The 115,343-nt window shown below is 60.1% G+C and carries 98 protein-coding genes, 4 pseudogenes and 2 riboswitches (2 of these 104 cut by a window edge); of the genes and pseudogenes, 51 read left to right on the top strand and 51 right to left on the bottom strand.

From position 1 onward, the window contains the following. From PY650_RS01315 to PY650_RS01305, 3 genes are all read left to right on the top strand, one after another. Window positions 1–979: the 3' end of a glycoside hydrolase family 94 protein gene (locus PY650_RS01315; protein WP_285877264.1), read on the top strand. It extends 7,532 nt beyond the left edge of the window; 979 of the gene's 8,511 nt are visible here — the last part of the coding sequence; its start codon lies beyond the left edge, outside the window; its stop codon occupies window positions 977–979. A 93-nt stretch (window positions 980–1,072) separates the two neighbouring features. Next, complete coding sequence (locus PY650_RS01310) at window positions 1,073–2,287, top strand: OpgC family protein (RefSeq protein WP_285877263.1); 1,215 nt, start codon at window positions 1,073–1,075, stop codon at window positions 2,285–2,287. A 346-nt stretch (window positions 2,288–2,633) separates the two neighbouring features. Further along, a complete protein-coding gene (locus tag PY650_RS01305) occupies window positions 2,634–3,725 on the top strand; it encodes a porin (RefSeq protein WP_285877262.1) in 1,092 nt (363 codons plus the stop codon). Between the two features lie 300 nt (window positions 3,726–4,025). Here PY650_RS01305 and PY650_RS01300 read toward each other — a convergent pair whose 3' ends face one another. Continuing rightward, window positions 4,026–5,795, bottom strand: coding sequence for a glucan ABC transporter ATP-binding protein/ permease (locus PY650_RS01300; RefSeq protein WP_285877261.1), 1,770 nt, complete (start codon window positions 5,793–5,795; stop codon window positions 4,026–4,028). A gap of 367 nt (window positions 5,796–6,162) precedes the next feature. On the opposite strand from PY650_RS01300, the gene PY650_RS01295 reads away from it, so the two are divergent. Then, window positions 6,163–6,903: a helix-turn-helix transcriptional regulator gene (locus PY650_RS01295; protein WP_285877260.1), complete on the top strand. Its 741-nt coding sequence runs from the start codon at window positions 6,163–6,165 to the stop codon at window positions 6,901–6,903. A 114-nt stretch (window positions 6,904–7,017) separates the two neighbouring features. Continuing rightward, entirely contained in the window at window positions 7,018–10,479 is a 3,462-nt protein-coding gene (gene pyc / locus PY650_RS01290; protein ID WP_285877259.1) for a pyruvate carboxylase, read from the top strand. A gap of 177 nt (window positions 10,480–10,656) precedes the next feature. On the opposite strand, the gene PY650_RS01285 is transcribed toward pyc, so the two are convergent. The 4 genes from PY650_RS01285 to PY650_RS01270 all read right to left on the bottom strand — a co-directional run bounded on the left by PY650_RS01285 (window position 10,657) and on the right by PY650_RS01270 (window position 14,077). Continuing rightward, the gene (locus PY650_RS01285; RefSeq protein WP_285877258.1) at window positions 10,657–11,418 is read right to left on the bottom strand and encodes an amino acid ABC transporter ATP-binding protein; all 762 of its coding nucleotides are present in this window, start codon (window positions 11,416–11,418) and stop codon (window positions 10,657–10,659) included. Next, window positions 11,415–12,077, bottom strand: coding sequence for an amino acid ABC transporter permease (locus PY650_RS01280; protein ID WP_432761470.1), 663 nt, complete (start codon window positions 12,075–12,077; stop codon window positions 11,415–11,417). The genes PY650_RS01285 and PY650_RS01280 overlap by 4 nt, the downstream gene beginning before the upstream one ends. 102 nt (window positions 12,078–12,179) lie before the next feature. Next, on the bottom strand, window positions 12,180–12,953 hold the full coding sequence (locus PY650_RS01275) for an amino acid ABC transporter substrate-binding protein (RefSeq protein WP_285877256.1): 774 nt from the start codon (window positions 12,951–12,953) through the stop codon (window positions 12,180–12,182). Window positions 12,954–13,192: 239 nt separating this feature from the next. Further along, the gene (locus PY650_RS01270) at window positions 13,193–14,077 is read right to left on the bottom strand and encodes a DMT family transporter (protein WP_285877255.1); all 885 of its coding nucleotides are present in this window, start codon (window positions 14,075–14,077) and stop codon (window positions 13,193–13,195) included. A gap of 253 nt (window positions 14,078–14,330) precedes the next feature. Here PY650_RS01270 and PY650_RS01265 point away from each other — a divergent pair, with 253 nt between their 5' ends. Together PY650_RS01265 and ispG are read left to right on the top strand one after the other, a co-directional pair. Then, entirely contained in the window at window positions 14,331–15,530 is a 1,200-nt protein-coding gene (locus tag PY650_RS01265) for an MFS transporter (protein WP_285877254.1), read from the top strand. Window positions 15,531–15,657: 127 nt separating this feature from the next. Next, window positions 15,658–16,911, top strand: coding sequence for a flavodoxin-dependent (E)-4-hydroxy-3-methylbut-2-enyl-diphosphate synthase (gene ispG / locus PY650_RS01260; protein WP_285877253.1), 1,254 nt, complete (start codon window positions 15,658–15,660; stop codon window positions 16,909–16,911). A gap of 18 nt (window positions 16,912–16,929) precedes the next feature. Here ispG and PY650_RS01255 read toward each other — a convergent pair whose 3' ends face one another. Together PY650_RS01255 and PY650_RS01250 are read right to left on the bottom strand one after the other, a co-directional pair. Further along, entirely contained in the window at window positions 16,930–17,571 is a 642-nt protein-coding gene (locus tag PY650_RS01255) for a LysE family translocator (protein ID WP_285877252.1), read from the bottom strand. 190 nt (window positions 17,572–17,761) lie between these two features. After that, on the bottom strand, window positions 17,762–18,676 hold the full coding sequence (locus PY650_RS01250; protein ID WP_285877251.1) for a polyprenyl synthetase family protein: 915 nt from the start codon (window positions 18,674–18,676) through the stop codon (window positions 17,762–17,764). 217 nt (window positions 18,677–18,893) lie between these two features. Between PY650_RS01250 and mtgA the strand changes: the two genes are divergently transcribed. From mtgA to PY650_RS01225, 5 genes and pseudogenes are all read left to right on the top strand, one after another. After that, window positions 18,894–19,604, top strand: coding sequence for a monofunctional biosynthetic peptidoglycan transglycosylase (mtgA, locus tag PY650_RS01245; RefSeq protein WP_285877308.1), 711 nt, complete (start codon window positions 18,894–18,896; stop codon window positions 19,602–19,604). Between the two features lie 95 nt (window positions 19,605–19,699). Beyond that, window positions 19,700–20,422 (top strand): DUF1868 domain-containing protein, encoded by a 723-nt coding sequence (locus PY650_RS01240; RefSeq protein ID WP_285877250.1) that lies wholly within the window; start codon window positions 19,700–19,702, stop codon window positions 20,420–20,422. 12 nt (window positions 20,423–20,434) lie between these two features. Further along, the gene (locus PY650_RS01235) at window positions 20,435–21,082 is read left to right on the top strand and encodes a glutathione S-transferase family protein (RefSeq protein ID WP_285877249.1); all 648 of its coding nucleotides are present in this window, start codon (window positions 20,435–20,437) and stop codon (window positions 21,080–21,082) included. Window positions 21,083–21,261: 179 nt separating this feature from the next. After that, a complete protein-coding gene (gene rpmF, locus PY650_RS01230; RefSeq protein ID WP_003543812.1) occupies window positions 21,262–21,447 on the top strand; it encodes a 50S ribosomal protein L32 in 186 nt (61 codons plus the stop codon). A gap of 169 nt (window positions 21,448–21,616) precedes the next feature. Then, window positions 21,617–22,019 (top strand): annotated as a pseudogene (locus tag PY650_RS01225) (hypothetical protein). 40 nt (window positions 22,020–22,059) lie between these two features. On the opposite strand, the gene phaR reads toward PY650_RS01225, so the two are convergent. After that, on the bottom strand, window positions 22,060–22,632 hold the full coding sequence (phaR, locus tag PY650_RS01220) for a polyhydroxyalkanoate synthesis repressor PhaR (protein ID WP_107109823.1): 573 nt from the start codon (window positions 22,630–22,632) through the stop codon (window positions 22,060–22,062). 239 nt (window positions 22,633–22,871) lie between these two features. On the opposite strand from phaR, the gene PY650_RS01215 reads away from it, so the two are divergent. Both PY650_RS01215 and phbB read left to right on the top strand, forming a co-directional pair. Next, window positions 22,872–24,053, top strand: coding sequence for an acetyl-CoA C-acetyltransferase (locus PY650_RS01215; protein WP_285877248.1), 1,182 nt, complete (start codon window positions 22,872–22,874; stop codon window positions 24,051–24,053). Window positions 24,054–24,289: 236 nt separating this feature from the next. Further along, window positions 24,290–25,015, top strand: a complete 726-nt coding sequence (phbB, locus tag PY650_RS01210) for an acetoacetyl-CoA reductase (protein ID WP_285877247.1) — start codon at window positions 24,290–24,292, stop codon at window positions 25,013–25,015. A gap of 43 nt (window positions 25,016–25,058) precedes the next feature. On the opposite strand, the gene PY650_RS01205 is transcribed toward phbB, so the two are convergent. The 3 genes from PY650_RS01205 to PY650_RS01195 form a co-directional block, all read right to left on the bottom strand. Then, window positions 25,059–25,232, bottom strand: a complete 174-nt coding sequence (locus tag PY650_RS01205) for a hypothetical protein (RefSeq protein ID WP_285877246.1) — start codon at window positions 25,230–25,232, stop codon at window positions 25,059–25,061. Between the two features lie 180 nt (window positions 25,233–25,412). Next, the gene (locus PY650_RS01200; protein WP_285877245.1) at window positions 25,413–25,667 is read right to left on the bottom strand and encodes a YMGG-like glycine zipper-containing protein; all 255 of its coding nucleotides are present in this window, start codon (window positions 25,665–25,667) and stop codon (window positions 25,413–25,415) included. Window positions 25,668–25,712: 45 nt separating this feature from the next. Further along, on the bottom strand, window positions 25,713–25,868 hold the full coding sequence (locus PY650_RS01195; protein WP_285872598.1) for a DUF3309 family protein: 156 nt from the start codon (window positions 25,866–25,868) through the stop codon (window positions 25,713–25,715). A gap of 1,289 nt (window positions 25,869–27,157) precedes the next feature. Between PY650_RS01195 and PY650_RS01190 the strand changes: the two genes are divergently transcribed. From PY650_RS01190 to PY650_RS01170, 5 genes are all read left to right on the top strand, one after another. Continuing rightward, a complete protein-coding gene (locus tag PY650_RS01190) occupies window positions 27,158–30,343 on the top strand; it encodes a helicase-related protein (protein WP_285877244.1) in 3,186 nt (1,061 codons plus the stop codon). A 3-nt stretch (window positions 30,344–30,346) separates the two neighbouring features. Continuing rightward, entirely contained in the window at window positions 30,347–30,751 is a 405-nt protein-coding gene (locus PY650_RS01185) for an RNA-binding S4 domain-containing protein (RefSeq protein ID WP_285877243.1), read from the top strand. Between the two features lie 208 nt (window positions 30,752–30,959). Next, window positions 30,960–31,298: a ferredoxin FdxA gene (fdxA, locus tag PY650_RS01180; RefSeq protein WP_285877242.1), complete on the top strand. Its 339-nt coding sequence runs from the start codon at window positions 30,960–30,962 to the stop codon at window positions 31,296–31,298. 398 nt (window positions 31,299–31,696) lie between these two features. Further along, entirely contained in the window at window positions 31,697–32,269 is a 573-nt protein-coding gene (locus tag PY650_RS01175) for a CarD family transcriptional regulator (protein ID WP_107109815.1), read from the top strand. Window positions 32,270–32,674: 405 nt separating this feature from the next. Continuing rightward, window positions 32,675–33,538, top strand: a complete 864-nt coding sequence (locus tag PY650_RS01170) for an RNA polymerase factor sigma-32 (RefSeq protein ID WP_285877241.1) — start codon at window positions 32,675–32,677, stop codon at window positions 33,536–33,538. Between the two features lie 44 nt (window positions 33,539–33,582). Here PY650_RS01170 and PY650_RS01165 read toward each other — a convergent pair whose 3' ends face one another. The 5 genes from PY650_RS01165 to PY650_RS01145 form a co-directional block, all read right to left on the bottom strand. Further along, window positions 33,583–35,043 carry a M48 family metalloprotease gene (locus PY650_RS01165; RefSeq protein ID WP_285877307.1) on the bottom strand — a complete coding sequence of 487 codons (1,461 nt, stop codon included), beginning with the start codon at window positions 35,041–35,043 and terminating at the stop codon, window positions 33,583–33,585. A 343-nt stretch (window positions 35,044–35,386) separates the two neighbouring features. Continuing rightward, a complete protein-coding gene (locus PY650_RS01160; RefSeq protein ID WP_285877240.1) occupies window positions 35,387–36,115 on the bottom strand; it encodes a thiamine ABC transporter ATP-binding protein in 729 nt (242 codons plus the stop codon). Continuing rightward, entirely contained in the window at window positions 36,105–37,748 is a 1,644-nt protein-coding gene (gene thiP / locus PY650_RS01155; RefSeq protein ID WP_285877239.1) for a thiamine/thiamine pyrophosphate ABC transporter permease ThiP, read from the bottom strand. The genes PY650_RS01160 and thiP overlap by 11 nt, the downstream gene beginning before the upstream one ends. A 7-nt stretch (window positions 37,749–37,755) precedes the next feature. Then, window positions 37,756–38,781, bottom strand: a complete 1,026-nt coding sequence (thiB, locus tag PY650_RS01150; RefSeq protein ID WP_285877238.1) for a thiamine ABC transporter substrate binding subunit — start codon at window positions 38,779–38,781, stop codon at window positions 37,756–37,758. Window positions 38,782–38,831: 50 nt separating this feature from the next. Further along, window positions 38,832–38,949, bottom strand: a riboswitch (TPP riboswitch). A gap of 70 nt (window positions 38,950–39,019) precedes the next feature. Next, entirely contained in the window at window positions 39,020–40,555 is a 1,536-nt protein-coding gene (locus tag PY650_RS01145; RefSeq protein WP_285877237.1) for an MDR family MFS transporter, read from the bottom strand. 213 nt (window positions 40,556–40,768) lie between these two features. On the opposite strand from PY650_RS01145, the gene PY650_RS01140 reads away from it, so the two are divergent. The 3 genes from PY650_RS01140 to PY650_RS01130 all read left to right on the top strand — a co-directional run bounded on the left by PY650_RS01140 (window position 40,769) and on the right by PY650_RS01130 (window position 43,847). Then, a complete protein-coding gene (locus PY650_RS01140) occupies window positions 40,769–41,296 on the top strand; it encodes a MarR family winged helix-turn-helix transcriptional regulator (protein ID WP_285877306.1) in 528 nt (175 codons plus the stop codon). A 65-nt stretch (window positions 41,297–41,361) separates the two neighbouring features. Beyond that, window positions 41,362–42,015, top strand: a complete 654-nt coding sequence (locus tag PY650_RS01135) for a thiamine diphosphokinase (RefSeq protein WP_285877236.1) — start codon at window positions 41,362–41,364, stop codon at window positions 42,013–42,015. Window positions 42,016–42,017: 2 nt separating this feature from the next. Beyond that, a complete protein-coding gene (locus PY650_RS01130) occupies window positions 42,018–43,847 on the top strand; it encodes an ABC-F family ATP-binding cassette domain-containing protein (RefSeq protein ID WP_285877235.1) in 1,830 nt (609 codons plus the stop codon). A 35-nt stretch (window positions 43,848–43,882) separates the two neighbouring features. On the opposite strand, the gene PY650_RS01125 is transcribed toward PY650_RS01130, so the two are convergent. Further along, on the bottom strand, window positions 43,883–44,281 hold the full coding sequence (locus PY650_RS01125) for a hypothetical protein (RefSeq protein ID WP_285877312.1): 399 nt from the start codon (window positions 44,279–44,281) through the stop codon (window positions 43,883–43,885). Here PY650_RS01125 and PY650_RS01120 point away from each other — a divergent pair. Both PY650_RS01120 and PY650_RS01115 read left to right on the top strand, forming a co-directional pair. Next, window positions 44,169–45,353, top strand: a complete 1,185-nt coding sequence (locus tag PY650_RS01120) for an efflux RND transporter periplasmic adaptor subunit (protein ID WP_432761469.1) — start codon at window positions 44,169–44,171, stop codon at window positions 45,351–45,353. The genes PY650_RS01125 and PY650_RS01120 overlap by 113 nt on opposite strands. Next, the gene (locus tag PY650_RS01115; RefSeq protein ID WP_285877234.1) at window positions 45,350–48,544 is read left to right on the top strand and encodes an efflux RND transporter permease subunit; all 3,195 of its coding nucleotides are present in this window, start codon (window positions 45,350–45,352) and stop codon (window positions 48,542–48,544) included. The genes PY650_RS01120 and PY650_RS01115 overlap by 4 nt, the downstream gene beginning before the upstream one ends. A 361-nt stretch (window positions 48,545–48,905) precedes the next feature. Here the strand turns inward: PY650_RS01115 and PY650_RS01110 are convergent, their stop codons facing one another. The 8 genes from PY650_RS01110 to PY650_RS01075 form a co-directional block, all read right to left on the bottom strand. Next, window positions 48,906–49,634 (bottom strand): SIS domain-containing protein, encoded by a 729-nt coding sequence (locus tag PY650_RS01110; RefSeq protein ID WP_285877233.1) that lies wholly within the window; start codon window positions 49,632–49,634, stop codon window positions 48,906–48,908. Between the two features lie 23 nt (window positions 49,635–49,657). Beyond that, the gene (gene nagA / locus PY650_RS01105) at window positions 49,658–50,815 is read right to left on the bottom strand and encodes an N-acetylglucosamine-6-phosphate deacetylase (RefSeq protein WP_285877232.1); all 1,158 of its coding nucleotides are present in this window, start codon (window positions 50,813–50,815) and stop codon (window positions 49,658–49,660) included. Beyond that, complete coding sequence (locus PY650_RS01100) at window positions 50,815–51,846, bottom strand: SIS domain-containing protein (protein ID WP_285877231.1); 1,032 nt, start codon at window positions 51,844–51,846, stop codon at window positions 50,815–50,817. The genes nagA and PY650_RS01100 overlap by 1 nt, the downstream gene beginning before the upstream one ends. Then, complete coding sequence (locus tag PY650_RS01095) at window positions 51,843–52,616, bottom strand: GntR family transcriptional regulator (RefSeq protein WP_285877230.1); 774 nt, start codon at window positions 52,614–52,616, stop codon at window positions 51,843–51,845. Before PY650_RS01095 ends, PY650_RS01100 begins: the two co-directional genes overlap by 4 nt. A 228-nt stretch (window positions 52,617–52,844) precedes the next feature. Continuing rightward, window positions 52,845–53,870 (bottom strand): aldose epimerase family protein, encoded by a 1,026-nt coding sequence (locus PY650_RS01090; RefSeq protein WP_285877229.1) that lies wholly within the window; start codon window positions 53,868–53,870, stop codon window positions 52,845–52,847. A gap of 479 nt (window positions 53,871–54,349) precedes the next feature. After that, window positions 54,350–55,537 (bottom strand): vWA domain-containing protein, encoded by a 1,188-nt coding sequence (locus tag PY650_RS01085; protein ID WP_285877228.1) that lies wholly within the window; start codon window positions 55,535–55,537, stop codon window positions 54,350–54,352. 2 nt (window positions 55,538–55,539) lie between these two features. After that, entirely contained in the window at window positions 55,540–56,466 is a 927-nt protein-coding gene (gene metA, locus PY650_RS01080) for a homoserine O-acetyltransferase MetA (protein WP_285877227.1), read from the bottom strand. Between the two features lie 47 nt (window positions 56,467–56,513). Continuing rightward, window positions 56,514–56,591: riboswitch (SAM riboswitch) on the bottom strand. A gap of 95 nt (window positions 56,592–56,686) precedes the next feature. After that, complete coding sequence (locus PY650_RS01075; protein WP_285877226.1) at window positions 56,687–57,529, bottom strand: AAA family ATPase; 843 nt, start codon at window positions 57,527–57,529, stop codon at window positions 56,687–56,689. Between the two features lie 168 nt (window positions 57,530–57,697). On the opposite strand from PY650_RS01075, the gene PY650_RS01070 reads away from it, so the two are divergent. Then, window positions 57,698–59,557 carry an ABC transporter ATP-binding protein/permease gene (locus PY650_RS01070; protein ID WP_285877225.1) on the top strand — a complete coding sequence of 620 codons (1,860 nt, stop codon included), beginning with the start codon at window positions 57,698–57,700 and terminating at the stop codon, window positions 59,555–59,557. A 119-nt stretch (window positions 59,558–59,676) separates the two neighbouring features. On the opposite strand, the gene efp is transcribed toward PY650_RS01070, so the two are convergent. After that, window positions 59,677–60,246, bottom strand: coding sequence for an elongation factor P (gene efp / locus PY650_RS01065; protein WP_285877224.1), 570 nt, complete (start codon window positions 60,244–60,246; stop codon window positions 59,677–59,679). 149 nt (window positions 60,247–60,395) lie between these two features. Here efp and epmA point away from each other — a divergent pair, with 149 nt between their 5' ends. From epmA to PY650_RS01030, 7 genes are all read left to right on the top strand, one after another. Then, window positions 60,396–61,460, top strand: coding sequence for an EF-P lysine aminoacylase EpmA (epmA, locus tag PY650_RS01060; RefSeq protein WP_285877223.1), 1,065 nt, complete (start codon window positions 60,396–60,398; stop codon window positions 61,458–61,460). Next, window positions 61,457–62,509 carry a lysine-2,3-aminomutase-like protein gene (locus tag PY650_RS01055; protein ID WP_285877222.1) on the top strand — a complete coding sequence of 351 codons (1,053 nt, stop codon included), beginning with the start codon at window positions 61,457–61,459 and terminating at the stop codon, window positions 62,507–62,509. The genes epmA and PY650_RS01055 overlap by 4 nt, the downstream gene beginning before the upstream one ends. 358 nt (window positions 62,510–62,867) lie before the next feature. Next, window positions 62,868–63,119, top strand: coding sequence for an acyl carrier protein (locus PY650_RS01050; protein WP_285877221.1), 252 nt, complete (start codon window positions 62,868–62,870; stop codon window positions 63,117–63,119). After that, on the top strand, window positions 63,119–64,312 hold the full coding sequence (locus PY650_RS01045; protein WP_285877220.1) for an acyl-CoA dehydrogenase family protein: 1,194 nt from the start codon (window positions 63,119–63,121) through the stop codon (window positions 64,310–64,312). Before PY650_RS01050 ends, PY650_RS01045 begins: the two co-directional genes overlap by 1 nt. A 5-nt stretch (window positions 64,313–64,317) precedes the next feature. After that, window positions 64,318–65,226: an amino acid--[acyl-carrier-protein] ligase gene (locus PY650_RS01040; protein ID WP_285877219.1), complete on the top strand. Its 909-nt coding sequence runs from the start codon at window positions 64,318–64,320 to the stop codon at window positions 65,224–65,226. Window positions 65,227–65,234: 8 nt separating this feature from the next. Beyond that, entirely contained in the window at window positions 65,235–66,194 is a 960-nt protein-coding gene (locus PY650_RS01035) for a DUF1839 family protein (RefSeq protein WP_285877304.1), read from the top strand. A 67-nt stretch (window positions 66,195–66,261) separates the two neighbouring features. After that, a complete protein-coding gene (locus tag PY650_RS01030; RefSeq protein WP_285877218.1) occupies window positions 66,262–68,733 on the top strand; it encodes a glycosyl hydrolase 2 galactose-binding domain-containing protein in 2,472 nt (823 codons plus the stop codon). 80 nt (window positions 68,734–68,813) lie between these two features. Here the strand turns inward: PY650_RS01030 and PY650_RS01025 are convergent, their stop codons facing one another. The 6 genes from PY650_RS01025 to PY650_RS01000 form a co-directional block, all read right to left on the bottom strand. Then, a complete protein-coding gene (locus PY650_RS01025; RefSeq protein WP_285877303.1) occupies window positions 68,814–69,893 on the bottom strand; it encodes an ABC transporter ATP-binding protein in 1,080 nt (359 codons plus the stop codon). A gap of 44 nt (window positions 69,894–69,937) precedes the next feature. Then, a complete protein-coding gene (locus tag PY650_RS01020) occupies window positions 69,938–71,008 on the bottom strand; it encodes a Gfo/Idh/MocA family protein (protein ID WP_285877217.1) in 1,071 nt (356 codons plus the stop codon). 7 nt (window positions 71,009–71,015) lie between these two features. After that, a complete protein-coding gene (locus PY650_RS01015; protein WP_285877216.1) occupies window positions 71,016–72,041 on the bottom strand; it encodes a Gfo/Idh/MocA family protein in 1,026 nt (341 codons plus the stop codon). 171 nt (window positions 72,042–72,212) lie between these two features. Further along, window positions 72,213–73,097: a carbohydrate ABC transporter permease gene (locus PY650_RS01010; protein WP_432761468.1), complete on the bottom strand. Its 885-nt coding sequence runs from the start codon at window positions 73,095–73,097 to the stop codon at window positions 72,213–72,215. Then, window positions 73,090–74,001, bottom strand: coding sequence for a carbohydrate ABC transporter permease (locus PY650_RS01005; RefSeq protein WP_285877301.1), 912 nt, complete (start codon window positions 73,999–74,001; stop codon window positions 73,090–73,092). The genes PY650_RS01010 and PY650_RS01005 overlap by 8 nt, the downstream gene beginning before the upstream one ends. 61 nt (window positions 74,002–74,062) lie before the next feature. Continuing rightward, entirely contained in the window at window positions 74,063–75,349 is a 1,287-nt protein-coding gene (locus PY650_RS01000) for an ABC transporter substrate-binding protein (RefSeq protein ID WP_285877215.1), read from the bottom strand. A 181-nt stretch (window positions 75,350–75,530) separates the two neighbouring features. Here PY650_RS01000 and PY650_RS00995 point away from each other — a divergent pair, with 181 nt between their 5' ends. From PY650_RS00995 to PY650_RS00980, 4 genes are all read left to right on the top strand, one after another. Next, on the top strand, window positions 75,531–76,226 hold the full coding sequence (locus PY650_RS00995) for a TetR/AcrR family transcriptional regulator (protein ID WP_285877214.1): 696 nt from the start codon (window positions 75,531–75,533) through the stop codon (window positions 76,224–76,226). 144 nt (window positions 76,227–76,370) lie between these two features. Continuing rightward, window positions 76,371–77,516 (top strand): Gfo/Idh/MocA family protein, encoded by a 1,146-nt coding sequence (locus tag PY650_RS00990; protein ID WP_285877213.1) that lies wholly within the window; start codon window positions 76,371–76,373, stop codon window positions 77,514–77,516. A gap of 269 nt (window positions 77,517–77,785) precedes the next feature. Beyond that, window positions 77,786–79,207 carry a mandelate racemase gene (locus tag PY650_RS00985; protein ID WP_285877212.1) on the top strand — a complete coding sequence of 474 codons (1,422 nt, stop codon included), beginning with the start codon at window positions 77,786–77,788 and terminating at the stop codon, window positions 79,205–79,207. A 248-nt stretch (window positions 79,208–79,455) separates the two neighbouring features. Beyond that, window positions 79,456–80,718, top strand: coding sequence for a Gfo/Idh/MocA family protein (locus PY650_RS00980; RefSeq protein ID WP_285877211.1), 1,263 nt, complete (start codon window positions 79,456–79,458; stop codon window positions 80,716–80,718). A gap of 27 nt (window positions 80,719–80,745) precedes the next feature. Here PY650_RS00980 and PY650_RS00975 read toward each other — a convergent pair whose 3' ends face one another. The 4 genes from PY650_RS00975 to PY650_RS00960 all read right to left on the bottom strand — a co-directional run bounded on the left by PY650_RS00975 (window position 80,746) and on the right by PY650_RS00960 (window position 85,478). Continuing rightward, complete coding sequence (locus PY650_RS00975; RefSeq protein WP_285877210.1) at window positions 80,746–81,333, bottom strand: transglycosylase SLT domain-containing protein; 588 nt, start codon at window positions 81,331–81,333, stop codon at window positions 80,746–80,748. Between the two features lie 201 nt (window positions 81,334–81,534). Next, window positions 81,535–82,560, bottom strand: coding sequence for a hydroxyacid dehydrogenase (locus tag PY650_RS00970; protein ID WP_285877209.1), 1,026 nt, complete (start codon window positions 82,558–82,560; stop codon window positions 81,535–81,537). Then, on the bottom strand, window positions 82,557–84,413 hold the full coding sequence (locus tag PY650_RS00965; RefSeq protein WP_285877208.1) for a DUF2264 domain-containing protein: 1,857 nt from the start codon (window positions 84,411–84,413) through the stop codon (window positions 82,557–82,559). The genes PY650_RS00970 and PY650_RS00965 overlap by 4 nt, the downstream gene beginning before the upstream one ends. A gap of 42 nt (window positions 84,414–84,455) precedes the next feature. After that, window positions 84,456–85,478 carry a LacI family DNA-binding transcriptional regulator gene (locus tag PY650_RS00960; RefSeq protein ID WP_285877207.1) on the bottom strand — a complete coding sequence of 341 codons (1,023 nt, stop codon included), beginning with the start codon at window positions 85,476–85,478 and terminating at the stop codon, window positions 84,456–84,458. A 162-nt stretch (window positions 85,479–85,640) separates the two neighbouring features. Between PY650_RS00960 and PY650_RS00955 the strand changes: the two genes are divergently transcribed. Together PY650_RS00955 and PY650_RS00950 are read left to right on the top strand one after the other, a co-directional pair. Further along, window positions 85,641–86,936, top strand: coding sequence for an ABC transporter substrate-binding protein (locus tag PY650_RS00955; RefSeq protein ID WP_285877206.1), 1,296 nt, complete (start codon window positions 85,641–85,643; stop codon window positions 86,934–86,936). Window positions 86,937–87,098: 162 nt separating this feature from the next. Beyond that, the gene (locus PY650_RS00950) at window positions 87,099–87,620 is read left to right on the top strand and encodes an ABC transporter permease family protein (RefSeq protein WP_285877205.1); all 522 of its coding nucleotides are present in this window, start codon (window positions 87,099–87,101) and stop codon (window positions 87,618–87,620) included. A 60-nt stretch (window positions 87,621–87,680) separates the two neighbouring features. Here the strand turns inward: PY650_RS00950 and PY650_RS00945 are convergent, their stop codons facing one another. Further along, entirely contained in the window at window positions 87,681–88,709 is a 1,029-nt protein-coding gene (locus PY650_RS00945) for a CorA family divalent cation transporter (RefSeq protein ID WP_285877204.1), read from the bottom strand. A gap of 109 nt (window positions 88,710–88,818) precedes the next feature. Further along, complete coding sequence (locus PY650_RS00940; protein WP_285877203.1) at window positions 88,819–89,727, bottom strand: LysR family transcriptional regulator; 909 nt, start codon at window positions 89,725–89,727, stop codon at window positions 88,819–88,821. Window positions 89,728–89,832: 105 nt separating this feature from the next. Here PY650_RS00940 and PY650_RS00935 point away from each other — a divergent pair, with 105 nt between their 5' ends. Then, window positions 89,833–90,678: an oxidoreductase gene (locus PY650_RS00935; RefSeq protein WP_285877202.1), complete on the top strand. Its 846-nt coding sequence runs from the start codon at window positions 89,833–89,835 to the stop codon at window positions 90,676–90,678. 103 nt (window positions 90,679–90,781) lie between these two features. Here PY650_RS00935 and PY650_RS00930 read toward each other — a convergent pair whose 3' ends face one another. From PY650_RS00930 to PY650_RS00920, 3 genes are read right to left on the bottom strand one after another with little or no spacing between them, the layout of a single operon-like run. Next, entirely contained in the window at window positions 90,782–91,423 is a 642-nt protein-coding gene (locus PY650_RS00930; RefSeq protein WP_285877201.1) for a ThuA domain-containing protein, read from the bottom strand. Between the two features lie 17 nt (window positions 91,424–91,440). Next, on the bottom strand, window positions 91,441–92,541 hold the full coding sequence (locus PY650_RS00925; RefSeq protein WP_285877200.1) for a Gfo/Idh/MocA family protein: 1,101 nt from the start codon (window positions 92,539–92,541) through the stop codon (window positions 91,441–91,443). Between the two features lie 42 nt (window positions 92,542–92,583). Next, window positions 92,584–93,789 carry an ROK family transcriptional regulator gene (locus tag PY650_RS00920; protein WP_285877199.1) on the bottom strand — a complete coding sequence of 402 codons (1,206 nt, stop codon included), beginning with the start codon at window positions 93,787–93,789 and terminating at the stop codon, window positions 92,584–92,586. 221 nt (window positions 93,790–94,010) lie between these two features. Here PY650_RS00920 and PY650_RS00915 point away from each other — a divergent pair, with 221 nt between their 5' ends. The 4 genes from PY650_RS00915 (at window position 94,011) to PY650_RS00900 (ending at window position 98,264) form a co-directional block, all read left to right on the top strand. Next, on the top strand, window positions 94,011–95,321 hold the full coding sequence (locus tag PY650_RS00915; protein ID WP_285877198.1) for an ABC transporter substrate-binding protein: 1,311 nt from the start codon (window positions 94,011–94,013) through the stop codon (window positions 95,319–95,321). A 71-nt stretch (window positions 95,322–95,392) separates the two neighbouring features. Then, entirely contained in the window at window positions 95,393–96,331 is a 939-nt protein-coding gene (locus tag PY650_RS00910; RefSeq protein ID WP_285877197.1) for a carbohydrate ABC transporter permease, read from the top strand. Continuing rightward, entirely contained in the window at window positions 96,324–97,172 is an 849-nt protein-coding gene (locus PY650_RS00905; protein WP_285877196.1) for a carbohydrate ABC transporter permease, read from the top strand. Before PY650_RS00910 ends, PY650_RS00905 begins: the two co-directional genes overlap by 8 nt. Before the next feature lie 21 nt (window positions 97,173–97,193). Beyond that, window positions 97,194–98,264, top strand: coding sequence for an ABC transporter ATP-binding protein (locus PY650_RS00900; RefSeq protein WP_285877195.1), 1,071 nt, complete (start codon window positions 97,194–97,196; stop codon window positions 98,262–98,264). On the opposite strand, the gene PY650_RS00895 is transcribed toward PY650_RS00900, so the two are convergent. Next, on the bottom strand, window positions 98,261–98,638 hold the full coding sequence (locus PY650_RS00895; RefSeq protein WP_285877194.1) for a DUF427 domain-containing protein: 378 nt from the start codon (window positions 98,636–98,638) through the stop codon (window positions 98,261–98,263). The two genes, PY650_RS00900 and PY650_RS00895, sit on opposite strands and share 4 nt — an antisense overlap. 282 nt (window positions 98,639–98,920) lie before the next feature. Further along, window positions 98,921–99,550, bottom strand: coding sequence for a TetR/AcrR family transcriptional regulator (locus tag PY650_RS00890; protein WP_432761467.1), 630 nt, complete (start codon window positions 99,548–99,550; stop codon window positions 98,921–98,923). Between the two features lie 311 nt (window positions 99,551–99,861). Here PY650_RS00890 and PY650_RS00885 point away from each other — a divergent pair, with 311 nt between their 5' ends. The 3 genes from PY650_RS00885 to PY650_RS00875 are packed head-to-tail and all read left to right on the top strand — an operon-like array spanning window position 99,862 to window position 103,594. Then, entirely contained in the window at window positions 99,862–100,329 is a 468-nt protein-coding gene (locus PY650_RS00885) for a (2Fe-2S)-binding protein (RefSeq protein ID WP_285877192.1), read from the top strand. Continuing rightward, window positions 100,326–101,309, top strand: a complete 984-nt coding sequence (locus PY650_RS00880; RefSeq protein ID WP_285877191.1) for an FAD binding domain-containing protein — start codon at window positions 100,326–100,328, stop codon at window positions 101,307–101,309. The genes PY650_RS00885 and PY650_RS00880 overlap by 4 nt, the downstream gene beginning before the upstream one ends. Beyond that, window positions 101,306–103,594 carry a xanthine dehydrogenase family protein molybdopterin-binding subunit gene (locus PY650_RS00875; protein ID WP_285877190.1) on the top strand — a complete coding sequence of 763 codons (2,289 nt, stop codon included), beginning with the start codon at window positions 101,306–101,308 and terminating at the stop codon, window positions 103,592–103,594. The genes PY650_RS00880 and PY650_RS00875 overlap by 4 nt, the downstream gene beginning before the upstream one ends. Before the next feature lie 215 nt (window positions 103,595–103,809). Here the strand turns inward: PY650_RS00875 and PY650_RS00870 are convergent. From PY650_RS00870 to PY650_RS00860, 3 genes and pseudogenes are all read right to left on the bottom strand, one after another. After that, window positions 103,810–104,217, bottom strand: a pseudogene (locus tag PY650_RS00870) (beta-galactosidase); the annotation flags it as partial. 374 nt (window positions 104,218–104,591) lie between these two features. Further along, window positions 104,592–105,374 carry a 2-oxo-tetronate isomerase gene (otnI, locus tag PY650_RS00865; protein WP_285877189.1) on the bottom strand — a complete coding sequence of 261 codons (783 nt, stop codon included), beginning with the start codon at window positions 105,372–105,374 and terminating at the stop codon, window positions 104,592–104,594. Between the two features lie 11 nt (window positions 105,375–105,385). Continuing rightward, a pseudogene (locus tag PY650_RS00860) lies at window positions 105,386–105,913 on the bottom strand (ATP-binding cassette domain-containing protein); the annotation flags it as partial. A gap of 4 nt (window positions 105,914–105,917) precedes the next feature. Between PY650_RS00860 and PY650_RS00855 the strand changes: the two are divergent. Next, window positions 105,918–106,369 (top strand): annotated as a pseudogene (locus PY650_RS00855) (substrate-binding domain-containing protein); the annotation flags it as partial. A 15-nt stretch (window positions 106,370–106,384) separates the two neighbouring features. Here the strand turns inward: PY650_RS00855 and PY650_RS00850 are convergent. The 5 genes from PY650_RS00850 to PY650_RS00830 all read right to left on the bottom strand — a co-directional run bounded on the left by PY650_RS00850 (window position 106,385) and on the right by PY650_RS00830 (window position 111,369). Further along, window positions 106,385–107,761 carry a dipeptidase gene (locus tag PY650_RS00850; RefSeq protein WP_285877188.1) on the bottom strand — a complete coding sequence of 459 codons (1,377 nt, stop codon included), beginning with the start codon at window positions 107,759–107,761 and terminating at the stop codon, window positions 106,385–106,387. After that, window positions 107,758–108,516 (bottom strand): SDR family NAD(P)-dependent oxidoreductase, encoded by a 759-nt coding sequence (locus tag PY650_RS00845; RefSeq protein WP_285877187.1) that lies wholly within the window; start codon window positions 108,514–108,516, stop codon window positions 107,758–107,760. The genes PY650_RS00850 and PY650_RS00845 overlap by 4 nt, the downstream gene beginning before the upstream one ends. Continuing rightward, window positions 108,513–109,532, bottom strand: coding sequence for a ketopantoate reductase family protein (locus PY650_RS00840; protein WP_285877186.1), 1,020 nt, complete (start codon window positions 109,530–109,532; stop codon window positions 108,513–108,515). The genes PY650_RS00845 and PY650_RS00840 overlap by 4 nt, the downstream gene beginning before the upstream one ends. Continuing rightward, window positions 109,529–110,230: a creatininase family protein gene (locus tag PY650_RS00835; RefSeq protein WP_285877185.1), complete on the bottom strand. Its 702-nt coding sequence runs from the start codon at window positions 110,228–110,230 to the stop codon at window positions 109,529–109,531. The genes PY650_RS00840 and PY650_RS00835 overlap by 4 nt, the downstream gene beginning before the upstream one ends. Window positions 110,231–110,319: 89 nt before the next feature. Further along, on the bottom strand, window positions 110,320–111,369 hold the full coding sequence (locus PY650_RS00830) for a GntR family transcriptional regulator (RefSeq protein ID WP_285877184.1): 1,050 nt from the start codon (window positions 111,367–111,369) through the stop codon (window positions 110,320–110,322). Between the two features lie 247 nt (window positions 111,370–111,616). On the opposite strand from PY650_RS00830, the gene PY650_RS00825 reads away from it, so the two are divergent. The 4 genes from PY650_RS00825 to PY650_RS00810 all read left to right on the top strand — a co-directional run. Beyond that, window positions 111,617–113,194: an ABC transporter substrate-binding protein gene (locus PY650_RS00825; RefSeq protein ID WP_285877183.1), complete on the top strand. Its 1,578-nt coding sequence runs from the start codon at window positions 111,617–111,619 to the stop codon at window positions 113,192–113,194. Between the two features lie 77 nt (window positions 113,195–113,271). Further along, a complete protein-coding gene (locus PY650_RS00820; protein WP_285877182.1) occupies window positions 113,272–114,210 on the top strand; it encodes an ABC transporter permease in 939 nt (312 codons plus the stop codon). Further along, a complete protein-coding gene (locus PY650_RS00815; RefSeq protein ID WP_285877181.1) occupies window positions 114,207–115,064 on the top strand; it encodes an ABC transporter permease in 858 nt (285 codons plus the stop codon). Before PY650_RS00820 ends, PY650_RS00815 begins: the two co-directional genes overlap by 4 nt. A 2-nt stretch (window positions 115,065–115,066) precedes the next feature. Beyond that, window positions 115,067–115,343: the beginning of an ABC transporter ATP-binding protein gene (locus tag PY650_RS00810; RefSeq protein ID WP_285877180.1), read on the top strand. The gene runs 722 nt beyond the window's last position; the window shows 277 of its 999 coding nt (coding positions 1–277); it begins with the start codon at window positions 115,067–115,069; the stop codon falls past the right edge of the window.

The following is a 115,343-nucleotide window of genomic DNA, read 5'->3' as shown; positions in this document are numbered from 1 at the left end:
TCTCGCGATCAAGCGCAAGGGCGGCAACGGATTGCCGCTGATCCTCGGCGGCGACTGGAACGACGGCATGAACCGTGTCGGCATCCAGGGCCGCGGCGAGAGTGTCTGGCTCGGCTGGTTCCTGGCCGGTACCCTCGCCGCCTTCCTGCCCTATGCGGCGGCGCGGGGCGACAAGGAGCGTGTCGAGCGCTGGACCAAGCATCTGCCGGAATTGCGCAAGGCGCTGGAAACGGCGGGCTGGGATGGCAGTCACTATCGCCGCGGCTATTTCGACGACGGTAGCCCGCTCGGTTCGGACGAGAATTTCGAATGTCAGATCGATTCGATCGCGCAGTCCTGGAATATTCTCTCCGGCGAAGGCGATCGCGAGCGCGGCGAAATGGCGATGAACGCCGTTCTCGAAAAGCTCGTCGACGACGACAACCGGATAATTCGGCTCTTCACGCCGCCCTTCGCCAAGTCGGCGCGAGATCCGGGTTATATCAAGTCCTATCCGCCGGGTGTGCGCGAAAACGGTGGTCAGTACACCCATGCCGCGACCTGGGTCGTGATGGCGCTGGCGGAGATGAACCGTGGCGACGATGCCTGGCATTGCTTCGACATGCTCAACCCCGTCAACCATGCACGCGATCGTGATCAGGCCGATACGTATCGTGTAGAGCCCTACGTGGTCGCGGCTGATATTTATGGTGAAGGACAATTAACCGGCCGTGGCGGCTGGACCTGGTACACAGGATCTGCTGGGTGGCTTTATCGCGTCGCTATCGAAGGCATTCTCGGTATCCGCATGAAAAACGGACGACTTTTCGTCAAGCCGGCCTTGCCTTCCCAGTGGGATAGCTTTGCGGCAGACCTTCAACTGCCGAGCGGAAATTACCGCATTTCCGTCTCAAAAGCGCCCGATGCTAAGGGATACTTGGTAACGGTAAATGACAGGGCGATCGCCCATCCCGAAGAGGGCTATCCGATCGGACAGTAGCGTTTTCCTACGCTGTTTTCGCTTCGACGGTCGGGGCCAAAGGGGGAACTCTTTGGCCCCGATCGCATTTGATTGTCGGAACAGGAGAAGTCCATGAATTCCAGGGCTAATATCGACGTGGCTTCGGCAACTCGAATCAGCTTGCCGAAGGCGGCGACACGGCGGGATACGAGACTGGATGTTCTAAGGGCCTTGGCCCTGATCACGATCTTCATCAATCATGTGCCCGGTCAGTTTCTCGAAGGGCTGACCACCAAGAATTTCGGCTTCTCAGATGGTGCTGAGGCGTTCGTGCTGATCTCCGGCATTTCCGTCGGACTCGCTTACGGCTCGCGATTTAAGCCCGGCAATAAGCTTTCAATGGCCTGGAAGGCGATCAGGCGCGCCTTGACGCTTTATGCGGCGCACATGATTACCACCTTCATCACGCTTGTACTGTTTATCTCCGGCGCCTGGATTTTCCGTCAGCCAGGTTTGCTCTGCGAGGTGAACATCCTTGCCGTGCTGATGGACCCGGCTCGCGGCATTTCGGCCCTGCTGCTGCTCGGGCATCAGATCGGGTACAACAATATCCTACCGATGTATGGCGCATTGTTCCTGATGTTGCCGTTAATCCTGGTGCTTGAGGCGCGAAGCTCGCTGCTCCTGCTTTTGGTTTCCGCCAGTGTCTGGCTGATTGCCGGCATCTATCACATCGCGCCGCACACGACGCTGCTGGATGGCTTCTGGTTTCTCAACCCGCTCTCCTGGCAGCTCCTGTTCGTCATCGGCTTCGCGGCCATCATGCATGTGAAGCGCGGCGGCCGGATTTCCTATAACCCGGTTTTGTTTGCGCTATCGCTCGCCTATGTCGTGCTGTCCTTCATCTGGGTCACCGACAAGCTCTGGGTTCTGGGCGACCACCTCGCTGCTTTCGGCCTGCCCACGGTGGTCACCGGTTTCGACAAGACCTTTCTGTCGCTGCCGCGATTGCTGCATGTGCTGGCGCTTGCCTATCTCTTCATCAGTATGCCGACTATTTCGCGATTGCTGCAGCGGCCCGCCGATCATCCGTTGGCGATCCTTGGGCGGCACTCCCTCAACATCTTCGTTGCGGGCACGATCCTGGCCATGGCCGGCCAGGTCATCCTCTACATCACCAACAAAGACCCGGCTGTCGGCGGCGCCTATGTCCTTGTCGGCATTGCCGCACAGTTCGCCTATGCCTATTATCTCGAGCATAAACGGCTGAATGCCGCGGGCCGGCCGCCTGTCGCGACGTCCTTGGGTGCGCTCCCTCTGCCGGTGCGCATCGAAAAACGCCGATAGCCAGCTCTGCGGCCATGGGATACCACCACAAGTAATCCATTGAATTATATTGGCATTTTGTTTTGTGGCATTTGTGTGAACGAAGTGTGATGTGATTTTTCTGCAACGCGCCGGTGACCTGCTGCGTTGCAGCAAAGATTCTATTGCTCAAAATCTTGTTGTGCAAAATTGAACGTCCTACATCGGCGTCGTGACGGTGCTCGGGGAGTGCCGCCACCCCGGCGCCATACGCGCCCGAATGGGTGCATGACGCAATCGTGGGGATTGTCAAAACGGGAATGGGGTAGGGAACGTCGAATTTTCGGCGCGATAGCTCATGCCCAATCGATACTAGATTGGAGTATTTATGAATATCAGAAGTCTTCTTCTCGGTTCGGCCGCCGCTCTGGCAGCCGCGTCGGGGGCACAGGCGGCCGACGCCATTGTGGCCGCCGAGCCGGAACCGCTTGAATATGTTCGCATCTGCGACGCCTATGGCGCCGGTTACTTCTTTATTCCGGGTACTGAAACCTGCCTTAAGATCGGCGGCCGCGTCCGTACCGAAGGCGAATGGTATGATGCCTATAACCCCAACAGCAAGAACGGTACGCTCTGGCACACCCGCGCCGAGCTCAACATCGACACGGCGACCGATACCGAATACGGTCCGCTGAAGACTAACACCGTTTACCGTTGGGACTGGCAGGAGGGCGGCAGCACCACCACCAAGCTGCTTTGGGCCAACATCAGCCTCGCCGGCTTCACAGTCGGCAAGCTCGACTCGCAGTATAACCTTTACATGGGCTATGCCGGCAACGTCATCAACGACGATGTCATTTATGACGGCCCGAAGGAACTCAACCAGTTCACCTACAAGTATGACGCCGGCAACGGCTTCACGGCGGTGATCTCGCTGGAGGATTCCAATTCGTCGGCCGATAGCTCGTCCTATGGAGGCGCGTGGCAAACCGGCAAGGCCAATCACTATGCTCCCGACGTTGTTGCCGGCGCCGGCTACAAGGCGGGCGCGTGGACGCTGCGGGTCATCGGCGGCTACGACAGCATTGTCGAGGAAGGCGCCGTCAAGGCGCGCATCGACGCCGATTTCGGCGACTTCAAGGCCTTCCTCATGGGCGGCTGGAACACGGATGGCGACAAGCTCAATAAGTATGCCGGTTCCTACCTCAACACCAACCGCGCAGCCTGCCCGACGAATGGCGCGGATTGCGGCTGGGGTGACTGGGCCTTCTGGACAGGCGCCAGCTATCAGTTGACGCCGAAGCTGCAGGCCAACGCTCAGGTTGCCTACACCGACTCGAAGATCTTTGCCGCAACCGCCAACGTCGCCTGGCGTCCGGTCAAGGATCTGCTGATCGAGCCGGAAGTGTCTTACACCGATTGGGACGCTGCCGACAAAGACCAATGGGCGGGCGTACTCCGCTTCGAGCGCAAGTTCTGATCTGATCCCGGGATGACGCCAGTCATAACCGGTTTGACGTTTGCCTTGACTCCAGCTTGACGCCAAAACCGAATTGACCTCCGATCAGAGAAGGAGAAAGGCTCGGTTTTTCCTACCGGGCCTTTCTTGTTTTTGATGCGGCCCGTGCATTCGGCGGGGACGTTTCTTGCTGGTAAGGGGCGAGGCCAGGGCCGCAGTGGCATATGCCAACGAAACACCGCCTGACCGAAAATTTGGCAAAAAAAGCCGGGAAAGCATCGCTCTCCCGGCTTCGATCTTTATGCGGCCCCATGTAAATGATCAGGCGGCTTCGTTTTCTGTAGCGTGTGCCTTGCGGACTTCGTCGTCCGTCAGGATGCCGCTGGCGCGCAGCAGGGCAGCAAAACGCCCGTTGCTCTGGCTGAGCTCGCTGAAGCTGCCGTTTTCGATCACGCGGCCGTTGTCGAGGAAGAGGACGATATCGGCCTCGCGTACCGTCGACAGGCGGTGGGCGATGATGAAGGTAGTGCGGTTCTGGCGTAGATTGTCGATCGCCGCCTTCACCCGGTTTTCGGTCTCCACGTCGAGCGCGCTAGTCGCCTCGTCGAGCACGAGGATCGGCGCGTCCTTCAGGATGGCGCGGGCGATGGCGATTCGCTGACGCTCACCGCCAGAGAGCTTGTTGCCGCGTTCACCGACCCGGGTCTCGTAGCCGCTTTCGCGATTCTCGATGAAGTCGTTGGCGGCCGCTGCTTCCGCGGCACGGACCATCTCCTCTTCGGTCGCACCTTCGCGGCCGAGACGAATGTTATCGCTGATCGAACGGTTGAGCAGCCCGGCATCCTGGAAGACGGTGGCAATGTAGCGGCGCAACGACTTACGCGTCACCTTGGTGATGTCATTGCCGTCGACAAGGATCTGGCCCTCCTGCGGATCGAAGACACGCTGCAGCAGGTTGACCAGCGTCGTCTTGCCGGCGCCGGTCGGGCCGACGATGGCGACCGTCTGGCCGGCCTTCACCGTGAAGTTGATGTTGTGCAGGCCCTGCGACGTGTTACCGAAGCCGAAGGATACATTGCGGAACTCGACTTCACCCTTGACGTCCTTGATCTCGGCAAGGCCGGCCGGCTCCTCACGATCACGGACGGAATCTTCCAGAGTGTAGAAGTCTTCCAGCTTGGCGCGCGCTTCGAAAATCTGGTTGGCGAAGTTGCGCAGTTGTTCCAGGCGGCCGATCAGCACGTTGGCGAAGGCGATGAAGGTGATCAGCGCGCCGAGGCTCAGGCTGCCGTTTTGAACAAGCAGCGTACCGATCATCAGGATCGCCATCATCGCGACGGTCGAGGCCGTGCGGTTCAGCGCACCGGCGAGTGCCCACCAGTCGAGAACCGGATACTGTGCGGCGAGCAGCCGTTCGGTGAAGGACTTTAGCGCCTTGGTTTCGGCTTCGATGCGGTTATAGCTATGCAGCACAGAAACGTTGCTGATGCTGTCGCTGACATGCGAGAACACCGTGTTATAGTGGCTTTCGACCGAGGTCTGGCCATCCTTCGTTCGGTTCATGACGAGGCGGCCGATGATCCAGTAGAAGACGCCGAGCAGGATTAGAACGGCGGAAAGGCGCAAATCCATCGACATGGCCGTCGGAATCATCACGACAAGAGCGACCGCCGTCGAAAGATGGTTGCGCATAAATTCGAGCCAGAGGCCGAACAAGGCTTCACAGGCGCGCAGCAGCGTGTTCAGCGCGCTCGCCGTGCCGCGCTGACTGTGCCAGGAGAGCGGCATGGAAATGATGCGGCTGAACGCTTCGGTCAGCAGAGATGCGCGACGCCCATGGGCGAGACGGTCCGCCTCGCGGGAAACCACGATGAACGCCACTGCGCTGAAGACGGCGAAACCTGCCCACAACATCATGGTCGGCGCCACGGCCTGTTGTTTGGCGATGGCGTCGAAGATGCGGCCGAACAGGACCGGTTCGTAAATGGTGGTCATAGCCAGCGCGATGTTTGCGATGACAACCATCCAGACGCGATATCGATACGCGCCAAGGTACTTCAGGGCTCTTGCATAGACTTTGAACAGCGACACGTCGGGCACCCTCTGTGCATTCGCAAAATTAGGAATGCTGGATGCTACAGATCGCTACCTGAACCGGCGATTAACGGAATCTGACACTGATTTTACAAGGGAATTTTTGCGCGTTTCGCTCATGTGCGTAAGGACGTTCAAGCGGCCGCCCGAGAGCTGTGACAGTTTGCGAATAGTTGATGTATTGGCATTGTCGCGCGGCGATGCGGTTGCTATTTGGGGTTGATCTGTAAATTCTTCGCCAAAGACGTTCAATTTTATTTCGACCTAGGTATGTTTGCCCGCCATCGGCCGCGCCGGAGGCAAGGCGGATCATGATGGTGGTATCTGCTGACGAACAACCAGGCTTCTAGGCCAGGGGGTGCACGTGAATATTCATTCCTTAATACAATTGCTTGTAGTTATTGAAGAATGCAAGCTTTCCAAGAATGTTGTCGCGGAGCTGGAACAGGTGCTGCGGTCCTACAGGTTCGATTTTTATGGGCTGATAAAGGCGCCGCGGCCGAATACCGATCACATGAACCCAGTGCTTGCCGGACGCTGGCCGGACAAATGGCCGCTCACCTATGTTGCCAAGAGATACGTCCTGATCGATCCCACCATCCGCTATCTCGGCCGCGCGCAGCGACCCTTCCGCTGGCGGGATGCCGTGGTGGCGATGAAGGGCGATCCGCTCCGCCGGCGCATGGAGCAGATGATGGCCGATGCGCGTGCCAACGGACTCATCGATGGCTATATCTTTCCCATTCACGGGCGCAGCGGTCTGCTCGGCAATATGACGATCGGCGGCAATGTGATTGATCTATCACCAGTGGAAATCTCTCTCTTCGATGCCGTGGCGAAGAAAGCGTTCTGGAGGCTTCTGGAACTGCGCGATGAAGCGCGATCCCTGGAGGAGGCCTCCAAAACCGACCTCAAGCTGACCAAGCGCGAGATGGAGGTGTTGAACCATCTGGCGGAAGGCATGACCTCGATGGAGATCAGCCGGATGCTCAAAATCTCTAATCACACCGTCGATTGGTACATGAATAGCATCCAGGACAAACTGAACGCCAAGAACCGGCAGCACATCGTTGCCATAGCTATAAGAAACGGACTTATTCCATAACGGCAACAATTTTGGTTTCAGGTGCCGTGGGAAATTGAACTTCTTGTGACAAGAAGTTAAGAATTCTCTTCGCGGGTGCAGCATTGCCCGTTTCAATGCCGTGAGGAGAGCGCATTGCCTATTTCCAAAATCCTAGTTGCCAACCGTTCCGAGATTGCCATCCGCGTTTTTCGCGCGGCCAATGAGCTCGGCATAAAAACAGTCGCCATCTGGGCCGAGGAAGACAAACTCGCGCTGCATCGCTTCAAGGCCGACGAAAGCTATCAGGTCGGTCGCGGCCCGCATCTTGCCCGCGATCTCGGCCCGATCGAAAGCTATCTGTCGATCGATGAGATCATCCGCGTCGCCAAGCTGTCGGGCGCCGATGCCATCCATCCCGGCTATGGCCTTTTGTCGGAAAGCCCGGAATTCGTCGATGCCTGCGACGCGGCCGGCATCGTCTTTATCGGCCCAAGAGCCGATACGATGCGCCAGCTAGGCAACAAGGTCGCAGCCCGCAACCTGGCCATTTCCGTCGGCGTGCCCGTCGTGCCGGCCACCGAGCCGTTGCCGGATGACATGAAGGAAGTCGCACGCATGGCCGGGGAGATCGGCTATCCGGTCATGCTCAAAGCCTCCTGGGGCGGCGGTGGCCGTGGCATGCGCGTCATCCGCGCCGAGGCTGATCTCGCCAAGGAAGTGACGGAAGCCAAGCGCGAGGCGAAGGCTGCGTTCGGCAAGGACGAGGTCTATCTCGAAAAGCTGGTCGAGCGTGCCCGCCACGTCGAAAGCCAGATCCTCGGCGATACGCACGGCAATGTCGTACATCTTTTTGAGCGCGACTGCTCTGTCCAGCGCCGCAACCAGAAGGTCGTCGAGCGCGCGCCTGCGCCCTATCTCACTGACGCGCAGCGGCAGGAACTGGCCGCCTATTCCCTGAAGATCGCCGGCGCAACCAATTATGTCGGCGCCGGCACCGTCGAATATCTAATGGATGCCGATACCGGCAAATTCTATTTCATTGAAGTCAACCCGCGCATTCAGGTCGAGCATACGGTGACCGAAGTCGTCACCGGCATCGACATCGTTAAAGCGCAGATCCATATCCTCGACGGTTTCGCCATCGGCACGCCGGAATCGGGCGTGCCGAAGCAGGAGGATATCCACCTCAACGGCCATGCCCTGCAGTGCCGTGTCACCACCGAAGACCCGGAACATAATTTCATTCCGGATTATGGCCGCATCACCGCTTACCGTTCGGCCGCCGGTTTCGGCATTCGTCTCGATGGCGGCACTGCCTATACCGGGGCGATCATCACCCGTTTCTACGATCCCTTGCTGGTCAAGGTGACGGCCTGGGCCTCGACGCCTTCGGAGGCGATCGCCCGCATGGACCGCGCGCTGCGCGAGTTTCGAATCCGCGGCGTGGCGACGAACCTGACTTTCCTTGAAGCGATCATCACCCATCCGAAATTCCGCGACAACAGCTATACGACGCGCTTCATCGACACGACGCCGGAGCTGTTCCAGCAGGTCAAGCGGCAGGACCGCGCGACCAAGCTTTTGACCTATCTCGCCGATGTCACCGTCAACGGCCATCCGGAGGCCCGCGGCCGGCCGGCGCCCTCGCCGAAGGCTGCCGAACCGGTATTGCCCTATATCGACGGCGAGGTTCCGGACGGCAGCAAACAGCGGCTCGACAAGCTCGGTCCGCAGAAATTCGCCGAGTGGATGCGCAACGAAAAGCGCGTGCTGATGACCGACACGACGATGCGCGACGGCCATCAATCGCTGCTCGCCACTCGCATGCGCACATTCGACATCGCCCGTGTCGCCGGCACCTATGCGCGCGCTCTGCCGCAATTGCTGTCGCTGGAATGCTGGGGCGGCGCCACCTTCGACGTCTCCATGCGCTTCCTTACCGAAGACCCATGGGAACGGCTGTCGCTGATCCGAGAGGGCGCGCCGAACCTGCTCTTGCAGATGCTTTTGCGCGGCGCCAACGGCGTCGGTTACACCAACTATCCCGACAATGTCGTCAAATACTTCGTCCGGCAGGCGGCCAAGGGTGGTATCGACCTCTTCCGCGTCTTCGACTGCCTGAACTGGGTCGAGAACATGCGCGTGTCGATGGACGCTGTTGCCGAGGAGAACAAGCTCTGCGAGGCGGCGATCTGCTACACGGGCGATATCCTCAACTCCGCCCGCCCGAAGTATGACCTGAAATATTACGCCGATCTCGCCGTCGAGCTAGAAAAGGCGGGCGCCCACATCATCGCGCTGAAGGATATGGCTGGCCTCTTGAAGCCGGCTGCGGCGAAGGTGCTCTTCAAGGCGCTGCGCGAGGCGACCGGCCTGCCGATCCATTTCCACACGCACGATACCTCCGGCATTGCGGCGGCAACCGTTCTTGCCGCGGTCGATGCTGGCGTCGATGCGGTCGATGCGGCGATGGATGCACTGTCCGGCAACACGTCACAGCCCTGCCTTGGTTCGATCGTCGAGGCACTGAAGGGAACGGAGCGCGATCCGGGCCTCGATCCCGAATGGATCCGCCGCATCTCCTTCTACTGGGAAGCGGTGCGTCATCAGTACGCCGCCTTCGAAAGTGATCTCAAGGGTCCGGCCTCTGAAGTCTACCTGCACGAAATGCCGGGCGGGCAGTTCACAAACCTCAAAGAGCAGGCCCGGTCGCTTGGTCTTGAGACCCGCTGGCACCAGGTGGCGCAGGCCTATGCCGACGCCAACCAGATGTTCGGCGATATCGTTAAGGTGACGCCGTCTTCCAAGGTGGTCGGCGACATGGCGCTGATGATGGTTTCCCAGGATCTGACCGTTGCCGATGTCGAGAACCCGGCCAGGGATATTGCCTTCCCGGACTCGGTCGTCTCGATGCTCAAGGGCGATCTCGGTCAGCCGCCGAGCGGATGGCCGCAAGCCTTGCAGAAGAAGGCGCTAAAGGGCGACAAGCCCTACACGGTGCGCCCGGGCTCGCTGCTGGCCGAAGCTGATCTCGATGCCGAGCGCAAGGCGATAGAGGCCAAGCTGGAGCGGAAGGTCGATGACTTCGAATTCGCCTCCTACCTGATGTATCCGAAGGTCTTCACTGACTATGCGTTCGTTGCCGATACCTACGGCCCGGTTTCGGTCTTGCCAACGCCCGCCTATTTCTACGGCCTGAAGGAAGGCGGCGAGCTCTTTGCCGAGATCGAGAAGGGCAAGACGCTCGTCGTCGTCAACCAGGCGATGACGGCGACCGACGACAAGGGCATGGTGACGGTGTTCTTCGAGCTCAACGGCCAGCCACGCCGCATCAAGGTGCCGGATCGCGCTCACGGTGCCACTGGGAGCGCCATCCGCCGCAAGGCCGAGGCTGGCAATATCGCCCATGTTGGCGCACCGATGCCGGGCGTCATCTCCACCGTCTTCGTTTCGCCCGGCCAGGCGATCAAGGCCGGCGACGTGCTGGTATCTATCGAAGCGATGAAGATGGAAACGGCGCTGCATGCGGAAAAGGACGGCACAATCGCCGAAGTCCTGGTCCGCGCCGGCGACCAGATCGATGCCAAGGACCTGCTGGTGGTTTACGGGGCTTGAGCTTTCCTACCTTCTCCCCCTCGGGGGAGAAGGTGCACGCCCTTCGACAAGCTCAGAGGGCGGATGAGGGGCTCGGAGCAGCCTGACGAAAGCCTTGAGCGGTAAGCGAAAGGCATTTTACTCCCGGTAATGCCCCCTCGCCCCGCGCGGCCCTCTCGCAGGGGCGAGGGGTTTTCCTCAAATATCGTAGCTGTGCCCTGCATTCAGCGTGGAGATAAACTGCTTTGTCCGCTCCTGTGTCGGCGCGCCGAAGATGCTGCGGGAGGGGCCGGTTTCGACGATGTTACCGGCCTCGAGGAAGACGACGCTGGTGGCGATCTTCGATGCGAGGCGCAGGTCATGGGTTGCCATCACCATGGTCGTGCCTTCATTGGCGAGCTTTCCGAGAACGTCGACGACTTCCGCGGCGAGTTCCGGATCGAGCGCCGAGGTCGGCTCGTCGCAGAGAAGAACGCGGGGCGAGGGGGCAAGCGCACGGGCGATCGCCACGCGCTGCTGCTGTCCGCCTGATAGCGTCGAGGGCCAAGCGTCCATCTTGTGCGCCATTCCGACCTTGGTCAAAAGCTCCACGGCGCGGTTACGCGCCCTTTCTGCTGGCCAGCGCAGCACCGTCATCAAGCCTTCCATGACATTCTGAATTGCCGTCTGGTGTGGAAAGAGCTGGAAATTTTGGAAGACCATGCCGGTCTGCCGGCGGATCTTTTGGATGTCCTGCCAGCGAGTCTTCTTGCCCGGTAGGAAAGTGATCGTCTCCCCACCGATGCGGATGATGCCCGCTGTCGGGATTTCCAGAAGGTTGATACAGCGCAGCAGCGTGCTCTTGCCGCCGCCGGAGGGGCCCACGAGCGCCGTAACCGTGCCTTCCGGGATCAGCAGGCTAATGTCTTTCAGGATGACATTGTCGCCGAAGCGTTTTTCGATATGCGACAGCTCGATCATGTTCGTGCCTCCTCCAGGGCGCCGCCATAGCGGGCGAAACGGCGTTCGAGAGAGACCTGCAGCGCCGACAGGACGGAACTCATGACGAGATAGATCAGGGCCGCTTGGATATAGAGGATCAGCGGCTCATAGGTTGTCGCCACGATACGCTGCGCGGCCTGGAATAGTTCCGGCACGGTGATCGCGGCGGCAAGCGAGGTGTCCTTGACGAGTGAGATGAAGGTGTTCGACAGCGGCGGCACCGCAACGCGTGCGGCCTGCGGCAGGATGGTGCGATTCATGGCCTGCCGCCAGCTCATGCCGATGGAATATGCTGCTTCCCATTGGCCCTTCGGCACCGAGGAGATGACGGCGCGGATGATCTCGGACGCATATGCACCGACGCTCAGCGTGAAACCGATGACGGCGGCGGGAAAGGCGTCGAGCAAGATGCCGAGGCTCGGCAGACCATAGAAGATGACGAAGAGCTGCACTAGCAGCGGCGTGCCGCGGATCACCCAGACGTAGAAGCGCGCGATGGCGGCAAGCGGCCACGGCCCGAAAAGCCGCGTAACGGCGGTTAGCAGACCGAGCAGCAGGCCGAGAACGAACGTGATCAGGGTGAGTGGGATGGTAAAGACAAGTCCCGCCCATAACAGCGAGCCCAATGAGTCCCACATCAATTGCAACCAGTGCTGCACGGAGAAGCGGCCTTTCAATAAGAGAATGCGTCCGGAAAGGATTCCGGACGCATCTTTTTCACAGTTTGTCGGCTGTGCCTATTACTTCGAAACGTCTTGGCCGAAGTATTTCTGGGAAATCTTGGCGTAGGTACCGTCAGCCTTGATGTCGGCCAGCGCCTTGTTGATGGCGGCCTGCAGCTCCGGCTCACCCTTGCGGATAATGGCGGCGGAATAATCAGCATTGGCCTGCTGGGCGACGATCTTCACCGGCGCATCCGGCTTGTGTTTTTTGAAATCGAAGAAGGATAGGCTGTCGTTGATTGTTGCGTCGGCGCGCCCGGTGAGCACGAGCTGGATCGACTGATCGAAGCCATCTGTGCCGACGAGGTCGGCACCAGACGTTTGGGCGAGCTTGCCGAAATTGCTGGTCAGCGACTGTGCGGCCTTCTTGCCCTTGAGATCGGCAAAGTCCTTGATGTCGCTGTTGCTGTCCTTGACGATCAGCACGGCCTTGGAGGCGATGTAAGGATCGGAGAAATCGTATTTCTGCTTGCGGGCATCGGTGATGCCGACTTCGTTGATGACCGTGTCGTAACGGTTGGCATCGAGGCCGGCGATCAGGCCATCCCACTTGCCTTCCAGAAACTGCGCCTTGACGCCGAGCTTGCCAGCGATGGCTTCGGCGATCTCGACATCAAAGCCGACGAGCTTGCCGCTTTCGTCGTGATAGGTGAAGGGTGCATAGGTGCCTTCCGTGCCGATTTTCAGGGCGCCAGCGGACTGGATCGCCCTCAAGTTATCGCCGGCGTGGGCGGGGAGCAGGAATGCAGCCTGCACGAAGGCGACAGCGGCGACAGTCTTCAACCAGTTCATTGTTTTCTTCCGTTTCTTGAGCGACATCAATCGATGCCGAATACATTGCAGAAAAACTGGTGCGGGAGAGCGTAGAAAACTGCAAAAGAAATGGGCAAGTGCGAATATTTTTCTCAAAGGGTTGAGATTTGTGATCTTACCACCGTGCAGATGCAGATTGGAGACAACCAAGCACGGGCGCGTCGTCAGCAACCTCATTTGCGGGTGGCAATTGCCATGCGTGCGGAGCCGGGATCATGCTATGCTTCGCTTCGCTCAATTGCGGATACTCGCCGCAACCGCTCGCTGACGATGACTATCACGCCGGCGCTGAGGATCAGGATGGCGCCGATGAAGGTGTTCATCTTGGGAATATCCCCCCAGATCAGAAAGCCGAGAAGGAAGGCCCAGACCAGCGAGGTGTATTCGAACGGCGCCAAAACCGAGACCGGCGCCTGTCGCATGCCTTCGAACAGCGCCAATTGCGCCACCCCGGCGATAACGCCGGTGCTGCAAAGCAGGATCAGCTCGTAAGTCGTCGGCGTCTTCCAGTGTAGAAAGGCCATCGTGCCCGTCAGCAGGATGAAGATGATGTTGGAGACGGCCATCTGGATATGGCTTTTTTCGTGCAGTGCGGTCTTGCGCAGCAGCACCATGCCGGTTGCCCAAAGCACGGCCGCCTGCAGAGCCAGATAGACGGGCCATGAGATCGACAGACCGACCGGGTTGGAGGCGATCACCACCCCGCAAAAGCCGACGCCGACGGCCATCCAGCGGGCGAAGGTGACCTTCTCGCGCAGCACGATGGTCGCAAGAATCGTCCCGACGATCGGGGCTGCATAGTAGAGCGTGGTGACTTCGGCAAGCTGCAGGTAACGGGCGGCTGAATAATAGGAGGTCCACGCGATCACCAGCAGAATGCTGCGGACGATCATCGGCTTGATGATCGGCGAGCGCGCCACTTTGCGCGCCAGCAATGGGCCCTCGAAGAGGAAGCAGCCGATGAGGATGGTGCAGCTTCGCCAGAACAGGATTTGCCAGACCGGAATGCTGACGACGAGCAATTTCACCACCGAGTCGTGGGCAGTGAACAGCATATAGGCAAACACCGTAAGCAGGATGCCGTAGCTGATGGGATTTTTCACGAACGCACCATGGGAATGGCTTGAGGTGGGCCAATCGAAAACTCTTTAAAGCTCAACCGATAGGAGGCTAGTTTTTCGCCGTCAATAGGCCATAGGGGCAAGCTAGATTGGGTGGGAAAGTTTATTTGCGGTTGTGGCTTCGCTGCCTCCGTTTTAACAGACGGAGACGAAATGTGACCGATGCGACTCATCTCGGACATTGAGATTTCAATCGATTTAAATATGCTGCGCGCACCGATTTGGGGGATTAACTATGGATGATATGACGCGATCCGAGCGTTTTCAGGCCCGCAGAAGCGGATTCTTCACGAAATCGCGCACAGCCGTTTCCCTACTGTTTTTGATGAACGGCTTCACTGTCGGCTGCTGGGCGCCAAAGATCCCGGAGTTCGCCGAACGGCTGCAACTGTCCAAATTCGAACTTGGCCTGATGATTCTGGTTTTCGGCCTGGGATCGCTGGTGATGATGCCGATGGCCGGTGCGCAGATTGCCGGGCGCGGCTCGAAAATCGTCGTCAAGGCCTTCGCCGTGCTGCTGCTGCCGATGCTGCTGGCCTTGACCGTCACCCAGAGTGTCTGGACCGCCGCGATCGCCATCTTCCTGTTCGGCGGCTTCATAGGCGGCATGGATGTGGCGATGAACGCCAATGCCGTCTCGGTGGAGAAATCCATGCATCGGGCAATCATGTCGTCCTGCCACGCCTTCTGGAGCCTCGGCGGCCTCATCGGTTCGGCGATCGGCGGCTTTCTGATCTCGCGTTGGGGCGTGCTCGGACATGCTGAGGTCGCGACCGCCCTTTCCCTCTTCTTTCTGGCGGTTGCCTGGCCGATGATCCTCGGTGATCAACCGCATCCGGACGAGGTAAAGCCCAAGGCGCGCTTGCCTTTGATCCCGCTGCCCTGGCTGCTCGGCATGATGGCTTTGTTCTGCATGATCCCGGAAGGTGCCGTACTCGACTGGAGCGCGCTCTATCTCAGCCAGGAAAAGGCCGCATCGGTTACTCTGTCGGGCTTCGGCTTCGCTGCCTTCTCTTTCACCATGGCGACGATGCGCTTTGCGGGCGATTTCGTCCGCGACCGGTTGGGCGCCGTCAAGACGCTGCGCGTCTGCACGGTCTTTGCGATTGTCGGGATGTTGCTTGCGGCGCTGGCGCCGAATGCGGAGCTTGCCATTGTGGGCTTCGCGCTCTGCGGCATCGGCATTTCCAACATGGTCCCGATCGCCTTTTCGGCCGCGGGCAATATTCCGAGGCTGCAGCCTGGCATCGGCATCTCCGTCGTCACCACAATGGGCTATTCCGGCATGCTGATCGCCCCTTCCGCGATCGGTTTCGCCGCCGAACATGTCGGTTTCTCGCCGGTCTTGATGGCGTTGCCTGTCCTGCTACTCGTCGTGCTGGCGCTATCGTCTCTGGCGCGTTACGCCGACGGCATCGGCCACAGCGCGCATTAATTTGGTCGCTTTCGCGTGCTACCGCAGCCTGCTACCGGAACAAAAGTGATGTTCGAAACGGTTGACAACGACCGCTTCGTGATCCACCTGAAAGGCACCAATTTCCCGAGGCTAACGCGAGTTCTCCATGTCGTCCGCCACCGATTTTGATCCGAAGCCGCGCCGTTCTTCCGTTGCCGTTGATGTTGGCGGCGTCATCGTTGGCGGCGGCGCGCCCGTGGTCGTGCAGTCCATGACCAATACCGATACTGCCGATGTCGATTCGACGGTGGCGCAGGTCGCAGCCCTCTACCGGGCCGGTTCGGAACTGGTACGCATCACGGTCGATCGCGATGAAAGTGCCGCCGCCGTGCCGAAGATTCGCGAACGGCTGCTGCGCCTCGGCATGGACGTGCCCCTGATCGGCGATTTCCACTATATTGGCCACAAGCTGCTCGCCGACCACCCGGCTTGCGCCGAGGCGCTGGCGAAATACCGCATCAATCCCGGCAATGTCGGCTTCAAGGACAAGAAGGACAAGCAGTTCGCCGAAATCATCGAGATGGCGATCCGCTACGACAAGCCGGTGCGCATCGGCGTCAACTGGGGCTCGCTCGACCAGGACCTGCTGACGGCGCTAATGGACAGGAATGCCGCAGAGGGCTCGCCGCTCTCGGCCCGCGAGGTCACGCGCGAGACGATCGTGCAGTCGGCGTTGATATCGGCCGATCTCGCCGAGGAAATCGGTCTGCCGCGCAATCGCATCATTCTCTCGGCCAAGGTCAGTCAGGTGCAGGACCTGATCGCCGTCTACAACATGCTCGCCGCCCGCTCCGATCATGCACTGCATCTCGGTCTTACGGAGGCGGGCATGGGCTCGAAGGGCATCGTCGCCTCGTCGGCGGCCATGGGATATGTGCTGCAGCACGGCATCGGCGATACCATCCGCGTCTCTCTGACGCCGGAGCCGAATGGCGACCGCACCCGCGAGGTGCAGGTGGCGCAGGAACTGCTGCAGGTCATGGGTTTCCGCCAGTTCGTGCCTGTTGTCGCCGCTTGTCCCGGTTGCGGCCGCACGACGTCCACCGTGTTCCAGGAGTTGGCGCAGAATATCCAGAACGACATCCGCAAGAACATGCCGGTCTGGCGCGAGAAATATCCGGGCGTCGAAGCGCTCAATGTTGCCGTCATGGGCTGTATCGTCAACGGCCCCGGCGAGAGCAAGCACGCCGATATCGGTATCTCGCTGCCCGGCACCGGCGAGACGCCTGCTGCGCCCGTCTTCATCGACGGCAAGAAGGCAATGACGTTGCGTGGCGCCAATATCGCTTCAGAGTTCGAGGCGCTGGTTGCGGATTACATCGAGAAGCGTTTCGGCCAGAAGAGCGTCGCGGCGGAGTGATCCGCCGCCGGAGTGGCCTTAGAAGTTGCTGGTGAGCAGCTTGATGCCGGCGAAACAATAGAAGCCGGCCATGGCGCCTTCTATCCACCGGCGCGCATTCCTATAGATCTTCAAGGCGTGTGCTGTGGAGAATAGCGTCGCGTAACCCATGAACACTACAAAACCGGTTGCGCAGCAGATCGTAATGATTAGCACGGCGACGGAGGCTGGTGCGCCCTGCGGCATGCCGAGCGCAATGATGGCGAGCCAGGCGAAGATCGCTTTCGGGTTGGTGACGTGGATGCCGTAGCCACGCAGGATCAGCGACTCGAAGCAGGGGCTTGCTTTATCTTCCCTGGCGGTCGGCAAGTCGCCGCTCGCCCGCACGGCGCGAAATGCCTTATAGGCGAGGTAGAGCAGATAGAAACCGCCAACGACCTTCAGGATCTCCAGTGCAATCGCATAGGTCTCTAACAGAGTGGCGAGGCCTGCTGCGGCAGCGGTCGCCCAGGTCAGCGAGCCGCCAAAGATGCCGAGCGAAATCGTCATGCCCGCCTTGCGGCCATGCGTCATCGATGTTCCGATGATGGCCATGATCGCCGGTCCTGGACTGACGACGGCGATGATATAGGCAATATGGGCCGGCAGGATCTGCGGCAGATAGGCAAGCGCCTCATGCATGGGATAGCTCCGGGAGGGGTCAGGCGGCGCGACCGATTCCAGTGTGTTTGACATTGCAATGGGCGCCAGAATTGCCATGGAATCGTTGAGACGTCACTCTTGTCCCGAATAATTCTTGTCATGGAGACATTTCGGGCTGCTTTACGGCCCCCGGACGATCCGAAAACGCTCTTCGGCTATGACGGGTTTCTCAGCTCTTGCGGTTTGCCACGAAGCGGGCCGTCTCGATCAGGACGGTCGCTTTCTCACCATAGGGAGACAGCAATTCGGAGGCTTCCGTCACCAGTCGTGCAAGCGTGGTTTCGGCCCAGGCCTGGCCGTGCAGCGCGACCAATGTTCCTTTGCCGCGGGCGGCGTCCTTGCCGGTGGCCTTGCCCATAGTTGCGGCATCAGCGGTCAGGTCGAGAAGATCGTCAGCGAGCTGGAAGGCCAGACCGATTTTTTCACCGAAGATGCGTAGCCGCTGACGGTCCTCAGGCGGGGCGCCGGCAATGATGGCGCCAGCTTCGCAGGCAAAGCGGATCAGGGCACCAGTTTTCATCGCCTGCAGCATGTTAACGCCGCGCTCGTCCGGGGTCTCTTTTTCGGCAGCAAGATCGAGAGCCTGGCCGCCGGCCATGCCGCCGATACCGGCCGCGCGAGACAGCGCCAGCACGAGTTCAATCTTTCGGCCCGCCGGCAGTTCGGTTTCCGGGGCTGCGATGATGTCGAAGGCGTAGGTCAGGAGGCTGTCGCCGGCAAGGATCGCTGTCGCATAGTCAAAGGCGATGTGCACGGTCGGCTGCCCGCGGCGCAGGTCGTCATTATCCATGGCCGGTAGGTCGTCATGCACCAGCGAATAGCAATGTACGCATTCGAGCGCCGCACCGATCCTGACTGCCGCGTCGCCGTCGCCACCGAGGAGTGCTGCAGTCTCCATTACGAGAAACGGCCTCAGCCGCTTGCCGCCATTCAGCACGCCGTGACGCATCGCTTCGAGCAGCCGTGTGGGGCGAACGATTTCGCCATTCAGACAGGCGTCTGCAAGAAGCTCACTCAGGACAGCCTCAACTTTGCTGGCGTTGTCCTTGAGGCGATGATCGAAGGAAGAAGTGGTGCTGTCCATGGCCGCTGTTTGGCATGAGTGCGGGTTGCTGGCAACGAGAATTGTCAACAGCCGAGAAGGGAATCTCGCCGCACTCTGGTCATCGCTCCGTGTAGACGGTATGACACTTGCAGCATTCATGGCGTGTCTCTCGGACACGCGAAGGGTGTTCCGGGGTGGAAAGACGGTGGACCTTCAACAATTGGACACTCCGACGGGCAGCGAGGAAGAAGCTGAGATGGCGCGACGGTCGGGTTGGTTTGCGCGCTTGAAGAGCCGTCCGCTCTGGCAGCGTATCATCCTCGTCCCCATCGCCTTGCTGCTGTTACCATATCTTCTTATCCCTCTCTACGCGTTGCCGTTCATTCATCCGATTTCAACCCTGATGCTGCGCGATGCCGTTCTGCTTCGAGGATATGATCGCCGATGGGTTTCCTTCGATAACATCGCACCGGTGTTGGTGCAGTCGGTCCTGGTTTCGGAGGACGGGCAATTTTGTTTTCATGGCGGTGTCGACTGGGGCGAGATGCGCATGCTCGTACAGGAAACGCTGCGGGGTGAGTCCACGCGCGGTGGGAGCACGATTCCGATGCAGACCGTGAAGAATCTTTTCCTCTGGAATAGCCGCTCCTTCGTGCGCAAGGCGTTGGAACTGCCGCTTGCCGTTACCTCCTCCTTCGTCTGGTCGAAACAGCGGATGATGGAAATCTATCTCAACATCGCCGAATGGGGGCCGGGGATCTACGGAATAGAGGCGGCGGCGCAATATCATTTCAAAGTGCCGGCCTCGAAGTTAACCGCCCGCCAGGCCGCGCTTCTCGCCGTCTCCTTGCCCAATCCGATCGACCGGGTGGCGAGCAGGCCGGGGCGCGGGCTGCGCCAGCTCGCGTCGCTGATACAGCGCCGGGCGAAGAATTCCGGCGACTACATCAAGTGCCTTTATAACTGATATCAGAACTTGTCGTTCGATCGGTTAGCCGTCATCTGGCATTCTTGCATGTGACGTAAGGGCGGGTGATCTGCCAACGAACACGGACCTGCCCCATGAGCATCGTTGCTTTCTCGCCTGAACTGCTGAAATATTCCAAGAGCCGTCACCCGGAGCCGCCCCCTCGTCTCGGGAGGCGCTACGATCTGTCGGGCAATTTTCAGTACGAGCCGGGTAATACGATCGTCCGCCATTTGGTGGAAGGTTCCGAAACGCAGCGTGCGGTCGTTGCGGCGCGGGAAAAATTTCTGGCTATGCCGGAAGCCTCGCAATTCACCTTCACGCCGATTTCCAGCCTGCATATGACGTTGTTTCAGGGCATTATCGAACATCGCCGCACGCGGCCTTATTGGCCGGCGGATATAGCGCTCGATGCACCGATCGATGAGATGACCGCGATCATGGGCGAGCGACTAAAGACCCTTTCCATGCGCGAGCCGTTCAAGGTGGCGGTGACGCATGCGCGCCCGAGCGGCCTGCTGGTCGACGGCGCAACCGAGACGGATCGGAGAGTGATGCGGGCGTGGCGCAATGCCCTTGCTGATCTCCTCGGCTATCGCCATCCTGACCATGACGTCTATCCGTTCCACATCACCTTCGCCTATGTCATAGAGCGGCTGGGAGACGAGGCGCTGCCGCGTTGGCAGGCGATGCTGGACCAGGTTGCCGCCGATATCCGAGCCACGGCACCGATCATCGAGATGCGCCCGCCAGCCTTTTGTTCGTTCGACGACATGAATCATTTCGAGGAACTTCTGGTATTCGAGTTCCAAAAATAAGAAGGACAAACCATGGACAAGCTAACCCTCTATATCGGCAACAAGAACTATTCCTCCTGGTCCTTTCGGCCGTGGATCGCATTGGAGGGTTGCGGCATCGCTTTCGAAGAGGTGCTAATCCCCTTCGATTTTCCAGCTGGCAATCCGCGCATTCGCGAGGTTTCGCCGACGGGCAAGGTGCCGATGCTGGTGCATGGTGAGTTCAAGGTCTGGGAATCGCTCGCCATCATCGAATACGTGGCCGAGCTTTTCCCGGATTCCGGCCTCTGGCCCAGTGATCGGCAGGCGCGTGCTTTGGCGCGCTCGATCTCCATGGAAATGCTGGCGGGCTTCCGCGCGCTACGCAATGCCTGCCCGATGAACATCCGCCGCCCCGTCAGCCGGCTCGATCTGCCAGAGGGTGTCATGGACGACGTTGCGCGCATCGAGACGATTTGGCGCGATATGCGCGCCCTTTCCGGTGGCCCCTTCCTTTTCGGCGCGTTCTCCGGCGCCGATGCCATGTTTGCGCCGGTCGTCAACCGCCTCGAGGTTTACGATCTCGTCAGTGCCGCCGACACGCTGGACTATATGGCTGCGATGAAAGCCCTGCCCGCGTGGCAGAAATGGGAAAAAGCGGCTCGTGAGGAGCCCTGGATCGTGCCGGAAGACGAAGCCTAAGCGCTGATTCGGTTTCCATCGGCGTCGATTCGATACTGCGGGCAAAAAATGCGGGAAGGGACTGGTCAAAGTCGCTTTAGCCATGTATAAGCCCGCCCAATTTCCGAAATTGATGCACATCTGTTTCGGCCGCCTGGCTGGCCGCTGATGTGTTTCGTCCGCAAAGTGGAGTAACGAGAATGGCTGTACCGAAGAGAAAAACGAGCCCGTCCAAGCGCGGTATGCGCCGCTCGGCTGATGCGCTCAAGGCTCCGACCTATGTCGAAGACAAGAACTCCGGCGAACTGCGTCGCCCGCATCATATCGATCTGAAGACCGGCATGTATCGCGGCCGTCAGGTTCTGACGCCGAAGGAAAGCGCATAGTTCAAGCGCTCCCTTTGGGGGTGAAATTCAAAGGCTGGCGTTTCCGCCGGCCTTTTTCTATTTGTTGCGCACTTGATCCGGCAGGATCTTGTCCGAAAACGGCTTCGTACTTTCGAGGGTATGCGCTAACAATCGCGGCGACTTCAATTCCGGAGAAATGCGCCTCGTCTTGATTGTTGCCTTCCCGCTGATGATCGTTCCCCTCGTGCTTTATCTGGCGATGCTGGATTTGATGGGCGCGGGCGGTATCGCGTCCCTCAACGATGTGAGGCTTACTCTCGCCATGCTTTCGAGCGCGACATGGACGCTGCAGCTCGGCGATTTCTTCATCGTCATTGCACTGATCATGCTGTTCTTCGAAATTCTGAAGGCGACGCAACGGTTCCGGCTCGCTGCTCAATCACATGCTGTCGATGCTGGTGTTCATCGCCTATCTCGTCGAATTCCTGCTGCTGAAGGATGCGGCGACGCAAACTTTCTTCGTCCTGATGACCATCGCCTTCACTGACGTCATCGGCGGATTCACCATTTCGATCCGCTCGGCCGGGCGGGATGTTTCGATCGAGCTGTAAGGATTTTTACCCTCTCCCCGATGGGGCGAGGGTAAAATGCTCACAAACTGTCCAGCTTGTTCTGCATTGCGCGGAGCTGTTCTTTCAACTCGTCGATGTCCTTTGCTTCTGCCTTGCGGCTTTCTTTCGCCGGCGGTTTCATGAAGGGCGAGAACATCTGCATCGCCTGCTGGAACATTTCGGTGTTGCGGCGGACTTGTTCCTCGACCATTTGGATCGGCAGTTGCAGATTCTTGCCCAGCGGCGTTTCGCCGAAGGCGCGGTTGATCTGCTCGCGCATTTGTGTCTGCTGCTCGGTAAAGGCGCGCATGGAATGTTCAAGAAAGCTCGGCACGACCATCTGCATCTGATCGCCGTAATAGGTGATCAGTTGCCTGAGGAACGAAATCGGCAACAACGTATTTCCGGTCTTCGATTCCTGTTCGAAAATGATCTGCGTTAGAACCGAATGCGTGATCTCTTCGCCACTTTTCGCATCCTGGACGATAAATTCTTCTCCCTTTTTCACCATCTCCGCTAGGTCATCCAACGTCACATATGTGCTGGTGCCGGTATTGTATAAGCGGCGGTTGGCATATTTCTTGATAACGATCTGGCCCTCATTTTTTGCCATTATCAGTCTCCTGGCCCCGTCTGATTGTATGGAAACTCCTCCACCGCCAAGTGTAGACGCAAAAGAAGCTTGGTGACAATCGGTTTGTGCGATGCGGCAAGCCCTTTCCTTTAATAGTATTTTTTGTCGGGTGATGACGACTTCATGAAATCTGGAAGACCAAAATTCTTGTCGTTTGACTCGGGCGCAAAGCTTTGACAGTTTCGCCTTATATATGTTCATCCTGTGAGGAGGCTTCCATGAGCAATCCATCCATCGTCGTCGCCAGTGCAGCTCGCACTGCTGTCGGTTCCTTCAACGGCGCCTTTGCGACCATCCCGGCTCATGAGCTCGGCGCAGCTGCGATCAAAGGCGCATTGGAGCGATCTGGTGTCGATGCCAAGGAAGTCGACGAGGTGATCCTCGGTCAGGTGCTGCAGGCCGGCGAAGGTCAGAACCCGGCTCGCCAGGCCGCCATAAAGGCCGGTGTTCCGCAGGAGGCGACCGCCTGGGGCGTCAACCAGCTCTGTGGCTCCGGCCTGCGCGCCGTAGCACTCGGCATGCAGCAGATCGCCGCGGGTGACGCCAAGATCATCATCGCCGGCGGCCAGGAATCCATGTCGATGGCCCCTCATGCCGCGCATCTTCGCGGCGGCACCAAGATGGGTGACATGAAGATGATCGACACGATGATCAAGGACGGCCTGACGGACGCCTTTTACGGCTATCACATGGGCATCACGGCGGAAAACATCGCCCGTCAGTGGCAGCTTTCCCGCGACGACCAGGATCAGTTCGCCGTTTCCTCGCAAAACAAGGCGGAAGCCGCGCAACTCGCCGGCCGTTTCAAGGACGAGATCGTGCCATTCATCGTCAAGACCCGTAAGGGCGACGTCAGCGTTGACGCCGACGAATTTATCCGTCACGGAGCGACGCTCGACAACATGACCAAGCTGCGCCCCGCCTTCGACAAGGAAGGCACCGTAACTGCCGGCAATGCTTCTGGTATCAATGACGGCGCGGCGGCGGCCGTGCTGATGACCGAGGCTGAAGCCTCACGCCGCGGCATCCAGCCGCTCGCCCGCATCGTTTCCTGGGCAACTGCCGGCGTCGACCCGCAGATCATGGGCACCGGCCCGATCCCGGCCTCGCGCAAGGCGCTGGAAAAGGCGGGCTGGTCCGTCGGCGACCTCGACCTCGTCGAGGCTAATGAGGCCTTTGCCGCGCAAGCCTGTGCCGTCAACAAGGATCTCGGCTGGGATACGTCGATCGTCAACGTCAATGGCGGCGCCATTGCCATCGGCCATCCCATCGGTGCCTCCGGCGCGCGCATCCTCAACACACTTCTCTTCGAAATGAAGCGTCGCGGCGCCAAGAAGGGCCTCGCCACGCTCTGCATCGGCGGCGGCATGGGCGTCGCCATGTGCTTCGAAGCGCTCTAGTGAGCATCCCGCTTTCAGGTGATCTCACCTGTAAGCGGGAAAGATGCTCTGGATTCAAAAGGCTAGGGCGATCTTTGTGTGTTCACATGAACGCACAGCGCTTCAGGGCGCTTCGCTCGGTCCCCAAACAGTGCGAAATGGTTTTGAATAAGATCGTGCTAAAGTAAATAGCGAGAGAGGGATTAAGCGAACCAAGAATGCTGATCCGCTTTAGCGACAACAGAGGGGAGTGGAATATGAGCAGAGTGGCGTTGGTGACAGGTGGTACGCGCGGCATCGGGGCGGCTATTTCGATGGCGTTGCGCAATGCGGGCTACCGGGTTGCGGCAACCTATGCAGGCAATGACGAGAAGGCTCGGGCTTTCCATGAAGTGACGGGCATTTCCGTGCATAAGTGGGACGTGTCCGACTACGAAGCCTGCGGTAAGGGCATCTCTGCGATTCAGGGCGAACTTGGTCCGATCGAGATTCTCGTCAACAATGCCGGGATTACCCGAGATGCCATGTTCCACAAGATGACGCCGCAGCAATGGCACGAGGTCGTCAACACCAACCTCACAGGCCTGTTCAACATGACGCATCATGTCTGGCAGGGCATGCGCGACCGCAGCTTTGGCCGTGTCGTCAATATTTCGTCGATCAATGGGCAGAAGGGCCAGATGGGTCAGGCGAATTATTCCGCCGCTAAAGCCGGCGACCTCGGCTTCACCAAGGCGCTTGCCCAGGAGGGTGCCGCCAAGAATATCACCGTCAATGCCATCTGCCCTGGCTATATCGGCACTGAGATGGTGCTTGCAGTGCCGGAAAAGGTCTTAAACGAGCGGATCATCCCGCAGATCCCCGTAGGCCGTCTGGGCGATCCTGAGGAAATTGCCCGTATCGTTGTCTTTCTCGTCGGCGATGACGCCGGCTTCATCACGGGATCAACGATCAGCGCCAATGGCGGTCAATTCTTCGTTTGATCTGGTAGGGTAAGTGCCCAATGATTGCCGGGATGCCCGGCAATCATTGTCGGCTTGAATTCACGGATCGCCGCTGCCGGCGTTTGAATTGCAAAACGACGGGCTCAAAGGTCATGCGGTGCATTTCCTTCTCCCGCGTCCGCGCGGCATAACCCAGCACAATAAATGTGGTGCCGACAAGAACGAGCCCTGCAATGCTTGCAATGATCTCGGCCATGGTGCCGTTCCTTTCCGAAAAACGTTAACCCGATCTCCGCGAGACCGGCGTGGGTATGTTCGTCTCAAGAAAAATATCGGTCCAAAAAATTGTCGGCGCGAAGGATTTGGCTTTTACGACCGATCGTCGACAGAGCGTCGACGATCGGCCAAAAGAAATCGATCTTCGTCTCTACCCGTCCTAGTGGCAGCGAGCCTCATAGCGGCGGCCGTTGCGGTCACGGTAGATGCAGTAACCCGGGTGCTCATGGGACCGGCCGATAAGATAGCCGACGGCACCGCCGGCGACGGCGCCAATTGCGGCACCGCCCCAGCTGTTGCTGGCGACACCGCCTATGATCGCGCCCGTTCCGGCGCCGATGGCCGTTCCCTTTTCGGTTGCGGTGCATGAGGCAAGTGCGCCGACAAGGGCGATCGCGACGATGATTTTCTTCATGATAATGCTCCCTAGTGGTTGAGGTCTTCAACAATATCGGCCGGATCAGATCCGGCCCATCAATAGCAGAATGAGGAGGATGACAAGAACAAGTCCGAGACCACCTGATGGACCGTAACCCCAACCCCGGCTGTAACCCCAGTTAGGAAGTGCACCGATCAGCAACAGAATCAAAATCACGAGTAATATTGTACCAAGCATGACAAATTTCCTCCGAGTCTGGCGCCTAGAGCGTCCCCGCCGGAGTGGATGTCACTCAAGCAGACAAGATGCGCTAGATCAAAGTCCCGATGCGTCCTTTATCGTCCCCTCTAATGAGTAGCGCACCACAGTCGCCGTGAATAGAAACTTGTTTCGCGAGAAATTGTTCCGGCTCAGAAATAACAAGTCATGGAAGCAAGCGCTAGCTGGGCAGAAAAGTTAACACACGCATCCGAACGCGCGCGCAAAATGTTCGTCAATGACCTCGCCTATGGTTAGAAATTACTTTAAATACAATATGTTGCGGTGAACGAAACGGGAAAATGGGCCTGTCCGTGATTCGTCAGCGATTCGTTCTGCTTTTGGGCTTTGGTTAATGCCGTGATGATTGGTTCATCGAAAGATCTACCTCTTTCGGAGAGGTGAACTTGAACCTTGATCGCCGGAAAGTGGTACTTCGCCAGCAAAATGGTTAATTCCGTCGATTTCTGAGGCTACCCAGCTCACCTCCTCATTCTCCATTTGGATGAGCCGCCCTATCCCAGCGCTATATCTAGCGGTGAACAAATGGAGCACATGATCGAATCAACGATTCGTCGCCGATTCGTTCCGGCTTTGGTCGATGTGTTAACGGATTCAACTTGTGAGTGAATTTATAGATTAATCATATGTGGACTCGCTTAAAAGTTAATCGCAATCCATAATTCGGCAGGATTCTAAGTTTCAACCAGGCAGAGTCCTGTGCCTTTCGATCGGAATAACGCTAGATGTTGTGTGGAACAAATGCAGAATCGACCGATGTCAGTGATTCGTCTCCGATTCGTTCCGGCTTTGGCCCGAATCTTAATTCGGAAGTCTCATGGTCGGATCCTTGGAGAAATTTACGGAATTAACAGATGGTTAACTATATTTTTTAGACGCGATTATCATCATGCCGGCCTCGCCTCTTGACTCCTGAATCCGTAAAAGAGGTGTCCAAAAATGATTCAGTATCTGGTGGGATTCTATGAATCGAAATCCATATATAGTAGTGAACAAAATAAGAACTATGAGGAGTAGCGATTCGTCGCTGATTCGTTCTCAAGCTGTTCCGGACTCGTCGGGACTCGCTTGGGATGCAAGGACAATGTAGCCTTTGGTTGCGTCCGCCAATAATGAAATCGCATATTGCGACCGTTGTTTTTTCATTCGGGTCTTGCCTTTGTCACATATGGTGGTCATCTCTTCTTCTCTTCCTTGGGGAGCTTGTTGATCGAAAAGACAGCGGTTTCTCGCCCATGCATGGACCTATGACTCTGACTTCGCAGCCAATGATCCTGAGCGGACGCGGCGTGACCGCGGTGCTCGGACCGACCAATACCGGCAAAACCCATTATGCCATCGAGCGCATGGTGGCGCACGGCAACGGCGTTATCGGCCTGCCGCTGCGGCTGCTGGCGCGCGAGGTTTATACCCGTGTCGTCGAAAAGGTCGGGGCGCAATATGTCGCGCTAGTCACCGGAGAAGAGAAGATTTCGCCGCCGAATGCGCGCTATTCCGTCTGCACGGTCGAGGCCATGCCGCGGGAGACGCGCGCGTCCTTTGTCGCCATCGATGAAGTACAGCTTGCCGGCGATCTGGAACGCGGCCATATCTTCACCGACCGCATCCTGCATCTGCGCGGGCGCGACGAAACGCTGCTGCTTGGTGCGGGCACGATGCGGCCGATTCTCGAGCAGTTATTGCCGGGGATCACGGTCGTCGAGCGGCCCCGCCTGTCGCATCTCTTTTATGCTGGCCAGAAGAAAATCACCCGCCTGCCGCAACGCACGGCGATCGTCGCCTTTTCCGCCGACGAGGTCTATGCCATCGCCGAACTCATCCGCCGCCAGCGCGGCGGTGCGGCCGTGGTCCTCGGGGCGCTCAGCCCGCGTACCCGCAACGCGCAGGTCGCCCTCTATCAAGCCGGCGATGTCGAATATCTGGTCGCGACGGATGCGATCGGCATGGGTCTCAATCTCGATGTCGATCACGTTGCTTTCGCCCAGGATCGCAAGTTCGACGGTTATCAGTTCCGCAATCTCAATCCGGGCGAACTCGGCCAAGTCGCCGGCCGCGCCGGCCGTCACCTGAAGGACGGCACATTTGGTGTGACCGGTCAGGTCGATCCCTTCGACGACGAGTTGGTACGGCGCATCGAGGGTCATGAGTTCGATACGGTTAAGGTGTTACAGTGGCGTACCAAGGAATTCGATTTTTCCTCGATCGCTTCGCTGCGCGCGAGCCTTGAAAGCGTTCCACGCGTACAGGGCTTGACGCGCGCGCTGCCGGCGGTCGATCAGCAGGCGCTGGAATCTCTGTCGCGCGATCTGGAGATTTCCGATCTCGCCAACAATCCGGCGCGGGTCGAAAAATTATGGGAAGCCTGTGCGCTTCCGGATTATCGGCGGATTACGCCCGCCCAGCATGCCGATCTTATCGCCACCCTCTTTTCCGACCTCGTGCGCTATGGCACGGTAAAGGAAGACTTCCTTGCCGAACAAGTGCATCGTGCCGATCGGACGGATGGCGAGATTGACACGCTTTCGGCGCGAATCGCGCAGATAAGGACTTGGACCTATGTATCGAATCGGCCCGGTTGGCTTGCCGATCCGACACACTGGCAAGAAAAGACGCGGGAAATCGAAGATCGATTGTCCGATGCGTTACATGAAAGGTTGACGAAACGCTTTGTTGATCGCAGGACATCTGTGCTCATGAAGCGCCTGAGAGAGAATGCGATGCTGGAAGCTGAAATCAGTGTGAATGGGGATGTCTTCGTTGAGGGGCATCATGTGGGACAGTTGACCGGATTCCGGTTCACCCCTATCGCGGGAACCGAGGGGCCGGACGCAAAGGCTGTCCAGACGGCCTCGCAGAAGGCACTCGCGCTGGAGTTCGAGGCGCGCGCCGCCCGTATCCACGCGGCCGGCAACAGCGATTTGGCGATCAGCGCGGATGGCCTTGTCCGTTGGCTCGGCGATCCCGTGGCGCGGCTTTCGGGCAGCGATCACGTCATGCGTCCGCGCGTCATTCTGCTCGCCGATGAGCAGTTGACGGGCAATGCGCGCGACCATGTCGCGGCGCGCATCGAGCGCTTCGTGAATCATCATATCAGCACGGTCTTGAAGCCTCTCGACGATCTGTCGCGCGCCGAGGACTTGCAGGGTCTTGCCAAGGGGCTGGCCTTCCAACTCGTCGAAAGCCTCGGCGTGCTGTTCCGTCGCGACGTCACCGAAGAGGTGAAGTCGCTCGACCAGGACGCCCGCGCCTCGATGCGCCGCTATGGCGTCCGCTTCGGTGCCTACCACATTTTCGTGCCTGCCTTGTTGAAGCCGGCTCCGGCCGAACTCATCACCCTGCTTTGGGCGTTGAAGAACGACGGCCTCGACAAGCCGGGCTATGGCGACCTGATTCCGGTTCTGGCCGCCGGCCGCACCTCCGTCGTCACCGATCCGAGCTTCGAGCGCATGTTCTACAAGCTTGCCGGCTTCCGCTTCCTCGGCAAGCGTGCAGTGCGCATCGACATTCTCGAACGGCTGGCGGATATCATCCGTCCGCTGCTGCAGTGGAAGCCCGGTCAGGCCTCGCGTCCGGAAGGTGCCTATGACGGCCGCCGTTTCACGACGACGACGTCGATGCTCTCCATCCTCGGCGCAACACTGGAAGACATGGAAGAGATCCTGAAGGGTCTCGGCTACCGCGCCGACGCCGTGAAGGCGGAAGATGCGTCGGCCTTCCTCGCGCTCCAGGACGTGGCTTCTGCGCCCGCTCCGGGAGCGCCGGGTGCGGAAGCAGCCGCCGAAAAGGCCGATCATGACGATGCCGATAGTCATGGCGATGAGCCGGCTACGGAAAGTGAAGCCGTCTCACAGGATGCTACGTCTACAGCGGAAGCTCCGGCTGAGCCGGCTGCTGTTGCCGCCGAGCCTGCCGAAGCCGCTGCTGCGGTAGCCGAGCTGCCGGGTGTCGATGTCGTTGCTGCCGAGCCGGTCGAGCCGAAGCCGGTTCTACTCTGGCGTCTTGGTGGACGCAGCGACAACCAGCAGCGACAGGGCGGACGCGGCCATGGCGATCATCGGCGCGGCCAGCACGGCCAGGGCGAGGGACGCGGTCATCAGGGCAATCGCCGCAATGGCGGCGGTGAGCAGCAGGCGGGCGGCGAAGGCCGGGATAATCGCGAGGGGCGTGAGGCCCGTGGCGATAACCGAGGGCCGCGCGGCAACCGCGACGGCGGCCGTCCGCAACATCAGGGTAACCGTTCCGAACGCAACGACCGCCAGGATCGCGGCGAACGGAAAGAGCGTAACGATCGCAATGACCGGAACGACCGCAACAATCGCGGCGCTTCCCAGCCGCTGCGTTTCGAAGCCAAGCCGCCCCGCAAGGAAAAGCCGATCGATCCGGATTCTCCTTTCGCCAAGCTTGCAGCGCTCAAGGAGCAGATGAAGAAATAGGCCATGACGGACGCGAGGCAGCCATCTTCCGGTTCGCGCCAACGCATCGACAAGTGGCTGTTCTTTGCCCGTATGGTAAAATCCCGCTCGCTGGCACAGGTCTATGTCCAAAACGGCAGCGTGCGGGTGAATGGCGAGCGGGTCGTGCAGCCGAGCTTTGGCGTCAAGGCCGGCGACCGGATCGAACTCGCGCTGGAGCGGCGGGACGTCGTCCTGATCGTGCGTCTGCCGGGCGAGCGGAGAGGTCCTTTCGAAGAGGCGAAGCTGCTTTATGAGGACTTGACGCCGCCGCCAGATGAGACAAAACGTCTCACTCCGCTCGAGCAGGCTAGCCGCACACCCGGCAGTGGACGGCCGACGAAACGCGATCGGCGCGCAATCGACCAGCTGACGTCGGAGGACGATTAGAAAACTCTATCCGGTCTCCATGATTTTCGGGATTGTTTGTCCTTGAAATTGGCCAGCAAAGCCGGTACCTCACGGTCAACCCGCTGGTAACCAGCCGGTCGGCATGCCTGCGCATAGCGCATCCGCTTGCCCGCCGGCTTCCGAGGGAAAGGCGCGACGTTCCAGGTTGCGCATCCACGGAAAACGAGAGATATCCCTGGAGTGCTTCATGACATACGTCGTGACCGATAATTGTGTTCGCTGCAAATACACAGATTGCGTGGAAGTCTGCCCTGTCGACTGCTTCTACGAAGGCGAGAACTTTCTCGTCATCCATCCCGATGAATGCATCGATTGCGGCGTTTGCGAGCCGGAATGTCCCGCCGAGGCGATCAAGCCCGATACCGAGCCGGGTCTCGACAAGTGGCTGAAAATCAACGCGGATTATGCATCCCTCTGGCCGAACATAACGGTCAAGCGCGATCCGCTGCCGGACGCTAAGGAGATGGACGGCGAACAGGGTAAGTTCGAGAAGTATTTCTCGGCCAATCCCGGTTCCGGCGACTGATCGAAGGCCGTGACAGGCCGTCGATAAAGGTGTAGTCGATAGGTCGAGAAGACGAATCAATGCCATTGGCCGCACGTGCGGTCAATGTGGCCGCTTGGTGTGCGTAAAGCAAATTATTGATTTCCTCAGATTTTTGTGATAGCTTCCTCACACTGATCCACTGCGGCATTTTGTATGCCCCAAACCATCACGAAAGCAAGTAAGCAATCCGTACGCGGTTTCCTTGACATATCAACATTTTGAGTTGTCGGGTCTGGGATCGCGATGAACGGATTTCTTTTTGCATGCGTCTGGCTGGACCAGGATGAAGTCACCCCGACGGTGCTTCCGTCTCATCCGGGCCTGACTGACCCGGCCCCGGTTCGCGCCGGGTGCGTAACAGGGAGTTTTTGAAAAGAATGACGATCCAGCAGAAAAAACCTTCAGCAGCACGCCATGGCTTCAAGACTGGTGAAGCGATTGTATACCCCGCTCACGGTGTGGGTACGATCACCGCGATTGAAGAACAAGAAGTCGCCGGTATGAAGCTTGAGCTTTTTGTAATCGACTTCGAAAAAGACAAAATGCGTCTGAAGGTGCCCGTTGCCAAGGCCATGAGCATCGGAATGCGTAAGCTTTCCGAGACGGATTTCGTCGACCGGGCGCTTAAGGTCGTTCAGGGCAAAGCCCGCGTCAAGCGCACCATGTGGTCGCGCCGTGCCCAGGAATATGATGCCAAGATCAATTCCGGCGATCTGATCTCCATCGCCGAGGTGGTTCGCGATCTCTATCGCGCTGAAAACCAGCCTGAGCAGTCCTATTCGGAACGCCAGCTCTATGAGGCCGCGCTCGATCGCATGGCGCGCGAAATCGCTGCCGTCAACAAGATGTCGGAGACCGAGGCTGTCCGCCTCGTTGAGGTCAATCTGAACAAAGGCCCGAAGCGCGGCAAGGTCGTCGAAGAAGACGATTCCCAGGACGAAGCCGCATAAGGCCAAAGGGCAAAGATCACGTCCAAAAAACCCGGCCATCGAGCCGGGTTTTTTCTTTGGAACCTTTTACCGTCTGACGCGTTTAGGTGTAGTATTCGCGGCTGGTGTGAACCTCTCCTGACATGAGTTCGTCGACCAGCCGTTTGCCTTAACGTTCACGAGGACCGGACCCCATGCGTTTTGATTGGAAATTTCCCGGCGATCTGAAGCCATTTCGTTCGCTAGGTCATTTCGGTGAAGCCGAAATAGACCCGTAACCGACCGTCCGGACATCGGGCCGGTCTCCAATTGCATTCAATTCATAGATTTTCATCCGCGCAGCAATGTCCGGAAACGACGTTTGCTGCCATTTCCGTTGACCGCGGCACTGAGACGATTTTGGGGTAGGATTTAGGGGATATGTATATGAAAAATATGTCTGCAGACCGACGAATGATTAAGATCGCGATGGCCGCCCCCTATCTCGACCGTGACGAAGAACACGACCTCGCCATCCGCTGGAAGGATCACGACGATCGCGGCGCTCGCAACAAGATTGCTACGGCCCATATGCGCCTCGTTATCTCGATGGCGGGCAAATTCCGCAATTTCGGCTTGCCGATGAGCGATCTGGTACAGGAGGGTTATGTAGGTCTCCTGGAGGCGGCGGCAAGGTTTGAACCCGAACGTGAAGTGCGATTTTCGACCTACGCCAGCTGGTGGATCCGGGCGTCGATCCAGGACTTCATCCTGCGTAACTGGTCGATCGTGCGCGGCGGCACGAGCTCGGCGCAGAAGGCGCTGTTTTTTAATCTCCGCCGCTTGCGCGCCAAGCTCGCCAGGGGCAATTCCGGCGTCACGGTGCAGTCCATCCATGAGGAAATCGCCGTCGCCCTTGGGGTCAGCCTTGCCGATGTGCAGACCATGGATGCGCGCCTCTCCAGCAACGACGCGTCCTTGCAGGCACCGTCGATTTCCGGTGATGCCGAAAGCGCCGAACGCATGGATTTCCTGATCAGCGACGAGCCGCTGCCGGACGAACAGGTCTCCAACATGATCGACGGCGAGCGCCGCCGCGTCTGGCTGGCCTCGGCGTTGAAGCACTTGAACGAACGTGAGATGAAAATCATCCGGGCACGCCGCCTGGTGGAGGACGGTGCTACTCTGGAGGAGCTGGGCGCTGATCTCGGTATTTCCAAGGAACGTGTGCGCCAGATTGAAAGCCGCGCCATGGAGAAGCTCCGTAGCGCCCTGGTTGACGCTGATCCGCGCATGGCGAGCTATGCCTGACGCGGAGAATCCCTTCCCCCTATTTGGAGAAGGTGAAAAGCCGTCTATTCCGAAATAATCTTGACCTTGTCGCCGGGTGCAACCGTTGCGCCCGTCGGCAGGGCGTTGATCAGCTTGAACAGGTCGAGCTTGCGGTCGGTGCCCATCATCCGAGCGGCGAGCGTGGTGATGTTGTCGCCAGCTTTGACGGTGACGACGCGCACGCGCAGTGGCTTCAGCGATGAGGCTTCCTCCGGCGTCATGTGCCGGAAGCTTGAGCGCAGCACATCGGCCGTCTGCTCCAGTGCGGTAATGTTGCCTTTCGGCACGGCCGTCAGGAAGCGGAAGATTTGCGCGCGGTCGCGGATGACCGTGACGTCGAAATCCCAGCGATCGGCAGAGGCACGCGCGGTTGCTGCCTCCATGCCGTTGACGGTGATCGCCTTGATGGTCGAGGGATCGAGGCCGGTGACCCATCCGCTGGAAATATAATTCGTCAAGTTCTGGTTCTGGCTGTCGGCAACGCCGTCAAAGCGGACGGCGATGTCGCCAGGCCCGGTTGCCATGACCGCCTCGACCTTGTTGTCGATGTGGAAGTCGGGCGGCACGTCGAATCGGATGCCGAGGCCACCGTGCAGGAAGGTCTGGCCACGCACATAGCCTTCTTCCGGGCTGTCGCCATAAAGCAGGCCGTCGATGCCGTTGAGGTAATAATCGCGGCCGGTATCGCCGACCTTGCCTTCCTCGCCGAATTCGCGGGCATGCGCCTTGGCAAGATCGATGCGCTGCGGCGTGCTCGGATGGCTCGACAAGAAGTCGAGGCTCTGATCGGCGTCGGAATTGGCCGACATGAAGTGACTATAGTCTTCCATCGCGTTGAGGAAGCGGGCGGCGGCATAGGGGTCGTAGCCGGCCTGACCGAGCGTGCGGATGCCGATCTCGTCGGCCTGTAGCTCCTGTTGACGAGAGAAAGCCGCAAGGCGCAGCTTGCCGCGGGCAAGGGCCTGCTTGCCAGCAAGATCGCTCGACAGAACTTCGGCGACCACGCGGCTGGCAATGACCTCCGCCTCTTCGCGCTTCTGGCGCTCAATGCCATGATTGGCGGTGACGTGCGCCATCTCGTGCGACAGCACGGCGGCGACTTCCGAGGCGTCGTTGGCGAGCGCCAACAGACCGCGGGTGACATAGAGATAGCCGCCTGGCAGCGCGAAGGCATTGATCGACGGCGAATTCAAAATGGTGATGCGATAGGATTGCTGCGGATTTTCCGACACGCTGGTCAGCGCGCCGGCGATGCGGGCGACCAAGCGCTCGGTCTTGGCGTCCTTGTACTCACCGCCATAGCTTGCAAGGATGCGCGGATGTTCGCGGGCACCCATTTGCGCACGCGGATCGTTTTTCTGTACTTCGGCAACGATCTGCGGATTGGCGGAGGGCGACACATTCGGCTGATAGGACTGATCCAACACCGACTGGCAGCCGTTGAGCACGATCGCGGCAATGAGGACGGGGGTGAGAGGGCGCATACGTGCCGCGACAGTCGCGCCGATCCTTCGTCCTGCGTGCTTGCTCTGCTTCAGTGCCTGTGTCCCACTCATTTCGCTGCCACGCCGGCCGGCCGTCGAACTCGGTTGATCATGGCTAGGCCGATCATCGCCGCGTTTCGTCAAAGGTTGCATCCACCCCGATCGGAACTCAGTTCACCCGGGTGGTCTCCGCCTCTTGCTGTAGCCGATTTCGGCAGCAGTTGCATAGCGAGACTCCGTTTAATTGTAGCAGCGTTGTATTTTAGCAAGCATTTCCCTTGGATTTTCGGCCGCTCGCGGCGACGAAAATAAGGCAAAAACGGCCCAAAATGCGGCGGCGCACTCAATGTTGCAAAAATGTGGTCAGCGCCGGAATGCCGTCCTGCTTCAGGAAGTGTTCGATCGGCGCTGAAAGCCGAATTGTTCCGCCGTCGATAAAGACGGCATGATCGGCAAGGCGCCGGACTTCGGCCGGATCATGCGAGACGATCAGCACCGTATTGCCGGTCTCGCGGTGAAGCGCCGTCAGCAGCTCCGCCATGCCGGAGCGCAGGCCGGGATCAAGGGCTGCGAAGGGCTCGTCGAGCAGCAGGATCGGCTTATCGCGCACCAGCGCCCGGGCGAAAGCGGCGCGTTGCCGCTCGCCGCCGGAAAGAGTGCCTGGTTTGCGTCTGTCGAAACCCGCGAGCCCTACTCGCGCCAGGGCACCCGAAATCCTTTGCCGGTCGTCCGCTGTAAGCTTCAGCGACGGGTTGATGCCTAATCCGACATTGGTGAAGAGATCGAGATGGGCAAAAAGATTGTTATCCTGGAAAACCAGAGACACTGGCCGCTGCGAGGGAGGCAGCCGGGTCGCGTCCCGTCCGGCAAGCATGATGCGGCCATGATCCGGCGACTCGAAGCCGGCGAGCAGATTGAGGAAGGTGGACTTTCCCGATCCGGACGGGCCGGTGATGGCGATGATCCTGCCCTGCGGCAGATCGCAATCAAAGCGAAAATGATGCGTGCCGAGCTGCAGTTCAACTCCGGCCGTCGCGATGCCCCGATCCGCCATCCCCTGATTATCGGTCATTCCGCCTGCCTTCGTTCTCATGCCCGCCTTGGCCGGCAGTGCCGGCGATGGTCAGGAGAAGACATACCAGCCCCAGGATGAATGCAAGCCCGTCCGCGTCATTGGTGCGGTAGCTGCCGAGCTTGCTGTAGACCAGCCAGGGCAGCGTCATAAGGCTGTCGGAACCAAAGAGGGCGACGGCGCCGAGATCGCCGAGCGACAGCGCCATGGCGAAAGAGAGAGCGGTGAAGAACGGCTTGCGCAGACCGGGCCAGTCGATCAGTTGCAGTCGCGACGATCCCTGAAGGCCAAGGCTTGCCGCCAGACGTTCGGTACGGCGGCGATGGACGGCATAAGCCGGCTCGATGACGCGGATGACGAAGGGCAGCGCCATGAGCGCGTTGATGACGACGATCAGAAGGGCCGCGAAGCGGCTTGGGTCGACAAACAGCCTGAGCGCCAGGAACCATCCGGTCGCCAGTACGATCGGTGGTACCAGCAGCACCAGCGAGGAGGTGCCGCTCAGGGCGATGGCCAGGCCGCGCAGGCCCGGCGCTTTACGGCGTCCGGCCGATATAACTGAGCGGGCGCGAATGATGGCGAAGGAGGTCAAGATCGCCAGAATGCCGGCGCCGAGGGCGATCGTAAGACTGGTCAAGGTCGCCTGCAGAAAGGTCGCTTGGCCAATAAGCCTCAGAAGATCAGCCTTGAAGCCGGTGACAACCACCGAGGCGAGCGGCAGGCCAACGAACAAGGCGGTGAACAGGAGCAGCGCGCAGTCGATCAATTTGGCGCCTAGCAGTGCTCCATCGATCCGCCGCACGGCACGACCTGCCGTTAACCCGTGATCGTCCGGTGCCGGAAGCAAAGCCATTGCGCCGAGAATGGCGGCTGTCACGATGATTTGCAGAAGAGACAGTGCCACGGCGCGGCCGGGGTCGAAATCGAAGCGAAGCGCCTGATAGATCGCCACCTCGAGCGTGGTCGCGGCCGGGCCGCCTCCCAGGATCAGCACTAGTGTGAAACTGGTGGCGCAGAGCATGAAGATGAGACCCGATATGCCAGGGATGAGGCCGCGCAGCATTGGCCATTCGATGAAGCGGAAAACGGAGGTCGGCCGCATGCCGAGCCCACCTGCCATCAGCCAATATTCCGCCGGCACGCGTTCCAGCCCGGCAAGCATCAGGCGGGCAGCCAGCGGCAGGTTGAAGAAGACATGCGCCAAGAGGATGCCTATCAGCCCATAGATGCTGACCGGCTGCGACAGGCCGAGCCCGGTCAGCGCCTGATTGAGCATGCCCTGGCGTCCCCAAATGCCGAGCAGACCGAGCGCGCCGATCAGCACCGGCAGGCCCATGGGGACGGCCATCAACCGGATCAGCCAGAGCCGGCCGGGAAAGCGTGGCTGCCGTGCGAGAGCGCGGGCGACCGGAATTGCGAGGACGACGGAAAGAAGCGTGGACAGCGTCGCCTGTAGCAGCGTGAAGCGCAGCACGCGCTGAAGATAGGGATCGGTGAGCGTATTGCCGCCGGCGGATCTGATGCCGGCAGCCAGCAAGGTTACGATGGCAAGGGCGATGAAAAGCGCAATGCCGGCGAGACCGAGCGCCCCGCCGGCAATGGCGCGTCTTCTCTCGGATGCCGTCAGTATCATACCGATGTCAGTTCGTGCTCGTGGCTGCCAGCCATTCGTCGATCCAGGCCTTGCGATTCTTCTCGACCACGTCGGGTGCCATCAGGAAGGTCTTTGACGGCACGACCAGCTTGCTGAAAGCATCCGGCAGAGGCTCGGAGGTGGCCGAGACAGGCATCATCCAGTTGTTGGTCGGAATCGTATCCTGGAAGCCGGGCGAGACCATGAACTTCAGAAAGTCGCGGGCAAGGTCCTTGTTCGGCGAGGATCTGGTCAGGCCAGCTACTTCGATCTGGATGTAGTGGCCTTCGGAGAAGGCGGCGGCCTGGTAGCGGTCGGTCTTGTCCTCAATCATGTGATAGGCCGGCGACGTCGTATAGGAGAGCACCATCGGTGCCTCGCCCTTGGTGAAGAGATCATAGGCTTCCGACCAGCCGGGCGTTACCGTCAGGATGCGACCCTTCAGCTTCGTCCAGGCCTCCGCCGCCTTGTCGCCATAGACCGACTTGACCCAGAGCAGCAGGCCAAGGCCCGGCGTCGAGGTGCGCGGATCCTCGATGACGATCTTTTGCGAAGGATCGCCGTCGACCAGATCCTTCATGCTCTTCGGAGGGTTCTTGATCGCCTGCGTGTCGTAAACGACGGCGAAATGGCCGTAATCATAGGGAACGAAGACGCCGTCCTTGAAATCGCCGGGAACCTTGAGTGCCGACGTGTCGATGCCGCTGACATCGAACAGGCCGGTGTCCTTGGCCTCGTCGACGAGATTGGTGTCGAGGCCGAGAACGACGTCGGCTTTGGTGCCGGCTCCCTCCAGCTTCAGGCGGGAGAGCAGAGCCACGCCGTCGGTGACGCTTACGTAGTTGACCGTGCAGCCGCAGGTCTTCTCGAAGTTAGCCTTGACCTTGGCGCCCGGACCCCAGTCAGCCGTGAAGCTTTCATAGGTGTAGATGGTAAGCGTCTTATCCGCGGCACCGGCGCCCTGGGCGACAAAAAGCGTTGTGCCGGCCAGAGCCAGGCCGGTAAGCAGTGATAGCAGCGATCGGTTGGGCATGACTGCGCCTCCTCGTTGGTTTGGTCTCGAACGGGAAAAGGGCGCCATGATTTCGTCACGCGTCTAATCCCTCCGCCGGTGTTAGCCGGATCAGGTTCCGCGGGTTGGCCGGTGAAAGCCTCTCAGCCAGATGTCCTGGAAAGACACAAGGCACCCCGTTAGAGCGTTGGCAGATTTAGTCCTGTGACGGAGGGATGACAAGGGGGATGATTCCCCCGTCGATTGCAGGCTTCGTCTCCTACTCCGCCGCGTGGGCAGTGGTTGAGCTGTCGAGTTTCTTGGTGGCATTGGGTAGTTGCACATTCCTCAGCGTTATTGAGGTCAGCAGGCCGATGAAGCAGAAGGCGGCGGCTGTCATGAACAGCGGGCTGAAGGCGCTCGCATAGGCATTGGCAACGCCTTCGCGCGTGGCCTCCGGCAAGGCAGCCATCATCTTCGGCGTCAGTTCCTTGATATTGGTAACACCGGGAATGGAGACGCCGACATCGCTGAGTTTGGCGGCGATGATGGCGCCATAGATGGAGATGGCGATAGAGGCGCCGCCCATGCGCGAGAGCGTCACGGCGCCGGTCGCTGCACCAACGTCACGGCTGGCGGCGGCATTCTGCACGCCGATGACCGGGACCTGCTGCGCCAGACCGATGCCAATGCCGTGCAGCAGCATCAAGGCGCCGATGAACACGATCGGCGTGCCGGCATGAACCTGCGCCAGTGTGACGAAAGCAATGGTGCTGCAGGCGGCGCTGGCGATGGCGAAGGGCTTGTAGCGGCCCCTCATCGAAATCAGCCGGCCGGCGGAGAGCGAACCGCAGACGATGCCGCCGGTCAACAGGATGAACAGCAGGCCGGCCATTGACGGCGAAAGGCCGGTCGTTGTCTGCAGGAAGAGCGCGAAATAGTTGACCATGCCGATGGCAACCGCGCCGCTGGTGACCGAAATGATCAGGAGCAGCCCGAAGGTCGGGTTGCCGAACAATGTCAGCGGCACGATCGGTTCCGACGCGCGGCGTTCGACGAAGACCCAGGCAAGCGCGGACAAGACGCCAAAAGCGATGATCCCCAGGCATTGCGGCGCGAGCAGCGAACCGAAGAGCTCGGTGCCGTCGGCGGCGAGCACGATGCTGGTGGTCGTCAGCGCAAGCAGGATCGCGCCCGCATAGTCGATCTTCGGCCGGCGGAACGGCTTGCGGTAAGGTAACATAAAGGCGAGGCCAGCGAGGACGACGAAGCCGATCGGTACGTTGACGAGGAAGATCGAGCGCCAGCCGAAGATGTCGCTCATCGTGCCGCCGAGAACGGGGCCGATGGCGCCAGAGGCCATAAGCACCAGGCTGGAATAGCTCTGGTAACGGGCGCGTTCCCGAGGCTCGAAGAGATCGGCGTTGACCGCGAAGATTGACACTAGGATGCCGCCGCCGCCAAGGCCCTGCAGGACGCGGGCGGCGATCAGCGTGTTCATCGATATCGCAAGGCCGCAAACGGCCGAGCCAAAGGTGAAGATGGCGATTGCAGCCATCATCACATATTTGCGGCCGAAGAGGTCGCCGAGCTTGCCGTAGACCGGCATGGAAGCGGAAAGAGCGAGCAGATAGGCCGAGCCGATCCAGCCGAAACGTTCCAGGTGCCCGAATTCTCCGACGATGGTTGGCAACGCCGTCGACACGATCTGGTTGTCAAGTGTTGCCATGAACATGGCGGTCATCAGGAAAAAGAAGAGAATAAGTCGGCGGCGGTGGTCCGCCACGAGTGGCGCGGGCGCGGTTTGCATATCCATGGAACGAGAAATCCGAGCTTGCCCGGAACGCTACGCGCTCGACTGAACGCATGGGAACGCCCCGGTTCCTCAATGTAGAACAGGCGTTTTCGTCCAAATAATCGAAAGCGGATGTCCCGAAACAGCATATGTGCTATCAGCACATAATTGTCAATGGCAAGTGAATGCTGTTTGCATATTTTAATTCCTGTCGGTCTCTGATATGTTGAAATGATGACAACAGCAACAACGACACGAGAAGTTGAAGCCTCGCCCTTGCCCGAAGACGAAAACCTGTTGCGTATTGGGCAGGTGATGACGCGCATGCGCGTGATGACGGGCCGCCGCATGATCGGCCGGCTTGCCATCCTGAATGTCGCGCCGGGCCTTGAGCTTTCGCATCTCGATGTCATCGATGCCGTCAAACGCGCGGAAGGGTCCGGCGAAGTCACCGTCGGGACGATTGCGGAGATCCTGCGCATCGATCCGTCTCGAGCAAGCCGTATCGTCGCCGAAATGGTCGCTCGCGGCGTGCTGCGCCGCAAGGCGTCGCAGGCAGATGCGCGTCGCATCGTCGTCGTGCTGACCGCGCTCGGCCAAAGGTTGCTCGCCGAGATCCAGGCGCAGAAGTTCGCCCTGATCGAGGGCATCGTCGCTGATTGGCCGGCCGAAGATATCGAGGCTTTTTCGCGTTTGTTCGACCGTTTTATCGGCGGCTATGAACATGCTTTTCAGACGCGTCTCAAGGACACCGACGGCTGAATGCCGACTGGGCGCCAAAGAGCGCTCTTCCCTAGAGACACGTCTTTGCGCTATGGGCTTGGCACATGAGCCAATCCACGACCTTCACCATCCTCCTCGGCGGCGAGCTTCGCCTGACGGAACGGCTGCATGCCGCTACGGTCGGTAGCCGTTTCATCGCGGCTGATGGCGGCATGCGTCATGCCGTTGCGCTCAATACGACGCCTGAGCTTTGGGTCGGCGACTTCGACTCGACACCGGCGGACCTGCTCGGTGCATTCCCGCATGTGCCTCAACGGCCCTATCCGTCGGCAAAGGCGGCGACGGATGGCGAGATCGCCATTTCGGAAGCAATCGACCGCGGCGCGAAGCGGTTGATCCTTGCCGGAGCGATGGGTGGAGAGCGTTCGGATCACGCGATCCAGCATCTGCTCTATGGCGTTCAGCTCGCCGAAAAGGGTTTTGACGTTCTGCTGACCTCAGGCGACGAAGAGGCCGTGCCGCTGCTGCCGGGCGACTTGGAACTGGCCTTGCCGGCCGGTTCGCTGTTTTCCATTCTCGGCTTCAGCGATCTAACGGGTCTTTTTATTCACAACGCCCGCTATCCCCTGCGCGATTTCCACCTGCCCTTCGGCGCATCGCGCACCATTTCCAATGTTGCGGAAGGCCCCGTGCGCCTTTCGCTCGGCAGCGGCAGGGCCATCGTCCTTGCCCGCCCCTATGATCTTAGTGGAGTCTGATCTTGGCCCCTCCCATCCTGAAACTTGACGACATCTTCCTGAGCTTCGGCGGCGCGCCGCTCCTCGCCGGTGCCGGGCTGCAGGTGGAGCCCGGCGACAAGATCTGTCTTGTCGGCCGTAACGGCTCGGGCAAGTCGACCCTCCTCAAGATCGCTGCCGGCCTTGTCGAGGCGCAGTCCGGCGAAGTCTTCCGCCATCCGTCGTCGACGGTGCGCTATCTCGAGCAGGCGCCGGACTTTGCCGACTACAAGACTGTCGCCGCCTACGCTGATGCCGGTCTTGGACCAGGCGACGATCCCTATCGCGTCACCTATCTGCTGTCACATCTTGGCCTGACCGGCCAGGAAGACCCCAAAAACCTCTCCGGCGGCGAGGCGCGCCGGGCCGCACTTGCCCGCGTTCTCGCGCCGGAGCCGGATATCCTACTGCTCGACGAGCCGACCAACCATCTGGACCTGCCGACCATCGAGTGGCTGGAAGGCGAGCTGCAGAAAAGCCGCAGCGCCTTGGTGCTCATCTCCCACGACCGTCGCTTCCTCGAAAAGGTATCGACGGCGACCGTCTGGCTCGACCGCGGCACGTCGCGGCGGCTCGATCGCGGCTTTGCGTTTTTCGAAGCCTGGCGCGACCAGGTGCTGGAAGCTGAGGAGTTGGAACAGCATAAGCTCGGCAAAGCGATCGAACGCGAGGAACATTGGCTGCGCTATGGCGTGACCGCGCGGCGTAAGCGCAATATGCGCCGCCTCGGCGAATTGCAGGACATGCGCGCGCGCCATCGCGGCCACAAGGGGCAGCAGGGCACCGTGCAGGCGACGGCCGCCGACGCGCAGGAGAGCGGAAAGCTGGTGATCGAAGCTGACAAGATCACCAAGACCTATGACGAGCGCCTCATCATCGCGCCGTTTTCGATCCGCGTGCATCGCGGCGACTGCGTCGGCCTTGTCGGCCCGAACGGCGCCGGTAAGACGACGCTGCTGAAAATGCTGACCGGCCAATTGGCGCCGGATAGCGGCACGGTCAAGCTCGGCACGAATCTGGAGATCGCCACCCTCGACCAGAAGCGCGAAGGCCTCAATCCGGACGATACGCTCGCCAATTATCTGACCGACGGCCGCGGTGAGAACTTGCTGGTCAATGGCGAGCAACGGCATGTCACCGGCTATATGAAGGAGTTCCTCTTCCAGCCGGAGCAGGCACGCACGCCGATCAAGAACCTTTCCGGCGGCGAGCGCGCCCGGTTGATGCTGGCCCGCATCCTATCGCGGCCGACCAATCTCCTGATCCTCGACGAACCGACCAACGACCTCGATATAGAGACGCTGGATCTGTTGCAGGAGATCGTCGCGGGCTTCAACGGCACGGTTATTCTCGTCAGCCACGATCGCGATTTCCTCGATCGCACCGTGACCTCGACCATTGCGCCCGCCAATCCCGAGGAGCCCGACGGCCGCTTTATCGAATATGCCGGCGGTTATTCCGACATGCTCGCCCAACGAAAGGGCGCGATCGAAGAACGCCGGCGAGCCGAAAGGACGGCCGAGAAGCCGAGAGCTGCAGAAACCCCGGCAGTGGCTTCTGAGCCTTCGAAGGGCAGGGGCAAGCTCTCCTACAAGCAGAAATTCGCCCTGGAAAACCTGCCGAAGGAGATGGCGAAAGCCGAGGCTGAGATCGCCGTCCGCGAAAAGAAAATGGCCGATCCCAACCTCTTCGCCAAGGATCCGGCCAGCTTCAACCGCCTCGCAGCAGAAATGGAAAAGCTGCGCGACAACCTGACCAAAATGGAAGAGGAATGGCTGGAACTCGAGATGCTGCGGGAAGAGCTGGAAGGGTGAAGTCCGGTCAACACCGTGTCATCAACCTTTCATCGCTATCGGTATAATAAAGAAAACAAATAGTTGTAGCTGATGCGCCGTGGCAATTCTTTGTTGTCGAAATCGATAAACTGTTTATACAATATGTTAAAAGTGCCGGCCTTTGAGCCGGAGAGCATGCGGATCATCGATGATCTGCGACGCATTGGGAAGTCCGAAGAGACCTGACGGGATTCCGCGATCGGCGGAGGCAGGTCCTTCGCAGAAGGCTGCAGGCAGACATCATGAACGCTTGACTCGGCAGTTTTTGCCGTGGGTAATTTATTGGTCAGGGGGTCCTTCATGCCGATGACGCTGGCGCGTGTCGCTTTATTCAGCTGTGCAATTGCTGTTCTTACGGGGTCCCAGTCGCTGGCGCAGAATGCACCGCCCGCCGCACCGGTGACGGTGGCCAAGCCCATCATCCGGGACGTGATCGATAGCGATGAATTCATCGGGCGGTTCGAGGCTGTCGACGAGGTCTCTGTACGCTCGCGTATCGGCGGCTATCTTCAGGAAGTGCATTTTCAGGACGGCACCATGGTCAAGCAGGGAGACCTGCTCTTCATCATCGACCAGCGGCCCTACGTCAACGCGCTGAATGAAGCCACAGCTTCCCTGGAAGTCGCGAAATCAACGCTCACGAACGCCGATGCGCAATTTCAGCGGACACAGGCATTGGCCGGTACCGGCAGCCTGTCGGCATCCAATCTCGACGATCGCCGCCGCGATCTGATCTCCGCGCAGGCAAATGTCCGCGGAGCGCAGGCGGCTGTCGATCGCGCTTCGCTCGACATGGAATATACCAAGATCACCGCGCCGCTCAGCGGCCGTATCGACCGGCGCCTGATTTCGGTTGGCAACCTCGTCCAAGCGGATCAGACCGTGTTGACGTCAATCGTCGCGCTCGATCCGATCGATTTCTATTTCGACGTCGACGAGCGCCGGCTGCTTTCCTATGCCGATGAGGCGCGCAAGAACGGCAGTGCCTTGCAGCAGGGTGGCGGTGGCCTCGACGTCACGGTAACGATCGCCGATCCGCACCAGCAGCCGTTCAAGGGCAAGCTCGATTTCGCAGAAAACCGCGTAGACAACCAGAGCGGTACGATCCGCGTGCGCGCACGTTTCCCCAATCCCAATTTCGTCCTGCAGCCCGGCCTGTTCGGGCGCATCCATGTCGCGGGTTCCAACAGCTACAAGGCAATCCTTGTTCCCGATGAAGCCATCGCCGCCGATCAGGATCAGCGTGTCGTCTACGTCGTCGGTGCCGATGGTGGCATTACACCGAAGTCCGTGCGGCTCGGGCCGAAGCTTTACGGCTATCGCGTGATCCGCAGCGGCATGACCGGTGACGAGACCATCGTCGTCAATGGGCTGATGCGCATCCGGCCGGGCGTAAAGGTTGCTCCGCAATTGATCCAGCTTCCGCAGGAGGCGTCGAACGAAGAGGCGCCCTCCCAGGCAGCGGTTCTGGGGTCGGACCAATGAGATTTTCCCATTTCTTCGTCGACCGACCGATTTTTGCGTCGGTCCTTTCCATTGTGCTGCTGATTGTCGGCGGCATCGCCTATTTCCAGCTTCCTGTTGCGCAATATCCGGAGGTCGCGCCGCCGACCATCGTGGTGCGAACATCCTATCCCGGCGCGGATTCGCAGACGATCGCCGATACGGTGGCGACACCGATCGAGCAGGAGGTCAACGGCGTCGAGGACATGCTTTACATGTCCTCCTATTCGAGCGCCGACGGTTCGATGTCGCTGACCATCACCTTCAAGCTCGGCACCGATCTCGACAAGGCGCAGGTGCTGGTCCAGAACCGCGTCGCCATCGCCGAACCGCGCCTGCCGGATGATGTCCGGCGCATCGGCATCACAACGGTCAAAAGCTCGCCCGATCTAATGATGGTCGTGCATCTGCTTTCGCCCAGCAACCGCTATGATCAGCTCTATATCTCCAACTACGCCCGCACGCGGATCCGCGACCTTCTCGTGCGGCTCGACGGTGTCGGCGACGTGCAGCTCTTCGGCGAGCGGCAATATTCGCTGCGCATCTGGCTCGACCCGGAAAAGCTTTCCGCTTACGGCATGACGGCCGGCGATATTGTCCAGGCGCTGAGGGATCAAAATGTCCAGGTGTCGGGCGGCGCGATCGGCGGGCCGCCGATTTCCGGCACCAACGCCTTTCAATATACCGTGACGACCCAAGGGCGCTTTTCCGATCCGCGGCAATTCCGCTATGTCATCGTCAAGGCGACAGATAGCGGCCGGCTCGTGCAGTTGCAGGATGTGGCACGCATCGAACTCGGTGCCCAGGACTATGTCACCAACAGTTATCTGAACGGCGCCCCCGCCGTTGCACTCGGCATCTTTGCGCGGCCGGGCACTAATGCGCTCGACGCCGCAGCGGCAATCCAGAAGACGATGAAGGAACTGTCGCAGGATTTCCCCCAGGGCCTCGAATATCGCATCGTCTACAATCCGACGGATTTTATCTCTGAATCGATCAACGAAGTTTACAAGACGATCTTCGAGGCCGCGATCCTCGTCGCCATCGTCGTGCTGGTCTTCCTGCAATCCTGGCGAACGGCGATCATTCCGATCGTGGCAATCCCGGTTTCGCTGATCGGCACCTTCGCCTTTCTGCTTGCGCTCGGTTTTTCGCTGAACATGCTGACGCTGTTCGGCCTGGTACTGGCCATTGGTATCGTCGTGGACGATGCGATCGTGGTTGTCGAAAACGTTGAGCGCAATCTCGCACTCGGAATGACGCCGAGAGAGGCCGCGCATGTGACCATGAACGAAGTCGGCACCGCCGTGTTGGCGATCTCGCTGGTCCTGATCGCCGTCTTCCTGCCGACGGCTTTCATTCCCGGCATTACGGGGCAGTTCTATCGCCAGTTTGCAGTGACGATTTCGGTTGCGACGGCGATCTCCTGCCTGAATTCGCTGACGTTGTCGCCGGCACTTGCGTCGATCGTGCTGCGTCCGCACGATCATCGGAAATCGAACAGCATCTTCTCACGCTTCGGGCGCGCTCTGGGTAACGGGTTCAACCAGGGTTTCGATCGGATGAGTAGGGGCTATTCGTGGATCATCCGTCATCTGGTGACCACCTGGGTCGCGCGCGGCTGTGCTCTTCTCGTTTTCATAGGTCTGCTTGGCGCAACGTTGTACATGGGCAAGATCGTACCGCAAGGCTTCATCCCGACCATGGACCAGGGCTATGCCATCGTCGTCGTGCAGTTGCCAGATGGCGCGTCGCTCGCACGCACCAACGCGGTCATTCAGAAGGCGACAGACATCATCAGGAAGACGCCGGGCGTCGAAAATGCCGTCGCCTTCGCCGGTTTCAACGGCGCGACCTTCACGAATGCCTCGAATTCCGGCGTCATCTTCACGCCCTTCAAGCCGTTCGAGGAGCGGCTGAAGAGCGGGGATTCGGCCAGCAAAATCATTGGCCAGCTCTACGGCAGCCTGCAAGGCATCCAGGAGGCATTCATCATTGCCATCCCGCCGCCTTCTATCCGTGGCGTCGGCAATTCCGGTGGCTTCAAGATGCAGATCATGGATCGGGAAAATCCCGATATGCGCCGCATTCTGCCGCTTGCCTATCAGCTCATGGGGGTGGCCGCACAGAACAAGGGCGTGAGCGGCGTCTTCACCACTTTCTCGGCCAATAGCCCGCAATATTTCCTGGCGATCGATCGCGACAAGGCGCGCGCGCTGAACGTGCCGATCCCGAATATCTTCGAGACTTTGTCGATCAATCTCGGCACATCCTATGTCAACGACTTCAACGCCTTTGGTCGCGTGTACCAGGTGCGCGCCCAGGCCGACCAGCAATTCCGCATGGACCGCGACGATATTCTCGCGCTGAAGGTTCGTTCGGCCACCGGCGCGCTCGTGCCGCTCGGTACGTTGGTTGACATTCGCGATACGACCGGACCGACGCTCGTTCAACGCTACAACATGTATGTCTCGGTTCCTCTCCAGGGCAATCCGGGTCAGGGTGTTTCGACCGGCACCGCGCTCGATACGATGGAAGGACTGGCGAAAAATCTGCTGCCGCCGGGCACGACCTTCGAATGGACGGAGCTTGCTTATCAGGAAAGGAATACCGGCAACACGGCGGTCTATATCTTCGCGCTGTCGGTTATCTTCGTCTTCCTGGCGCTTTCAGCCCAATATGAAAGCTGGATCCTGCCGCTTGCCATCATCCTGATCGTGCCGTTGGCCGTGCTCGCTGCTCTGATCGGCGTACATTTGCGGGGCATGGACAACAATATCCTGACGCAGATCGGCCTCATCGTGCTGATCGGCCTCGCGGCGAAAAACGCGATCCTGATCGTGGAATTCGCCCGACAGGCGCAGTTGGAGGGCAAGAGCGCCGTCGAAGCGGCGATCGAGGCCAGCCATCTGCGTTTGCGGCCAATCCTGATGACCGCCTTCGCCTTTATCTTCGGCGTCGTCCCGCTGATGATTGCCACCGGCCCCGGCGCGGAAATGCGTCAATCGCTCGGCACCGCGGTCTTTTCGGGCATGCTCGGCGTAACGCTGTTCGGCCTGTTCCTGACCCCGGTCTTCTACGTTGTGCTGCGCAGGCGGCGTCGACAGCCGGAGGCCGTCAAGGACGCGTCGGTGGAGCCCCTGAGGACGGCCACCAAGACGGATATGCACTAAAGCGGTTCAGCTTCTTACGGAATCTCGAACCGGTTTAGTGTGTGCATTTCCTAAGGCCGAGGCGATCGCCATATTGTCGATGCCGTAGCGTGTGGCTTGCGGCACCTTGAGATTGTCCAGCGGCTTGCGTGTCAGATTGATATTAAGCGTATTGTGGCTGCCTGGCGCGGGAGCGCCAGGGAATATCACTGGGAGCGTCCCGCCTTGGGGTAGCGCCACCTGCAAGCGGGTACAGGAACTCGTTTTGCCCGACCGTTCCATGAAAAACCGAACAGTGCCGGATCCAGGATGACCCTTGGCGGAACCCAATTTTTCCGTCGCGCTCACTTTCTATGAGTAAGGCGGCGAGATAGGCGTTCGATCAAAGATGAGGATTGCGCGGCCGGTATTTTTTCACCAGCTGCTGATTGATCTCCTTGGCGCCAGGCATGTTGGCGCTGAGATAGACCGGCGGGTCGCCGTCCTTGCAAAGCTCGGCGGCAACTTCGGCGAAGATGGCGTTCAGCACCGTGGCGCCGATGGCGGTCGATGCCGGCCCGACTCTGAAATTACCACCCGGCAGATCGATGAGGGCGTCGCCCGGCGGTAAGCCGTTGTCGAAGACGATATCGGCAATATCAGCCAACCGGCGTCGGCCATTGGCGATGGCCGTTGAGTAAGCGAGCGAGGTGATGGCGATGACCGTCGCGCCGATCTTGCGGCCGTAGTCGGCGGCCTCGATCGGAGCGGCGTTGACGCCGGAATTGGAGGCGATTATCAGCACATCGCCGGGCTGCATACCGTAGCGCTCGAAAATCGGCTGTATCAGACCCTCGGTGCGCTCATAGACCGAGCTGATTACGGCGCCTTCATGCAGCATGGCGGAACCAACCAGCACCGGGATGGTGAAGGCCAGCCCTCCGGCGCGGTAATGCACCTCTTCAGCCAGCATATGCGAATGACCGGTGCCGAAGACATAGACGCGGCGATCGGCACGTGCCGCCGTGCATATAACGTTGGCCGCCTTCGCCATCGGTTCTGCGAGCGTTTCGCGCAAGGTTTCCAGCCGGCCGATGATGGCGGAGAAATAGCTGTCCGTGACCGCGGTCATTGCGCGCCTCTCTCGTTTGCGTTTCAGACTGATGGCTGGCCCGAGATCCATGTCCCGGTGACTTCGATGCCGTCGGTGATATGGACGAGATCGGCGCGGGCGCCAGGCGTCAGGTGACCACGATCGGCGAGTCGCAGGAAGCGGGCCGGATAGGACGTCGCCATACGCAAGGCTTCCGCCAGCGGCAATTGGAGGACGTTAACACCGTAACGGATCGTCGAGGCCATGTCGACGTCGGAGCCGGCGAGCGTGCCGTCGTCGAGCGTCAGCTTCGAGCAATAACCGCCCTTGGTGCGATAGACGGTGCGGCCGTTCAAGGTGAAGCTCGGAAGATCGGTGCCGACCAGTGACATGGCGTCGGTGACGAAGAACAGTCGGCCTTCGCCGCGTTTTGCGCGCAGGGCAATGCGCAGGGCTCGCGGATCGACATGGTGGCCATCGGCGATGATGCCACACCAGGGCGCTGGGTGGTCGATCGCAGCTCCGACGAGGCCCGGCGCGCGATGGCCCATCTGGCTCATGGCATTGAAGAGATGGGTGACGCCGCGAGCGCCAGCATCGAAGCGGGCATCGGCCGCCTCCGCCGTGGAGTCGCTGTGCCCGATGCTGACTATGACGCCACCTTCGTTCAGCGCCTGCACCTGGCGTTCGGTGACCTGCTCCGCCGCCATGGTGATCAGAAGGGTGCCGATCGCCTCGCGGGCGCGAATGAAGGTCTTGACGTCGCTGTCTTCGACCGGGCGCATCAGCTCAGCCAGATGCGCGCCCTTGCGGGCCGGCGCCAGGTGCGGGCCCTCGAGATGCAGCCCGACGACGCCTCGATTGGCCTTGACGGCCTCAGTTGCGGCTTCGATAGCCGCCGTCGTTGCCGCAGCAACATCGGTGATCAGCGTCGGGAGCAGCGCCGTGGTGCCGTAGGGGCGATGGCCCTCGGCGATCGTATACATTGCTTCCGGTGAGGGACCGTCGTTCAGCATACGGCCGCCGCCGCCGTTCACCTGTGCGTCAATGAAGCCGGGGGACAGTACGCCGCCCTGAAGGCGAACCACTTCGGTATTGTCGGGCACATTGTTGGCGGCGGTGATCGTCTGCACCCGGCCGTTGCCCGTCACCAGCGCGCTATCCTCATGAAACCGCTCGCCGTCGAAGATGCGAGCGCCGGCAAAGACCTTGTAGTCCATCACATGGTCTCCGTTACCTTGAGAAGATTAGCCGGCTTATCCGGATCGAAACCCTTGCGCCGCGTCACGGACTCGACGAGACGATAATAGCAGAGAAGCGACACCAGCGGGTCGAGCAGACCGTTGCCGGTGGTGGGCATGCGCAGATTGATGCCGGGAAGTGCGGCGGTAGAGAAGGATACGGCCGTGGCGCCAAGCTTCTGCAGGCGCTCCAGTGCCGTGGCATTATTGTCGAACGCGGCATCATCCGGCGAAAAAGCGATGATCGGGAAGCCGGGTTGTACCAGCCGCATCGGCCCGTGCATCAGCTCGGCGAGCGAAAAGGCTTCGGCATGCAGGCCGGAGGTTTCCTTGGCCTTCAGTGCCGCTTCCAGCGCAATGGCGAAGGCCGGACCGCGACCGCCGGTATAAAGCGACGTGGCGTTGAAGAGCACGTCCTCGGCGGCTTTCCCGTCGATCCCCGATGTCGCCGCGAGCGCTTCCGGCAATTTGGCGAGGCCAGCGGCAAGCGCCTGGTCTTCCGAGATTGCTGCGGTGACGCCAGCCAGCGCGGCGGCGGAGGCAATGAAGGATTTCGTGGCGGCGACGCTCTTTTCCGGACCAGCATTGAGGCCGAGCATGATGTCGGCCTCCTTGGCGAGCGGGCTGTCAGTGACGTTGACGACGGCAATCGTTGTGGCGCCGCCCTGCTTGGCGGCCGCCTGCAGCGCAATGATGTCGGGGCTGCCACCGGATTGCGATACGGTGAAATGGATGCCGCCCTTCAGGTGGAGAGGAGCGCTATAGACGGAGGCGATGGAAGGGCCGACCGAGGCGACGGGCACGCCATAGCAAATTTCGAAAAGATATTTGAAGAAGGTGGCGGCATGGTCGGAAGAACCGCGCGCCGCCGTCGTGATCACAGGGGGACGGGTGGAGGAGAATAGCTTTGCGATTTCCGCAAAAACTGGCTTTTCCTTCTCAAGCAGGGTCGCCACGACGTCAGGCGACTGGCCGGCCTCCGTCAGCATAAGGGATTGGGTCTCGCTCATGGGTCATCTCCAATTCTTAATTCGGCAACGAAATCATATGCATCGCCGCGATAATGCGAGCGGGTGTATTCAACAACGCGCTGGTCTTCCAGGCGTGAAATACGTTCGATCAAAAGTGCCGGCGCGCCCGCCTTGACGTTGAGGATCGACGCAGATGTCGGATCGAGCGTCACGGCTGTCAGCCGCTGCAGGGCACGGACCGGCCTAAAGCCATTCCCAGTCAGCGCATCATAGAGCGAACCCTCGGAAACCGCATCCTCGCCCAGAAATTTGATCGGGACGACGGCGCGCTCGATGGCGAGTGGCTGGCCATCGGCAAGGCGCAGGCGGTCGAGACGCAGTACGGGCTCGTCCTGGCCGAGACCGAGCAGGAAGGATTCTTCCGGGGCGGGCGGGCTGACGGCACGCGACAGGATTCTTGCCGCTGGCTCGCGGCCGCGCGAACGCATGTCCGCAGAGAAGGAGGAGAGGCGCCAGAGGGATTGTTCGATACGCTCGACGCGCTCCGATACGAATGTGCCGCTGCCGTGACGTGATTCGATCGCGCCGGAGGCCAGCAGTTCGCGATAGGCGGTGCGGACCGTGACGCGGCCGACCTGCAGAGCCTCGGCCAGATCGCGCTCGCCTGGCAGTGCAGTTCCGGATTTCAGCAGGCCTTCCTGGATAAGGCCGGTCAGCGCCTGCGCCAAGCGCTTGTACAACGGCCCGGTCATGGCCTCGTCACGCAGACCACGGCTGTTCAGTTCAGCAATCAAACTGGTTCTATCCATGGGTCCTTTGTAGAACCTATTTAGAACCAATCTGCAAGGTGAATCTGATTTGCGGGCTGAAAATCAATCGGCTGAGGACGACGTGCGCCCAAAGCACCCTACGCTCGCCCAAGCCCACGGAGGTGCCTCTAGTCTTTTGAATCTAGGCGATTTTATCCGCTTTCAAGTGGTCCCCACCTGAAAGCGGAATGCTTATGGCCGACAATTTTGCAAAATGGCGCCTTCAGCTCAATTCTTGGTGAAGATGTAATCCGTTTCCTGTCGCAGCACTTCGCCGGGACGAAGAACGGCATTCGGGAAGCCCTGATGGTTGATGGCATCCGGCCAGACCTGGGTTTCCAGGCAGAAACCTGCGAAGGGCCCAATCTTGCGGCCGTCATGACCGGGAACGGGAACATCGAGCTTGAAGCCGGCGTAGAACTGTATGCCGGGCTCGGTGGTGCGAACTTCCAGCGAGACGCCGGAATTGACGCTGCGTGCCAGCACCACAGAGCGCTTGGCGGCGCGCTCCGAGGACAGGCAGAAATTATGGTCGTAGAGCGCCTGATCGGCCCCATCGAAGCGCTTCATCGGGGCCATTTCGCGGAAATCGAAGACGGTGCCGGCAACGGGGCGCACTTCGCCCGTGGGTACCTGCTTCTCGTCCGTCGGCGTATAGTGATCGGCGGCGATCATGATGTCATGACCGAGCGCGTCGTCGCGGCCGTCAAGGTTGAAATAGGCGTGTTGGCAGACATTGGCGAGCGTCGGCTTATCGGTGGTCGAAACGTAGCTGATCGAGAATACGCCGTCGCCATGCACCCAATAGGTTGCCTGGATCGTGCAATTGCCGGGATAGCCGGCGCGCCCGTCGGGATCGACGATCTTCAGCACAACGCGGTCGGCGGCGTGTTCGACGATCGTCCAGTTGCGCTTGGCGATGTTGTCCTTGCCGCCGTGTAGATGGGTGACGCCCTTTTCATTGAGTTCGAGCTGATATTCCTTGCCATCCAGCTTGAAACGGCCGGCGCCGATGCGGTTGGCGCAGCGGCCGGGCGTGGCGCCGAAATAGGAGGAGTGTGCGGGATAGTCGGCGAAATTGTCGAAGCCGAGCAGCAGCGCCGGGACGTGGCCTTCCAGGCGCAGGTCCTGGATGACGGCACCCCAGGTCATGATGTGGGCCGTGAGGCCGCCGCCGACGATCTTGACGCGATAGACTGTCTCGCCATTCGCCGTCGTTCCAAAGACTTCGCGCTCCAAACCGTTGTCCGTCATATTAGCTATCCATTCCTATTGAAAATTCGAAGCCAGACCCTGCCCCCATTTGCGCCGGTCCGCAATCGTTCGATTGCGAAAATTAGGCGGACCAGATTGTCGATCAAGTGCCGCTCGGGCTTTCCCTCGACCGCCGCGGAAGCGGCAGACTGCGCTGGAAATGTGCAATGTGTACGACAGACGTTTTGGTTTGAACTTGTCAGGCAAGCGCGTCGATGCCGCGGCCTTTTGCCTGGCCCCTCACCCTGGCCATCTCCCCGCAAACCGCGAGAGGGACGACAGCGCAAAACAATCAGCGTCACCACGCAGGCCCCACCGGATGAACAGAGGCAGCGCTGGGCGTTGTCGAGCCCCTCTCCCAGAGGGTTGGGGTGAGTGGCCAGGCACAAGGCGACTGCCAAAACGCACTCGCCTGACCATATCCATCAAGCGGGCAAGCTAGAGACTAGCGGTCAATCAATGTAGTTGATTGAGGATGATCAACGCGACAACTCCCTCGTCGCCTTCTCCAAACCGCCGAGGGTCAATGGATACATTCGGTCAGCAAACAAGCGGCGGATGATCGAGATCGAGGTGGTGTGGCTCCAATGGCCTTCAGGCACGGGATTGAGCCAGACGCATTTGCGAAAACGGCCGGTGATGCGGTTGAGCCAGACCTCGCCGGCCTCTCCGTTCCAGTCTTCCACCGATCCGCCGGGATGGGTGACCTCATAAGGGCTCATCGAGGCGTCGCCGACGAAGACGATGCGGTAGTCAGGCCCGAAGGTGCGAATCAGATCCGCCGTTAAGGTGCAGTCGACGCGCCGGCGGCGATTGTCCTTCCACACGCCATCGTACAGGCAGTTATGGAAATAGAAATACTCCATGTACCGGAATTCGGCGTGCGCCGCGGAGAACAGCTCCTCGACAACGCGAATATGATCGTCCATCGAGCCGCCGACATCGAAGAACATCAGCAGTTTGACTGCATTGCGCCGTTCCGGCCGGGTCTGGACATCAAGATAGCCATGCTCGGCAGTGGAGCGGATCGTGCCGGAGAGGTCGAGCTCTTCGGCCGCCCCTTCGCGCACCCAGCGGCGGAGCCGTTTCAGCGCCATCTTAATATTGCGGGTGCCGAGTTCGACGCTGTCGTCGAGATTTTGAAATTCGCGGCGGTCCCACACTTTCACCGCCTTGCGATGATGGGATGCCTCCTGGCCGATGCGCACGCCCTCGGGATTATAGCCGTGCGCGCCGAATGGCGAGCTGCCCGCCGTGCCGATCCATTTCGAGCCGCCCTGGTGCCGGCCCTTCTGCTCGGCAAGACGCTCACGCAGCGTCTCCATCAGCTTTTCGAAGCCGCCGAGGACCTCTACCAGCTTTTTTTCCTCGTCCGTCAGATGTCTTTCGGCGAGCTTGCGCAGCCACTCCTCAGGGATGGCGACTTGCTCGGACGGCTCCGTGTTACCGCCGACGGCCTCGACACCGCGGAAATAGTCGGCGAACACCTGGTCGAAACGATCGATGAAGCGTTCGTCCTTGATCAGCGTCGCACGGGCCAGATAATAAAAGGCCTCGACATCGTAGTCGGCGATCCCTTCTTCCAACCCCTCCAGAAGCGACAGGAATTCCCGGAGCGTCACCGGAACCTTCGCTTCCTTCAACTTCAGGAAGAAGGGAATGAACAAGGTCAGAACCTCTCTTGGCCGATCTCCTCGAGATCATAGGGCGTGGTCTGGTAGATTTCGTTGATCCAGTTGCCGAAGAACAGATGCGCATGGCTGCGCCAACGGTTCTGCGGCGCGATCTCCGGGTCGTTGTGCGGAAAATAATTGTGCGGCATCTTGATCGGCACGCCCGCATGTACGTCGCGGAAATATTCCTCCGCAAGCGAGGTGGAATCATACTCCACGTGATTGAACATGTAGAGACGATTACAGGCTTGCTCGTGGACCAGACAGACGCCCATCTCGCTCGATTCCATCAATATCTGCAGGCCCGGCACCTTTTCGATGTCGGCGCGGCGCACTTCCGTCCAGCGCGAGACCGGAATGGCGAAATCATCGGAGAAGCCGTTGAGATAGACCGAGGAGGGCTTCAGGTTCTGGTGGCGATAGACGCCGAAGGCTTTTTCCTTCAGCGTATATTTCGGCACACCATGGAAATGGTAAGCCGCCGCCATCGCGCCCCAACAGACATTCAGCGTCGAATGGACATTGGTCGCTGTCCAGTCGAAGATCTGCTGCATCTCATTCCAGTAAGTGACGTCCTCATATCCCAGGAGCTCGATCGGGGCACCAGTGATGATGAAGCCATCGAATTTGCGTTGCTTCACCTCTTCCCAAGTCTGGTAGAAGGCGAGCAGATGCTCTTCCGAAGTGTTCTTGGCCTTGTGGCCGCCGACGCGGATCAGCGAGAGTTCCACCTGCAGTGGCGAGGCGCCGACGAGGCGCGCCATCTGCACCTCTGTCTTGATCTTGTTCGGCATGAGATTGAGAAGCCCGATCTGAAGGGGGCGGATGTCCTGACGGATCGCCACCGTTTCGGTCATCACCCGCACGCCCTCGCTCTGGAGGGCTTCGAACGCGGGCAGCGTATCGGGAATCTTGATGGGCATCTTTTTACACCACTAAAAACAAAAAACCGGCCGCGATCAGAATCGCTACCGGTCCGCACGCGGCCCTTTAGCGACTTTTTTAACGTGGCTGCAAGCCGGCCGGCCAAATCACCACGGGACAAATTCAATAGACCCGCGCTCCCTGTAGGTCAATGGGGCAAGCTTTGCGGAGCTGACGGCCGCGCTCTGATGTCGGTTGCCGCATACACATCCGGCTGCATCATTTGCCTTGCCCGCGCGCCATAAAGGCAAGACGCTCGAAGAGATGGACGTCCTGCTCGTTCTTCAGCAAAGCTCCGTGCAGTTTTGGCAGAGCGCTCTTTGCGTCCCCGCGCAGCGTAGCAGGATCGATGTCGTCGGCAACGAGGAGGCGGATCCAGTCAAGCGCTTCGGAGGTCGAGGGTTTCTTCTTCAGCCCCGGCACATCGCGAATCTCGAAGAACTGGGCGAGGGCGGCCCGCACCAGCGCCTGCTTGATGCCGGGATAGTGCACCTCGACGATTCGTGTCAGCGTTTCGGCGTCTGGGAAGCGGATATAGTGGAAGAAGCAGCGGCGCAGGAAAGCATCCGGCAGCTCCTTTTCATTGTTGGACGTAGTGATGACGATCGGTCTTACGGCGGCGCGGATCGTTTCGCCGGTTTCGTAGACGTGGAACTCCATGCGATCGAGTTCCTGCAGCAGGTCGTTCGGGAATTCGATGTCGGCCTTGTCTATCTCGTCGATCAACAACACGCATTTCTTCGGCGCCGTAAAGGCCTGCCAGAGCTTGCCTCGCCGGATGTAGTTCCTGACGTCGTTGACACGCGCATCGCCCAGTTGGCTGTCGCGCAGGCGTGAGACCGCATCATACTCGTAGAGACCCTGCTGCGCCTTGGTGGTCGATTTGATATTCCATTCGATGAGGTCGAGACCGAGGGCTGCGGCGACCTGACGGGCCAGTTCGGTTTTGCCGGTCCCCGGTTCGCCTTTCACCAAAAGTGGGCGTTCAAGCCGAATGGCGGCGTTGACAGCGACCATCAAATCCTTGTCGGCGATATAGTCTGCAGTGCCTTGAAATTGCATTGGAAGGCTTTCATCAATCTTTGGGGCGCAAGCTAGTCCTTGGCATTACTCGGTTCAAGGCGTGAAACGGTGTATATACCGAACGTGATCACGCTGACGTACCACGTGGATGGACATGTGAGCGGGTCATGATTAACTGAGGATTAAGTGCATTGCAGGGAAGTGTTGATGGCAGTTGAAACGCAAGCCAAGCCGAATATCGGGGGAGCTGACCAGGTCGGTTACGATTTGAGCGTCCTCTATCGGCTGCGGATGATGGTTTCCGCCTTTTGGAATTCCGCCGTTCGCGTCAAGATTATTTCGCTCACGATTGCGTTGTTCGTGATTATTTTGGTCACGGCCTATGTCCAGGTCCTGCTCAACAACTGGAATGCGCCATTTTATGATTCGCTGGCGCGGCGCGATACCGGCGCGTTCTTCCATCAGCTCGGCGTCTTCGGCATCATTGCCGGCCTGCTTTTGGTCCTCAACGTCGTGCAGGCGTGGCTTAACCAGATGGCTGCGCTTTATATGCGCGAGGGTCTCGCACGCGATCTCGTCGACCAGTGGCTGCAGGCCAAGCGTGCGCTCCGTCTTGCTTCATCCGGCCTGATCGGCGTCAATCCGGACCAGCGCCTGCACGAGGATGCACGCAATCTCGCCGAAAGCACGACGGGGCTGGCGATCGGTCTGGTGCAGGCGACGATCCTGCTGCTCAGCTTCATCGGCGTGTTGTGGGAATTGTCCAGCGGCATGGTCTTTAATTTCAAAGGAATGAGCTTTTCCATCCCCGGCTATATGGTCTGGGCGGCGATCCTCTATGCCGGTTCGGCGTCGTTCCTGAGCCAATTCGTCGGCCGCCGGCTGGTGCGGCTGAATGCCGACCGTTATTCCAAAGAAGCCGAGCTGCGCTTTGCGCTGATGCATGCCAACGAACACATGCCGGCAATCACCATTGCCGGCGGCGAGGAGAATGAGCGCCGGCGCATCAATGTCGATATCTCGGCAGTGCTCGCCGTTATCCGCCAGCTTGCCATCGCCAATACCAATCTCACCTGGGTTTCGGCCGGTTACGGCTGGCTTGTCCTGATCATTCCGATCCTGGTGGCCGCGCCGGCCTATTTCTCCGGCGGGCTGACTTTCGGTCAGTTGATGGTGGCGGTCGGCGCCTTCAACCAGGTCAATTCCGCCTTGCGCTGGTATGTCGCCAATTTCGGCCCGATCGCCGAATGGCGGGCGACGCTGATGCGCGTCACCGATTTCCGTCAGGCGCTAACGGAGATGGATGACGGCACGGTCATGCCGCACACCATCACTTTCGATCAGGCTGCGCCAGGCACGATGGTCTGGACCGACATGGAGATCTCCACCAAGACCAGCGAGGATGCCATCGAGAACGGCTTCCGCATCCGCGAGGGCACGGTGACAATCACCGCCGGCGAGCACATCATGATCAACGGTGATCACGGCGTGAACCGCAGATTGCTGTTCCAGTCACTGGCGCATCAATGGAATTGCGGCTCCGGCAAGATCAGCCTGCCGCCGATGGAAGACATGTTGTTCATGCCGCATACGCCTTATGTGCCGGGCGGGACGCTACGCGAAGCGATCTGCTTCCCCGAGGATCTGGATGCCTATGACGATGCCGCCGTCGAAGCCGCGCTGGACAAGGCCGGCCTCGGCCGATTGAAGAGCCGGCTCGATACGCAGGCGCGTTGGGACCGGCTTTTGGACAATGACGAGCAGAAGGCCGTCGCCTTCGCGCATCTGCTGCTGTCGAAGCCGAAATGGATCATCCTCGACGAAGTCATGGAGGGGCTGGAGCCGGATATGCAGGCCAAATTCTCGGCGCTGCTGACGGAATTCAGCGACGCCACCGTCGTCTATATCGGCCGCTCGGAAGCCTATGTCCAGGCGATGTCGCCGCGCGTCCTGCATCTTCAGGCGTTGGTGTCGCCCGAGGAGCACGAAGAGGTCGTCGCTGCGGCCGTGCCGCCGGCGGCGGCACCGGAGGCGACCCCCAAGAAGGCGAATGCACCGTCGCGTTAGTTTGCGGCGATGTCATGTAGGTCGTTGCAGCACCGAAGCGTCACGCGATCACCACCCAAAAATAAAAACGCTCCATCCGTGAGGATAGAGCGTTTTTCGCGAAACGATAGGCCGATCACTCAGTCCTTGGCGCGCTCGACGTAGGAGTTGTCTTCCGTTGCGATGACGACGCGGGTGCCGGCGTTGATGTGCGGCGGGACCATGGTGCGCACGCCGTTTGACAGCATGGCGGGCTTGTAGGAGGACGAAGCGGTCTGGCCCTTTACGACCGGTTCCGTCTCGGTAATTTCCAGCGTGACGTGGCGCGGCAGTTCGATGGCGAGCGGAACGCCTTCGTGGATCGACAGGATACAGGTCATGCCTTCCTGGAGATAGGCCTTCTGGTCGCCCATGGTTTCATTGTCGACGACGACCTGATCGTAGGTGGCCGGGTTCATGAAGTGGAAGCCTTCGCCGTCTTCGTACAGGTATTGGAAGTTCACGTCTTCGACGAAGGCGCGCTCGACCTGCTCGGTGGTGCGCCAGCGCTCGGACACCTTCACACCATCGACGATGCGGCGCATATCGACCTGCGTGACCGGTGTGCCCTTGCCCGGATGAAAGTTCTGAGCGGTGAGAACGACGTAGAGCTTGCCGTCGACGTCGAGAACGTTGCCCTTGCGGACTGAAGAGGCGATGACCTTGACCATAAGACTTCCTTGTAACTCGGCTTGTCGCGTCGTAGAGGACTGTCGAAATACACCTCGAGACGCAGCTATTATTTGCTTGGGGGCGCAACTACCCTAAATCAGCGGAAATAGCCACCCCATCCCTGGCGATCCTGAGAAGAAAGCGTGCAATGGAGCCAACGAGCAGCAAAGCGTCCCCCTGGTGGACCCGCACTGTCCACGCGGACCGGCGGCCGTTCCTCATTGGCCGCAATGCCATCCAGGCGGCACTGCGTCAGTTCTTCGTCCTCAACGACTTCATCGAAGTTGACACGCCGACGCTGCAGGTGTCGCCGGGCAATGAGGCGCATCTTCATGCCTTCGCTACTGAGGCGCTGACGACGGACGGCCAGAAGGCGCTCTTCTATCTTCACACCTCGCCGGAATTCGCCTGCAAGAAGCTGCTGGCAGCCGGTGAGGAGCGCATCGCCTGTTTCGCCCATGTTTATCGCAACCGCGAGCGCGGGCCGCTTCACCATCCGGAATTTACCATGCTGGAATGGTATCGGACGGGAGAGACCTACGAAGCGCTGATGGCTGATTGCGCCGCGTTGCTGGCGCTGGCGGCGAAGACGGTGGGAGCGAAGAAACTCAGCTATCGCGGCGCCGAAACCGATCCGTTTCTGACCCCGGAGCGCATCAGTGTCGCTGCCGCCTTCGATCGTTATGCCGGGATCGATCTGCTCGGGTCGATTGGCCTCGACGGATCGACGGATCGCGATCATCTGGCCGCCGAGATGCGTCGTGTCGGCGTACGCGTTGCAAAGGACGATCACTGGCCCGATCTTTTCAGCCGAGTGCTGGTCGAAAAAGTCGAGCCCTATCTCGGCTTCGGCCGGGTGACGATCCTTGACGAATACCCAGTCTCGGAAGCTGCCCTTGCCCGGCCTTCGGCGCGCGACCATCGCGTCGCCGAGCGCTTTGAGCTCTATGCCTGCGGCGTCGAACTCGCCAATGCTTTCGGCGAACTCACCAATGCCGACGAGCAGAGGCGGCGATTCCAGATCGAGATGGCGGAAAAAGAGCGCGTCTACGGCGAGACCTATCCGCTGGACGAGGAGTTTCTTGAAGCTCTTGCCGTCATGCCGGAGGCAAGCGGCATAGCGCTCGGCTTCGACCGGCTGGTGATGCTGGCGACCGGCGCTTCCCGGATCGAACAGGTGCTCTGGGCACCGGTTTCGGAGTTTGGTTCATGAATGTGATGCGTCCGATCAGAAATGTCGACGACCTCCAAGTGGCCGGTCTGATCGATGCCGGCGAAGCGCTTTCGTTGGAGGCGGTGGCGGACCGTTACGCCATAGCGCTCACGCCGGCCCTGGCAAAGCTGATCGACCGCGCCGATCCCGCCGATCCGATTGCACGGCAATTCGTGCCTGACGTGGCCGAACTCGTCGTCACGCCGGAAGAGCGTGCCGATCCGATCGGCGATCATGCCTATAGCCCTGTCGAGGGGATCGTTCATCGCTATCCCGACCGCGTGCTGCTGAAAGCCGTGCACGTCTGCCCGGTCTACTGCCGCTTCTGCTTCCGCCGCGAGATGGTCGGGCCGCAAGGGCTCGGGACGCTGGATGCGGCGGCGCTCGATTCCGCCTTTGCCTATATTCGCGATCATCGGCAGATCTGGGAAGTGATCCTGACGGGTGGTGATCCGCTGGTACTGGCGCCGCGCCGGCTTGAGGAGATGCTGCGGGCGCTCGCCGACATCGAGCATGTGAGGATCGTCCGGTTCCATACCCGCGTACCCGTCGTCGATCCGCTAAAGGTCGATGGAGCGCTGATTGAGGCACTCAAGGCGAGTGGCAAGACGGTCTATGTGGCGCTGCATGCCAACCATCCCCGCGAGCTGACCGCCGAGGCGCGTGCCGCTTGCGCCCGGCTCGTCGATGCCGGTATCGTCCTGGTCAGCCAATCCGTGCTGCTGAAGGGCGTCAATGACGATCCGGATGTACTGGCGGCACTGATGAAGGCTTTCGTCGAGACGCGGATCAAGCCTTACTATCTGCATCACCCCGATCTCGCCCCCGGTACCAGTCATTTCCGTCTGACGATCGCGGAGGGGCAGGAGATCGTTGCGGCATTGCGCGGCCGCATTTCCGGCCTCTGCCAGCCCACTTACATTCTCGATATCCCGGGCGGCCATGGCAAGGTCGATATCGGCAAAAAAACCGTCCGCGAGCTCGGTGAAGGCTGCTATTCAGTCTCGGACTATCGCGGCGGCGAACATATCTATCCGGTGGAGGGATAGGCTCGCGTGCGGTTTGTGTCGCGGCACCTGCTTCACGACGGCCAGGACACCGTATTTTGAGGAAATTTTCTAAAATATTTAGCGCGTTAACCCTATTACTAAGTGCCGCTCTTCTGCATTTCATCCCATGAAAATTTTAGAAATTTAAGATATTCCCGATTAAACGCCGGGTTGCATGGCTTAAATAGGGTAAATTTTATTTAGATAATCCTAAAAGATAAAGTTTTATTGCTAAGTATATCCGGGTTATATTTACCAAGTCGCTTAGCGGAATGTTCTATTTTTCCTGTTACTTCTGGGTTCAGGATAAGACGACTTAGCTGCCGTCATGTTTACGATTGCCTGGAGGGACTACAGAATGAATGCGACGATTCGCGATTTGCTGGCCAAGTTTGGTGCGCTTCCCGTTACGGTGGATCAGATTGCCGACGACGCCGATCTCTACGCGGTGGGGCTGTCTTCCTTTGCGTCGGTGCAGCTCATGCTCGGCATCGAAGAGGCTTTCGACATCGAGTTTCCCGACAATCTGCTGAACCGCAAATCCTTCGCCAGCATCGTCGCCATCGAAAAGACGGTTGCCATGATCCTGGACAGCCGAAAGGTGGCCTGATGAACGTCGCAGTCGCTCTGGTTGAAGCCGGAGCCGGTGACACAGCCGCTGTCCGCGCCGCGCGCGTAGCGGCAATCGCCGGCAAATATGCTGACGCAGTTGATTTCGAGGGACGGTTCCCGCGCGAGGCTGTGGATGCGATGCGTACCGAGGGGCTGCTGTCGATCCAGATCCCCGCCGATTTTGGCGGCGAGGGTGCGTCGATCACCGAAATAGCGGAGCTATGTTCGATCCTCGGTCAAGCCTGTGCGGCCAGCGCCATGGTTTTCGCCATGCATCAGATCAAGCTGTCGAGCCTGGTCGAGCACGGCGCCGGCAGCGACTGGCACCGCGAGTTCATGCGCCGTATTGCCAAGGAGCAACTTCTGCTGGCCTCGGCGACGACGGAAGGCGGCATCGGCGGCAATCTCCGCAACAGCATTTGCGCCATCAAGGTGGAAGGCGACCGCTGCTTCCTGGAGAAGGACGCGACCGTCATCTCCTATGGCGCCCATGCTGACGCGATCCTGATTACCTCGCGCAGCCATGCCGAGGCAGCCTCTTCTGACCAGGTTCTGACCGTGTTCCTCAGGGATCAATACACCCTTGAGCGTACCATCGAGTGGAACACGCTTGGTATGCGCGGCACCTGCTCCGACGGTTTCCAGTTCAAAGGCGAAGCGCCGGCAGTACAGATCCTGCCGAAGCCGTTTGCCGAAATTGCCGCGCAGTCGATGCTGGCAAGCTCGCATTTGCTCTGGAGCGGCGTCTGGTATGGCATCGCGGCCGATGCAGTGGCCCGCGCCCAGGCTTTTGTGCGCGCTGCGGCCCGCAAGTCACCTGGCTCGCAGCCGCCCGGCGCATTGCGGCTGGCGGAAGTTTCAAGCCTGTTGCAGATGGTCAAATCGAATGTTGTTGCCGGCCTGAAAGTCTATGAAGAGGCCAAGGTCGATGTCGACCGGCTCTCCTCCATGGCCTTCGCCGTCGCCATGAACAACGTCAAGATCGCGTCGTCTGAGATGATCCTGCCGATCATCAACCACGCCATGCTCATCTGCGGCATCATGGGCTACAAGAACGGTACGCCCTACAGCCTCGGTCGTCATCTGCGCGACGCCCATTCCGCTCAACTGATGATCTCGAACGACCGCATTCTCGGCAATACGTCGACCATGCTGCTCGTCCACAAACAAGATATTAGCCTATTAGGGTAATCGTCATGGATATGCAGACCTCGTTTCTCGACCGTCTTTTCGATTCCGGTCTTCTGATCGAGACCGGTGTTGACGGTCTCTATGGCCGCAGCGGCCAATTTGAAGACGTCATCGCCGCTTTCGAGCGACTGATCGATAAGTTCGGCGGTGCCGATGGCGCCGAAGCCATCCGGTTTCCGCCCGGCATGAACCGCGCCTTCTTCGAAAAGAGCGGCTACATGAAGAGCTTTCCGCAGCTAGCCGGCACCGTGCACAGCTTCTGCGGCAGCGAGCTGGATCATATGAGTCTCCTGAAATGCATGGAGGTTGGTGAGGACTGGACGAAGGATCAGGAAGCGACCGACATCGTGCTGACGCCGGCGGCCTGCTATCCGCTCTATCCGACAGTCGCCAAGCGCGGCCATCTGCCGGAGAGCGGCGCGCTCTTCGACCTGCAATCTTATTGCTTCCGCCATGAGCCTTCCAAGGATCCGGCTCGCCAGCAACTCTTCCGCATGCGCGAATATGTCTGCATGGGCACCGACAAGCATGTGACGGATTTCCGCCAGAACTGGATGGATCGCGGCGTCGAGATGATGAAGGCCGTTGGTCTGGACGTAACCATCGACGTCGCCAACGATCCGTTCTTCGGCCGCGCCGGCAAGATGCTTGCCAACAACCAACGCGACCAGAACCTGAAGTTCGAGCTGCTGATCCCGATCACCTCGACCGCCAAGCCGACCGCCTGCATGAGCTTCAATTACCATCAGGACGCTTTCGGCGCGAAATGGGGGCTGAACTTCGAGGACGGTAGCGTCGCGCATACAGCCTGTGTCGGCTTCGGCCTAGAGCGTATCGCGCTGGCGCTGTTCCACGCCCACGGCCTCGACATCAAGGAATGGCCCGAGAGCGTGCGCAAGCCGCTGTGGGGCTGATCGTCTCCATGGCTGTCGTCTTTCAGGGGCTGGATCCCGCCGCCTACAAGCCACATGCGTTGCACGACAGCGAGCGCATGTGGCCGGAAACCAATTGCTATATCGATCTCTGGATCGAAGTGCTTTCGAGCCTGAAACTGCCCCCGGAAGCCATGCTCGGCTTCACGGTGACGCAGGACTTCGAGGGCGATCAATTCACCTTCTTCAAGGTGCCGCTTGAAGATCTGGAAGCGCTCTACGGCATTCGCTGCACCGAACTGGCAATCTACGACAAGGTTCAGCACCATGTCGCCGAGCAGATCGGCCGTGGCCGGCTTTGCCTCGTCGAGATGGATTCCTTCTATATGCCCGACACCCAGGGCGTCGGCTATCGCCGTGAGCACGGCAAGACGACCGTCGCCATCAACAGATTGGATATGGAGGGCCGCGAGCTGGACTATTTCCATAATGGCGGCTTCTACCGGCTATCAGGCGAGGATTTCGACGGACTGTTCCAACTGCATCTGAAGGAAGACGATCTGCCCTTCCTGCCCTATACGGAGTTCGCAAAGTTGCCGGAGAACGCGCCAGGCGCGGCTGCCATCCGGCAGACGGCCACGCAATTACTAGCCTTCCACTTCCGTCGCCGCCCGGTAGCCAATCCCATTCGCGCCTTCGCAGCGGGTTTCACGGCGCAGGTGGAAGCGGTGGCCGAGCGGCCCTTCGGCTTCTTCCACAAATTTGCCTTCAATACGCTGCGCCAGTTCGGCGCCAATTTCGAGCTGGCCGGCAGTTATCTCGACTGGCTGTCGGTGGATTTTTCGGCGGTTGCCGGCGAGGCTCGGCGAATTTCGGAAGTGGCAAAATCGGTGCAGTTCCAGCTCGCCCGCGCCATCACCCGCAAGAAATTCGAACCCCTGCAGACGGCCCTTGATCCGGCTGCGGATGCATGGGATTCCATGATGGGGCTACTTGAACAGAAGCTTTAGTGGCACATGATCCTGTCCAAAAAGCTGCTTTGCACTTTTAGGATCATGTTTTGAGTCGGGAGATCCAATGCACGGGCGTTTGGCAAGTCTTGGCGGCGAGACGCTGCTGAGCGAAGGATGGAATCTGGTACTGACGGATGCGGGCGCCTGCGCCTCGCCTGCCGATGTGCCGCTTTCAGCCGGGTTTATCCCGGCGTCGGTGCCGGGCACAGTGGCCGGGGCGCTGGAAAAGGCCGGGCTTTTCAATCGAGAACATCCCCGTCCGCTGAACGACAGGGATGCCTGGTATCTTTGTCGTTTGGTCGACGCCGACCCCGGCAACGCCGTCTTGCGGCTCGGGGGGCTGGCGACACTCTGCGAAATCTTTCTGAACGGCAGAAAAATCCTCGTCTCCGAGAGCATGTTCGAGTCGCACGAACTCGCCGTTCATCTGATGGGCGGAGACGAGCTCGCACTATGTTTTCGCGCCCTGGAGCCGCGGCTTGCCGAACCAGGCCCTAGAGCCCGCTGGCGGCCGCAGATGATCACGCCGCAGGGGTTGCGCCTAGTTCGCACGACCCTGCTCGGCCACATGCCCGGCTGGTGCCCGGAAGTCCACGCCGTCGGTCCCTGGCGACCGATTTCGTTGCTGCGTTCGCATAGTCCCGTCATTCGCGACCTTTCGCTACGTCCGGACCTGCTGCAGAATGGAGAGGGCCGGCTTTATGCCTCGCTGTCAATCCAGGGACATATCGGCGAGATCGTACTTCGCTGTGGCGACGTCGAGCAGGCCTTCGAGAAAGACAGTGGCGGCCATTACACGGCGATAATGAAAATCCCCGGCGTGACCCCGTGGTGGCCGCACACCCATGGAACACCCTGTCTCTATGACGTTGCGCTGATCGTCGATGGTGTGGAACATCCGATCGGACGCACCGGTTTCCGCCGGCTCGCGGTCGATCGCGGCGCGGATGGTCAGGATTTTGCGCTTGTGGTCAACGGCGCGCGCATCTTCTGCCGCGGCGCCGTCTGGACGACGGCGGATATCGCCCGTCTGCCCGGCGGCCGTGAAGACTACGAGCCCTGGCTGCGGCTGGCGACGGACGCCGGCATGAACATGATCCGCATTGGCGGCACCATGGCCTATGAAACTCCGGAGTTCTTCCAGCTCTGCGACGAACTCGGCCTGCTGGCCTGGCAGGATTTCATGTTCGCCAATTTCGACTATCCAAAGAACGACAAGGCTTTCAATGCCCATGTCGAGGCGGAAGCGGCGCAGCTTCTTTCCGGAACACGCCTGTCGCCCTCGCTCGCCGTCCTTTGCGGTGGCAGCGAGGTCTATCAGCAGGCGGCGATGCTCGGCTTGCCGGAGCGGTTTTGGACAAGCCCGATCGTAGAGGAGATCATTCCGGCCGTCGTCAAGTCCATAAGGCCTGACGTTCCCTATGTCGTCAATTCTCCCTCGGGCGGCGCAATGCCGTTTTCCCCGAATGCGGGCGTGACGCATTACTACGGCGTCGGGGCTTATATGCGGCCGCTTGATGATGCGCGTCGCGCCGATGTCCGCTTCGCGGCGGAAAGCCTGGCTTTCGCGCATGTGCCGCAGGCCCGGACCTTGGCGCGGCATCTGCCGGTCCCCACAGTCCATAGCCCGCTATGGAAAGAACGTGTGCCGCGCGACCGCGGTGCTTCCTGGGATTTCGAGGATGTGCGCGATTATTATCTGAGCGAACTCTACGGCTTCGAACCAGGCCGGTTGCGGCGGGAAGATCCCGATCTCTATCTCGACCTGTCGCGAGCCGTTACCGGAGAAGTCGCGGAAGAGACCTATGCCGAATGGCGGCGCCAGGGCTCCGGCTGTAACGGCGCCCTCGTCTGGACGCTCCAGGATCTGCTGCCCGGCCCCAGCTGGGGCGTGGTCGATTCGACGGGCGAGCCGAAACCCATATGGTATGCGCTCCGCCGCGCCTTCAGGCCGGTACAGGTGTTGCTCACTGACGAAGGCACCAACGGCCTCGATGTGCATGTCATCAACGAGGGCGATGTTGCCATCGACCTCAATCTCGATGTGGTCTGCCTACGGGACGGCCGGCAGACCGTAGTCAGCGGCAAGCGGGAATTGTCGATCGAAGCGCGCGCCAAGCACAAGATCGGCTGCACGGACCTGTTCGGTGCTTTCTTCGACACGACCTATGCCTTCCGTTTCGGCCCGCCCTCGCATGATGTGACGGTGGCGCGTCTTACCGCGCGCGAAACCGGGGCGCTGATCGCTGAAGCTTTTTATTTCCCCTTGGGCAGGACGAAAGCCTTCCATGACGCTGAAATCACGGCATCCGTCTCGCAGCAGGACGATCACTGGTCCCTCGATCTGCGCAGCGACCGGTTGGCGCAATCGGTGCAGATCGATTTCGAAGCCTATCGGGCGGAGGATGACTGGTTTCACCTGCCGCCGGGGGTGACGCGGCGGTTGACGTTATACCGAAGAGAGGGTGCTCTGGTCGACGCCATCCCATCCGGCAAAGTCCGTGCTATTGGCGGCCGGCGGGTCGTCGAGGTCTGACTGAGGGTGTGGCAAGGCAAATGCGGAGCCTTATCTCGCCCACCGGGGGCGAAGATAACTCAGTGTCTGCCGCTGTCCGGTCATAATGTTTTTCCATCCGGCGCGAACAGATGGCAGCGCTCGGGATCGATGTGGATGCTGACCGTTTCACCAGCACGGATGGCCTGCTGATCCTCGAGCGCGACCGTTAGCGATTGACCGCCCTGCAGCGTGACGTAGAGGATCGTCTGGCCGCCGAGATGCTCGACGAGATCGACTCGGGCATTGCCCAGTGCCAGGCCGCGATCGCCGACGTTTAGATGTTCTGGGCGGGCGCCGAGGGTGACAGCCTGCCCGGGCTGTAGGCCACCCAGCCGGCGCGGCAGGCGGACGGTCTGGCCATTGAGGTCGATAACGGCGGAGCCGTCGTCCGAGGCGACAATCTTTGCGTCGAGGAAGTTCATCTTCGGCGAGCCGATGAAGCCGGCAACGAATTTGTTCCGCGGCTTGTTGTAGAGATCGAGCGGGGCGCCGACCTGTTCGATGTTGCCGCCATTCAGCACCACGATCTTGTCGGCCATGGTCATGGCCTCCGTCTGGTCGTGGGTGACGTAGATCATGGTATTGCCGAGCCTCTGATGCAGGCGGGCGATTTCGACGCGCATCTGCACGCGCAGTTCGGCGTCGAGATTGGAAAGCGGCTCGTCGAAGAGGAAGATCTTCGGTTCACGCACGATGGCGCGACCGATGGCGACGCGTTGGCGCTGGCCGCCGGAGAGCTGCTTCGGCTTGCGCTGCAGGAGCTGCTTGATCTGCAGGATCTCGGCCGCTTTCTCGACGCGCGGCTGAATCTCCTGCTTCTTCATGCCCGCCGTTTCCAGGCCGAAGGCGAGGTTCTTGTAGACAGACATGTGCGGATAAAGCGCATAGGACTGGAACACCATGGCGATACCACGCTTGGAGGCGGGGACGTCATTCATGCGGCTTCCGTCGAGATAGAGCGCTCCGCCGGAAATCGGCTCCAGGCCGGCGATCATGCGCAGCAGTGTGGATTTGCCGCAACCGGAGGGACCGACGAATACGGCGAATTCGCCGGGCTCAATTTCTAGGTCGATGCCGTGGACGACCTCGAGCTCGCCATAACGCTTGATAACCTTCTGCAGCGAGACGCTTGTCGCCATGGGCGCTTCCTCCTTGTTCGTCCTGATGGCTTGCACTTCCGTCGTCATGCCGGCCTCCAGCTCTTATATTTCGTACTCTCCGGGCCGACTGGAAAGCGGACTTCGGTGCGGGTTTCCGACGATTCGTAGAACGCCGTCACCAGCTCCAGCGCCTGACGGGCGTCGACCGTGGTCACGGGCAGCGGCCCGCCGGAAATCAGCGCCTCATGGAACAGCTTCATCTGCGTGTTGAAACGGATCGGTACCGGTGTCCAATCGGCAAGCAATGCATCGATCTTCGCCGCCACCTCGTCATTGGCGGGGACGATTTTCCACGGGTCCTGGCCGGGGCTGTAGGGCTCATGGTTGCTTTCGATCAGGACGTTTTCGAAGGCGAGGCGCAGTCGGCTGATCTGTTCCTGCGAACCGAGCGTAGCGCTGATCGTCGCAAGCCCACCGTTTTCCATCAGCAGGCTGGCGCTGGCGCAATCTTCCACTTCGATATCGTTGACCCGGGTTGCGACGCGACCGAAGAGGCCGGCGATCGGGCCCATCAGATAGGTCAGCATGTCGTGCAGGTGGATCGAATGCGTCATCAACACGCCGCCAAGTTCCGTCGCCCATTTACCGCGCCAAGGAACTGCATAATATTCTCCAGTACGGACCCAGTGGGTTTCGGAGGTGGCGACATAGGGCTTGCCGGCGATGCCGGCATCGATGATGCGCTTGGCCTTCTGGATGCCGTCGCCATAACGGTATTGGAAGATCGGCATCAGTTTGCCCTTCGCCGTCTTTTCCGCCGCGATAACGGCGTCGATATCGGCGAGCGAGCCGACCAGCGGCTTTTCACAGACCACATGCTTGCCGGCGGCGAGTGCCTGCAGGATCAGTTCGAAATGCGAACCGGGCGGCGTGCAGATGTCGACAATATCGATATCGGGCATGTTCAGGACTTCGACGAAATCCTTGATACGCCTTGAAATGCCGAATTCGTCGCCGATGGCGTTCAACCGCTCTTCGTTGAGATCGCAGACCACGGCGACTTCGAAGCGGTTCGGATGCGGCAGGTAGCCTTCGACTATATGCGAGCGGCCGATGCCGAGACCGATGACTGCCACTTTCTTTACGTCGGACATGTGCAAATTACCTTTGTACGCTGTTGGTCGATGTTGCTTCGGCCAGAGCCTGCGCCTTAAGCGCCAACTCCATGGCTTTGAAGCAATGATCTTGCCCCATAGCCGTTTCGGTGCGGTCTCTGATATCGGCGGCCAGTTGCCGGCCGTAGGGCAGCTCGACGCCGCTGCAATCGATATGCTGCACGCCCTTGCGGTCGGTGAGGAAAAGATGATCCGTGCCAGGACGGCCGGCGACGTCGATATATTTGCGCAGCTCAATCGTGCCTTCGGTGCCGACGATGAAAAAGCGGCCGTCGCCCCAGGTGGAAAGGCCGTCGGGCGTGAACCAGTCGACGCGGATATAGCCGGTGACATCAGGCGTGCGCAGATGGAGATCGCCGTAATCCTGCAGGCCGGGCGTGTCGGGATTGGCGCGGTTCGACACTGTTGCCGACAGAATCTCGGCTTCCAGTGAGTCTGCGAAAAACAGAAACTGCTCGCATTGATGCGAAGCGATGTCGGTGATGATGCCGCCATAGCGCTTGCGGTCGAAGAACCACTCCGGCCGTGTCGGCTTGCGCAAGCGGTGCGGCCCAAGGCCGGTCGTATGGATGACCTTGCCGATGGCGCCGGCCTTGACTAGTTCGCCCGCCTTGACGGTCGAAGCGGTTTCGAAATGTTCGGAATAGAGGATCGAGACGATGCGCTTGGTCTCGGCCTGTACCTTTCGCACTTCCGCGAGCTGATCCAGCGTCACCATGCCGGGCTTGTCGAGCATTACGTCCTTGCCGTGGCGCATGGCCTCGATGGCAAGGCCTGTCCGCTCGCTGGAAACAGCTGCGCTGACGATCAGCGCGATGGAGCTGTCTTCCAGAATTTCCCTCTTGTCGGCAACGCGTCTTGCCTGCGGAAAGCGTCCGGCGAAGATGGCCGCAAGGTCGTCCTCCACGGCGTGAAAGGCGACGAGTTCGGCGCCGGTCCGTAGCATGACGTTGACCTGGCCGTAGATGTGATCGTGATTGAGGCCGATGGCGGCAAAGCGCAGCGCGCTCATGCGACATTTCCTTTCAGTGGGTTTCTCAAGAGCATTTCCGTCTCCAATGAAGCTTGGAAAAGCTCTCTGATTGTTTCACACAATTCCAGACGCAAAACCGTTTCGCACTTTTGCTGGAATTGCTCTGGTTACGGTCCCAAACCTTGGGCATTCGGGACCGTAGGGCTCGTGTCAGCGCTTGAGGCCGGCGGTCGCTATGCCGTCGATCAGCAGCCTCTGGAAGAACAGGAAGATCAGGAAGACGGGGATCAGCGAGATGCTCGACATCGCAAATAGGCTGCTCCAGTCGGAGCTTCCGGTCGAGTCGACGAAAGAGCGTAGGCCAAGCTGCACCGTGTAGGTGTTGATGTCGGAGAGGTAGATCAGCGGGCCGAAGAAATCGTCCCAGGTCCAGATAAAGGAGAAGATGGCGGCGGTTGCCAGAACCGGCAGCGACAGTGGCAGCATGATGCGCCAATAGATACGCCAGGGGCTGCACCCGTCCATCATTGCCGCTTCGTCGAGTTCCCGGGGGATGCCGCGGAAGAACTGCACCATCAGGAAGATGAAGAAGGCGTCGACGGCCAGGAATTTCGGCACGACCAGCGGCAGAATGGTTTTCACCCAGCCGAGCTTCAGGAACAGGATATATTGCGGGATTAGCGTCACGTGATAGGGCAGCATCAGCGTGCCGAGCATGAGCGCGAACCAGAAATTCTTGCCCCAGAAATTCAGCCGAGCAAAGGCATAGGCGGCCAGCGAGCACGAGACGACATTGCCGATGACGGAAAGGATGGCGATGACGACGGAGTTCCAAACGAACGAGCCGAAGGTGACCTGCCCGCCGAACCAGCCGCGGTAAAATGAGCTGAAGTCGAATTGCGACGGGATCAGCGAGGCCGTGCCGAAGATTTCGTTCTGGTCCTTGATTGAGCCGGACAGCATCCAGAGCAGCGGGTAGAGCATCACGATCGATGCGCCGACCAGGCAGACATGGATGATGACGGACAGGAACCAGGGGCGCTCGCGCGGTGGGTTCAGATCGTCGGGAAAGTGGGTGAGCTTCGCGTCAGTCATCGTAGTGGACCCAATAACGAGCGGAGAGGAAGGAGAAGGCGGTGAAGATCGCGATGATGATCACGAGGACCCAGGCAAGCGCCGCGGCGTATCCCATGCGGAAATAGCCGAAAGCCTCCTGGTAAAGGTAGAGCGTGTAGAACAGCGTCGAGTCGATCGGGCCGCCGGTGCCGGAAGAGATGACATAGGCCGGCGTGAAGGCTTTAAAGGCATCGATGGTCTGCACGACGGCATTGAAGAAGATAACCGGCGTCAGCAGCGGCAAGGTGATCTTGAAGAAAATCCGCGCTTTCGATGCGCCGTCGAGGCTTGCCGCCTCATAGAGATCTGTCGGGATCTGCCGAAGGCCGGCAAGGAAGATGATCATCGGCGAACCGAACTGCCAGATCGCCAGAATGATGAGGGTGTAGAGCGAATAGTTGGGGTTCGAAATCCAGCTCGGGCCATTGATGCCGAACACGTACCACAGCAGCGTGTTGACGACGCCGTCGCCATCGAAAATCTGCCGCCAGAGCACGGCAATGGCGACGCTGGAGCCGAGGAGTGATGGCAGATAGAAGATGGCACGATAGATCGTCAGGCCACGAATACCACGGTTGAGCAACAGCGCCACCATCAGCGCGAAGGCAAGCTTCAGCGGGACCGAGCAGACGACATAGAACAAGGTCACCCGCATAGACGAGATGAACTTGTCGTCGCCTGTGGCGATGCGCGCATAATTGTCTAGCCCCACCAGATGTGGCGCCTGCAGCAGGTTATAGTCGGTGAAGGATAAATACAGCGACACGATCGCTGGTCCAAGCGTGAGGCCGAAGAAGCCGATGAACCAGGGCAGGAGAAACAGATAGCCTGGCGCGTTGCGGGCAAACGCGCCCGGCGCCTTCTGGTATGTTTCGACGCGCACCGGCGCGCTCGCGCCGATGGCCAAGCCACCGGCGACGCTGTTGCGGTTTGTACCCACGGTATTAGCCTCGCGTTACGTTTGCCGCCGCCTGTTCGACGAACTTCGCTCCAGCGTCCTGCGCGCTGGTTCTGCCGAAGGCTACTTCCTCGGCGATCTTCTTCAGCAGGAAGGCATTTTCGCCGGCGCCGTTCGGCGGGGACGGCGGCAGCGCCCCGACCTGCGGCGTCAGGCGGCCGATATAGTCGACGACCTGCTTGCTTGCGGCATCGAGATCCGGCGTCAACAGCCCGCGGATCTTGGAGGAAGCCGGAACGCCGCGCTCGACGCCGAGCGCCTTGGTGCCGTCAGGGTCTTCCACCAGATAGTTGACGAAGGCGACCGCAGCGTCCTTGTTGGGCGATGTCGCCGAAACCGACATCAGCATCGCCGGCTTCAAATATTGGCCGGGTTTGCTGTCCGGGCCGGGATTCGGATAGGCGAAGAGGTCAAGCTTTTCCTTGCCGAGGCCCTGGATGGCGATGAACTGGTTGGAATGGGCGAAACAGACAGCTGCTTTGCGCAGCGCGATCATGTTCGTCTCGATGGTCAGCTGATCAAGTGCTTGGACATCGGCCGGCACGCAGGCTTTGATATCGCGCATATGGCCCCAGAAGGCAAACCAATCCGCGGCGTCCTTGGCCTCCAAGGCGAGCTTGCCGTCGGGGGTATAAAGGGCCTTGCCGCGCTGGCGCAGCCAGCATTCGAAAGAGGGCTCGACGCCGCTCGCGTCCTGCGAGCCATAGAATCCGCGGCGCTTGCCGGCAGCCGTCACCTTGGCGCATGCCTCAGCGAATTGATCCCAAGTCATGCCGTCGTGCATCGGCTCGACGCCCGCTTCCGCCCAGGCGACGGTGTTGACGGCGGCCATGCTGGAATTGACGCCGAGATTGACGCCGTAAAGCTTGCCGTCGACCTTGCCGGAATCGATGTTGGGCACGCCGAAATCGTCGATCGCCAGGGCCTTTCCCATATAGGGCGTGAAGTCGAGCAGCGTGCCGCGGCGCGCATATTCGAAGATGTAGCGATAATCCATCTGGATCAGGTCGGGTGCATTGCCGCCCGCGGTCTGGGTGGCCAGACGTGTCCAGTAATTGTCCCAGCCGAAGGACTCGCCAGCGATGGAAACGTCGGCATTCTTGGCCTGATAGGCTTTGATGGCCGCTAGCGTGCGGTCGGTTCGCTCCTTCGAACCCCACCACAGAAAGCGCATCGAGGTTGCCGCGTTGGCGCGGCCGAGCCCGATACCGCCGAAAGCGGCGGTGGCTGCCATACCAGCTAGTAATTGCCGGCGATTGATCGCGAAAGTCATCCTGGTCTCCTCCCCAGTTAACCGGTGATTTACGAACTGCTTTCCATGATATAACTATTTGGTTACAAGTTGGATAGAAACGCGACCGCTGTCAAGCGTCAATCGTATCACAATCAAAACGACCAGCGCTGAGGCTGGAGCGTCCGTTGCGAAAGAGATAGATCGGGGAGGAAAAATGTCCATGGTGGCCAGAGCAACGCAAGGAACGGAAAAATCAGCGAAAGCAGGCGTTTACGGGAATTCGGAAACGGCTCCGAAGAGGGCGCCGCGCAATCCGCAGCGCACCCATGCAACGATCCTGGAAGCGGCGACGGAGGAATTCGCCGCGCATGGCTTTGGCGGCGCCAGAGTGGATGCGATCGCGGCGCGGGCGCAGACCAACAAGCGCATGCTCTATCACTATTTCGGCGACAAGGAGGGGCTTTACGTTGCCGTGCTGGAAGCGACCTATGCAGCGATCCGCAGCGCCGAGAAGATTCTCGATCTTGCCAACCGCGATCCCGAGGAAGGGGTGCGAGAGCTTGCGCTCTTCACCTGGCATCATTTTCTCGACCATCCGGAATTCTTGAGCCTGCTTGTCACCGAAAACCTACATGAAGCACGCTATCTGAAGCGTTCCGACAAGATTTCGGCGATGCACTCGCACTTCATCGACGAGCTCGCCGACGTACTGCGACGAGGTGAAGCAGCCGGTATCTTTCGGCCGGGCATTGATCCGGTGTCCGTTTACCTTACCATCGCCGCGCTCGGTTTCTTCTACCTGTCCAATCGCCATACGCTTTCGACGATTTTCGCCCGAAAGCTGACGGCGCCGGCAGCGCTGAAAACCTGGGGCGAGCACATCGTTGCGGTGACCCTGGCCTCGATCAAGGCCTGACCACTGTCAGAAATTTTCGAAAGGCAATTGACAAATCCGGAGATATCGCGCGATCGTGTAACTATATAGTTACCTTGGCAGGTCAACCAAGCCTTTGCTTTTCCTGACTCTGGGGGGAGACGGGTCAAATATACAGGAGGGATCATGAAGCGCGTTGGTATCATCATGCATGGTGTCACGGGACGCATGGGGCTGAACCAGCATCTCATCCGCTCGATCGTGGCGCTTCGCGCTGAAGGCGGCGTACTGCTGTCGAACGGCGAACGAGTCATGCCCGATCCGGTGCTTGTCGGCCGCAATGCGGCGCGGCTGGAGGTGCTTGCCCGCAAATACGGCATCGAACGCTGGACAACCGATCTCGAGGGCGCGCTCGCGGATCAAAACGATGCGATCTTCTTCGACGCGGCGACCACCCAGATGCGCGCCGAGCTGATTTCGAGGGCGCTGGACGCCGGCAAGCATGTCTATTGTGAAAAGCCGATCTCCGTCGACTTCGATACGGCGATAGCGCTCGCCCGCAAGGCCAAGGCCTCCGGCCTGAAGAACGGCGTCGTACAAGACAAGCTGTTTCTGCCGGGCCTCCGCAAGATCGCTATGCTCCGCGATAGCAATTTCTTCGGCAAGATCCTCTCCGTGCGCGGCGAATTCGGCTATTGGGTATTCGAAGGCGACTGGCAGTCGGCGCAGCGCCCGTCGTGGAACTATCGCAAGAAAGACGGCGGCGGCATCATCCTCGATATGCTCTGCCACTGGCGCTATGTGCTCGACAATCTCTTCGGACCGGTGAAGGCCATCAGTTGCCTGGGCGCCACCCATATTCCCGAACGCGTCGATGAGGCCGGCCACCGTTATGTAGCGGATGCCGACGATGCGGCTTACGCCACATTCGAACTGGAAGGTGGCGTCATCGCCCACATCAATTCCTCCTGGGCCGTGCGTGTGCGCCGCGATGACCTCGTGACCTTCCAGGTGGACGGCACGCATGGCTCGGCGGTGGCGGGACTGACGCGGTGCTGGACTCAACATCGTGTCAACACGCCAAAGCCGGTCTGGAATCCCGACCAGCCGCAGACGATCGACTTCTACAATACCTGGGACGAAGTGCCGGACAATCAGATCTACGAAAACGGCTTCAAGATCCAGTGGGAAATGTTCCTGCGCCACGTGCTCGAAGACGCGCCCTGGCGCCACACGCTGACGGAAGGCGCCAAGGGCGTCCAGCTCGCTTCTCTCGGTCTGAAGAGCTGGGCCGAGCGCCGCTGGCTTGATGTTGAGCCGCTGGAGATTTGAGGGATGATGGCTCCCCAAATATTGGGATGGCCGCGATATCCCGCGGGTGCTGCCTCTATCCGCCTGGCCCCGCGCCCCAGCCATCTCACCGCTTTTGTGAGGAGAGGGGACGACCGGGCAAAGGCGTGCTTACCATTCGCGCAAAGCGGCGCTTGGCGCAATAGAATTCCCTCGCCCCGCTTGCGGGGAGAGGGCCGGGGCGAGGGGCCAGGCACGCAGAAGCGGCACGGTGGGACTCAGCCTGACAATCACAGGAGCTGTCTGAACCGATGATCGAACCGTTGAAAATCAGACTTGTCGAGGCCGAGACTTTCGAACGGCCGGTGACATTGCGGCTTCCTTTCCGCTTTGGAGCGGCGACGCTGCGGCACGCGCGGCAGATTTTTCTGCGTGTCCGCATCGAAGACAACCGCGGCAGTTCGGCGAGCGGCATGGCGGCGGAGCTGATGGTGCCGAAATGGTTCGATAAATCGCCGGAACTCTCCAACGCCGACAATGAGAACCAGCTTCGCCGTTCGCTGGCGCTAGCGCTCGACGCCCTGAAAGGTGCGGGATTGGGCACGGCTTTCTCGCTGCATTCGGCCGTCGAAGCAGCCCATCATGCGCGGGCCGCGGCCGAGACACTGAACGGCCTTGTCGCGTCCTTCGGCTTGGCGCTCGCCAATCGGGCGATTCTCGATGCTCTTTGCCGGCTGGAAGGGTTGCCTGTCGCGCAGGCGATCAGGGCCAATCGCCCCGGCATCGATGCATCGACGGCCCCCGATTTGGCAGGTTTCGACCTGCGGGGTTTCCTGTCGAAATTGGCACCGGCCGAAAGCCTTGCCGCGCGCCACACGGTCGGTCTGGTCGATGCCATCCGCGCAGGCGACATCCAAGTGGCCGATCGTCTGAATGACGGCCTGCCGGAGAGCTTCGAAGAGGCGATCGACGCCTATGGCCTGACCTTCTTCAAAGTGAAGGTGTCTGGTGTTCCCGATGCCGATATCGACCGTCTCTGCCGCATCGCCGCTGTTATCGACGCCAAGATGCCGGCCTATTCCGTAACCCTTGACGGCAATGAGCAATTTGGCTCCGCCGAAGCCGTCGCCGATTTACTGGCGCGCATCAAGGCTGAGCCGCGGCTCGCCCGGTTTGCGGCTTCGATCCTGTTTGTCGAGCAGCCAATTGCCCGAGCCCATGCCTTCGAGAAGCCGGTCGCGGCACTCGCCGCCTTCAAGCCGGTCGAGATCGATGAATCCGATGCCGATATCAATGCTTTCGTCACAGCTAGGCGGCTCGGTTATACCGGGATCTCTTCCAAATCCTGCAAGGGCTTCTATCGCTCGCTGCTGAACCGTGCGCGCGTTGCCAAGTGGAGCGCCGATGACGGCACCGCCTATTTCATGTCGGCGGAGGACCTGACGACACAGGGCGGCCTCGCGGTACAACAGGATCTGGCGCTCGCCTCGCTGATCGGCATGACGCATATTGAGCGCAACGGCCATCACTACGTCGATGGCATGGCCGGCGCCCTCGAGGCTGAGCAGGCGGCTTTCGCGCGGGTTCATTCTGATTTGTATGCCGTTGGCGACGGGCGGACTCGGATGAAGATCGAGCGTGGAAGGATCGCCATTGGTTCGGTCATCGGCGCGATCGGCCTCGGTTCGTCCGTCGAGCCGGACTGGAGCGCGATGGAGGCGTCGCCGAAGTAGGACCCTGGTTGAGCCAGGCGCGTTTGTCTTTGACGTACTGTCGTGCATGGCCCTCACCCTAGTCCTCTCCCCCGCTCAGGCGGCCGGGGGACTGCGGAGCAAGCCAATCGATCCAACCACTAGGATCAAGGCAACATCATGCACGATAAACCCCCGTTGCCCCGAGGGTTAGGGTGAGGGACCAGGCAACGAGGTGCGGCCGAGCAGGCTGACCTGACCATCGTAATTGCAGATTCTGGAGGAAAAACATGCCGTCATCGAAGAAACGCTATGCCCTGGTCGGCACGGGCAATCGCGGCGCCACCATGTGGGGCAAGGATCTGGTCGAGAGATGGAGCAACGAAGTTGAGCTGGTCGCCGTCTGCGATCTGAACGCGATGCGAGCCAAGCGCGCGCTGGAATATATCGGCACCTCGGTGCCCGTCTATACCGATTTCGACGAGTTGCTGCGGATCGAAACGCCCGATCTCGTCATCGTCTGTACCCGCGATTCCACCCATGATGACCTGATCGTCAAGGCGCTGGAAGCCGGCGCCAATGTCATCAGTGAAAAGCCGATGACGACGACTGTCGACAAGATCAAACGCATCCTCAATGCCGAGGCGCGGACGGGCAAGCGGCTCGATGTATCCTTCAACTATCGTTTCGCGCCGACGGCAGCGAAGATCAAAGAACTCATCAACTCCGGCGCTATCGGGGATGTCACGTCGGTCGATTTTCATTGGTATCTCGATACCAGTCACGGCGCCGATTATTTTCGACGCTGGCATGCCTTTGTCGAAAATTCCGGCAGTCTCTTCGTTCACAAGGCGACACACCATTTCGACCTTCTGAACTGGTACCTCGATTCTGATCCGGAAACGGTGTCCGCCTTTGCCGATCTCAAGCATTATGGCCGCAAGGGTCCTTTTCGCGGCGAGCGCTGTCGCACCTGTCGGTACAAGGACGAGTGCGATTATTATCTCGATATCAGCGCCACGCCGCTCTTTGAGAGCCTTTATGAAGACCCGTCCACGATTGATGGCTATGTCCGCGACGCCTGCGTCTTCCGCGAGGACATCGATATTCCCGACACGATGGTTGCCGCGATTCGCTATCGCAACGGCGTCAACGTCTCCTATTCGCTGAACACCTACATGCCGATCGAGGGTCACCACATCGCTTTCAATGGTCACAAGGGCCGTATCGAGCTGCGGCAATATGAGAAGCAGCATTGGACGACACCGCCGGCCGACGAGATCGTCGTCATGAAGAATTTCAGCGATGTCGAGCGCATCTGGGTGCCCTATTCCTCGGGCGGCCACTACGGCGGCGACGATCGGCTGCGCAACATGCTGCTGCGGTCCGGGCCGAATGACGAGCTGCGGCAGCGCGCGGGCTCCCGCGCCGGCGCGCTCTCGGTTCTCTGCGGTATCGCGGCACTGGAAAGCAGCCGAACCGGCCAGCAGGTGTCGCTCGCCGATATCTGGGGCCAGGATGAGGGGCTCAATTTGCTCGAGGCGCGGCCTTAGCGGCTCGCCTCGACCGGCAACATCAGTTCAGTTACAAGTGCGCAACTGCGAGGCATAGAGCGCGGACATGCTGGCGACCTTCTGGGCAGTGCGCTCCAGGTCGGCATTGCCGCGCCAGGCTCCCTGCTGATAGCCCTTCCAACCAACATAATAAGCCAGATAAAGATTGTAGGGATCGTTCAGCGGGATTCCGTTCCGAGCATGGCTCTGGGCGTGATACCAGCCGATGAATTCGATCGCGTCGGCGAAGTCCGAGCGGCGTGCGCCCCAGCGGCCCGTGTCGCGCTGATAGTGATCCCAGGCGCCGTCGAGCGCCTGAGAATAGCCGTAGGCACTGGAAGGCCGCGTCCACGGAATGAAGCCGAGCAGCTTTCTGCGCGGCGGCCGGGCATGCGGCTGGAAGCCGGACTCTGCGTAGATCGTCGCCATCAGGATCGGCACGGGCACGCCATATTCCCGCTCGGTACGCTCGGCGGCGCGCTGCCAATTGTTGAACCAGCCGTCGCGCTGATCGAAGATCGCGCAGACATTGCGGGTATGGGACGGAGCTGTGGCGCAGCCTGCCAGCACGGCGAACAGCAGTACGGCGGCGATGGATAGGATACGGGTACGCATGACTAGAACCTCTTCATCGCCACGCCGCGCGTCTTGTGGACGCAAAGGACGCAACAACAACTTGTTGGCGCATGGTCCCTTCCAAAAATTCGTAGCCGAAATTTTGGCGGGCACGCGCAGCGAGATTACTAGCCCGGAATGATTAAAATCGGGTTTTCCGCCCGTGCCGAAATGGGGCGGTTTGGTGATAATTCCGAGGCTTTAGGCCATGCGCGCCAGGTCGTCGCGACGGATTTCGTAGAGCAAGGACTTGCCCTCGATGAAGCGGACGACCTCCTCGACCGCCATCTCGCCGAGGCGGGTGCGTTCCAGGCCGACGGCGCCGGCGATGTGCGGCGTCAGGAAGACATTCGGCAGCTCGTAGAAGGCAGAGCTTGGCTCCGGGATTTCGGGATCGGTGACGTCTATGATGGCGTCGATGCGGCCGGTTTTAAGCGTCGCGAGCAGGGCGGCTTCATCGACCAGCGCGCCGCGCGCCGTGTTGATGAAGGTCGCACCCGGCTTCATCAGCGACAGGCGTTGAGCGTCGACCAGATGCCGCGTCGCCGGCAGTGACGGGGCATGAAGCGAGACGATGTCGGCGCGGGCCATCAAGGCGTCGAGCTCGGTCTTTTCGACGCCGAGGCGCCGTGCGTCCGTGTCGTCGACCATCGGATCGCAAAGCAGGATCTTGTAGTCGAATGGCGCGAGCAGTTCGATCACCCGCCGGCCGATACGGGATGCGCCGATGATGCCCACTGTTCGGCAGTAGTTGCCGATCGATTGGCTCTGCATCGGCTGCGTGCGGCCGCGATGACGGTCGGCGACATAGATATCGCGAAAACGGAAGACCTTCTTGCCGGCAAAGATGATGGCGGCGAGCGTAAATTCGGCGACCGGCAGGGCATTGGCCTGAGCCGCATGGCTTACCGATATCCTTCTGTCGAACAGGCTGTCCTCGATCAGCCCCTTCACGGTTCCGGCTGCGTGTGCCACCAATTTCAGATGCGGTGCCCGCGCCAGCGCGGCGGCGTCGATAGGCGGCGAGCCCCAACCGGTGATCAGGATTTCCGTCTCGCCAAGCAGCTTTCGCGCCCTTTCGTCGTCAAAGCGCTCCATAGGTGCGGCATCGAGCACGCGACCGACCGTATCGAGCCGCTGGATCAGTTCCGATGTCAGAACATGCTGCGTGCGCGACGGCATCATGGCGAAGGCTATGGCGGGCAGCTTGGAAGCGGGTTCTGTCATGCTAGCAGTCCCGGCGCTTCGATGGCGCTGACGGCGACGCCCTTTTCGGCAATCAGCGCGCGCAAGGCATCGAGATCGGGTTTTGCCGGCGGCGTTGTCCAGGCGCCGGAGACGACAGCGGGGTCGTGTTCGGCGAGGACGGCGGAAACGAGGATGGTTTCGCCTGTGGGGATCGCCCCGCGCAATTGCGGTACCAGTGTCTTGGCGACGATCAGGTTGGTGTTCGGCGGCGCCTTCTGTGCCAGGCCGTCGCGCGCCACAGTCGAGCCGAGATCGACAATGCCGCTGAAATCCGCCTCGCCGACGACATAGGCAGCACCTTTCTGCGAAGAAAGCGTATCGGTCTCGAAATCCCGCCGGGCAATGGCAAAGCCGCCTTCGGCGGTGTGCAGCGGCCGTGGTGTAGTGATCTTGTGCAGCCGGATATGCCAGGGTGCCGCGGGGATCAGCCAGGTTTCGACCGTGACACCAGACCAGGGCGACCACTTGGCATAGAGCGTATCGCCGGCAAGCTTCGCCTCTTCATTTGCCTCACGGACGCGGTAGTGTAGGCCATCGTCGCTGAAAGCAAGCATGCCGTCGAAGGCGCCGCCGGCAAAGGCGCGCTCGTCGCTTTCGACGCTGAAACCATAGCGGGCGGAATAGGCAAATTTGGCGTATTTTTCTGGCCCGAAGCGCATCTGCAGGTTTTCCTGGCCGGAAGACAGCGCCACGACATCCGCTTTGCCATGCATCATCACCATGCCGGGGTGCTTCAGCGGCACGATCGCCGGTTCGGCGACCAGCGGGTTTTCCTCGGCCGTCCAGAAGGGATGTGTCTCGGAGAGCGCCAGCGGTAGGAAGGCCTTGAAGGCCCAGTAGGGGGAGCCGGCGGAATTGTAGTTTTCCGACATCAGCAGGTTGGGATATCCATAGCCGATCGGCAATGTACCGTCGCGATTAGCGATCGGCTTGTCGGCCCACCAGCGCAGGTGGCGCAGGCAAAGCCCCTTTATCTCACCCCAGGGGAGCGCCTCGACGTCGGCAAAGGCGAGCGCCGACCAGAAGCCGGCGCAGGCGAAGCGATAGGTTAGGCTTCGGCCGAAAGGTACGGTGGCGCCGTCGGGCGCGAACCAGTGGCGGAAATCCTTGGCAAAAAGGACTGCGCGTTCGCGGTAACGGTCGGCGCGGTCGTCGTCGACGAGCTTGGAATAGATCAGCCCGTAGAAGTGCATGGCGAAGGGAATGTAATGATCGATGCGCCTGACATTGCCGTCGCGATACCAGCCATCCGCGATATAAAGTCCGTCCAATTCCCTGAGGTAGTCTTCAGTCAGGCTGCGGTCGAACTCGATGCCGAGCCGGTCGAGGGCGATATCGACGAGGACACGGAAGAATTTCCAATTGTTGTCGGCATAGTCGAATGTGCGGGCGTGCTTGAGATAGGCGACGAGATTGTTGCGGGCTCTATTGTCGAGCGGCTGCCAAATCTTGTCGGGCACGAGCGTAAGCGCAAAGCCTAGGGCGGCGAGTTCGACCATGCGCTGATCGCGGCCGTTGACGGTGCCCCAATATTCCGGATGGCTGGGATCGACGCCATTGGCGATCCCTTCGGCATAGCGGTTCCAATGACCAAAGTCGCCGCCGCCGGCGCCAAGCGGCGCGAGGCCCCAGAGCGGACGGGCAAAACCCTCAAGATCAGCGGCGGCGCGGTCGAAATGCGCGCCGGCGGCGTCGATGCGAACGCGGGCATTGCCCTTTGAGAAATAAGGAAGCAGCGGATAGAACAGGTCGATCAACGCGCGGCGCATATCGGTGCGGTTCTCCAGCGGATTGCCGGCAAGCGGGTTGGTGCTGGCGGGGTCGTAGATCATGGGTCTGGCTCTTCTTCGGTCGTTGCCGCTAAAGATGCGGGATCAGGTTTCGGGCGGAAGGGTGCCGCCGGGGACGGGTATGACGGCATGGCAAACTTGGCGCGCGGGCGCCTCGCGTTTGCGGAAACGGGTGGTCATCAGGCCAATGGCTTCACGCCCGATGGCGACGCGGTCGACACGCATGGTGGCCAGGCGTGGATTGGTCATCAGCGCACAGGGTAGGTCGTCGAAGCCGACGATGGCAAAGTCATCCGGCACGCGCAAACCGGCTTCCGTGACCGCTTCGAGCACGCCGACAGCGACGAAATCATTCATGCAGAAGGCCGCGGTAAAACTGCGATCCTCGGCAAGGGCGGCGATGGTGGCGGCGTGGGCTTCGGCGGTGGCGCTGCCCCGGAATGTCAGCGGCACAAGCCGGCCTTCACCGCCCTCGACGGAAGCAATCGCCGCTTCAAAGCCACGGATACGCTCGAGGATCGTCTGGCGATGCGATCCGGTTAGATGCAGAATGCGGCGATGGCCGGCGTCGATCAGACGGCGGGTCGCGGCATAGGCACCAAAGAAATTCGAGGGGGAGACTCCGTCGAAGCGGAGCCTTGAATCGCTGCCGTTGACGAGCACGAGCGGCGTGCCGCTGTCTTCCAGCCAGATGCGCAACTCGTCGGACGGATCGATACCGACGAGAAACAGACCCTCGGCGCCCGCCGTCTGGAGATACTCCCTCACATGATCCGGCGCTGTCCTCGCTTCGCGAACGAGGCGGATGTCGAATGGCATGCCGCGCTCCGCCGCTTCGGCGCGTAGACCCTCGACAATGCCTTCGTAAAAGACGCTCAGGCCGCCCGTGACGCTGTCGCTGGCGATCAGCGCCAGCGCGGCCGGCATGGTTTCTGCGGCCTGTTTCACAGGGTAGCCCAAATCGCTCGCAACCTTGAAGATGTGCTGGCGGATCGCATCGCTAATTCCAGGCTCATTGGTCAGCACCCGCGACACCGTCGAGACGGAGACGCCGGCCCTGCTGGCAATATCGGCTTGCCTGACACGTTTTGATCGAACTTCACTCATGTCAGCAATAGTTATGCAAATTATGCAAATTTGCAAGAAAAAGATTGTTTGTTGCGTTCAGCAAATAAATTGCATATTCTCATCCAGAATATTTCCGCGGAAGGCGTCGGGAGGTCGTCGCGGATAGCAAACAATGGGTATCGCAAGAGAAGGAGGAATCTCATGCGCATGAATCGCCGTTCATTCATGATTGGAACTGCCGGAGCCGCCGCGGGCCTCGCTTTCGGTGCCGGCGGTTCGCTGCCTGCCTTCGCCGAACCGACGAAATTGCGGGCGACGTGGTGGGGCTCGCCCGATCGCAACAAGCGTACGGTCGCTGTCGCCGAACTGTTCCATACCAAGAACCCCGATATTTCTGTTGTCGGCGAAAGCATCAGCGGCGACGGCTATTGGACCAAGCTCGCGACGGCTATGGCAAGCCAGGACATTTCCGACGTCTTCCAGCTCGAGCCGAGCACGATATCGGACTATTCGAAACGGGGCGCCTGCCTGGCTCTCGACCAGTTCGTGCCCTCGACGCTGAAGGTGGACAGCTTCGGCAAGGATATGCTGAAGCTGACGACGGTCGACGACAAGCTCTATGGCGTCGGCCTTGGTTTGAATTCTTTTGCGCTGTTCTATGATGAGGATGCTTTCAAGAAGGCCGGCCTGACGCCGCCCGGTCCAAAAACGACCTGGGCCGAATATGCGGATCTGGCGGTTGAAATGACCAAGGCGGCTGGCAAGCGCGGCTATTGGGGAGGCCCCTACGGCGCACGCTATAATTATGTCTTCGATGCCTGGCTGCGCCAGCGGGGCAAGAGCCTCTATACGGATCAGGGCAGTCTCGGTTTCGGCGTCGACGACGCCAAGGAATGGTACGCCTATTGGGAGGATCTGCGCCAGCGAGGCGGCACAGTTTCCGCCGATGTACAGACGCTCGACCAGAACGTCATCGAGAGCAATAGCCTGGCGCTTGGTAAGTCGGCCATGGGCATGGCCTACTCCAACCAGCTGGTCGGTTATCAGCTCGTGGTCAAAAGCAAGCTCGCTATCACGCTTCTGCCACGCGAAAAGAAGGATGGTCCTTCGGGCCATTATTACCGCCCCGCTCTGATCTGGAGCGTCGGCGCCACCACCAAAAACGGCGAAGCTGCTGCGAAATTCATCGATTTCTTCGTCAACGATATTGATGCCGGCAAGATTCTCGGCGTCGAGCGCGGCGTGCCGATGTCCCCGGCCGTTCGCGCCGCCGTCCTGCCTATGCTCAATCCGACCGAGCAGCAGACGGTAAAATATGTCGATTTATTGAAGGATCAGGTCGGCGCTTATCCCGTGCCAGCGCCGCTCGGGGCGACCGAATTCGACCAGAACGTCATGCGCCCGGTCGCGGATCAGCTCGCTTTCGGCAAGATCACGGTTGCGGAAGCCGCGCAAAAGCTGGTGGATGAAGGGAAGGCAAAGCTCAAGAGGAGCTGATAGATAGCTGGCTATATTGGTGCTTGTCATGCGATTTCCCGTTTTGCCGCAACAATGCGCCTAAGCTCCAACCCTCTCCCGGCACTGCGGCGAGAGGGTCAGGGGCTGATTGTGCTTAGCGGCGCCTTCCATTGAGAACGCCGCCGAAAAATCAGTCAAAAAGTGGCGATCGACCTCGGCGAGATAGCGCTTGACCTTTTCCGGGATGAGATCGACGCCCACGCGAGGACGGTCGATGACATCGAGGAAGCCGTTCCTGACGATCACCTCCGGCAGCCCTTCGTGCCACCGCATTGGCTGCCAAACGCGCCGACGATCGCCAATTGCATCACGGTGATGTTTAAATCCAACATTCCACGCTATTTCATGAACAGCGTCATCACCTCCGTCGGCTTGACAGTGCTGGCGTTTATCCTTGCCATCTTCGCCTATTGGGGCCTGATCCTCGTCTACATGATCAGCGCACTGGCGCTTAGCGTCTGGATGCTGACCAGCTATGTCAAGGCGATACCGATCGAGCTCGAGGAACGGCGATCGTCGATGGCGCCTCGCGCCTCGGCATCCCCTTTCGCATCACCCTGTCGCTCTCGATACCGGGGCTGGTGGTGGTGCTTGTTTATGTCTTCGTCACCACCTGGAACGAGTTCATCTTCGGGCTCTGCTTTGCGACCGACAGTTCGCTGAAAACACTGCCGATCGGCCTTGCCGAATTCTAGACCGAGTTCAATACCGACTGGCGCAGGGTTAAAGCCAGTTGATGCGCTTCAGCACCCAGAGGGTGGCGACCGAGCTTACCGTGACGAAGATCACAATGATGACGAACGCCCAGGTGTCGTTGACCCCGGGAATACCGCCGACATTCATGCCGAACAGGCCGGCCACTACACTCGGCGGCAGAAGCAGGGCGGCAAGCGCGGCGAGGCGGTTGGAATTGCGGGCGATGCGTTCGCTGATGACGGTCGACAGGTCGTCGTGCAGAATGCTGGTGCGGTCGCGGATGGCGTCGAGATACTCGATATAGCGCATCAGCTTGTCGATCACTTCGCGCATGCGCAGCTTGTCGCGTTCGGCAAGCCAGGGCGCGTCGTCATGTTCGATGCGGCTCAGTGCATCGCGCTGTGGCGCGAGATAACGGCGAAGCTGCACCGCGCGTCGGCGCAAAAGCTTCAGCCGTTCGCGCACCTGACTGGCGTCGCCATGAAAGATCAGCTCGTCGAGTTCGTCCACCTCTTCATCCATTGCGTCGAGTACCGGTTCGAGATCGCGCACCAGTTTGTCTCCGATCAGGGCGAGCAGGTCGCCGGTACGCTGCGGCCCCTTGCTCTTCTCCAGCGACAGACGAATATCGCGCAGCGCCGTGATGTAGTGGCCGCTGTCGCGGAGGGAGACGATGCGGTTGCCATCGACCCAGAGATGCAGGGGCACCAGGTCGATATCTGCAGGTTTCTGGGCCGCACCATCCGGCGAGGTGGCGCAGACGCCACGCAGGATGATCAGCAGCCCATCGCCCACCGGCTCGACGCGGGGGCGGGAATCCTCCTCCAGGAGGGCTTCGATGACGAAAGGGTCGAAGCCGCTTTTGTGCTTGACCCACTCGGCGGCGGCCGGGTGATCGCGCTCGAGATGCAGCCAGGTCACGCCCTCTCCGGGTTTCCAGGCACTGACCTCGTCCATGCAGAGCTGCTTGCAGCCGCCATGTCCGTCGAGCTGGGAGGCGAAACGCAACCCCGGCTCGGTGCCGTAGGCGACAGCAGAGGTGTTCGATGCTCCCATTGCGCCTTGATCCACCCCGCAGTCCACAGAGCCAAAAACGCAAGCGGCACAATAGCTTGTAGCGTGCCGCATATCAGTTTATCAGGCCGCACTAAAGTCGCAAGCGCTACTACGCCAGTTGAGATTTCAGCCTATATTTGGCGACGTCGATGAATGCGCGGAGCTTTGGCGCGGAGGCGGCACGTTTTGGATAATAGAGAAACAGGCCAGGCTCTTCGATTGCCGTTTCAGGCAGTAGCTGCTTCAGCTTTCCGCTTTCAATTTCTGCTCTCGCCAGAGGTTCCATGAGATAGGTGATGCCGACGCCCGCCAAAGCAAGTTCCTTGGCATAGGTGGCATCGGTCACGATCGAGCTTCCCCTGACGGCAACGGAGACCATGGTTCCGCCGTCGTTTAATTCCCAGTCGTAGAGGCTGCCCGCGGTAATTTGCCGAAATCCGATACAGTTGTGACTTGCGAGTTCGGGTATGGCCCGTGGCTCGCCCATTCGTGTCAGATAATCCGGCGCTGCGGCGAGGATCATCTTGAAGGGAGCGGTCAGACGCGTGGCGACCATGTCCTGTGCGATCATTTCTCCGAGCCGTACTCCGGCGTCGAAACCGCCGGCGATAATATCAATCGATGCATCGTCGATGGCGATCTCCACTGTCAGTTGGGGGAAACGCTGCGAGAGTTCGACGACGACAGGGGTGATTGCCAAAGCCAGCGCGGTCCGAGGGACATTGAGACGCAGCAGGCCCGTTACATTGCCCGTGTTTGCGCGAAATTGATCAAGTCCGTCTTCGATCTGCGAGAAACCCGGTCCGATGATGCCCAAAAGATCGTTTCCAGCTTCCGTCAAGGCGACACTTCGGGTGGTGCGGGCAAACAATGTCGCGCCAAGCCGCGACTCGACCGTTCGGATTGCGTGGCTCACTGCAGAGGGGCTCAGGCTTAGCTCCCCAGCCGCGCCGGCGAAACTGCCCAGGCGTGCCACCGCAAGAAATACCGGCAAGTGCGCAAGGAGATCGCGGTCCATTCATGAAGCCTGTTGCATAAGGAGTGCGGATAGAACCATATTATCAATCTATCTCCTGCCGATATAGTCGCCACCAACATCAACTGCGGTCAGGAGATCACCGCTATGTCCACCTCGACACCCACCTGGTTCATCACTGGCGCCTCATCCGGATTTGGCCTTGCATTTGCCCGACATGCGCTCTCGAAAGGTTACAATGTCGTTGCCACCGCGAGAACGAGAGGAAAACTTCAATCACTGCGGCCGGAGAGTGGCGATCGGCTTTTGACAGTCGAACTCGATGTGAAACGCGCCGGCGCCGCGGAGCAAGCCATTGCCGCCGCCATTATGACGTTCGGTGGCATAGACGTCCTCATTAACAATGCAGGCTATGCAATTGTCGGGGCGCTGGAGGAAACGCCGGAGGCCGAAGTCCGGGCTCTCATGGATACGAATTTCTTCGGTGCCATGGCTGTCACTCGCGCCGCGCTTCCCCACATGCGGGAAAGAGGAAAGGGCGCGATCGTCAATATTTCCAGCATGGGAGGCCAGATGTCCTTTGCGGGTGTCGGAGCCTATTCCGCAACGAAATTCGCTCTGGAAGGTTATTCGGAGGCACTTGCTCAGGAATTGGCGCCGTTCGGGATCAAGGTACTCATCGTCGAGCCAGGTGCCTTCAGAACGTCGCTTGTCAGTAGTGCCGAGCGCTTCATGCCGAGCCATGACGCCTACCGGGAGACGCTTGCTGGCATTCGGAAAGCGATGCTTGATATGGACGGAACCCAGGCTGGCGATCCACTAAAAGCCGCCGCGGCGATCGATATTGCGTTGGCTAGCAGCAACACACCGCTACGCATTCAATTGGGTGATGACGCAATCGATGCAGTCCGCCAGCATGCGGAGCGGTTACTCGCCGATCTCGAAATTTGGAAGGATGTCGGTTCGAATACGCGGCTTGACGTCTCAGACTGAGGTTTGAAGCCGGCGACCACTTCTCCAACCTTTGTCTTCTCCCCGCGGGCGGGGGAGAAGACGGGGGAAAGCACAATTTTCGCTCGGAATGAGGAAATCGGTCTTAACGCGCTGCCCAGTTGGCGCCGCGGCGGAAGATGGTTTTCATCGGCGGCACGTCGAATTCCTTGGCCTGATGGCCGAGTGAGGAATAAAAGACGCGGCCCTTGCCGTATTTGCGCTTCCAGGCGACTGGCATGACGACGCCGTCGATCCAGTAGGCGTGGTCACCGGTGAAGGTCGTGGTTGCCAGCACTTCGTTCGACGGGTCGACATGCATATAGTACTGTTCGGACGTGTAAGGGAAATCGGTGATCCCTTCCATGATCGGATCGTCTGACTTGGTGATGTTGACCGTATAGTCGATGATGTTGCCGGGATGGGCGACCCATTGGCCTCCGATGATGAACTGGTATTCCACGCTTTCGCGGAAGCTGTCACCGGCACCGCCGTGATAGCCGGCGATGCCGACGCCGCTTTCGATCGCGGCGGCGAGGTTCTTCACTTCTTCCTTCTCGATTTTGGACATGGTGACGATCGGCACGATCAGGCTGAGGTCATGGATCGACGGATCGGCAAAGGCTTCGGTGCTGTTTTCGAGGTAGACCTTGAAGCCATCCTCCTGCAGCATGTCGCGGACGATATGGGCGCATTCCTGCGGTTCGTGGCCGCTCCAGCCGCCCCAGACGATAAGTGCTTCACGCATAATAGTTCTCCAATGAATTAGCGACCGATCTTGCCGTCCACGAGGGATTCGGAAAGCGGGGCCGGACGTTCTGTCTTGGTGGTGATGGCAACCGTGCGACCGGTGTCGGATGCGGTCTGAAAAGCTTCCATGACTTCGAGCACATGCAGCGCCAGGCTGCCATTGGCGCGATGCGGCCGATTCGAGCGGATGGCATGCGCCAGATCGGCGACGCCAAGCGAGCGATAGTTGCCGTCGGCATAGGGGGCCGTGACTTCGCGTTCCTCAAACTGGCCGCCCTTCTTGAGGTATTCGACCGGGCCGGCGAAGCGGTTCGGGTCGGGCACGATCAGCGTGCCCTCGGTGCCGTAAACTTCGAGCGGCACATGCTTGTGGCCGGCGACGTCGAAGCTCATGCCGATCTGAACTACAGCGCCGTTGGCGAAGGCCATGACGCCCGCGACGTGGGTCGGCACATGCACCGGGATGCGCTCGCCGTTACGCGGCTCGCTGGTGATGATGCGTTCCTTGCGCGGGGTCACTGCAAAGCCTGCCACCTGGGAAACCGGACCGAGCAGATTGACGAGGTCCGTAATGTAATAGGGACCCATGTCGAGCATCGGGCCGCCGCCGACTTCGTAATAGAAAGCCGGATTTGGGTGCCATCGTTCATGGCCGGGGCACATGAAGGTGGCGGTGCCGCCGACCGGAATGCCGATCGCGCCTTCGTCGATGACGGTACGTGCCGTCTGATGACCGCCGCCGAGGAAGGTGTCGGGAGCCGCGCCGATGCGCAGGCCCTTGGCAGCAGCGGTATCGGCGAGCCTTTTGCCATCGGCGAAGTTGATGCCGAGCGGTTTTTCAGAATAGGTGTGCTTGCCGGCTTCGAGCGCCTGCAGGCCGACGGCGACATGCGCCTTCGGGATCGTCAGGTTGACGATGATCTCGATCGTGGGATCAGCGAATAGTGCGGCAACGTCGACGGCTTTCAGGCCGAATTCGGCGGCCTTGGCTTCGGCAAGTTCGCGATTAAGATCGGCGACCCCTTTGATGTCGAGAATGGGAAACGATTTCATCGCGGTGAGATAGGCGCCGGAAATGTTTCCGCAACCGATGATGCCGATACCGACCTTTTCCATAAAACTTCCTCCAAATGAAGTGTCTGTGCATACCTTACGGGGTCAGAGCGCCGGTGCCGGCCCTGTCGTTCCCCAAGGAGATTCGTAGAGTTCGCGCAGCGCGACCACAGCCGCGCCCTGCGCCCAGGTTTCATCCGTCGACTGGTCGAAGACGAGTTCGGTCACGCCCTTAATCGATGGCGGAATCGCCAGGGAATAGGCGTCCCGAAGGCTGTCAAGGAAGGGTTGGCCAAGCGCCAGGCTCGATCCGACGAGGATAACGCGCGGCGGTGCGAACAAGGTGACGATATTGGCAAGCGCCATGCCGCAGGCTTCGCCCGCCCGGATCGCCGCGCTGATTAGGGTGTTGTCCTCGGCTGCAATCAATGTTTTCGCATGGGCCATACCGCGGCCGAGGCGAATGGCTTCAGCAAAGCGGCCGCCGTTCGGCTGGTCGCCCAGAATGGCGCTTTCGCCCGCCAGGCTCGCGAGCCTGATCATGCCCTGCGGCCCGATGCCGAGCGCGAGGTCACCGAGATTGTGGCTCAAGCCGCCGGCGCCGCGAAACAGTTGACCGCCATGCAGCACGCCAAGGCCGAGCGTCTGTTCCAGTGACACCAGCACCATGTCGTCGAGATCTTTCGCCTTGCCGAACCAGTGATGCGCAAGCGTGATGGCATGCGCATCACTCTCAACGATGGTGGTAACGCCCAGTCGCTCGGACATGTCCTTGGCAAAGTCGACGCCATTTTCGCGGAAGATAGGGCTGGAGCGCACATGGCCAGTGCGGTGTTCGATAACGCCGGGCAGGCCGAGACAGACCGAATCAATTTCATCGAGCGCCAGATCTGCATCGACCACGCAGCGACGCACCCCATCTTCGATCAGATCAGTGATGACGTTGATCGGCTGTCGATCGACCCGAAGGGCGAGCGTCAGAGTCGACAGCACTTCGCCACGGAAATCGGCAACGACGAAGACCATCCGGTTGGCTGCGATTTTTGCGCCGACAACGCGGGCGGCGTCTGGATTGAGTTCCAGCATGACGCGCGGCCGGCCACGGGCCGCGGCTTCCCGCAGGTCGCCTTCGGTACGCGCCAGGATCAGGCCGTCATCGAGTAGCGAAGCGGTGATTGCCGAGACCGTGGTAGTCGAAAGCTGGGTGCGTTCGCTGATTTCAACACGCGCGATTGAGCCCGCCCGCCGGATCGTATCCAGTACGTTGAAGCGGTTTATCGCTCGCATAAGCTCGGGGTCTGCTGTTTTCATGAGAATGTTGCCGAATGATAATTCCGCTTGGCTATGAGCCTGATATTTTTGACGGGATACGAATTAAATAGCCTATGCTTATCGCCCAATGTCAAGCCGCTTTCGGGCGTTTTTGCCTAAAATTTGGGAATGGCGGTTGACATTTCAGCAAAGCTCCGTTGAATTAATCCGCATAAGGGAAAAATTAATTGAAGCTCTTGTTCCCTTCGGAGGAGAAAATCATGCTGTATGAACGTGGGGCGAAAGCCCTTCGCGGAGCGCGTATCGCGGCCATTGCCGCCGCGACGGGGCTTTCGATTCTTGCCGGCGCTACCAGCGCGGCTGCGGATACCGTCGTCAAGTGGCTGCACCTGGAGCTCGATCCGAACTACATCGCCATCTGGCGCAAGATCGCCGATCAGTACGAAGCCAAGCACCCGGGCGTGAAGATCGAGATGCAGTTCCTGGCGAACGAAGCCTTCAAGGCCAAGCTACCGACTCTGCTGCAATCGAAGGATGCGCCGGACTTCTTCTATAGCTGGGGTGGTGGTGTGCTGAAGCAGCAGGAGGAAACCGGTACGCTGATGGACCTGACCACGGCAATGAACGCCAAGGACGGTGCCTGGCTGAAGACCTATAACCCGGCTGCCATCAAGGGCCTGACCTTCGACAACAAGATCAGCGCAGTGCCATTCAAGCTCGGCACCGTTTCCTTCTTCTACAACAAGGCGCTCTTCGCCAAGGCCGGCGTCGATGCCACGGCCATCAAGACATGGGACGACTATCTGGCCGCGGTCAAAAAGATCAAGGCTGCCGGCATCGTGCCGATTGCAGGTGGTGGTGGCGAGAAGTGGCCGATCCATTTCTACTGGAGCTATCTGGTGATGCGTGACGGCGGCCAGCAGGTCTTCACTGCGGCCAAGACCGGCCAGGGCAATGGCTTCAACGACCCGGCAATCGTCAAAGCCGGCGAGCAGCTCGCAGAGCTCGGCAAGCTCGATCCGTTCCAGCCCGGTTATCTTGGCACCACCTGGCCGCAGGCGCTCGGAGTCTTCGGTGACGGCAAAGCTGCGATGATCCTTGGTTTCGAAAACACTGCCGCCAACCAGCGCACCAATGCGGGCGACGGCAAGGGTCTGGCCGACGACAATATCGGCCGCTTCGCCTTCCCGGCGGTCACGGGCGGCGCCGGCCTTCCGACCGATACGCTCGGCGGCCTGAATGGCTGGGCCGTGACCAAGAAAGCTCCGCCGGAAGCGCTCGACTTCCTGGCCTATCTGACCAATCCGGACAATGAGCGCATCATGGCGCAGGCCGGCATGATCATTCCGGTGACGATCGGTTCAGAAGACGGCGTCAAGAGCCCGCTGATGCACGCATCGGCCGAGCAGCTGGCGCATTCGACCTGGCACCAGAACTTCTTCGACCAGGATCTGGGCCCCTCCGTCGGTCGTGTCGTCAACGACATCTCGGTCGGCATCGTTTCGGGTCAAATGACGCCCAAGGATGGCGCGCAGCAGGTCCAGGACGCCTTCGAGCAGGACCAGCTCTAACGCCCACGGGCGCCGGCAACTCCCCCTGGCCGGCGCCTTTTTTCTTTTGAATTACAAAGTCGAGACTGCCAATGACCGATGTCAGCGCAACGACCGCCATACCGCCCATAGCCAGAGCGAAACCCGCAGCGAGGCGAAAATCACCGGCCGCACGCGGTCGGATGCCTGTCATCCTGCTGTTCCTGCCGCCGGCGGTGCTGCTTTTCACCATCTTCGTCATCCTGCCGATGGGAGAAGCTGCCTGGTACAGCCTCTACAAATGGAACGGCTACGGCCCGCCGACAGAATTCGTGGGCCTGCGCAATTTCCAGGTTCTCTTCAAGAACGACGCCTTCCTGACGTCGCTCAAGAACAATGCGCTGATCATCCTGGTTTCGATTGCCGTTCAGGTGCCGCTTGCCATCTGGCTGGCGACGATGCTGGCAAACCGCATTCGCGGCGTCGTGCTCTTCCGGCTGATCTTCTTCCTGCCCTATGTGCTGGCCGAAGTGGCCGCCGGCCTGATCTGGCGCTTTGTCTATGACGGCGACTACGGCCTGTTTGCTGCCATCTCGCACTTTCTCGGCACGGCCACGCCCTATGTGCTCGCCGACAAGAATCTGGCGATGTATGCGGTTCTGGCGGTGATCGTGTGGAAATATTTCGGCTTCCACATGATGCTGTTCATTGCCGGCCTTCAATCCCTGGACAAGAGCGTGCTGGAAGCCGCCGAAATCGACGGCGCCACCGGCTGGCAGAAATTCCGCTATGTCACCCTGCCATTGCTCGGCTCGACGCTGCGTCTGTCCGTCTTTTTCGCTGTCGTCGGCTCGCTGCAGCTTTTCGATCTGATCATGCCGCTTACCGGTGGCGGACCATTCAATTCGACGCAGACCATGGTGACCTTCCTCTACAATTTCGGCGTCACCCGTATGCAGGTCGGCCTCGGCAGCGCCGTCGGCGTCGTGCTGTTCGTCATCTGCGTCACCCTCGCGTTCGGCTACAAGCGGATATTTATGCGCCATGACTGATATGACTTCATCCGTTCGCATGACCACCGGCACGAAGATCTATCTCTACGTGTCGCTGACCATCATCGCCGCCATCGTGCTGATTCCGTTGTTGACCACGGCGCTCGGCGGTTTCAAGTCGCTTGGCGATCTCAGAACCAATCCCTTCGGCCTGCCCGCGGAGTGGCATTTCGAGAACTATGCCGGCATCCTGTTCGGCGATCGCTACTGGCGGCAGATGATGAACTCGCTGATCATCGCCGTCCTGACGGTGTTCCTGACGGTCACGGTGTCGGCCATGGCAGCCTTCGCCTTCGCGCATGTGAAGTTCTTCGGCTCGAACTTCCTGCTGAATTATTTCCTGATCGGCCTCATGTTCCCAGCGGCCACCGCGATCCTGCCGCTGTTCATCCGGATCCGCGATCTCGGCCTGCTCAATACCTATTGGGGCGTGGTGCTGCCGCAGGTGGCTTTCGGTCTCGGCATGAGCATTCTTCTGTTTCGAAATTATTTTCGAAACCTTCCGGAAGAATTGTTCCAGGCGGCTTTCGTCGACGGTTGTGGCTATATCCGCTTCTTCTGGCACATCTCGCTGCCGCTCTCGCGCCCGATCGTCGCAACCGTCAGCATCATCTCCTTCGTCGGCAGCTGGAACAGCTACATCCTGCCGCTGATCATGTTGAATTCGGACTCGATCTACCCTTGGCCGCTTGGCATGATGGTCTATAGTGGCGAATTCGGCACAGAGTGGGAACTGGTGCTGGCGTTCATCACGCTGACCATCATGCCCACCATCATCGTTTTCTTCCTGGCGCAGAAGCACATCATCGCGGGTCTCACCGCCGGCGCCGTGAAATCCTAAGCCTTACCGGAGCAAAAAAGCATGGCATCCGTCGAACTTTCCAACATCCACAAAGCCTATGGCGCGCTGCCGGTCATCCACGATGTCTCGCTGGCGATCGGCGACGGCGAGTTCATTGCCCTTGTCGGGCCGTCCGGCTGCGGGAAATCGACCCTGCTGCGCATGATCGCCGGCCTTGAGGAAATCACCGACGGCGATGTGTCGATCGGCGGGCAGGTGGTCAATGCATTGACGCCGCGCGAGCGCAACATCGCCATGGTTTTCCAATCCTATGCGCTTTATCCGCACATGACGGTCGCACAGAATATGGGCTTCAATCTGAAACTGTCTGGCGAGACCAAGCAGGTGATCGAACAGCGGGTCAATGAGGCCGCACGCATGCTCGACCTCACCAAGCTGCTCGACCGCAAGCCTGCCCAGCTTTCCGGCGGCCAACGCCAGCGCGTCGCCATGGGTCGCGCCGTCGTCCGCAACCCTGCCGTCTTCCTGTTCGACGAGCCCTTGTCGAACCTCGATGCGAAACTGCGCGTGCAGATGCGCTCGGAGATCAAGGCGCTGCATCAGAAGGTGCAGACGACCTCGATCTATGTCACGCACGACCAGATCGAAGCGATGACGCTTGCCGACCGCATCGTTGTGCTGAACCAGGGGCGGATCGAGCAGCAGGGCACGCCGATCGACCTTTACCGGCAGCCGGCCAATCTCTTCGTCGCAGGCTTCATCGGCTCGCCGGCGATGAATTTCCTTGATGGGGTAGCGGATGGCGCTGACGGCTCGCCGGCCGTGCGGCTGAAGGATGGCACACAGGTCCGCATCGCGGGCGCGCGCAAGGTGAAGCCCGGCCAGACCGTCAAAATCGGACTTCGGCCGGAACATCTAAGCTTGACGGGCAATGGCTCGGCGCTCACCGGCCAGACATTGCTAGTCGAACCAACAGGCGCCCAGACCCACGTGCTGTTCGATCTTGCCGGCGAACAGGTGACGGCCGTCGTCGACGGCGAAGCCCCGGTTCGCTACGGCGAGCAATTGAAGGTCACTGTCAGCGCCGATCAGGTCTATGTTTTCGACAGCGGAAGCGGCTTGGCTCTTTAAGCGTCGATGTTTATGGCATCGACCCGGTCGGGGTAGAAGGCCATGTAATCCTTGATCTGGCTTACTGAGGCGTATGGATTTTCGTAGGTCCAGATCGCGTTTACCGAACGCTCGCCGCCGGCGGGAATACTATAATAGGAGCAATCGCCCTTATAGGGGCAATAGGTGGCGTGGTCAGTTTTCTTGAGCGCGGACATGTCGATGTCCCCGCGCGGTATATAAATGACCGCGCGATAGGTGGCTTCCTTCAGGGACAGCGCTTCACGCGTATCGGCGATAACCTTGCCGGCAACCGAAACCGTGACATGGGCCTGCTTGCTCTCGATGGTGATGGGATGATCGGGGCCGGGAATTTTGACCAGCTTTTCGGACATTCTTGCTCTCCTTATCTTTGACGATGGCGAGTTTGGTTTTGCCGTGCCTATGTGCCTGGCCCCTCGCCCGAACCCTCGCCCTGCATGGCGGAGAGAGGGGGTCTACGATGCGCCCCGCGCTACTCCCGCTTGAGGGGAAGATCGGTTGTCTTGCGCCGTCGTTCCCTCTCCCCGCGTGCGAATAGAGGGCTAGGGTGAGGAGCCATATACGGAACCGCGGCAACGCCCGACGCGCCCGACGATCCGAGTTCAAAATGCATATAGGAAGTGTTCAGCCGATTATCAGGCCCATGGCCTCTGTGTTTTCGGTGCGCCCCAGCGCAAGCCGTCCATCAGCAGCCGGACTAGACGGCGGGCACGGTCATGCCATTCCGGCGAATTGGGCATGGAATAGGTGCCGGACAGCGCCTGCAGCACATCGGTGCTGTCGACGTCGGTGCGGATCGAGCCGTCGGCCATCGCCCGTTCAATCAGGCCGCTCAGCGCGATCGGCACCTTGCCGTAGCTGTCGGCGAAGAGTGTGGAATTGCTGTTGAAAAGGATGCGCAGGCTGTCGCCCATGCCGCGCTTGGTGGCGATGTAACCGACGAAGCGGTGCATCCATTCTTCCAGCGCCTGATCCGGCGCACGTTCACGGGAAAGCTCCTCGGCGGCGTTGCAGAGCGCTTCGACCTCGTGGCGATAGACGACTTCGACCAGATGCTCGCGGGTCGGAAAATGACGGTAGAGCGTACCCACTCCGACGCCGGCGCGCCGCGCGATGTCTTCGAGGGAGGCGGCCGTGCCGTGGCTGGCGAAGGCTTCGGCCGCGACTTGGACAAGCTTGTCACGATTGCGTCGTGCATCCGCGCGTAGGGTTTTAGCGCCAGTCGGCGTGTCGCCCTTCAACTTTGACGATGGCCTGGAAGCCAATTTTCGCTCCATGCGGATTGCAACTTGACGATATCGAACAAGTCTCTAGGATTATAAACGGAGGCGCCTCCGTTTAATCTTGAGTACCAGAGAATTGTTATCTCATAAAGGGCCAGGATGCCATTGCTGTCTACTCGGAGGATCAACGACCGCAAAGGTGCTATCTTGCCTCGATACTCGACCACAAGCCGCACGCGCCGGTGAAAGCGGACGAGCCCGATGACCTGGCGCCGGTCAGGCTGACGTCAAGAATGGATGCCGTGACTGATTCCAATGATTGCAAGATGATGACCCGAACAGGGAGTGAGCTGATGACGACCATCCATCTCGATATCAATGGGCACGCGCACGAGCTTTTGCTCGATCCGCGTGTCACGCTTCTCGATGCGCTTCGCGAGCATCTCTGCCTGACAGGCACCAAGAAGGGCTGCGACCAGGGCCAATGCGGCGCCTGTACCGTCCATGTCGACGGCGAACGCGTGCTCTCCTGTCTGACGCTGGCCGCTCAGGCCGAAGGCCGCAAGGTCACGACCATCGAAGGGCTGGCGGCAGAAAACGGCGATCTACATCCGGTGCAGGCGGCATTTCTGAAGCATGACGCCTTCCAGTGCGGCTATTGCACGCCGGGACAGATCATGTCGGCGGTGGCCTGCATCCGCGAGGGCCATGCCGGCTCCGACGACGAAATCCGCGAATACATGGCGGGCAATCTCTGTCGGTGCGGAGCCTATCCGCATATCGTCGCCGCAGTGCGCGAAGCAGCGGAGGCCAGCCGATGAAAGAGTTTTCCTATCTCCGCGCTAGCTCCGTCGACGAAGCCAGGCAGGCCGCAGCCGCTTCCGGCACCATGCTGCTTGCCGGGGGGACGACGCTGCTCGACCTCGCAAAATGCGGCGTTGCCGAGCCACAAACGATGGTCGATATCAGCCATCTTGCCGGTCTCGATCAGATTGCAGTCACCGATCAGGAGGCCACAATTGGCGCGCTCGCGAAAATGAGCCGGGTCGCCGACGATGCCAATATCAAAGCGCAATTCCCGGCCGTTTCGGAGTCGCTGTCGCTTGCGGCCTCAGCGCAGATCCGCAACATGGCAACAATCGGCGGCAATCTGATGCAGCGCACGCGCTGCGCCTATTTCCGCGATACGGCGACCTTCCCCGCCTGCAATAAGCGCGCACCGGGTTCCGGCTGTTCGGCAATCGGCGGCGTTACGCGCAATCATGCCGTTCTCGGCACGAGCGAGGCCTGTATCGCCGCCAACCCCGGCGATCTGGCGGTCGCTCTGGTGGCTTTCGATGCGGTCGTGCATCTCGGCAGCCGTCAGGTCGCCGTCGATGATTTCTTCCTTTTGCCGGGAACGACCCCTGAGCGGGAACATGCGATCATGCCAGGCGAGATGATCACTGCGATAACCATTCCGACATCTTCGGCCGCGCGGCGTTCGACCTATCTCAAGGTCCGCGACCGCCAGTCCTACGAGTTCGCGACCGCCAGCGCCGCCGTCGGGCTTGACCTGGAAACGGATGGTCGAACGATCCGCGATATCCGGGTGGCGCTCGGAGGGGTTGCCACCAAGCCGTGGCGCGCCCACGCCGTCGAGGAGGCATTGAAGGGCCAGGCACTCGATGCGGACGCCGTAAAGCGCGCAAGCCTGCTCGCCGTTGAAGGTGCCGTCGATCATGGCGCCAATCATTACAAGATTGCGCTTGCGCCGCGCATAGTCGAGCGCGCCATCTTGAAGATGGGAGAATTGGCATGACCATCATGGAAAGCAGGAAGCACGGCGCTGCCGACGGCGCGCTCGGTGGGCGGCTGACCCGTCTGGATGGAACCGCGAAAATCAAGGGCGAGGCCGACTATGCGGTCGAGCACGATCTCGAGGGGCTGACCCATGCGGTCATGGTGCAAAGCACGATCGCTTCGGGCCGTATCAACCGCATCGACACGTCGGCGGCGGAAAGGGCGCCGGGCGTTCTGTTGGTACTGACTGCGGACAATCAGATGGCGCTAAATTCGGCAACCACCTGGATGGATACGCCCGGCCCGGAAGGTCCCTATCAGCCGTTGCTGCGCGAGATCACCTTCAGCGGTCAGCATGTCGCTGCTGTCGTTGCAGAGACCTTCGAACAGGCGACGGCTGCCGCGGCGTTGATCAAAGTCACCTATGAAGAAATGCCGGCCATCTTCAGCTTGGAGGATCCGAAGGGTGGCGAAGGTTTCCCCATCGATCTGATGACCAAGGAATGGGGCGATGCGGCTGCAGCGCTCGCGGCCGCGCCGGTCAAAATCGAAGCGGAATACAAGACGCCGCGCGAATACAACGTGCCGATCGAGCCGCATGGGTTGATCGCCAAATGGGACGACGACAGGCTGACCGTTTGGGAGCCAAGCCAGTGGATCGACGGCATGGCGCGGACCTATGCCGAATGGTTCGGCATTGCCTTCGAAAATGTACGGATGATCTCGCCCTATATCGGCGGCGGCTTTGGCTCAAAAGCATTTGCGCTTCCCCATGGCGCAGTCGGCATCATGGCGGCAAAAATGCTTGGCCGTCCAGTGAAGCTGGTCGTAACCCGGCCGCAGACCTTCACCGCCTTTGGGGGGCGGCCCGGCACGCGCCAGACGATCGCGCTGGGCGCGACCGAGGATGGCCAGCTTCTCTCCATCGTCCATAACAGTGCCAATGAGACCTCCATGGATGGCATGGCGGTCGAGCCTCTCGGTGTCGTCACCGCTCTCATGTACGCGACGCCCAATCTCTCGTCGCGGCAGAACGTCGTACGGGTAAACACCGTGACGCCTGGTGCGCTCAGGGCCCCGGGCGAAAATCCGAGCGCCTGGGGTATCGAAAGCGCCATAGACGAGCTTGCTTATGAACTGAACATGGACCCGCTGGAAATTCGGCTGAAGAATTATGCCGAACGGGATCAAGAAGCCGACAAGCCTTGGTCGACAAGGCAGTTGCGGCAGGCTTTCGACGCTGGTGCCAAGACTTTCGGTTGGGCGAAGCGTTCTCATGCGCCGCGTTCCATGCGCGACGGCAAGCACCTGATCGGCTGGGGTGTTGGCGCCGGCACCTACCCGGTGCGCCGCACCCCCGGCGAAGCGCTCGTACGTATCCTGGCCGACGGATCGGCGGAGGTGGCGAGCAGCGGCATCGACATGGGCCAGGGCACCTATACGATCCTGGCGCAGACGGCGGCGGAAACACTCGGCATTCCGGTCGAGCAGATCCGCGTCAAGCTCGGCGATTCCGCCCTACCGCGTGCCCCCGTCGCCGGCGGTTCGCAGCTCGCCAATCTGATGACCGGCGCCGTCTACAAGGCGGCGATCGCCGCTCGCGACGAGCTGGTAGGGCTGGCGATCAACGATCCCAACTCGCCGTTCCGCGATCTACAGGCCAATACGCTGACGATTTCGCAAGGCCGCATCCTGCCGCCGCGCGAAGGCGGCGAAGGCATCGCCATTGCCGAGCTACTGCGGCAAATCGGTCGTGACAAGATCGAGGTGCTGCGCAACACGCTGCCGGAAGACAAGCAGAGCAAGGCGGATCACTATCGCAACTTCTCGACTATCGCGACCATGCAATCACCGACGGACGGCGACTATTCGCTGCATAGCTGGTGCGCCCACTTCATCGAAGTCCGCGTCGACGAGGATTTCGGCACCGTGCGCGTTTCGCGCGTCGTCTCGGCGCTCGATTCCGGCAGGCTCTACAATCCGAAGCTTGTCGAAAGCCAGTGGAAAGGCGGCATTATCATGGGTATCGGTCAGGCGCTGCTCGAGGAGGGCATTGTCGATCACCGCTATGCCCGGGTCATCAACAACAATCTCGGCGATTATCTCGTACCGACCCATGCCGATATCCCCGACATCGAAGTGATCTCTGTCGGCATCCCTGATCCCCACGCCTCCGTGCTCGGCGGCAAAGCAGTCGGCGAACTCGCGATCGTCGGTGTGGCGCCGGCGATTGCCAATGCGGTTTTCCATGCGACGGGAAAGCGGATACGCGAGCTGCCGATTTCGTTGGAGAAGCTGTTATAGTTATTCGGGATGGTCGGGCGAATCCGCCGCAGTCGCACTTGTTATGCCCGGCCCCTCGCGCTGGCCCCCTCTGAGAGGACGACAGCGCAAAATAATCGGCCTCACTGCCTGAACAGAAGCGGTGCCCGACGCATTTTAGACCCCCTCTGGGGTGAGGGGCCCGACAATCACGCGCGGCGCAATCACGCTCGCCAGGCCATTCCCCACTCGATCACTCACCCCAGAGGTAGGATCAGCACATCGCGTGCCGGGACCTTAACGCGGCCGCCGTCATGCACAGCGCCGACGGGCCAGACCGCCTTACCGGATTTAAGCGTTCCAACGGCGAGTTCGACTTCCGTCATCTGCGCGGTGCGGATCGGATTGACCAGCCAGAGGAAACTGCCTTTTTGTCCTTCGTGGATACGGGCAAACAACGCGGCATTGGAGAGTTTTACGTGCCCCGCCTTGTCGCTCCAGCGGAAGAGCTCGGCAAAGAAGGCGCCATTCGCCCGACCCTCGCTGCGGTAATAGGCGACGGAAGGATTGGTGCCGATCAGCAGGGTGCTTCCCTTGCCGAAGCAGTGTTCGACAGCGGCGAGGCGTCCGTCGCCGAAATTGCCGCGAGCCGTGCCTCCGGCGAGGCCATCGCCGTTAACCTGCAGGGCATGCTTGTATTTGCGCACGCCCAGTCCGGCACGGCATGGCCGAGTTCGGCGATGATGGTCGCGCTCCACATGAACCAGTGTCGGAAGATGTTGAGCCCATCCTCGCCGGCGACCTTGTAATCGCGTTCCCAATCGGCCTGCGGCGGATTGGACTTGCGGAAATAGACGGCTCCGTAGGGCAGTTGATTATCGTTTCTGAGCATGGCAGGGTCCTTCTTCAATCGGTCAGTCGGGCAAAGCTTCGCCGCCCGAAGGTCGCTTCAGTTCAGCAGTAATTGGTCTTGCGGGCGGCTTGTTTTCTTGAAGAGGTTCCGGGTTAGAGCGGCGTCTCCCTGACCATCATCGCGTCCTCACATTCGGTAGAGTCTCATCCAGCCGAGACCTTCCGTGGTGCCGGCCTTGGGCCTGTATTCGCAGCCGACCCAGCCGTCGTAGCCCAGGCGGTCGAGCTCGCTGAGGATGAAGCCGTAGTTGATCTCGCCCGTGCCCGGTTCGTTGCGGCCTGGGTTGTCGGCGAGCTGCACATGGGCGATGCGATCCATCAGTCGCTCGAAGGTCTGCATCAGGTCGCCCTGCATGATCTGCATGTGGTAAAAGTCATACTGGATATAGAGATTGTCGGAGCCGACCTTCTCGAGGATGCGCTCGGCATGATCTGTCGTCGACAGGAAAAAGCCCGGCATGTCGCGGAGATTGATCGGCTCGATCAAGAGTTTGATGCCAGCATCGGCCATCCGCGGCGCGGCGTAGCGGAGATTGTCGACCAGCACGCGTTCCAGCGTTTCGAGGTCGGCATCATCCTTAGGAACAAGGCCGGAGATGACGTTCAGCCGTTTGCAATCGAGGACTGCCGCATAATCGAGCGCTGCGGCCACTCCGTCGCGAAACTCATCTACACGGTCCGGCAGACAAGCAATGCCACGCTCGCCGCCGGCCCAATCGCCCGACGGCAGGTTGAAGAGCACTTGCGTCAGGCCGTTGGCCTTCAATGCATCGACTACCATTTCCTTGGGTTCGGCATAGGGTCCCAAATATTCTAGGCCCATGAAGCCGTCCCTCGCGGCCGCAGCAAAACGGTCGAGGAAAGGCAGGTCCTGATAAAGAAAGGAGAGGTTCGCGGAAAATTTCGGCACGTATTTCATCCTCAAAGAGCGGGTGCGTTGAAGCGCTGCCGATGCAGCATGCGCTTGTCGCGCGGATCGGGGTTCGGAACAGCGGAGATGAGACTCTTGGTATAGGCTTCGTTCGGCGCGGTGCAAATCTGTTCCGCCTCACCAATTTCGACGATCCTGCCGCGATGCATGACTGCCACCCGATCGCAAAAATAGCGGATCACGGAAATATCGTGCGAAATGAACAGGAAGCTGAGGTTCAGTCGTTTGCGGATATCAAGCAGCAGGTCGAGAATCTGGCTGCGGATCGAGACGTCGAGTGCCGAGGTCGCTTCGTCGGCGATGATGATCTTTGGGTCGAGGGCGAGCGCGCGGGCGATGCCGATGCGCTGGCGCTGGCCGCCGGAAAAGGCGTGCGGATAGCGCTCTATCATCATTGGGTCGAGGCCGACGAGGCGCATGAGTTCCCCGACGCGCGCTTCTAGCGCCTTGCCCTTGGCGAGGCCGTTGACAACCAGCGGATCGCCGATCACCTCCTTGACCGTCAGGCGTGGATTGAGCATCGGCTATCGAGGCCGGATGGAACGGTTCTACGGCGCACGCGAAATCATGGAAAAACGAGATGACGTGACGTTACATGTGATGGAATTCGAGGAGCAAGGCGGATTTGTGGATGCGTTGAAGGCGCTGAAGGCGAAAGGCATACACCCGACTGCCTTTTTCTGCGCTCACGACGGCTTGCGCTCACCGTGATGTCGGAGCTTCTTGGCCTTGGCTACCGGATTCCCGACGAGATTTCCGTCATCGGCTTCGGCGATTTCTCGCCTGCGACGCAGATATCGCCGCAATTGACGACCGTGCGTGTGGAAGGACAGGAGATCGGCATCGTCGGACTGCAATTGTTGTTAGAGCGCATCCGTACGCCGAAACTGCGCGAAGGGCCGGCGAGACGCGTACAGATCGCGTCCCGCATCATCGAGCGCCGCTCCGCCGGGCCGCCACGCAAGGCGCAGTAGTGCCCCGAAACTGCTTTAGGTCACCTGCGGCAATCTCCGCAACAACTTTGCCCATGCGGTCAAGCCGAGGCGGAAGTTGGCGAGGCGGAAGAACTCGTTAGGCGCGTGATAGTCTTCGTCCGATGTGGAGAAGGAGAAGAAGAACGCGTCGGTGCCGAGATGTTTGCGGAAGGAAGCACCGATTGGAATCGTCGCGCCCATGGCGACTCGCAGCGGCGGCTGGCCGAGCAATTCGCCGAGCACCTCTTCCGCCACCTGCAGCGCAGGCAGGTCGGGATCGATGAAAAAGGCTTCGCTGCCAGGTCCATGGCGATGGACATCGAGCGCGAAGCCGGCCGGCAGCCGGGCCTTCAGATGCCGGGTGACCACGTCGACGACATGGTCGGGAATCTGGCCGGCGACTAGGCGACAGGTGATCTTGACGCTCGCCGTCGTGGGGATGACCGTCTTGGTGCCCTTGCCTTGATAGCCACCGGAGATGCCGTTGAACTCCAGCGTCGGCTCCAGCCATTGCCGCATCAGCAGCTCACGGCCGCTTTCGATCGGGTCCGGCTTCGGCGAGCCGATCTCGCGGTAATAGGCATTAGCTTCGAAGTTTGCCGCCTCGATCGCCGCAATGATGCGGGCATCTGGCGAGCTGGTGTCATCGAGATAGCCTTCGACAGCGACGCGGCCGTCGTCTCCATGCAGCGACGCGATGAGCTTGGAGAGAGCGCTGATCGGATTGGGAGCACTGCCGCCATGGCGACCGGAATGCAGATCCTTGGAGGCGCCGGTGACCGTCACTTCGAAAGCGACCAGGCCGCGGCTGGCGACCGTCATCGACGGGCGGTCCGGACGCCACATCGCGCCATCGGCCGATATGACCAGATCGCAGCCGAGGCGGTCGCGATAGGTCTGCAGCGTGCCGTCGAAATGCGGGCTGCCGGATTCTTCTTCGCCTTCGATCAGCACCTTGAGATTGACCGGTAGGCCGCCTTCGGCACGCATATAGGCTTCCGCGACGAGGATCGGGATCAATAGCGGTCCCTTATCGTCGGAGACACCGCGAGCGTAAAGCCGGCCGTCGCGTTCGTCCGGCTCGAAGGGCTTCGTCTTCCACTTATCGAAGGGGTCAGGCGGCTGCACGTCATAGTGCCCGTAGACGAGGAAGGTCGGCAGATTGGGATCGGTGATGATCTCGCCGAAGACGGCGGGATGACCACCGGTTGCGAGCTGTTCGACATTGATGAAGCCTGCCCGCGTCAGTCGCTCGGCGACAAAGGCCGCTGCCTTGGCGATGCCGTCGGCATAGGCCGGATCGGTGCTGACGCTTGGGATGCGGCAGAAGGCCTTGAGGTCTTCCAGCGCCGCACCAAAATGCTCATTGAGATAGGTTTCGACGCCGCTCATTTGCCGCCATCCACGCTGATCACCTGGCCGGAGACCCAGCCGGCGAAGTCGGATGCAAAGAACATCACCATGGCAGCGATATCCTCGGGTTTGCCGAGCCGCTTCAGGGCAATGTTCTGCAGAAGTTTCGCCTGACCTTCCTCGGCCATTGCCTCCCATTGCCGTTCCGTGGTCGGGTTCGAACGGATGAAGCCAGGAGCGACATTGTTGACGGTGATGTTCCAGGGGCCGAGTTCATGGGCGAGCTGCCGCGTCAGACCGATCTGCCCGGCTTTGGCGCTGGCATAAGCCTGGATGCCGGTCAGCGAAATGCCGAGGCCGGCGCCGCTGGAAATATTGACGATGCGGCCGGATTTCTGGGCCTTCATGGTCGGCGCGACCGCCTGGGACATGAAGAAGGCGCCGGAGAGATTGACATCGAAGATGGTCTGCCAGTCGCTTGCGGAGATCTCCTCTATGGGACGGCCAATCTGGCCGCGCACGCCGCCGGCATTGTTGACGAGGACGTCGATCGTAACGGAAGCGGCCGCGATCTTGGCGACAGTTTCCTGCGCGGCGGTGCGATTGCCGACATCAAGGATGTGCGCCGTGGTCTTGCTGCCGCAAAGTTTCAACGTTTCCTCAAGGCCGGCTTCGTTAATGTCGCAGATATGAACCGTTGCGCCGCGGGCGGCGAAGCCTTGTGCAATGGCGCGGCCGAAACCGTGGGCGGCACCGGTGACGATGACGGTCTTGCCGTCGAAGGTAATGTTCACGCTGCTGCCCTCGCGAGATCATCGAGATTGGCGAGATCGAGCGGCCGTTTGCCGTCCTCGATCTCATGGATCATGGTCACGACCTTGGCCGCCAAAGGCGTGGGAACACCGAGCAAGCGACCGATTTCGACCACCGGCAACACCTGCGCATCGACTTCCGTCCTGCGCTTGCGGATGGCGAGATCGCGCCAGATGCCGGAATGGGATTTCGCCGACTTGCGGTTATGCACCACCATCTCATCGAAGGAACGCGCAGTCTCCCCCGCCGGGGCAGAAGGGGCAAATGCGGCCGGATCGAAGCCGTTGAAGGCTTCGGTCACAATGTGCTGAGCTTCTGCCACCTTTCCGATTTCGTGCGCGAGCTTTGTCAGCACCGGCCGATAGGCTGGGTTGGCGAGCACGTCGGCAATGCTGTCGTTGGTCAACGCCGTTCCGAACAGCAGCGCGCCATAGATCAGCTTGCCCCAGAGGTAGCCCCAGATATTGTCGGTCAAAACAGCTTTCGGCTCGAACTGCGACATCAGCGCATGGATTGCCTCGATGCGCGGCGTTCGCTTTCCGTCGAGTTCACCGACGACAACGGCGCCATAGCCGCTATAGTGCACCACGCCCGGTTCGAGATAATCCGCGCCGAAATTGACGAAGCAGCCGACGACACGCTCTTTGCCGATAATAACTGCCATGACGTTCTCGTTCAGACCGTTCTGGGCCGAGACGACATAGCCGTCGGCGGCGATATGCGGCTTGAGCGCAGTGGCGGCAGCCGCCGTATGATGAGCTTTGACGCAGAGGAAGATGCGGTCGAACGTGCCTTCGAGCTCTTCCGGCAGATAGGCCTTGGCCTTGACGGTGTCCTGATAGATCGGACCGTCTATCCGCAAGCCTTCGGCGTTGATGGCCGCGACATGGTCGGCGGCGCTGTCGACGAAGATCGCCTCATGCCCGGCGCGAATGAAGGAAGCGCCGAGAGTGCCGCCGATTGCGCCGGCGCCCCAGATCAGGATCGGTTTGGTCATGCCCATGCTCCTTCGAGCAGGGCGCGGGTTTCCTTGACCGCGACATCCCAGATCGCCTGCATTTCCTCATCCGACCGCTTGTAGTAACCGCCAAAATTGCCGTCGCCGAGAAGCGTCTTGACGCCGGCGGGCGACATGGCACGCATAAGGGCAAGGTCGACCATCGGCTTCTGCTGCGTCGGGAAAACGGTGCCGGGCAGGCGCGTCCAAGCAAAGTTCTCCATCCACGACGCGTGCGAGGCAACGGTGTCGATCTCCTGGACCTTCGCAAAGGTCTGCGGCGCGTTCCACCAATTGTGGAATTTAACGGATGTATCCGGGTTGTCGGCCATCCATTCGGCGGCGAGGCTGCCTGCCGGCTGGTTGCCGCCATGGCCGTTCACGATCAAGATGCGGCGGAAGCCCTGCAGGCGCAGGCCATCGAGGATATCACGGACGATGCGGATGTAGGTTTCCTGGCGCAGGCTGATCGTGCCCGGAAAAGCGAGGAAATAGGGCGTGATGCCATAGGCGACGACCGGGAAAACCGGAATGCCGAGCAGTTCGGCCGCCTCGACGGCGACGCGTTCCGACAGAATCGAATCGACCGAAAGAGAAAGCTGGGCGTGCTGCTCGGTGCTGCCGAGCGGCAGGATCGCGCGGTCGTCATTCTTCAAATAGGCTTCGATCTGCTGCCAGTTGCATTCGGAAACTCTCATGATGTCTTCTCCTGTTCCCACTCTTATTCATTAGGACGCAACCCCGAAAATCACCGACCTTCAGCGGATGCATGCGCTTTTTCAAAGTGTTACTGCGTCTCTTCGACATCCGAGCGGACAGATGGCGCAGTTGTAGCTTCGAACGCCCGTTTTGCGACGGGCGTATCAGCCGACTGCGGCTGAATGCCTGCAGCGCGGAGGATGGGGACGATGACACGTTCGATATCGGCGATGTCGGGAGCGTGGCGGTATTCGATCGCCGCCATGCCTTGCGGCAGATGCGCGATGACGGCCTCCGCACCCGATGCATAGATTACGACGCTCGCGCGGGCGATCAGGGCGTCCAGCCCCGGCGTTTCCAGCGTACCGGCGGAAATTTCGCTGATATGCGGCGCAAAGCGCTGCACACCGCTTTTCATGATCGGCAGAAAATCCGGAAAGCGGGAGATGACCGCGATGGAGGCTAGCGAATCCAGCGAAGCCAGCGCCCTGCGCGTCTCTTCCGACGGCGTGAAGCTGACCGTCACGACCTTCGTGTTCGGCAGCAGCATCGCGACTTCGCGATGGCGGTTGGCAAAGGTGATGGCGAGATCTGCGGAATTGGCCCGAGCCTTGGCGTCCTTCTGGAGCTCGATGGCGGCGATGGTCAGCGGCTCGACTGTGACGCTACGGCCAAGGCGGGCGGCGATGAAGCGGGCATAGCTTGCCGTCGCATCGGGAAAGAGGCCGACCATGACGATGCGCATCCGCGGGCCGATGCTGTCGCGATAGAAGACCCGGGCGCTGACGAGCGAGACGAGTTCAGCCGAACGGATGCCGAGCGCGCGGGCTTCGTCGATCATCTGGTCGATATGGCGGTGCAATCCACTGGCATCGGCGCGGCCGGCAAGACGGGCCTGCAGGCTGTCGGTGACGAAGGTACCGGAGCCCTGCCGCGCATCGATCAGGCCTGCGGCCTTGAGGTCGGCATAGACCTGGCTTACGGTCATGGGCGCAACGCCGATTTTTTCCGCCAGCTCGCGTACCGACGGCAATATCTCGCCGGGGGTGAGCTCGCCGCAGGCAATGCCGTATTCGATGAGGCCGTGGAGCTGCGTACGCAATGGCACAGGCAGCTCGCGATCGACAAAGAACTCCATGAATGCCGTTCGTGTTAGCTGTTATAATCAATTGTGACAGTTATCCTGACGCCGCAGATGGAGCCTGTCAACTACTCCGAGATAGGATCCCGAACGGGCACGAATATAAGCAGCTTTTATGATCGCGTCACGCCAATCGCCTCCGCCTTTTGGGCCCTGAAAAAGCGGTTGACACCTAAAAGAACGCGTGAAATCGTTATATCCAATAATAACACTTAAAAGCGTTCACAAGAACAAGGGGAATTCCATGAAAACGATCGCCAAGGCGGCACTTGCGGCCGCACTACTGCTTAGCACCAGCCTCTCAGCATTGGCTGTCGAGCGCGGCGGCAATTTGACCTATGGTCGCTATGCCGACAGCCTGTTTCTCGATCCGGTGCTGAACGACGCCAACGTCGACATCTGGGTCCTGTCCAACCTCTATGATACGCTACTTCTGCCGACCGACGATGGTAAGGGCGTGCAGGCCGGCCTCGCCACGGCCTGGAAAATGGCTGATGACGGCTTGAGCCTGACCCTGACGCTGCGCGACGGCATCAAGTTCTCCGACGGCTCGCCGATCACTCCGGAGGACGTCGCCTGGTCGCTGAAGCGCGCGGCCAATCCCAAGAATGGTATCTGGAACTTTCTCATCAGCTCGATCGAAGACGTCACGACGCAGGGCGACAAGACCGTACTCATCAAGCTGAAGCACGCGGATCCGGCGATCCTGGCGGCGTTGACTGTGTTCAACACGGCGATCCTGCCGCAAAAGGCGTTTGAAGCTTCGGCCGGCGCGACCGATGCCGACAAGGCGAAGAGCTTCGGCGATCACCCGATCGGCTCCGGTCCTTTCATGCTGAAATCCTGGGACCGCGGTTCCGACATGAAGCTGGTACGTAACCCCTATTATTGGGGCGTTGGCGAAGACGGCAAGCCGCTGCCTTATCTCGACAGCATCGACTTTCAGGTGATTCCGGATGACGCGACCCGCATTCTGAAGCTCAATTCCGGTGAACTCGACGGCGCCGAATTCATCCCTTATTCGCGTGTTGATGAGCTCAAGTCGGCTGACAATCTCAACATGCAGCTCTTCCCCTCGACGCGCGTCCAATACATCACGTTGAATGTGCGACCGCAGCTCGGCGGCAAGGACAATCCCCTGTCGAATTCCAAGGTCCGCCAGGCGATGAACTATGCTGCCAACAAGGATGCGATCATCCAGATCGTCACCCACGGCGTCGGCTCGCCGATGACGTCTTTCATGTCGTCGGCGACGCCGCTGCACTCCGGCGACAAGCCGCTCTATCCCTATGATCTCGACAAGGCGAAGGCGCTGATGAAGGAAGCCGGCTTCGAGAAGGGCTTCGCGACCAGCTTGCTCGTTCTCGCCGGCAACCAGGACGAAATCGGCATCGCCACTGCGCTGCAGCAGATGTGGGCGCCGCTCGGCATCAAGCTCGAGCTGCAGCAGGTCGACAATGCGAGCCGCACGCAGCAATATCGCGACGGCATCTTTACGATGCGCGAAGCCGCCTGGACGGACGATATTGCCGATCCGAACGAGATCACCTCCTACTTCGTCTATTCGCCAAATATCCAGGCGCTGCATTCCGGTTGGAAGAACGACGAGGCCGACAAGTTGTTCGAGGCTTCGCAGAAGGAGATCGATGTGAAGAAGCGCGCCGAGGAATACGCGCGCATCCAGGAGATCTACACCGCCGATGGGCCGATCGTGCCGCTCTATCAGACGCCATATCCGGTGGCTCTGAACAAGAAGGTGAACGGCTTCCTGCAGATTCCACTCGGCAACAATATCTTCACCAAGACCTGGCTCGCCAAGTAAGGTTCGATATCATCGGTGCGGCGAGCTCAGGCTTGCCGCGCCGATAATCGTTTTACCGGAAATGCGGGAGCGGCGATTTGCCACTTTTCAGTTACGTAGTCCGTCGCATTCTCCAGATGATCCCGACCGTGGTGTTCATCCTGGTGATCACCTTTGTCCTGATCCGGCTCCTGCCTGGCGATCCCGCCAGCGCCATGCTCGGCGACCGTGCCCTTGATGCCGACGTGATACGCATCAATGCGAGCCTCGGTCTCGACAAGCCGATCATCGTGCAGTTCCTCTATTTCGTCGAACGGGTCTTCACCGGTGATCTCGGCAATTCCATCACGCTGAAGCTTCCCGTCATGACGCTGATCCTGCAGCGCCTACCGGTGACGCTGATGCTAATCAGCATGGCGGCTGTCATCGCGCTGGTGCTCGCCGTACCTCTTGCCTTTGTGGCCGCGCTGAAGCGCGAGCAGGCATCGGATGCAGCCATTCGCGGCGTCTTCCAGGTCGGCCTGTCGATGCCAGTTTTCTATATCGGTATCCTGCTGCTGACCTTGTTTGCCGCACATCTGAAGTGGTTCCCGGTCGGCGGCTTTGGCGATACATTCGGCTCAAAGCTCTACCACCTGTTCCTGCCGGCGCTGACGCTGGCCGTCAGTTTGGCGGCGATCCTCATGCGCAACTTGCGCGCTGCCATTATCGGCGTCATCAATGCGGAATATGTCGAATTCGCCCGCGCCAAGGGCCTGCGCACCCGCATCATCCTGTTTCGCCATGTGCTGCGCAATGCGCTGATCTCGACCATCACCCTTTTCGGCCTGCAGATCGGTTCGCTGCTCGGCGGCGGCGTCATCACCGAAACCGTGTTCGCCGTACCCGGCGCCGGCCGGCTGATGATCGACAGCATCTACGGCCGTGATTACCCCGTCTTGCAGGGGCTCACGATCGCGCTCGCCATACTGGTGTCGCTGACCTTCCTCGTCACCGATATCGTCCAAGCCTGGCTAGATCCGAGGATTGCCCGATGAGTGCCGTCACCAACGAAATCGCCGCCTCGAGGAAGGCGCGTCGGCGGGCGCGAGCGCTGCCGCGCACGCTGATTTCCGGCGGTATCATCCTTATTGTCAGCATGGCAATTGCCTTTTTCCCGTCGCTGTTTGCGCCCTATGATCCAACTGCCTTCGATTACAACGCGCTCTTGAAGGCGCCGAGCTGGGCTCATCCCTTCGGCACCGACAGTTTCGGCCGCGACGTTTTTTCGCGCGTCATTCATGCCTATACGATCAATATGCAGATCGCGATTTTCGCCACTGTCGGCCCCTTCATTTTCGGAACGCTGATCGGAGCGATCGTTGGCTATCTCGGCGGTGTCGCCGAGGCGATCTTCGGCCGAGTCGTCGATGCGGTCGTCACCTTCCCATTCCTGGTGCTGGTGATTGCCGTCGTCTCGGTTCTCGGGCCGGGTCTCGGCAACATGTATATCGCGGTCGGCGTTGTTGGCTGGGTTTTCTATGCGCGCTTGGTGGCGGCTGAAATAAAAGTGCAGAAACGGCTAGATTATGCCGATGCCGGTCGCGTCATGGGTTACACGCCGGCACGCATCATTTTCCGCCATCTCCTGCCCAACGCCATCACGCCGGCGATCGTCTATTGGATGACCGACATGGCGCTCGCCATCCTGCTCGGCTCCAGCCTAGGCTATCTCGGCCTCGGCGCTCAGCCGCCGGCGGCCGAATGGGGTGTGCAGATCGCCGACGGCAAGAACTACATGAACACCGCCTGGTGGATCTCGGTCTTCCCGGGCGTTGCGATCGTGGTGACCGGGCTTGGCTTCAGCCTCTTGGGCGACGGCTTGGCCGAACTGTTGAGGGTGCGGCGATGACGATGGCCGCGAGCGAAAATGCAGGCCTCGTCGTCCGCGGCCTGACCACGACTTTCGATACACCACGCGGGCTGGCGATAGCCGCCGCCGATGTCGATTTCGACGTTGCGCCGGGCGAGGTGGTCGGCTTGGTCGGCGAATCCGGATCGGGCAAGAGCGTGACGCTGCGTTCGATCATGCGATTGATCCGCGAGCCAGGGCACGTGAGCGGCCGTGTCGAGTGGCGCGGTCGCGATCTCGTTGCCATGCCAGATGAAGAGCTTCGGCGCATCCGCGGAA

This window comes from Martinezella calliandrae (genome assembly GCF_030272695.1).
Lineage (GTDB): Bacteria > Pseudomonadota > Alphaproteobacteria > Rhizobiales > Rhizobiaceae > Rhizobium > Rhizobium calliandrae.
This window is presented reverse-complemented; position numbering and strand designations above follow the sequence as displayed.

What these genes read in the sequence shown, in the direction of transcription:
- PY650_RS01310 (WP_285877263.1), top strand. Translation starts at nt 1,073, where the DNA reads ATGAATTCCAGGGCTAATATCGACGTGGCTTCGGCAACTCGAATCAGC.
- PY650_RS01305 (WP_285877262.1), top strand. Translation starts at nt 2,634, where the DNA reads ATGAATATCAGAAGTCTTCTTCTCGGTTCGGCCGCCGCTCTGGCAGCC.
- PY650_RS01285 (WP_285877258.1), bottom strand. Translation starts at nt 11,418, where the DNA reads ATGATCGAGCTGTCGCATATCGAAAAACGCTTCGGCGACAATGTCATC.
- PY650_RS01280 (WP_432761470.1), bottom strand. Translation starts at nt 12,077, where the DNA reads ATGTGGGACTCATTGGGCTCGCTGTTATGGGCGGGACTTGTCTTTACC.
- PY650_RS01275 (WP_285877256.1), bottom strand. Translation starts at nt 12,953, where the DNA reads ATGAACTGGTTGAAGACTGTCGCCGCTGTCGCCTTCGTGCAGGCTGCA.
- PY650_RS01265 (WP_285877254.1), top strand. Translation starts at nt 14,331, where the DNA reads ATGGATGATATGACGCGATCCGAGCGTTTTCAGGCCCGCAGAAGCGGA.
- ispG (WP_285877253.1), top strand. Translation starts at nt 15,658, where the DNA reads ATGTCGTCCGCCACCGATTTTGATCCGAAGCCGCGCCGTTCTTCCGTT.
- PY650_RS01255 (WP_285877252.1), bottom strand. Translation starts at nt 17,571, where the DNA reads ATGCATGAGGCGCTTGCCTATCTGCCGCAGATCCTGCCGGCCCATATT.
- PY650_RS01250 (WP_285877251.1), bottom strand. Translation starts at nt 18,676, where the DNA reads ATGGACAGCACCACTTCTTCCTTCGATCATCGCCTCAAGGACAACGCC.
- mtgA (WP_285877308.1), top strand. Translation starts at nt 18,894, where the DNA reads ATGGCGCGACGGTCGGGTTGGTTTGCGCGCTTGAAGAGCCGTCCGCTC.
- PY650_RS01240 (WP_285877250.1), top strand. Translation starts at nt 19,700, where the DNA reads ATGAGCATCGTTGCTTTCTCGCCTGAACTGCTGAAATATTCCAAGAGC.
- PY650_RS01235 (WP_285877249.1), top strand. Translation starts at nt 20,435, where the DNA reads ATGGACAAGCTAACCCTCTATATCGGCAACAAGAACTATTCCTCCTGG.
- rpmF (WP_003543812.1), top strand. Translation starts at nt 21,262, where the DNA reads ATGGCTGTACCGAAGAGAAAAACGAGCCCGTCCAAGCGCGGTATGCGC.
- phaR (WP_107109823.1), bottom strand. Translation starts at nt 22,632, where the DNA reads ATGGCAAAAAATGAGGGCCAGATCGTTATCAAGAAATATGCCAACCGC.
- PY650_RS01215 (WP_285877248.1), top strand. Translation starts at nt 22,872, where the DNA reads ATGAGCAATCCATCCATCGTCGTCGCCAGTGCAGCTCGCACTGCTGTC.
- phbB (WP_285877247.1), top strand. Translation starts at nt 24,290, where the DNA reads ATGAGCAGAGTGGCGTTGGTGACAGGTGGTACGCGCGGCATCGGGGCG.
- PY650_RS01205 (WP_285877246.1), bottom strand. Translation starts at nt 25,232, where the DNA reads ATGGCCGAGATCATTGCAAGCATTGCAGGGCTCGTTCTTGTCGGCACC.
- PY650_RS01200 (WP_285877245.1), bottom strand. Translation starts at nt 25,667, where the DNA reads ATGAAGAAAATCATCGTCGCGATCGCCCTTGTCGGCGCACTTGCCTCA.
- PY650_RS01195 (WP_285872598.1), bottom strand. Translation starts at nt 25,868, where the DNA reads ATGCTTGGTACAATATTACTCGTGATTTTGATTCTGTTGCTGATCGGT.
- PY650_RS01190 (WP_285877244.1), top strand. Translation starts at nt 27,158, where the DNA reads ATGACTCTGACTTCGCAGCCAATGATCCTGAGCGGACGCGGCGTGACC.
- PY650_RS01185 (WP_285877243.1), top strand. Translation starts at nt 30,347, where the DNA reads ATGACGGACGCGAGGCAGCCATCTTCCGGTTCGCGCCAACGCATCGAC.
- fdxA (WP_285877242.1), top strand. Translation starts at nt 30,960, where the DNA reads ATGACATACGTCGTGACCGATAATTGTGTTCGCTGCAAATACACAGAT.
- PY650_RS01175 (WP_107109815.1), top strand. Translation starts at nt 31,697, where the DNA reads ATGACGATCCAGCAGAAAAAACCTTCAGCAGCACGCCATGGCTTCAAG.
- PY650_RS01170 (WP_285877241.1), top strand. Translation starts at nt 32,675, where the DNA reads ATGAAAAATATGTCTGCAGACCGACGAATGATTAAGATCGCGATGGCC.
- PY650_RS01165 (WP_285877307.1), bottom strand. Translation starts at nt 35,043, where the DNA reads ATGCGCCCTCTCACCCCCGTCCTCATTGCCGCGATCGTGCTCAACGGC.
- PY650_RS01160 (WP_285877240.1), bottom strand. Translation starts at nt 36,115, where the DNA reads ATGACCGATAATCAGGGGATGGCGGATCGGGGCATCGCGACGGCCGGA.
- thiP (WP_285877239.1), bottom strand. Translation starts at nt 37,748, where the DNA reads ATGATACTGACGGCATCCGAGAGAAGACGCGCCATTGCCGGCGGGGCG.
- thiB (WP_285877238.1), bottom strand. Translation starts at nt 38,781, where the DNA reads ATGCCCAACCGATCGCTGCTATCACTGCTTACCGGCCTGGCTCTGGCC.
- PY650_RS01145 (WP_285877237.1), bottom strand. Translation starts at nt 40,555, where the DNA reads ATGGATATGCAAACCGCGCCCGCGCCACTCGTGGCGGACCACCGCCGC.
- PY650_RS01140 (WP_285877306.1), top strand. Translation starts at nt 40,769, where the DNA reads ATGACAACAGCAACAACGACACGAGAAGTTGAAGCCTCGCCCTTGCCC.
- PY650_RS01135 (WP_285877236.1), top strand. Translation starts at nt 41,362, where the DNA reads ATGAGCCAATCCACGACCTTCACCATCCTCCTCGGCGGCGAGCTTCGC.
- PY650_RS01120 (WP_432761469.1), top strand. Translation starts at nt 44,169, where the DNA reads ATGCCGATGACGCTGGCGCGTGTCGCTTTATTCAGCTGTGCAATTGCT.
- PY650_RS01115 (WP_285877234.1), top strand. Translation starts at nt 45,350, where the DNA reads ATGAGATTTTCCCATTTCTTCGTCGACCGACCGATTTTTGCGTCGGTC.
- PY650_RS01110 (WP_285877233.1), bottom strand. Translation starts at nt 49,634, where the DNA reads ATGACCGCGGTCACGGACAGCTATTTCTCCGCCATCATCGGCCGGCTG.
- nagA (WP_285877232.1), bottom strand. Translation starts at nt 50,815, where the DNA reads ATGGACTACAAGGTCTTTGCCGGCGCTCGCATCTTCGACGGCGAGCGG.
- PY650_RS01100 (WP_285877231.1), bottom strand. Translation starts at nt 51,846, where the DNA reads ATGAGCGAGACCCAATCCCTTATGCTGACGGAGGCCGGCCAGTCGCCT.
- PY650_RS01095 (WP_285877230.1), bottom strand. Translation starts at nt 52,616, where the DNA reads ATGGATAGAACCAGTTTGATTGCTGAACTGAACAGCCGTGGTCTGCGT.
- PY650_RS01090 (WP_285877229.1), bottom strand. Translation starts at nt 53,870, where the DNA reads ATGACGGACAACGGTTTGGAGCGCGAAGTCTTTGGAACGACGGCGAAT.
- metA (WP_285877227.1), bottom strand. Translation starts at nt 56,466, where the DNA reads ATGCCCATCAAGATTCCCGATACGCTGCCCGCGTTCGAAGCCCTCCAG.
- PY650_RS01075 (WP_285877226.1), bottom strand. Translation starts at nt 57,529, where the DNA reads ATGCAATTTCAAGGCACTGCAGACTATATCGCCGACAAGGATTTGATG.
- PY650_RS01070 (WP_285877225.1), top strand. Translation starts at nt 57,698, where the DNA reads ATGGCAGTTGAAACGCAAGCCAAGCCGAATATCGGGGGAGCTGACCAG.
- efp (WP_285877224.1), bottom strand. Translation starts at nt 60,246, where the DNA reads ATGGTCAAGGTCATCGCCTCTTCAGTCCGCAAGGGCAACGTTCTCGAC.
- epmA (WP_285877223.1), top strand. Translation starts at nt 60,396, where the DNA reads ATGGAGCCAACGAGCAGCAAAGCGTCCCCCTGGTGGACCCGCACTGTC.
- PY650_RS01055 (WP_285877222.1), top strand. Translation starts at nt 61,457, where the DNA reads ATGAATGTGATGCGTCCGATCAGAAATGTCGACGACCTCCAAGTGGCC.
- PY650_RS01050 (WP_285877221.1), top strand. Translation starts at nt 62,868, where the DNA reads ATGAATGCGACGATTCGCGATTTGCTGGCCAAGTTTGGTGCGCTTCCC.
- PY650_RS01045 (WP_285877220.1), top strand. Translation starts at nt 63,119, where the DNA reads ATGAACGTCGCAGTCGCTCTGGTTGAAGCCGGAGCCGGTGACACAGCC.
- PY650_RS01040 (WP_285877219.1), top strand. Translation starts at nt 64,318, where the DNA reads ATGGATATGCAGACCTCGTTTCTCGACCGTCTTTTCGATTCCGGTCTT.
- PY650_RS01035 (WP_285877304.1), top strand. Translation starts at nt 65,235, where the DNA reads ATGGCTGTCGTCTTTCAGGGGCTGGATCCCGCCGCCTACAAGCCACAT.
- PY650_RS01030 (WP_285877218.1), top strand. Translation starts at nt 66,262, where the DNA reads ATGCACGGGCGTTTGGCAAGTCTTGGCGGCGAGACGCTGCTGAGCGAA.
- PY650_RS01025 (WP_285877303.1), bottom strand. Translation starts at nt 69,893, where the DNA reads ATGGCGACAAGCGTCTCGCTGCAGAAGGTTATCAAGCGTTATGGCGAG.
- PY650_RS01020 (WP_285877217.1), bottom strand. Translation starts at nt 71,008, where the DNA reads ATGTCCGACGTAAAGAAAGTGGCAGTCATCGGTCTCGGCATCGGCCGC.
- PY650_RS01015 (WP_285877216.1), bottom strand. Translation starts at nt 72,041, where the DNA reads ATGAGCGCGCTGCGCTTTGCCGCCATCGGCCTCAATCACGATCACATC.
- PY650_RS01010 (WP_432761468.1), bottom strand. Translation starts at nt 73,097, where the DNA reads ATGACTGACGCGAAGCTCACCCACTTTCCCGACGATCTGAACCCACCG.
- PY650_RS01000 (WP_285877215.1), bottom strand. Translation starts at nt 75,349, where the DNA reads ATGACTTTCGCGATCAATCGCCGGCAATTACTAGCTGGTATGGCAGCC.
- PY650_RS00995 (WP_285877214.1), top strand. Translation starts at nt 75,531, where the DNA reads ATGGTGGCCAGAGCAACGCAAGGAACGGAAAAATCAGCGAAAGCAGGC.
- PY650_RS00990 (WP_285877213.1), top strand. Translation starts at nt 76,371, where the DNA reads ATGAAGCGCGTTGGTATCATCATGCATGGTGTCACGGGACGCATGGGG.
- PY650_RS00985 (WP_285877212.1), top strand. Translation starts at nt 77,786, where the DNA reads ATGATCGAACCGTTGAAAATCAGACTTGTCGAGGCCGAGACTTTCGAA.
- PY650_RS00980 (WP_285877211.1), top strand. Translation starts at nt 79,456, where the DNA reads ATGCCGTCATCGAAGAAACGCTATGCCCTGGTCGGCACGGGCAATCGC.
- PY650_RS00975 (WP_285877210.1), bottom strand. Translation starts at nt 81,333, where the DNA reads ATGCGTACCCGTATCCTATCCATCGCCGCCGTACTGCTGTTCGCCGTG.
- PY650_RS00970 (WP_285877209.1), bottom strand. Translation starts at nt 82,560, where the DNA reads ATGACAGAACCCGCTTCCAAGCTGCCCGCCATAGCCTTCGCCATGATG.
- PY650_RS00965 (WP_285877208.1), bottom strand. Translation starts at nt 84,413, where the DNA reads ATGATCTACGACCCCGCCAGCACCAACCCGCTTGCCGGCAATCCGCTG.
- PY650_RS00960 (WP_285877207.1), bottom strand. Translation starts at nt 85,478, where the DNA reads ATGAGTGAAGTTCGATCAAAACGTGTCAGGCAAGCCGATATTGCCAGC.
- PY650_RS00955 (WP_285877206.1), top strand. Translation starts at nt 85,641, where the DNA reads ATGCGCATGAATCGCCGTTCATTCATGATTGGAACTGCCGGAGCCGCC.
- PY650_RS00945 (WP_285877204.1), bottom strand. Translation starts at nt 88,709, where the DNA reads ATGGGAGCATCGAACACCTCTGCTGTCGCCTACGGCACCGAGCCGGGG.
- PY650_RS00940 (WP_285877203.1), bottom strand. Translation starts at nt 89,727, where the DNA reads ATGGACCGCGATCTCCTTGCGCACTTGCCGGTATTTCTTGCGGTGGCA.
- PY650_RS00935 (WP_285877202.1), top strand. Translation starts at nt 89,833, where the DNA reads ATGTCCACCTCGACACCCACCTGGTTCATCACTGGCGCCTCATCCGGA.
- PY650_RS00930 (WP_285877201.1), bottom strand. Translation starts at nt 91,423, where the DNA reads ATGCGTGAAGCACTTATCGTCTGGGGCGGCTGGAGCGGCCACGAACCG.
- PY650_RS00925 (WP_285877200.1), bottom strand. Translation starts at nt 92,541, where the DNA reads ATGGAAAAGGTCGGTATCGGCATCATCGGTTGCGGAAACATTTCCGGC.
- PY650_RS00920 (WP_285877199.1), bottom strand. Translation starts at nt 93,789, where the DNA reads ATGAAAACAGCAGACCCCGAGCTTATGCGAGCGATAAACCGCTTCAAC.
- PY650_RS00915 (WP_285877198.1), top strand. Translation starts at nt 94,011, where the DNA reads ATGCTGTATGAACGTGGGGCGAAAGCCCTTCGCGGAGCGCGTATCGCG.
- PY650_RS00910 (WP_285877197.1), top strand. Translation starts at nt 95,393, where the DNA reads ATGACCGATGTCAGCGCAACGACCGCCATACCGCCCATAGCCAGAGCG.
- PY650_RS00905 (WP_285877196.1), top strand. Translation starts at nt 96,324, where the DNA reads ATGACTGATATGACTTCATCCGTTCGCATGACCACCGGCACGAAGATC.
- PY650_RS00900 (WP_285877195.1), top strand. Translation starts at nt 97,194, where the DNA reads ATGGCATCCGTCGAACTTTCCAACATCCACAAAGCCTATGGCGCGCTG.
- PY650_RS00895 (WP_285877194.1), bottom strand. Translation starts at nt 98,638, where the DNA reads ATGTCCGAAAAGCTGGTCAAAATTCCCGGCCCCGATCATCCCATCACC.
- PY650_RS00885 (WP_285877192.1), top strand. Translation starts at nt 99,862, where the DNA reads ATGACGACCATCCATCTCGATATCAATGGGCACGCGCACGAGCTTTTG.
- PY650_RS00880 (WP_285877191.1), top strand. Translation starts at nt 100,326, where the DNA reads ATGAAAGAGTTTTCCTATCTCCGCGCTAGCTCCGTCGACGAAGCCAGG.
- PY650_RS00875 (WP_285877190.1), top strand. Translation starts at nt 101,306, where the DNA reads ATGACCATCATGGAAAGCAGGAAGCACGGCGCTGCCGACGGCGCGCTC.
- PY650_RS00850 (WP_285877188.1), bottom strand. Translation starts at nt 107,761, where the DNA reads ATGAGCGGCGTCGAAACCTATCTCAATGAGCATTTTGGTGCGGCGCTG.
- PY650_RS00840 (WP_285877186.1), bottom strand. Translation starts at nt 109,532, where the DNA reads ATGACCAAACCGATCCTGATCTGGGGCGCCGGCGCAATCGGCGGCACT.
- PY650_RS00835 (WP_285877185.1), bottom strand. Translation starts at nt 110,230, where the DNA reads ATGAGAGTTTCCGAATGCAACTGGCAGCAGATCGAAGCCTATTTGAAG.
- PY650_RS00830 (WP_285877184.1), bottom strand. Translation starts at nt 111,369, where the DNA reads ATGGAGTTCTTTGTCGATCGCGAGCTGCCTGTGCCATTGCGTACGCAG.
- PY650_RS00825 (WP_285877183.1), top strand. Translation starts at nt 111,617, where the DNA reads ATGAAAACGATCGCCAAGGCGGCACTTGCGGCCGCACTACTGCTTAGC.
- PY650_RS00815 (WP_285877181.1), top strand. Translation starts at nt 114,207, where the DNA reads ATGAGTGCCGTCACCAACGAAATCGCCGCCTCGAGGAAGGCGCGTCGG.